The 115343-nt window shown below is 32.5% G+C and carries 111 protein-coding genes, 3 tRNA genes and 1 pseudogene (2 of these 115 cut by a window edge); 65 read left to right on the forward strand and 50 right to left on the reverse strand.

Annotation, left to right across the window (positions count from 1 at the left end):
* The 14 genes from ftsA to mraZ form a co-directional block, all read right to left on the reverse strand.
* A protein-coding gene (gene ftsA, locus Q0050_RS04140) for a cell division protein FtsA (RefSeq protein WP_298392745.1) crosses the window boundary here: on the reverse strand, window positions 1-1246 show its 5' portion. The gene continues 140 nt to the left of window position 1, outside the view; 1246 of the gene's 1386 nt are visible here — the first part of the coding sequence; its start codon is at window positions 1244-1246; its stop codon lies off the left edge, out of view.
* A 65-nt stretch (window positions 1247-1311) separates the two neighbouring features.
* Window positions 1312-2034: a cell division protein FtsQ gene (locus Q0050_RS04145; RefSeq protein WP_298392746.1), complete on the reverse strand. Its 723-nt coding sequence runs from the start codon at window positions 2032-2034 to the stop codon at window positions 1312-1314.
* A 36-nt stretch (window positions 2035-2070) separates the two neighbouring features.
* A complete protein-coding gene (murC, locus tag Q0050_RS04150) occupies window positions 2071-3414 on the reverse strand; it encodes a UDP-N-acetylmuramate--L-alanine ligase (protein ID WP_298392747.1) in 1344 nt (447 codons plus the stop codon).
* A gap of 70 nt (window positions 3415-3484) precedes the next feature.
* Window positions 3485-3658, reverse strand: coding sequence for a hypothetical protein (locus Q0050_RS04155; protein ID WP_298392748.1), 174 nt, complete (start codon window positions 3656-3658; stop codon window positions 3485-3487).
* Window positions 3659-3740: 82 nt separating this feature from the next.
* Entirely contained in the window at window positions 3741-4832 is a 1092-nt protein-coding gene (gene murG / locus Q0050_RS04160) for an undecaprenyldiphospho-muramoylpentapeptide beta-N-acetylglucosaminyltransferase (RefSeq protein ID WP_298392749.1), read from the reverse strand.
* A gap of 99 nt (window positions 4833-4931) precedes the next feature.
* A complete protein-coding gene (locus Q0050_RS04165) occupies window positions 4932-6314 on the reverse strand; it encodes an FtsW/RodA/SpoVE family cell cycle protein (protein WP_298392750.1) in 1383 nt (460 codons plus the stop codon).
* Between the two features lie 58 nt (window positions 6315-6372).
* On the reverse strand, window positions 6373-6735 hold the full coding sequence (locus tag Q0050_RS04170) for a four helix bundle protein (RefSeq protein ID WP_298392751.1): 363 nt from the start codon (window positions 6733-6735) through the stop codon (window positions 6373-6375).
* Between the two features lie 29 nt (window positions 6736-6764).
* The gene (gene murD, locus Q0050_RS04175) at window positions 6765-8099 is read right to left on the reverse strand and encodes a UDP-N-acetylmuramoyl-L-alanine--D-glutamate ligase (protein WP_298392752.1); all 1335 of its coding nucleotides are present in this window, start codon (window positions 8097-8099) and stop codon (window positions 6765-6767) included.
* A complete protein-coding gene (gene mraY, locus Q0050_RS04180) occupies window positions 8099-9325 on the reverse strand; it encodes a phospho-N-acetylmuramoyl-pentapeptide-transferase (protein WP_298392753.1) in 1227 nt (408 codons plus the stop codon). The genes murD and mraY overlap by 1 nt, the downstream gene beginning before the upstream one ends.
* Before the next feature lie 51 nt (window positions 9326-9376).
* Window positions 9377-10840, reverse strand: a complete 1464-nt coding sequence (locus Q0050_RS04185) for a UDP-N-acetylmuramoyl-L-alanyl-D-glutamate--2,6-diaminopimelate ligase (protein WP_298392754.1) — start codon at window positions 10838-10840, stop codon at window positions 9377-9379.
* The gene (locus tag Q0050_RS04190; RefSeq protein WP_298392755.1) at window positions 10837-12843 is read right to left on the reverse strand and encodes a penicillin-binding protein; all 2007 of its coding nucleotides are present in this window, start codon (window positions 12841-12843) and stop codon (window positions 10837-10839) included. Before Q0050_RS04190 ends, Q0050_RS04185 begins: the two co-directional genes overlap by 4 nt.
* Window positions 12834-13181 (reverse strand): FtsL-like putative cell division protein, encoded by a 348-nt coding sequence (locus Q0050_RS04195; protein ID WP_298392756.1) that lies wholly within the window; start codon window positions 13179-13181, stop codon window positions 12834-12836. Before Q0050_RS04195 ends, Q0050_RS04190 begins: the two co-directional genes overlap by 10 nt.
* Window positions 13182-13242: 61 nt before the next feature.
* Entirely contained in the window at window positions 13243-14151 is a 909-nt protein-coding gene (gene rsmH, locus Q0050_RS04200) for a 16S rRNA (cytosine(1402)-N(4))-methyltransferase RsmH (RefSeq protein ID WP_298392757.1), read from the reverse strand.
* Entirely contained in the window at window positions 14126-14599 is a 474-nt protein-coding gene (gene mraZ / locus Q0050_RS04205) for a division/cell wall cluster transcriptional repressor MraZ (RefSeq protein WP_298392758.1), read from the reverse strand. Before mraZ ends, rsmH begins: the two co-directional genes overlap by 26 nt.
* A gap of 461 nt (window positions 14600-15060) precedes the next feature.
* Between mraZ and Q0050_RS04210 the strand changes: the two genes are divergently transcribed.
* Window positions 15061-15825: an alpha/beta hydrolase gene (locus Q0050_RS04210; protein WP_298392759.1), complete on the forward strand. Its 765-nt coding sequence runs from the start codon at window positions 15061-15063 to the stop codon at window positions 15823-15825.
* Window positions 15826-15861: 36 nt separating this feature from the next.
* Window positions 15862-16482: a ribosome biogenesis GTP-binding protein YihA/YsxC gene (gene yihA, locus Q0050_RS04215; protein WP_298392760.1), complete on the forward strand. Its 621-nt coding sequence runs from the start codon at window positions 15862-15864 to the stop codon at window positions 16480-16482.
* A gap of 31 nt (window positions 16483-16513) precedes the next feature.
* On the opposite strand, the gene gldC is transcribed toward yihA, so the two are convergent.
* A complete protein-coding gene (gldC, locus tag Q0050_RS04220; RefSeq protein WP_298392761.1) occupies window positions 16514-16849 on the reverse strand; it encodes a gliding motility protein GldC in 336 nt (111 codons plus the stop codon).
* On the reverse strand, window positions 16842-17810 hold the full coding sequence (gene gldB / locus Q0050_RS04225; RefSeq protein WP_298392762.1) for a gliding motility lipoprotein GldB: 969 nt from the start codon (window positions 17808-17810) through the stop codon (window positions 16842-16844). Before gldB ends, gldC begins: the two co-directional genes overlap by 8 nt.
* Before the next feature lie 216 nt (window positions 17811-18026).
* Here gldB and nadE point away from each other — a divergent pair, with 216 nt between their 5' ends.
* Together nadE and Q0050_RS04235 are read left to right on the forward strand one after the other, a co-directional pair.
* Window positions 18027-18833 carry an NAD(+) synthase gene (nadE, locus tag Q0050_RS04230; RefSeq protein WP_298392763.1) on the forward strand — a complete coding sequence of 269 codons (807 nt, stop codon included), beginning with the start codon at window positions 18027-18029 and terminating at the stop codon, window positions 18831-18833.
* Between the two features lie 85 nt (window positions 18834-18918).
* A complete protein-coding gene (locus Q0050_RS04235) occupies window positions 18919-19548 on the forward strand; it encodes a response regulator transcription factor (protein WP_298392764.1) in 630 nt (209 codons plus the stop codon).
* An 87-nt stretch (window positions 19549-19635) separates the two neighbouring features.
* Here the strand turns inward: Q0050_RS04235 and Q0050_RS04240 are convergent, their stop codons facing one another.
* From Q0050_RS04240 to rlmN, 7 genes are all read right to left on the reverse strand, one after another.
* Complete coding sequence (locus Q0050_RS04240) at window positions 19636-20382, reverse strand: T9SS type A sorting domain-containing protein (protein ID WP_298392765.1); 747 nt, start codon at window positions 20380-20382, stop codon at window positions 19636-19638.
* 201 nt (window positions 20383-20583) lie between these two features.
* A complete protein-coding gene (gene dnaG / locus Q0050_RS04245) occupies window positions 20584-22560 on the reverse strand; it encodes a DNA primase (protein ID WP_298392766.1) in 1977 nt (658 codons plus the stop codon).
* A gap of 131 nt (window positions 22561-22691) precedes the next feature.
* Entirely contained in the window at window positions 22692-23753 is a 1062-nt protein-coding gene (locus tag Q0050_RS04250; RefSeq protein ID WP_298392767.1) for an OmpH family outer membrane protein, read from the reverse strand.
* Window positions 23754-23849: 96 nt separating this feature from the next.
* Window positions 23850-24599, reverse strand: a complete 750-nt coding sequence (locus Q0050_RS04255) for a hypothetical protein (RefSeq protein WP_298392768.1) — start codon at window positions 24597-24599, stop codon at window positions 23850-23852.
* A complete protein-coding gene (locus tag Q0050_RS04260; protein WP_298392769.1) occupies window positions 24586-25146 on the reverse strand; it encodes an RNA polymerase sigma factor in 561 nt (186 codons plus the stop codon). Before Q0050_RS04260 ends, Q0050_RS04255 begins: the two co-directional genes overlap by 14 nt.
* 220 nt (window positions 25147-25366) lie before the next feature.
* Entirely contained in the window at window positions 25367-26344 is a 978-nt protein-coding gene (locus Q0050_RS04265; protein WP_298392770.1) for a polyprenyl synthetase family protein, read from the reverse strand.
* Between the two features lie 63 nt (window positions 26345-26407).
* Window positions 26408-27445, reverse strand: coding sequence for a 23S rRNA (adenine(2503)-C(2))-methyltransferase RlmN (gene rlmN, locus Q0050_RS04270; protein ID WP_298392771.1), 1038 nt, complete (start codon window positions 27443-27445; stop codon window positions 26408-26410).
* 67 nt (window positions 27446-27512) lie between these two features.
* On the opposite strand from rlmN, the gene Q0050_RS04275 reads away from it, so the two are divergent.
* Together Q0050_RS04275 and Q0050_RS04280 are read left to right on the forward strand one after the other, a co-directional pair.
* Entirely contained in the window at window positions 27513-28037 is a 525-nt protein-coding gene (locus Q0050_RS04275) for a hypothetical protein (protein ID WP_298392772.1), read from the forward strand.
* A 7-nt stretch (window positions 28038-28044) separates the two neighbouring features.
* Window positions 28045-28686, forward strand: coding sequence for an O-methyltransferase (locus Q0050_RS04280; RefSeq protein WP_298392773.1), 642 nt, complete (start codon window positions 28045-28047; stop codon window positions 28684-28686).
* On the opposite strand, the gene Q0050_RS04285 is transcribed toward Q0050_RS04280, so the two are convergent.
* The 6 genes from Q0050_RS04285 to Q0050_RS04310 all read right to left on the reverse strand — a co-directional run bounded on the left by Q0050_RS04285 (window position 28683) and on the right by Q0050_RS04310 (window position 34027).
* Window positions 28683-29237 (reverse strand): phosphatase PAP2 family protein, encoded by a 555-nt coding sequence (locus tag Q0050_RS04285; RefSeq protein WP_298392774.1) that lies wholly within the window; start codon window positions 29235-29237, stop codon window positions 28683-28685. The genes Q0050_RS04280 and Q0050_RS04285 overlap by 4 nt on opposite strands.
* On the reverse strand, window positions 29237-29593 hold the full coding sequence (locus Q0050_RS04290) for a twin-arginine translocase TatA/TatE family subunit (RefSeq protein WP_298392775.1): 357 nt from the start codon (window positions 29591-29593) through the stop codon (window positions 29237-29239). Before Q0050_RS04290 ends, Q0050_RS04285 begins: the two co-directional genes overlap by 1 nt.
* Window positions 29594-29632: 39 nt before the next feature.
* Window positions 29633-31882 carry a M1 family metallopeptidase gene (locus tag Q0050_RS04295; protein WP_298392776.1) on the reverse strand — a complete coding sequence of 750 codons (2250 nt, stop codon included), beginning with the start codon at window positions 31880-31882 and terminating at the stop codon, window positions 29633-29635.
* Window positions 31883-31943: 61 nt separating this feature from the next.
* On the reverse strand, window positions 31944-32444 hold the full coding sequence (locus Q0050_RS04300) for a DUF6702 family protein (protein WP_298392777.1): 501 nt from the start codon (window positions 32442-32444) through the stop codon (window positions 31944-31946).
* An 18-nt stretch (window positions 32445-32462) separates the two neighbouring features.
* Window positions 32463-33257 (reverse strand): hypothetical protein, encoded by a 795-nt coding sequence (locus Q0050_RS04305; protein WP_298392778.1) that lies wholly within the window; start codon window positions 33255-33257, stop codon window positions 32463-32465.
* A 14-nt stretch (window positions 33258-33271) separates the two neighbouring features.
* Window positions 33272-34027 (reverse strand): hypothetical protein, encoded by a 756-nt coding sequence (locus Q0050_RS04310; RefSeq protein ID WP_298392779.1) that lies wholly within the window; start codon window positions 34025-34027, stop codon window positions 33272-33274.
* 160 nt (window positions 34028-34187) lie between these two features.
* Between Q0050_RS04310 and pepE the strand changes: the two genes are divergently transcribed.
* A complete protein-coding gene (pepE, locus tag Q0050_RS04315; RefSeq protein WP_298392780.1) occupies window positions 34188-34898 on the forward strand; it encodes a dipeptidase PepE in 711 nt (236 codons plus the stop codon).
* A gap of 44 nt (window positions 34899-34942) precedes the next feature.
* Here the strand turns inward: pepE and Q0050_RS04320 are convergent.
* Window positions 34943-35015, reverse strand: a tRNA-Gly gene (locus Q0050_RS04320).
* Between the two features lie 178 nt (window positions 35016-35193).
* Here Q0050_RS04320 and Q0050_RS04325 point away from each other — a divergent pair.
* Complete coding sequence (locus Q0050_RS04325; protein ID WP_298392781.1) at window positions 35194-35634, forward strand: GNAT family N-acetyltransferase; 441 nt, start codon at window positions 35194-35196, stop codon at window positions 35632-35634.
* 5 nt (window positions 35635-35639) lie between these two features.
* Entirely contained in the window at window positions 35640-37343 is a 1704-nt protein-coding gene (locus Q0050_RS04330; RefSeq protein WP_298392782.1) for a L,D-transpeptidase family protein, read from the forward strand.
* Here Q0050_RS04330 and Q0050_RS04335 read toward each other — a convergent pair.
* On the reverse strand, window positions 37332-38033 hold the full coding sequence (locus Q0050_RS04335; protein WP_298392783.1) for a murein L,D-transpeptidase catalytic domain family protein: 702 nt from the start codon (window positions 38031-38033) through the stop codon (window positions 37332-37334). The two genes, Q0050_RS04330 and Q0050_RS04335, sit on opposite strands and share 12 nt — an antisense overlap.
* Window positions 38034-38275: 242 nt before the next feature.
* Here Q0050_RS04335 and Q0050_RS04340 point away from each other — a divergent pair, with 242 nt between their 5' ends.
* From Q0050_RS04340 to Q0050_RS04425, 18 genes and pseudogenes are all read left to right on the forward strand, one after another.
* On the forward strand, window positions 38276-40729 hold the full coding sequence (locus Q0050_RS04340; protein WP_298392784.1) for a DUF5916 domain-containing protein: 2454 nt from the start codon (window positions 38276-38278) through the stop codon (window positions 40727-40729).
* Window positions 40730-40835: 106 nt separating this feature from the next.
* Window positions 40836-42353: a 2,3-bisphosphoglycerate-independent phosphoglycerate mutase gene (gene gpmI / locus Q0050_RS04345; protein ID WP_298392785.1), complete on the forward strand. Its 1518-nt coding sequence runs from the start codon at window positions 40836-40838 to the stop codon at window positions 42351-42353.
* A 164-nt stretch (window positions 42354-42517) separates the two neighbouring features.
* The gene (locus tag Q0050_RS04350; protein ID WP_298392786.1) at window positions 42518-43276 is read left to right on the forward strand and encodes a carbonic anhydrase; all 759 of its coding nucleotides are present in this window, start codon (window positions 42518-42520) and stop codon (window positions 43274-43276) included.
* A 59-nt stretch (window positions 43277-43335) separates the two neighbouring features.
* On the forward strand, window positions 43336-44118 hold the full coding sequence (locus tag Q0050_RS04355) for a DUF2490 domain-containing protein (protein ID WP_298392787.1): 783 nt from the start codon (window positions 43336-43338) through the stop codon (window positions 44116-44118).
* A gap of 12 nt (window positions 44119-44130) precedes the next feature.
* Window positions 44131-44634, forward strand: coding sequence for a mechanosensitive ion channel domain-containing protein (locus Q0050_RS04360; protein ID WP_298392788.1), 504 nt, complete (start codon window positions 44131-44133; stop codon window positions 44632-44634).
* A 101-nt stretch (window positions 44635-44735) separates the two neighbouring features.
* On the forward strand, window positions 44736-45368 hold the full coding sequence (locus Q0050_RS04365; RefSeq protein WP_298392789.1) for a leucine-rich repeat domain-containing protein: 633 nt from the start codon (window positions 44736-44738) through the stop codon (window positions 45366-45368).
* 5 nt (window positions 45369-45373) lie between these two features.
* The gene (locus tag Q0050_RS04370; RefSeq protein WP_298392790.1) at window positions 45374-46075 is read left to right on the forward strand and encodes a TerC family protein; all 702 of its coding nucleotides are present in this window, start codon (window positions 45374-45376) and stop codon (window positions 46073-46075) included.
* A 2-nt stretch (window positions 46076-46077) separates the two neighbouring features.
* Complete coding sequence (locus tag Q0050_RS04375; RefSeq protein WP_298392791.1) at window positions 46078-46749, forward strand: TetR/AcrR family transcriptional regulator; 672 nt, start codon at window positions 46078-46080, stop codon at window positions 46747-46749.
* Between the two features lie 2 nt (window positions 46750-46751).
* Window positions 46752-48416 carry a peptidase domain-containing ABC transporter gene (locus Q0050_RS04380; protein WP_298392792.1) on the forward strand — a complete coding sequence of 555 codons (1665 nt, stop codon included), beginning with the start codon at window positions 46752-46754 and terminating at the stop codon, window positions 48414-48416.
* A gap of 5 nt (window positions 48417-48421) precedes the next feature.
* Window positions 48422-49768 carry an HlyD family efflux transporter periplasmic adaptor subunit gene (locus Q0050_RS04385; RefSeq protein WP_298392793.1) on the forward strand — a complete coding sequence of 449 codons (1347 nt, stop codon included), beginning with the start codon at window positions 48422-48424 and terminating at the stop codon, window positions 49766-49768.
* Window positions 49768-51159, forward strand: coding sequence for a TolC family protein (locus Q0050_RS04390; RefSeq protein ID WP_298392794.1), 1392 nt, complete (start codon window positions 49768-49770; stop codon window positions 51157-51159). Before Q0050_RS04385 ends, Q0050_RS04390 begins: the two co-directional genes overlap by 1 nt.
* 207 nt (window positions 51160-51366) lie before the next feature.
* Complete coding sequence (gene map, locus Q0050_RS04395; protein WP_298392795.1) at window positions 51367-52182, forward strand: type I methionyl aminopeptidase; 816 nt, start codon at window positions 51367-51369, stop codon at window positions 52180-52182.
* Between the two features lie 185 nt (window positions 52183-52367).
* A pseudogene (locus Q0050_RS04400) lies at window positions 52368-52652 on the forward strand (GxxExxY protein); the annotation flags it as partial.
* A gap of 170 nt (window positions 52653-52822) precedes the next feature.
* The gene (locus tag Q0050_RS04405) at window positions 52823-53656 is read left to right on the forward strand and encodes a class I SAM-dependent methyltransferase (protein ID WP_298392796.1); all 834 of its coding nucleotides are present in this window, start codon (window positions 52823-52825) and stop codon (window positions 53654-53656) included.
* 62 nt (window positions 53657-53718) lie between these two features.
* Window positions 53719-54969 carry a DUF5103 domain-containing protein gene (locus Q0050_RS04410; RefSeq protein ID WP_298392797.1) on the forward strand — a complete coding sequence of 417 codons (1251 nt, stop codon included), beginning with the start codon at window positions 53719-53721 and terminating at the stop codon, window positions 54967-54969.
* Between the two features lie 68 nt (window positions 54970-55037).
* Window positions 55038-55424 (forward strand): Co2+/Mg2+ efflux protein ApaG, encoded by a 387-nt coding sequence (gene apaG / locus Q0050_RS04415; protein ID WP_298392798.1) that lies wholly within the window; start codon window positions 55038-55040, stop codon window positions 55422-55424.
* A gap of 164 nt (window positions 55425-55588) precedes the next feature.
* Window positions 55589-57217, forward strand: a complete 1629-nt coding sequence (gene pruA / locus Q0050_RS04420; protein WP_298392799.1) for an L-glutamate gamma-semialdehyde dehydrogenase — start codon at window positions 55589-55591, stop codon at window positions 57215-57217.
* Window positions 57218-57322: 105 nt separating this feature from the next.
* On the forward strand, window positions 57323-59608 hold the full coding sequence (locus Q0050_RS04425; protein WP_298392800.1) for a T9SS type A sorting domain-containing protein: 2286 nt from the start codon (window positions 57323-57325) through the stop codon (window positions 59606-59608).
* Window positions 59609-59639: 31 nt separating this feature from the next.
* On the opposite strand, the gene rsmG is transcribed toward Q0050_RS04425, so the two are convergent.
* The gene (gene rsmG / locus Q0050_RS04430) at window positions 59640-60260 is read right to left on the reverse strand and encodes a 16S rRNA (guanine(527)-N(7))-methyltransferase RsmG (RefSeq protein WP_298392801.1); all 621 of its coding nucleotides are present in this window, start codon (window positions 60258-60260) and stop codon (window positions 59640-59642) included.
* Between the two features lie 108 nt (window positions 60261-60368).
* Between rsmG and Q0050_RS04435 the strand changes: the two genes are divergently transcribed.
* Both Q0050_RS04435 and Q0050_RS04440 read left to right on the forward strand, forming a co-directional pair.
* On the forward strand, window positions 60369-61466 hold the full coding sequence (locus Q0050_RS04435) for an acyl-CoA desaturase (protein ID WP_298392802.1): 1098 nt from the start codon (window positions 60369-60371) through the stop codon (window positions 61464-61466).
* A gap of 77 nt (window positions 61467-61543) precedes the next feature.
* Window positions 61544-62734, forward strand: a complete 1191-nt coding sequence (locus tag Q0050_RS04440) for a pyridoxal phosphate-dependent aminotransferase (RefSeq protein ID WP_298392803.1) — start codon at window positions 61544-61546, stop codon at window positions 62732-62734.
* A gap of 67 nt (window positions 62735-62801) precedes the next feature.
* Here the strand turns inward: Q0050_RS04440 and Q0050_RS04445 are convergent, their stop codons facing one another.
* Window positions 62802-63359 carry a sugar O-acetyltransferase gene (locus Q0050_RS04445; protein WP_298392804.1) on the reverse strand — a complete coding sequence of 186 codons (558 nt, stop codon included), beginning with the start codon at window positions 63357-63359 and terminating at the stop codon, window positions 62802-62804.
* 144 nt (window positions 63360-63503) lie between these two features.
* On the opposite strand from Q0050_RS04445, the gene Q0050_RS04450 reads away from it, so the two are divergent.
* The 3 genes from Q0050_RS04450 to Q0050_RS04460 all read left to right on the forward strand — a co-directional run bounded on the left by Q0050_RS04450 (window position 63504) and on the right by Q0050_RS04460 (window position 66820).
* Window positions 63504-65495: a sensor histidine kinase gene (locus Q0050_RS04450; RefSeq protein ID WP_298392805.1), complete on the forward strand. Its 1992-nt coding sequence runs from the start codon at window positions 63504-63506 to the stop codon at window positions 65493-65495.
* Window position 65496: 1 nt separating this feature from the next.
* Window positions 65497-66120, forward strand: coding sequence for a response regulator transcription factor (locus Q0050_RS04455; RefSeq protein ID WP_298392806.1), 624 nt, complete (start codon window positions 65497-65499; stop codon window positions 66118-66120).
* 124 nt (window positions 66121-66244) lie between these two features.
* Window positions 66245-66820, forward strand: a complete 576-nt coding sequence (locus Q0050_RS04460; RefSeq protein WP_298392807.1) for a Crp/Fnr family transcriptional regulator — start codon at window positions 66245-66247, stop codon at window positions 66818-66820.
* 733 nt (window positions 66821-67553) lie between these two features.
* Here the strand turns inward: Q0050_RS04460 and Q0050_RS04465 are convergent.
* Both Q0050_RS04465 and Q0050_RS04470 read right to left on the reverse strand, forming a co-directional pair.
* Entirely contained in the window at window positions 67554-68420 is an 867-nt protein-coding gene (locus Q0050_RS04465) for a T9SS type A sorting domain-containing protein (protein WP_298392808.1), read from the reverse strand.
* Window positions 68421-68723: 303 nt separating this feature from the next.
* Window positions 68724-68891: a hypothetical protein gene (locus Q0050_RS04470; protein WP_298392809.1), complete on the reverse strand. Its 168-nt coding sequence runs from the start codon at window positions 68889-68891 to the stop codon at window positions 68724-68726.
* Between the two features lie 197 nt (window positions 68892-69088).
* On the opposite strand from Q0050_RS04470, the gene Q0050_RS04475 reads away from it, so the two are divergent.
* The 6 genes from Q0050_RS04475 (at window position 69089) to Q0050_RS04500 (ending at window position 72808) form a co-directional block, all read left to right on the forward strand.
* Window positions 69089-70303: a helix-turn-helix transcriptional regulator gene (locus Q0050_RS04475; RefSeq protein WP_298392810.1), complete on the forward strand. Its 1215-nt coding sequence runs from the start codon at window positions 69089-69091 to the stop codon at window positions 70301-70303.
* A 414-nt stretch (window positions 70304-70717) separates the two neighbouring features.
* On the forward strand, window positions 70718-71434 hold the full coding sequence (locus tag Q0050_RS04480) for a pirin family protein (protein WP_298392811.1): 717 nt from the start codon (window positions 70718-70720) through the stop codon (window positions 71432-71434).
* 112 nt (window positions 71435-71546) lie between these two features.
* Window positions 71547-71828, forward strand: a complete 282-nt coding sequence (locus tag Q0050_RS04485) for a GNAT family N-acetyltransferase (protein WP_298392812.1) — start codon at window positions 71547-71549, stop codon at window positions 71826-71828.
* A 15-nt stretch (window positions 71829-71843) separates the two neighbouring features.
* Window positions 71844-72080: a (4Fe-4S)-binding protein gene (locus Q0050_RS04490; RefSeq protein WP_298392813.1), complete on the forward strand. Its 237-nt coding sequence runs from the start codon at window positions 71844-71846 to the stop codon at window positions 72078-72080.
* On the forward strand, window positions 72064-72276 hold the full coding sequence (locus Q0050_RS04495) for a hypothetical protein (RefSeq protein WP_298392814.1): 213 nt from the start codon (window positions 72064-72066) through the stop codon (window positions 72274-72276). Before Q0050_RS04490 ends, Q0050_RS04495 begins: the two co-directional genes overlap by 17 nt.
* Window positions 72277-72286: 10 nt before the next feature.
* A complete protein-coding gene (locus Q0050_RS04500; protein ID WP_298392815.1) occupies window positions 72287-72808 on the forward strand; it encodes an NADPH-dependent FMN reductase in 522 nt (173 codons plus the stop codon).
* Between the two features lie 34 nt (window positions 72809-72842).
* Here the strand turns inward: Q0050_RS04500 and Q0050_RS04505 are convergent, their stop codons facing one another.
* The gene (locus tag Q0050_RS04505) at window positions 72843-74480 is read right to left on the reverse strand and encodes a hypothetical protein (protein ID WP_298392816.1); all 1638 of its coding nucleotides are present in this window, start codon (window positions 74478-74480) and stop codon (window positions 72843-72845) included.
* Between the two features lie 138 nt (window positions 74481-74618).
* Here Q0050_RS04505 and fabD point away from each other — a divergent pair, with 138 nt between their 5' ends.
* The 7 genes from fabD to Q0050_RS04540 all read left to right on the forward strand — a co-directional run bounded on the left by fabD (window position 74619) and on the right by Q0050_RS04540 (window position 78902).
* Window positions 74619-75491 (forward strand): ACP S-malonyltransferase, encoded by an 873-nt coding sequence (gene fabD, locus Q0050_RS04510; protein WP_298392817.1) that lies wholly within the window; start codon window positions 74619-74621, stop codon window positions 75489-75491.
* A 211-nt stretch (window positions 75492-75702) separates the two neighbouring features.
* Window positions 75703-76491, forward strand: coding sequence for a HipA family kinase (locus Q0050_RS04515; protein WP_298392818.1), 789 nt, complete (start codon window positions 75703-75705; stop codon window positions 76489-76491).
* On the forward strand, window positions 76469-76852 hold the full coding sequence (locus Q0050_RS04520; RefSeq protein WP_298392819.1) for a DUF3037 domain-containing protein: 384 nt from the start codon (window positions 76469-76471) through the stop codon (window positions 76850-76852). Before Q0050_RS04515 ends, Q0050_RS04520 begins: the two co-directional genes overlap by 23 nt.
* A 10-nt stretch (window positions 76853-76862) precedes the next feature.
* Complete coding sequence (locus tag Q0050_RS04525) at window positions 76863-77540, forward strand: peptidoglycan DD-metalloendopeptidase family protein (RefSeq protein ID WP_298392820.1); 678 nt, start codon at window positions 76863-76865, stop codon at window positions 77538-77540.
* Between the two features lie 149 nt (window positions 77541-77689).
* Entirely contained in the window at window positions 77690-78289 is a 600-nt protein-coding gene (locus Q0050_RS04530) for a hypothetical protein (RefSeq protein ID WP_298392821.1), read from the forward strand.
* A 32-nt stretch (window positions 78290-78321) separates the two neighbouring features.
* Entirely contained in the window at window positions 78322-78576 is a 255-nt protein-coding gene (locus Q0050_RS04535) for a hypothetical protein (protein ID WP_298392822.1), read from the forward strand.
* A gap of 74 nt (window positions 78577-78650) precedes the next feature.
* Window positions 78651-78902 (forward strand): hypothetical protein, encoded by a 252-nt coding sequence (locus tag Q0050_RS04540; RefSeq protein ID WP_298392823.1) that lies wholly within the window; start codon window positions 78651-78653, stop codon window positions 78900-78902.
* A gap of 55 nt (window positions 78903-78957) precedes the next feature.
* Here Q0050_RS04540 and galE read toward each other — a convergent pair whose 3' ends face one another.
* Window positions 78958-79971 (reverse strand): UDP-glucose 4-epimerase GalE, encoded by a 1014-nt coding sequence (gene galE, locus Q0050_RS04545; RefSeq protein ID WP_298392824.1) that lies wholly within the window; start codon window positions 79969-79971, stop codon window positions 78958-78960.
* 78 nt (window positions 79972-80049) lie between these two features.
* Window positions 80050-81180, reverse strand: coding sequence for a DegT/DnrJ/EryC1/StrS aminotransferase family protein (locus tag Q0050_RS04550; RefSeq protein WP_298392825.1), 1131 nt, complete (start codon window positions 81178-81180; stop codon window positions 80050-80052).
* Between the two features lie 284 nt (window positions 81181-81464).
* Here Q0050_RS04550 and Q0050_RS04555 point away from each other — a divergent pair, with 284 nt between their 5' ends.
* The 4 genes from Q0050_RS04555 to Q0050_RS04570 all read left to right on the forward strand — a co-directional run bounded on the left by Q0050_RS04555 (window position 81465) and on the right by Q0050_RS04570 (window position 85709).
* Complete coding sequence (locus Q0050_RS04555; protein WP_298392826.1) at window positions 81465-82715, forward strand: glycosyltransferase N-terminal domain-containing protein; 1251 nt, start codon at window positions 81465-81467, stop codon at window positions 82713-82715.
* Between the two features lie 18 nt (window positions 82716-82733).
* Window positions 82734-83180 (forward strand): N-acetyltransferase, encoded by a 447-nt coding sequence (locus Q0050_RS04560; protein WP_298392827.1) that lies wholly within the window; start codon window positions 82734-82736, stop codon window positions 83178-83180.
* 3 nt (window positions 83181-83183) lie between these two features.
* Window positions 83184-85331 carry a S46 family peptidase gene (locus Q0050_RS04565; RefSeq protein ID WP_298392828.1) on the forward strand — a complete coding sequence of 716 codons (2148 nt, stop codon included), beginning with the start codon at window positions 83184-83186 and terminating at the stop codon, window positions 85329-85331.
* A 156-nt stretch (window positions 85332-85487) separates the two neighbouring features.
* Entirely contained in the window at window positions 85488-85709 is a 222-nt protein-coding gene (locus Q0050_RS04570; protein WP_298392829.1) for a hypothetical protein, read from the forward strand.
* A gap of 97 nt (window positions 85710-85806) precedes the next feature.
* On the opposite strand, the gene Q0050_RS04575 is transcribed toward Q0050_RS04570, so the two are convergent.
* The 4 genes from Q0050_RS04575 to mutS all read right to left on the reverse strand — a co-directional run bounded on the left by Q0050_RS04575 (window position 85807) and on the right by mutS (window position 89176).
* Window positions 85807-86172: a DUF1508 domain-containing protein gene (locus tag Q0050_RS04575; protein ID WP_298392830.1), complete on the reverse strand. Its 366-nt coding sequence runs from the start codon at window positions 86170-86172 to the stop codon at window positions 85807-85809.
* Window positions 86173-86234: 62 nt separating this feature from the next.
* Window positions 86235-86320, reverse strand: a tRNA-Leu gene (locus tag Q0050_RS04580).
* A 14-nt stretch (window positions 86321-86334) separates the two neighbouring features.
* Window positions 86335-86407, reverse strand: a tRNA-Gly gene (locus Q0050_RS04585).
* Between the two features lie 132 nt (window positions 86408-86539).
* Window positions 86540-89176, reverse strand: a complete 2637-nt coding sequence (gene mutS, locus Q0050_RS04590) for a DNA mismatch repair protein MutS (RefSeq protein ID WP_298392831.1) — start codon at window positions 89174-89176, stop codon at window positions 86540-86542.
* A gap of 154 nt (window positions 89177-89330) precedes the next feature.
* On the opposite strand from mutS, the gene Q0050_RS04595 reads away from it, so the two are divergent.
* From Q0050_RS04595 to Q0050_RS04605, 3 genes are all read left to right on the forward strand, one after another.
* Window positions 89331-89858, forward strand: coding sequence for a DUF1573 domain-containing protein (locus tag Q0050_RS04595; protein ID WP_298392832.1), 528 nt, complete (start codon window positions 89331-89333; stop codon window positions 89856-89858).
* 77 nt (window positions 89859-89935) lie between these two features.
* Window positions 89936-90469, forward strand: a complete 534-nt coding sequence (locus Q0050_RS04600; protein ID WP_298392833.1) for an RNA methyltransferase — start codon at window positions 89936-89938, stop codon at window positions 90467-90469.
* 4 nt (window positions 90470-90473) lie between these two features.
* Entirely contained in the window at window positions 90474-92528 is a 2055-nt protein-coding gene (locus tag Q0050_RS04605; protein ID WP_298392834.1) for a T9SS type B sorting domain-containing protein, read from the forward strand.
* Here the strand turns inward: Q0050_RS04605 and folK are convergent.
* Window positions 92525-93658 (reverse strand): 2-amino-4-hydroxy-6-hydroxymethyldihydropteridine diphosphokinase, encoded by a 1134-nt coding sequence (folK, locus tag Q0050_RS04610; protein WP_298392835.1) that lies wholly within the window; start codon window positions 93656-93658, stop codon window positions 92525-92527. The genes Q0050_RS04605 and folK overlap by 4 nt on opposite strands.
* Window positions 93659-93796: 138 nt before the next feature.
* Here folK and sppA point away from each other — a divergent pair, with 138 nt between their 5' ends.
* The 3 genes from sppA (at window position 93797) to Q0050_RS04625 (ending at window position 99275) form a co-directional block, all read left to right on the forward strand.
* Complete coding sequence (gene sppA, locus Q0050_RS04615) at window positions 93797-95563, forward strand: signal peptide peptidase SppA (protein WP_298392836.1); 1767 nt, start codon at window positions 93797-93799, stop codon at window positions 95561-95563.
* Between the two features lie 213 nt (window positions 95564-95776).
* Window positions 95777-98398: an AsmA-like C-terminal region-containing protein gene (locus Q0050_RS04620; protein ID WP_298392837.1), complete on the forward strand. Its 2622-nt coding sequence runs from the start codon at window positions 95777-95779 to the stop codon at window positions 98396-98398.
* A gap of 148 nt (window positions 98399-98546) precedes the next feature.
* Window positions 98547-99275 carry a Fic family protein gene (locus tag Q0050_RS04625; protein ID WP_298392838.1) on the forward strand — a complete coding sequence of 243 codons (729 nt, stop codon included), beginning with the start codon at window positions 98547-98549 and terminating at the stop codon, window positions 99273-99275.
* 5 nt (window positions 99276-99280) lie between these two features.
* Here Q0050_RS04625 and Q0050_RS04630 read toward each other — a convergent pair whose 3' ends face one another.
* Complete coding sequence (locus tag Q0050_RS04630; protein ID WP_298392951.1) at window positions 99281-100075, reverse strand: DUF2797 domain-containing protein; 795 nt, start codon at window positions 100073-100075, stop codon at window positions 99281-99283.
* Window positions 100076-100165: 90 nt separating this feature from the next.
* Here Q0050_RS04630 and Q0050_RS04635 point away from each other — a divergent pair, with 90 nt between their 5' ends.
* The 6 genes from Q0050_RS04635 (at window position 100166) to Q0050_RS04660 (ending at window position 106874) form a co-directional block, all read left to right on the forward strand.
* Window positions 100166-100579, forward strand: a complete 414-nt coding sequence (locus tag Q0050_RS04635; RefSeq protein ID WP_298392839.1) for a hypothetical protein — start codon at window positions 100166-100168, stop codon at window positions 100577-100579.
* A gap of 105 nt (window positions 100580-100684) precedes the next feature.
* Window positions 100685-102223, forward strand: coding sequence for a GH3 auxin-responsive promoter family protein (locus tag Q0050_RS04640; RefSeq protein ID WP_298392840.1), 1539 nt, complete (start codon window positions 100685-100687; stop codon window positions 102221-102223).
* A 36-nt stretch (window positions 102224-102259) separates the two neighbouring features.
* Window positions 102260-102502 carry a hypothetical protein gene (locus tag Q0050_RS04645; protein ID WP_298392841.1) on the forward strand — a complete coding sequence of 81 codons (243 nt, stop codon included), beginning with the start codon at window positions 102260-102262 and terminating at the stop codon, window positions 102500-102502.
* Window positions 102503-102931: 429 nt separating this feature from the next.
* Window positions 102932-103813: an EamA family transporter gene (locus Q0050_RS04650; protein ID WP_298392842.1), complete on the forward strand. Its 882-nt coding sequence runs from the start codon at window positions 102932-102934 to the stop codon at window positions 103811-103813.
* Between the two features lie 108 nt (window positions 103814-103921).
* Window positions 103922-106114, forward strand: coding sequence for an outer membrane beta-barrel family protein (locus Q0050_RS04655; protein WP_298392843.1), 2193 nt, complete (start codon window positions 103922-103924; stop codon window positions 106112-106114).
* A 226-nt stretch (window positions 106115-106340) separates the two neighbouring features.
* A complete protein-coding gene (locus Q0050_RS04660) occupies window positions 106341-106874 on the forward strand; it encodes a DUF6252 family protein (RefSeq protein WP_298392844.1) in 534 nt (177 codons plus the stop codon).
* A gap of 128 nt (window positions 106875-107002) precedes the next feature.
* Here Q0050_RS04660 and clpX read toward each other — a convergent pair whose 3' ends face one another.
* The 6 genes from clpX to Q0050_RS04690 all read right to left on the reverse strand — a co-directional run bounded on the left by clpX (window position 107003) and on the right by Q0050_RS04690 (window position 112613).
* Window positions 107003-108235 carry an ATP-dependent Clp protease ATP-binding subunit ClpX gene (clpX, locus tag Q0050_RS04665; RefSeq protein WP_298392845.1) on the reverse strand — a complete coding sequence of 411 codons (1233 nt, stop codon included), beginning with the start codon at window positions 108233-108235 and terminating at the stop codon, window positions 107003-107005.
* Between the two features lie 70 nt (window positions 108236-108305).
* Window positions 108306-108962, reverse strand: coding sequence for an ATP-dependent Clp endopeptidase proteolytic subunit ClpP (gene clpP / locus Q0050_RS04670; protein ID WP_298392846.1), 657 nt, complete (start codon window positions 108960-108962; stop codon window positions 108306-108308).
* A gap of 384 nt (window positions 108963-109346) precedes the next feature.
* A complete protein-coding gene (tig, locus tag Q0050_RS04675) occupies window positions 109347-110675 on the reverse strand; it encodes a trigger factor (protein ID WP_298392847.1) in 1329 nt (442 codons plus the stop codon).
* Between the two features lie 85 nt (window positions 110676-110760).
* Window positions 110761-111108, reverse strand: a complete 348-nt coding sequence (locus Q0050_RS04680; protein WP_298392848.1) for a phage holin family protein — start codon at window positions 111106-111108, stop codon at window positions 110761-110763.
* 25 nt (window positions 111109-111133) lie between these two features.
* Window positions 111134-111895, reverse strand: coding sequence for an alpha/beta fold hydrolase (locus tag Q0050_RS04685; RefSeq protein WP_298392849.1), 762 nt, complete (start codon window positions 111893-111895; stop codon window positions 111134-111136).
* 1 nt (window position 111896) lies between these two features.
* On the reverse strand, window positions 111897-112613 hold the full coding sequence (locus Q0050_RS04690; protein WP_298392850.1) for a pyridoxine 5'-phosphate synthase: 717 nt from the start codon (window positions 112611-112613) through the stop codon (window positions 111897-111899).
* Between the two features lie 165 nt (window positions 112614-112778).
* Between Q0050_RS04690 and Q0050_RS04695 the strand changes: the two genes are divergently transcribed.
* From Q0050_RS04695 to Q0050_RS04710, 4 genes are all read left to right on the forward strand, one after another.
* A complete protein-coding gene (locus tag Q0050_RS04695; RefSeq protein WP_298392851.1) occupies window positions 112779-113438 on the forward strand; it encodes a CBS domain-containing protein in 660 nt (219 codons plus the stop codon).
* A 61-nt stretch (window positions 113439-113499) separates the two neighbouring features.
* Window positions 113500-114384: an NAD kinase gene (locus Q0050_RS04700; RefSeq protein WP_298392852.1), complete on the forward strand. Its 885-nt coding sequence runs from the start codon at window positions 113500-113502 to the stop codon at window positions 114382-114384.
* Between the two features lie 167 nt (window positions 114385-114551).
* On the forward strand, window positions 114552-115232 hold the full coding sequence (locus tag Q0050_RS04705; RefSeq protein WP_298392853.1) for a DUF6089 family protein: 681 nt from the start codon (window positions 114552-114554) through the stop codon (window positions 115230-115232).
* A gap of 7 nt (window positions 115233-115239) precedes the next feature.
* Window positions 115240-115343: the beginning of an isoprenyl transferase gene (locus Q0050_RS04710; RefSeq protein ID WP_298392854.1), read on the forward strand. It continues 643 nt past the right edge of the window; the window shows 104 of its 747 coding nt (coding positions 1-104); the start codon lies at window positions 115240-115242; its stop codon lies beyond the right edge, outside the window.

The following is a 115343-nucleotide window of genomic DNA, read 5'->3' on the forward strand; positions in this document are numbered from 1 at the left end:
GTACTTCTTCTACAACTGGTTTAACAATTGGTCTTGGTTGTGGAATAGCTTGACTCAATTCTAATTTATAAGCGCTTTGCGTATTATTTGCAACACTATTCATAACTAATCCAACTGCTGTAGCAAACAATGGACTTGAAATATCATCGCTTGAATTTCCTGCCAAATGTTCGTTTGGATATCCAATTCTAGTATCCATTCCTGTGATGTATTCCACTAATTGTTTAATGTGTTGCAATTGTGCGCCACCGCCTGTAAGAACAATTCCTGCAATCAATTTTTTTCTTGGATCTTCGTGTCCGTAAACTTTGATTTCAGTAAAAACTTGCTCAATAATTTCAACCACACGAGCGTGAATGATTTTAGATAAGTTTTTCAAAGAAATTTCTTTTGGTTCTCTACCTCGTAATCCTGGAATTGAAACAATTTCGTTGTCTCTATTTTCACCTGGCCAAGCCGAACCGAATTTTACTTTCAGTAATTCTGCTTGTTTTTCGATGATTGAACAACCTTCTTTAATATCTTCTGTAATCACATTTCCTCCGAAAGGAATTACTGCTGTGTGGCGAATGATTCCGTCTTTAAAAATTGCCAAATCCGTTGTTCCACCACCAATATCTATTAAAGCAACACCTGCTTCTTTTTCTTCTTGACTTAAAACCGCATCTGCTGAAGCTAAAGGTTCTAATGTTAATCCTGACAATTCAATTCCAGAACTTTGGATGCATCTTCCCACATTTCTGATCGAAGCTGCTTGTCCAACAACCACGTGAAAACTTGCTTCCAATCGTCCACCATACATACCAATTGGTTCTTTGATTTCAGATTGTCCGTCGATTTTGAATTCTTGTGGCAACACGTGAATAATTTCTTCACCTGGCAACATTGCTAATTTATTAACTTGATCAATTAGTAATTGAATATCTTTACCGCTAATTACTTCTTCTGGATTGCTTCTACTGATGTAATCCGTGTGTTGAATACTACGAATGTGTTGTCCAGCAATACCAACAACGCAATCATTAATTTTGTATCCTGAGTTTTCTTCCGCTTCTAAAACTGCTTGTTGGATGGATTGAATGGTTTGTGTAATATTATTTACTACACCACGAGCTACACCTAAACTTTTGGCTTTTCCAAGGCCTAAAATTTCAAGTTTGCCGTACTCATTTTTCTTACCAATCATCGCTACGATTTTCGTAGTTCCGATGTCTAAACCAACTGCAATGTTTTCTCTGTTCTCCATATTGTCAACTAATTTACTCGATACAATATTTATTCTATATCTACTTCTTTAATTTCCTAACGTTGTTATTTTGTGCAAACAACTTGATGTGTGAAAATCAAATTTATTTTCTTGTAATTATTAAGCGTTGTATCTAAAACTGCTTTTTGAAAAAACGCTTTATAATTATTAAATTTCTTTTCTTCGTTTACCATTTTGCCAAACTCGATTTTAAAATCATAGTTTCTGTTCGTCATTATTAGGCTCGCATCGGGCAAAACTTGCACACCAATGATATTTTTCTTTAAAAATTCATCGTTGTAAATCATCTTCAAAACTTCGGATAATTTCTTCTTATTTGTGTTGTCAATAACCCCCGAAATTAGCGGTACTCTAGCGGTACTTACGTTTGAAAGTGGCATCTTATTCCCTTCATAATCAATGTAGAAAGAACCATTCTCATTAAATACTCTAGCTATGGGTGTTTTTGGTTTCACCTCCGCTTTTAGAACACCATCAACACTTACAAAAACTTCTGATTTTTCAACCATAGGATGTTTGTTGATAGAATTTTCCAATTTGTTCAAATTTAAGTCCGATTTTTCAATGGTTTTCACGTCGGAACTATTTTCTATTAACAATTTATTAACCGATTCTTGTTTAACAAAATTGACGTTATCTCCAACAAAAATCACTTCTGATTTCTTTAATTTACGATGTGAATTTCTATTTGACGTAAACGAATACAGAAAAACAACCAATGCAAACATTAGTATTAATCGGATATTGTTCCATTTTAGAAATTTCATAATTATTTATTTTTTTAATTCAACTTCAATTGAAAATTATTCAGCTAAAGCTCTTTTTATTGATGGTACTAATTCGCCAATATCGCCTGCTCCAATCGTAACAATGATCTTCGCATCACTTTCTAAAATTGTGCCAATTAATGCTTCTTTTGAAACTAATTTTTTATCATCATTTGTCATCTTCGACATTAACCATGAAGTTGTAATTCCTTCCATTGGTAATTCTCTTGCTGGATAAATATCTAGTAAAAGAACTTCATCAAATTGCGATAAACTTTTAGCAAAATCGTCTGCAAAATCTTTGGTTCTACTAAACAAATGTGGTTGAAAAATAGCCAAAACTTTTTGATTTGGATACAATTCTCTCACGGCTTGATGAACCGCATTAATTTCTGTTGGATGATGTGCATAATCATCTATATAAACGCGATTCTCTGATTTTATTTGATACGAAAATCTTCTTTGTACACCTTTAAATGTGGCTAAAGCTTTGGCTATGGATTCGGTTGGAGTTCCATAAGTTTTAGCCATTGCTAAGGCCATTAGCGCATTCATTAAATTATGATGTCCTGGTAAACCAAAAGCGATATCTTTTATTATTTCTGTTGGTGTTTGAACATCAAAAACGTACGCACTATTTTCTATTCGAATATTGAATGCTTTGAACGTTGCTTCTTCATTAATTGCTATGGTCAAACCTTCTAAATCCAATCCATTTGGGACAAATATTTTGGTTTTATCCTGCACTTTATTGGCAAATTCTCTAAACGAATCTTCGATTGCAGAAGCATCGCCGTAAATATCTAAATGATCTGCATCCATTGAGGTTACACAAGCAATATTGGGATGTAAATGCAAGAACGATCTATCAAATTCATCGGCTTCAACAACGGTTATTGTTTTGCCGCTTCCGATTAAATTAGAGTGATAATTTTCTACAATTCCGCCAAGGAACGCAGTAACATCAGCTCCACTTTCGTACAAAATATGACCAAGAATACTTGATGTGGTTGTTTTACCGTGTGTTCCTGCAACTGCAAAACAGAACGTATCTTTTGTAATCAAACCAAGAACTTCAGCTCTCTTTTTAATTACGTAATCTCTTTCAAGAAAATAATTCCATTCTGAATGAGAAACTGGAACCGCTGGTGTAACAATTACCAAAGTATTTTCCGCATAATAATCAGCAGGAATTGCCGCAATTGAATCTTCAAAATGAATGTTCATTCCGCCAGCGATCAATTCGTCGGTTAACATCGTTGGTGTTTTATCGTAACCCGAAACATTTTTTCCAATGTTCTGGAAATAACGAGCCAAAGCACTCATTCCGATGCCTCCAATTCCGATGAAATAGACGTTATGTATTTGATTTAGATTCATTTTTCTTTTTTTTGACACGAATTTCTCGAATTTTCTCGAATGATTTTGATTGCGAAAATTGCACGAACTATTAATCTATTATTGATTCATAAATTAAATATATTCCAAAAGCTGTTGATCCAATACCTGCAATAATTCCTCTAAAATCATTAATATCTTTATTTTTCCTTCTTTTATAAAACACATACAATAATATTAAAATACCAATGACAAGAAATATTAAACCTTTAAAAGTTGTTTTCATACTTTAATTTAAAATTCAACTTCAAAAATCAATCTCAAAATTCAAAATGTAAATTTGATTTTTGAAATTGCTATTGTCATTGCTATTGTATTAGTTTTACTATCTGTTCAACTATATCTTTTGTTGCGTTTGGCTTGGCTAATTTTTTCATGTTTTCGCTAAGACTTTTTTGTAAATTTTCATCGTGAATTAGTTTATTGAAAACCGATTCGAATTTTTCGTCTAGCTCACTTTCCTTTAATAATAAAGCACCATTTTTATCTACAATTGCTTTAGCATTTTTGGTTTGATGGTCTTCAGCTACATTTGGTGATGGAATAAAAATAGTCGGTTTTCCTACCAAACATAATTCAGAAACTGATGAAGCTCCAGCGCGAGAAATCACGAAATCTGCCGCAGCATAAATCAAATCCATTCTGTCAATAAATGAAACTACTTGAACATTTTCCGTTTCAGAAAAATGCTTGTAATCTGACATATATAAATTACCACATTGCCAAATTATTTGCAAATTGTTATTGCGCAAAAAATCAAGTTCTTTTGCAATTAATTGATTTATTCTTCGAGCACCTAAACTTCCGCCAATGATTAGTAATGTCTTTTTATTTTCATCTAAATTGAAATAAGACAAAGCTTCACTTCTTTTAGAATCGATATCTAAAATATCTTGACGAACCGGATTTCCTGTAAACACAATCTTATCTTTTGGAAAAAATCGATCTAAATTTTCATAAGCGACACAAATGGCATTGGCTTTTTTACTTAGTAATTTATTGGTAATTCCAGGATAGGAATTTTGCTCTTGTATTACTGTTGGAATATTCAAACTATTGGCAATTTGCAATAACGGACCGCTTGCAAAGCCGCCTGTTCCAATAACAACATCTGGTTTGAACTTTTTAATTATTTTTCGAGATTTCCATAAACTACTAACTAATTTTAATGGAAACATTGCATTTTGTAACGTCAACTTTCTTTGCAAACCTGCAATCCAAATTCCTTCAATAGCATAACCCGATTGAGGTACTTTCTGCATTTCCATTTTGTCTTGTGCTCCTACAAATAGGAACTCTGCCTCTGGAAAACGCGATTTTAATTCGTTAGCAATAGCAATTGCAGGATAGATATGTCCACCTGTTCCGCCACCACTTAAAATAAATTTTAATTTTTTCATATTTTAAACACGAATTTGTACGAATTTGCAATAAACGTTATACTCCGCTGGAGTTTTTAATTCATTTTGGTTTTTTTTTCTCTGCTGGAATTTGTAACTCTAATTTCTTTTTCGCATTCCTTTTATGGCTAACATTGGATTTTCTTCTATTGAATAATCTTCTTCCATTATTTTACCCTTTATGGATGCTTTCATTTGGTTAATCTTTTCTTGATTTTCATCAACTTCATTCCTTGCTTCCTCTTCTACACCGTTTAGTTCTCGGTCGATGATTCTTTGTAATACTTCATCTCTTTTCTTCTTCTCTTCGAGTTCTTTTTCGGCTAATTCTAGTTCTTTAGCAATTTCCTCTTCTTTTTTGGTAACGCTTAGAATAATTCCGAGAGCAATACAAGTCATCCAAACAGAACTTCCTCCTGAACTAATTAAAGGTAAGGTTTGTCCAGTAACAGGCAACAACTCGACTGCAACAGCCATATTGATTAATGCTTGAAATATTATTGGAAAACCGAGTCCGACGACGACTAATTTTCCGAAAAGCGAATTCGCTTTGTGCGATGCTACCACAAATCGGAATAATAACATTAAGTAGAAAAACAAAACTGTTAGCGCACCAAAAAGTCCGAATTCTTCCACAATTATGGCGAAAATAAAATCGGAAGAAGATTGCGGTAAAAAGTTCTTTTGAACACTTTTTCCTGGTCCGAGTCCGTAAATTTCACCTGAAGCTATTGCAATTTTTGCTTTCTCAATTTGATAATCATCTTCATCTGGTTTATCGCTTGTAAAATTATCAATACGACTAATCCAAGTATCGACACGATTAGGAAAAGCATCTGGGAATTTTTTTGCAATTAGAATGAAAAACAATCCTAAAAGCAATCCTGTTCCTAGAATAATTCCGATGTATTTTAATGGGTATTTACCAATAAAAGTCAGCATAATAACCATTGAAAAAATCAATGCTGCTGTAGAAAAGTTAGCTGGAAAAATTAATCCAACTGTTATAAACACTGGCGTCCACAGATCAATCAACGATTGTTTAAAATCGGGTGCAACCTCTCTTGATTTCGATAAATATCTCGCCACAAAAATATACAACACAATTGCTGCAAAGGTTGATGTTTGAAAGGATATCCCGATAAACGGAATTTGAATCCAACGACTGGCATTTGCTCCGTCAATAACGGTTCCTTTTACTAAAGTATACACCAATAAAACCCAAACAATTGGCAATGCAATTCGTGAAATTCCTCTAAAATAATGATAAGGAATTTTATGAACTTGATAAATTATAACGAAACCAATAGTAATGTGAATAGCGTGTTTTAGCAGATAGGTCAAAGCATTTCCTGAGCCGTGACGCATATAAGCCAAATTGCTACTCGCACTAAAAACAGGCATAAAAGAGAACAACGCCAAAAGAGCCACAAATGCCCAAATGACTTTATCTCCGTATAGTCTGCTTATTAGTTGTTTCATTTTAATATTAGATATTTGATATTAGATTTTAGATATTTATTACTTAGACATTCATCTTTTATTTGTTATTTAATCTGTTGTTTACAGTTTTGAGAGTTGAAACAAAAATTGCTACTAGCTCATTAGCTTCTTTTTGCAAAACATCCAATTCTGTTTTATTAATCCATTTCATTTCTTCAATTATTTCTAACCAAAATTGAGTTTCATCTGCTTCTTCTAAAACTATATTTAACTTTGCAACAAATTCTTTATCACTTCTTGCTCTACAAACTGCTCTATAATTTGCTCCAACAGAAGTTGCACTTTTAGCAATTTGATTAATAACAACTCTTGTTGACATTGAGTTTGGCATCTTTTCAATTAGATTTAAAATAGATAATGAAAATTGCTTTGTTCTATTTTTAAGCTGATCGTTTGTCATATCTAATATTTAAAATCTAATATCTAATATTATAGATTCCTTACTTCTCTTTTGAATTGATTTCCTCTGTCTTCGTAGTTTTGAAATAAATCGAAACTTGCACACGCTGGTGATAGTAAAACAGTATCACCTTTTTCTGCAATGTGTCTTGCTGTATTTACTGCATCTTTCATGTTATCAACTTCAACCATCATATCTACTACATTTCCGAAAGCATCAATTATTTTCTTGTTATCAACACCAAGACAGATAATTGCTTTTACTTTTTCATGCACTAACGGCATTAATTCGGCATAGTCATTTCCTTTGTCTACTCCACCAAGAATCCAAACTGTTGGCGTTGTCATACTATCTAAAGCAAAAAACGTTGCGTTTACATTAGTAGCTTTACTATCGTTGATGTATTGTACATTGTGAATTTTTAGCACTTTTTCTAAACGATGTTCAACACCTTGAAAATTTGATAAACTCTCGCGAATAGTTTGTTTTCTGATGCGCAAAATATTTGCTACCGAAGTTGCTGCCATAGCATTTTTCATATTGTGCTTTCCTTCAAGTGCGATGTTTGCTGTTTCCATTAAAAACTCTTCTTGGTTGATGTTGATTTCCATAGTATTGTTGTTTAAAAATGCTCCGTTTTCAATTGTTTTTGATATTGAAAATGGAATTAATTGTGCTTTTACTTTGTTACTTTTTAACCAATTTCCGATCGCTTCATCATCTGCATCATAAATGAGATAGTCCTCTTCGGTTTGATTCATTGTTATTCTAAATTTGGATGCGATATAATTTTCATATTTATAATCGTATCGATCTAAATGATCTGGACTTATGTTTGTTATTATGGCAATGTGTGGCTTGTAATTTGTGATTCCGTCTAACTGAAAACTGCTTAATTCTAACACATATGAATCGTAATTTTCTTCGGCTACTTGCCACGCAAAACTTTTTCCAATGTTTCCTCCTAATCCTACATTTAATCCGCCTTCTTTTAGTAAATGATAAGTCAACATTGTTGTGGTTGTTTTACCATTACTTCCTGTAATTCCGATGGTCATTGCTTTTGTAAAATCATTAGCAAATTCGATTTCAGAAATTACTGGAATTCCCTTTTCTATAAGCTTTTTTACAATTGGAGTTTTTTCTGGAATTCCCGGACTTTTCATTACTACATCAGCATTTAGAATTTTATCTTCTGTGTGCTGTTCGTCTTCCCATTGTATTTCATATTGATTAAGAACTTCTCTATAATTGTCTTTTATTTTTCCGAAATCAGATACAAAAACATCATATCCTTCTTTCTTCCCTAAAATTGCTGTTCCAACTCCACTTTCGCCTCCTCCAAGAATTACTAATCGCTTCATTATCTCAGTTTTAAGGTTACAATTGCTACAATCGCCAATAAAATGGTTACAATCCAAAAACGAGTTACAATTTTGCTTTCGTGGTATCCTTTCTTCTGATAATGATGGTGTAATGGTGACATTAAGAAAACTCTTCGGCCTTCGCCAAAACGTTTTTTGGTATATTTAAAATAAGTTACCTGAATAATTACTGAAGCGCTTTCGGCAAAGAAAATGGCACATAAAACCGGAAGTAACATTTCTTTTCTAACTGAAATTGCTAAAACTGCTATAATTCCACCGATAGTCAAACTACCTGTATCACCCATAAATACTGATGCTGGATAAGAATTATACCAAAGAAATCCGATTAAAGCTCCAACGAAAGAAGCAATAAAAATGGTCATCTCTCCTGAATTTGGGATATACATTACATTCAAATAATTAGACAAAATGATATTACCTGAAATAAATGTAAAAATACCGAGCGCAAGAACTGATATTGCCGATGTTCCTGCGGCTAAACCATCAATTCCGTCAGTTAGATTTGCTCCATTTGAAACTGCTGTGATAATGAAGATTACAATTGGGATGAATACCAACCAAGCCCAATTTTGATAATCGTCTGTAAATGGTTTTAGGATTTGTGCATAATCCAATTCGTTGTTTTTTGTAAACGGAATTGTTGTTGTTGTTGCTTTAATTTCTTTTGCAGGTTGCGAAATAGTATTTTCTGTTTGGTTGAACGTAATTGGCGTAGCTGATTTTTCACGAACAGTAACTGCTGGACTAAAATACAATACTGAACCCACTATAATTCCCAAACCTACTTGACCAATAACTTTAAAAATTCCTTTTAAACCTTGTTTGTCTTTTTTGAAGATTTTAATATAATCGTCAATAAAACCAATGGTTCCCATCCAAAGAGTGGTTACAATAAGAAGAATGATATAGATATTATTTAATTTGGTAAACAACAAAACTGGAATCAAGGTTGCAAAAATGATGATTAATCCACCCATTGTTGGCGTACCTGCTTTTTGTGTTTGACCTGCTAAACCTAACTCACGAACGGTTTCACCAACTTGTTGATTTCTCAAAAAAGTGATGATTTTTTTTCCGTAAACTGTTGACAATAGCAATGATAACATCAACGCTAAAGCGGAACGAAATGTGATATATTGAAACACTCCTGTTCCGGGAATGTCAAGTGTTTTGTCTAAATATTCAAATAAGTAGTATAACATAATTTAAAGTTTATGTGTTTGAGAGTTTAAAAGTTTAAATGCTTTAAACAACTATTTGTTCATTTGTTCTAAAAATTCTTTAACTATTTTCATATCATCAAAATCGTGGCGAACACCCTGAATTTCTTGATAGGTTTCGTGTCCTTTGCCCACAATTAGAATGATATCGTTGGCGTTTGCTAATTGACACGCGGTTTTTATGGCTTGTTTTCTATCTTCAATAGAAAGTGATTTCTTGTAATTTTGTGGTTCAACACCTGCTTCCATTTCGGCGATAATGGTTGAAGGATTTTCAGTTCGTGGATTGTCAGAAGTGATGATAACCTTATCACTCATTTGTGTTGCGATGTTGGCCATTATTGGTCTTTTTGCTTTATCTCTATCACCACCGCAACCAACAACTGTTATCAATTGTTCGTTTTTTGTACGAATATCATTGATGGTTTTCAAGACATTTTCTAAAGCATCTGGCGTATGAGCATAATCTACAATGGCAGTAATTTTATCGTTTGAAACAATAAACTGAAAACGACCTGAAACGCTTTCTAATTCGGATAGTAATCTCAAAACTTCAAGACTTTCTAATCCTAATTCAACTGCGGTTCCGTAAATTGCTAGTAAATTATAAGCATTGAATGTTCCGATAAGTTTTACCCAAACTTCATTTTCATTAACTTTAAGCAACAATCCTGAAAGTTGATTTTCTAGAATTTGTGCTTTATAATTAGCATACGATTTTAAGGCATACGTTAATTTTCTTGCATTGGTATTTTGGAGCATTACCGCGCCGTTTTTATCATCAACATTGGTTAATGCAAAAGCTGATTTTGGCAAATGATCAAAAAACGATTTTTTAACATCACGATATTCTGCAAAAGTTGGATGATAATCTAAATGATCGTGCGATAAATTAGTAAAAACGCCTCCTTCAAATTGCAAACCTTCGGTACGCTTTTGATGAACTCCGTGAGAACTCACTTCCATAAAACAAAAGTCACAACCGATTTCAATCATTTCATTTAAAAAATAATTGATGGTTAAAGAATCTGGAGTTGTATGTGTTGCTTTATGTTCCACATCATTTACCATAATTTTTACTGTGGAAAGCAAACCAACTTTGTATCCTGCTTTTTTAAATAATTGATACAAAAGTGAAGCAATAGTTGTTTTACCATTGGTTCCTGTGATTCCAACTAAACGTAGTTTTGACGATGGATTATCATAGTAATTGGAAGCCATAAAAGCCAAAGCCGAATTAGTATCTTTAACTTGAATGTATGTAATTCCAGCAACGATTACTTCAGGTAATGTATCACAAACGATTACAATCGCTCCAAGAGTTATTGCTTTTTCAATAAAGTCGTGACCATCAGAAATTGTTCCGCGAATGGCTACAAAAACATCATTCTCTTGAATTTTTCTCGAATCGAATTCGATTTTATTCACAGCAATTTCTGTTGAACCTTTTACAGATTCAATAGCAACTTTATATAATATGTCTTTTAAAACGATCACGATAATTCTAGTGTTATGATTGTATTTTTGATAACAGGTTGTCCGGCTTGAATCGACTGATTTTTTACCTTTCCAATTCCTTTTACTTTTACTTTAATTCCTAAATTTTCTAAAAGAGCTACTGCATCCATTCCGGGCATTCCTTTTAGATTTGGAATTGTATTTTTAATGTTTTGTGCTTTTGTATAATATTCTTGATATTTAGTTTCTTGTTTGGCTACTTTTTTATCAAGATTTTTTATTTCATTTGTTGATGGCGCATCGGTAAAAATCTTTTGTGCAATTCTCTTGAAAACTGGTCCGGCAACGTCTGCACCGTAATAATTATTCATCGAAGTATTTGGCTTGTGAACCACAACAATGCAAGAATATTTTGGATGTTCTGCCGGAAAATAACCTACAAATGAGGAAATATAATATTTGTCACTTCCTCCATTAGTTCCATAACCTGCAGCAGCTGTTCCTGTTTTTCCTGCCATTGAAAAATCTTTAGAATACAATTTTGCAGCCGTTCCTCTTTTTACCACATTGGCTAAAAGTGCTTTTAATTTTTTGATAGTAGCATCGGTACAAATCTTCGGATTGATGACTTGTTTATCATATTTTTTAATGGTTTTATTCCATTCTTTAATTTCAGAAACAAATTGTGGTTTTACCATTACTCCATTGTTTGCTACAGCGTTGTATAAAGTTAAAGTCTGTAAAGGCGTAACAGCAACATTATATCCAAAAGCCATCCAAGGTAATGTATTAGGATTCCAACTATCCTCTGATGGCTGGTGCACAATTGGTTTTCCTTCGCCTTGAAAGGGCAATCCAAGAGGTTTGTTTAGTCCAAGATTATTGATTCTATTTACGAATTGCTCTGGATTATTTTTATAATTTTCTACCACAGCTTGAACCAAAATGGTATTGGAAGAAACTTCAAAACCTTTTCCAAGAGAAATTTTACCGTAACCACCTTCGTGAGAATCGCGCACTTTTTTTCCTCTATAAGTTACAACACCGCCACGACTATCATAAACTTTTGAAGTGTCAACTTTGTTATCATCCAAAAGCGCAATCATATCAACCAATTTAAAGGTTGAACCTGGTTCGTGTGATTCGGCTACAGCATAATTAATCGTTTCATAATAATTGCCTGATTTTTCGTCTCTTCCTAAATTAGAAATCGCTTTAACTTGACCTGTTTTGGTTTCCATTACCACAACGCAACCGTGTTCAGCGCCATATTCTTCTAGCTGTTTTAACAAAGCGTGGTGTGCAATATCTTGAATATAAACATCAATAGTAGAAATTACATCGTACCCATCTTGTGGATCAACTTCGTTTTGATCACGAATAGGTTTCCATTGTCCTTTAGCAATTTTTTGCTTTAAAACTTTTCCATCTTTTCCATTAAGATATTTTCCGAAAGCACCTTCAATGCCGACTCTTTTTTGAACTCCATTTTCATCAACTCTATCGTAACCGATGGTTCTTTCTGCGATTTTACCTATTGGATGTTCACGAACTGTTTTTTGCTCTACAATAATTCCACCTTTGTAAGCACCTTTATTGAAAAGTGGGAATTTCTTAATTTGCGAATATTCTGTATAACTTAAATCTTCAGCAATTAATGTGTATCTGCTTTTATTGGTTCGAGCTTTTCTTAAAAGTGATTCAAAATGAGAACGAGGTTTTCCTAATAATTTTGACAAACTCATTGCCAGCGAATCGACTTTGCTTTCGAAATCTTCTGATTTTGGCGCTACAGCATCAAAACGAATAGTATAATTAGGAATTGATGTCGCTAACAAACTACCATCTGATGAATAAATATTTCCTTTATTAGCCGGAATTACAAAAGTTTTAACCGTTCTGTCTTTAGCTAATTTTCTATAATAGTCGCCTTCTACCCACTGTATATTAGTAAGTTTTATGGTTATCGCCAACGCCATCAAAAAGATGATGAACGCCATTAGATAAATTCTGTAAGAGATATTTTTATCTTCTACTGCCATATTTTTTTAAAGAAACTTTTTTCTTCTGGTTGTTTAACTTTAATTTTTTGTGGTGGAACCTGAGATGGAAAAATATTTCGAACTTCCATCTTTTTTGAAACCGTAGATTCCATTTTTAATTTCATTAACTCCGAACGTCTGTCAACAAATTCAGAACGTAATTCTTTTACTTCATTTGTCAAATCAGCAATCTTGAATACTTTTTGTTCAAATCGGTGCGTATTTGCAATCATAATAATAGCAAGTACAATCAAAAACACAATGAAACGCCAATTTTTAGTAGCGTCTTCATTAACAAGAAATTTTGCTTTTACTATATTGTAAATTCCAATCTTCATATTATTAGTATTCAGTGCTCAGTATTCAGTGTTCAGTTATTTTCAATTTGAAAACTGCTAACTATTTTTTCTCTGCTATTCTTAACTTTGCGCTTCTAGCTCGGTTATTTATTTTTATTTCTTCTTCGGTTGGAACGATTAATTTTCCTATTAATTTGAAAGGCACTGAAAAATTTCCGAAGAAATCGCGTTCTGGTTCACCTTCAAACATTCCGTTTTTCATAAATCTTTTTACCAATCTATCTTCTAAAGAATGATAGGAAATCACGCTTAATCTTCCGCCAGGCTTCAATACTTCTAAAGATTGCTCTAGAAATTCTTTTAAAACATCCATTTCTTGATTCACCTCAATTCTAATAGCTTGATAGATTTGAGCCAAAATTTTATTTTTAAATTGATCAGGCAAGAATCGCTGCAAAACCAATTTTAATTCATCTGTTGTATCAATAGATTTTATTTCTCTTGCTTCAATAATTGTTCTTGCTAATGCTGGAGCAACTTTTAATTCGCCATAATCAAGAAAAACTCTTTTTAAATTGACATCGTCGTATTCATTGATAATTTTATGAGCATTCAATTCGTTTTTCTTACTCATTCTCATATCTAAATCGGCATCAAAACGCGTTGAAAAACCTCTTTCTGGAACATCAAATTGGTGTGATGAAACCCCTAAATCAGCTAAAATTCCGTCTACTTGTTTGATTCCGTGAAATCTTAAAAAGCGTTTGATGTATCTAAAATTTTCTTTTATCAAAGTGAAGCGTTCATCAGGCAAAGCATTTTCCCAAGCATCTTCATCTTGATCAAACGCAAACAATTTTCCGTTAACACCAAGACGACTCAAAATTTCTTTTGAATGTCCGCCACCGCCAAAAGTGACATCTACATAAACACCATCAGGAATACAATTTAAACCGTCAACTGTTTCTTTTAATAATACTGGATTATGATATTCCATTGTCGTCGTCATTTACATTTCCCATTACGTCCTCTGCCAAATCAGCAAAATCACCAACAGAATCATCGATTGCTTTTTCGTATAAATCTTTATCCCAAATTTCCACGATATTGACGGCCGATGACAGCACAATATCTTTAGTAATTTGAGCAAAATTTGCTAAATCTTTTGGAACAAGAAGACGTCCCAAATTATCAATTTCAACCACTTTAACACCTGCTTGAAAACGACGAATGAAGTCGTTATTTTTCTTTACAAACTTGTTAAGCTTATTGACTTTTTGCATCATTAAATTCCACTCTGCCATAGGATAAAGTTCCAAACAAGGCTGAAAAACAGAACGTTTCAAGACAAATCCGTCTTGAAGCGAAGGCGCAAGTTGCTTCTTCAAAGGTGCAGGCAAAAGTAGCCTTCCTTTGATGTCAACCTTACATTCGTATGTTCCGATTAATGAGTTCAACTAATTAGTATTTAATGATAATGAGCAAAAATATAAAATAATTCCCCACATTTTACCACAAAACCCCACTTTGTTAATAAGTTTTACCACTTTTGAAAAAATATTAATCACTTTCAACCTGAAGGCTATTTGCATAATAATTAACAAAACATTTAGAATCGTTGATATACTGCAATAAATTGACAATCAATTGAATTAAGTTGCGAAAAATTTAATAAATTTTTAATTTTATAAAATTCAAAAACCAGCAAATTTGTTTGTTGAAAAGTCAAATCCTATTGAATATTTTACAGAAATAAATCCGTCAGGAAAATTTTAAAAAAGCAACTAAACTGTTCCGTTTTGTGGTAGTTTTTATAAATTAGAAAAGGAAGTAAAGAGAGAAAAATCGTTGTGTAATACTTTAATATTGCTAAAATTTATGTAGGTTTGTAACAATTGAAAAAAGAAGCCAAAATACTATGGATTTAACTGCAGTAAAAGACAAAAAATACAATTATATTGAAGTTGGAGAAGGAACTCCAATCGTCATTCTACACGGATTAATGGGAGGATTAAGTAACTTTGAAGGCGTTGCCAATTATTTCTCTACCAAAGGTTACAAAATTGTAATTCCGGAGTTACCGCTATATACCCAAAATATTTTGAAAACCAACGTAAAAGCTTTTGCAAAATATGTAAAAGATTTTATTACCTACAAAGGATTTGACCGCGTAATTTTATTAGGAAATTCACTTGGCGGACACATTGCATTGTATCACACAAAAATGTATCCTGAAAAAGTAGCCGGATTAATAATCACAGGTAGTTCAGGACTTTATGAAAGCGCAATGGGTGACAGTTATCCTAAAAGAGGTGATTATGAATACATAAAAAATAAAGCAGAAGCCGTTTTTTATGATCCGAAAGTAGCTACAAAAGAAATTGTTGACGAAGTATTTGCTGTTGTAAATGATCGTATTAAAGTTATAAAAACGCTTACGATTGCAAAAAGCGCTATTCGTCATAATATGGCTAAAGATTTGCCAAAAATGCACGTGAAAACTTGTTTAATTTGGGGTAAAAATGATGCCGTTACGCCGCCTGAAGTTGCAGAAGAATTTAATAAACTGATGCCAAATTCAGATTTATACTGGATTGATAAATGTGGACACGCTGCAATGATGGAACATCCAGATGAGTTCAATCGCATAGTTGAAAACTGGTTGACAAAAGAGCATTTGTAAGATTAATTGATACTCCAATGTATCTAAAAAGACACTATGAAAATTACTACCGCCGAATTTATAATTAGTAATTCAGATGTAAGCAAATGCCCATTAGAGCGTTTACCTGAATATGCATTTATTGGTCGTTCCAATGTTGGAAAATCATCTTTGATTAATATGTTGACCAATCATAAAAATTTGGCAAAAACATCAGGAAAACCCGGAAAAACACAGTTAATCAATCACTTTAAAATCAATTCTAATTGGTTCTTGGTAGATTTACCTGGTTATGGTTATGCACGAGTTTCAAAAAAAACTAAAGAAGTTTTTCAAGAATTCATTACCGATTATTTTGAACAAAGAGAACAATTGGTTTGTGCTTTTGTATTAATCGATATCCGATTGGAAGCACAAAAAATTGACTTAGAATTTATAGAATATTTGGGTGAAACTGAAGTTCCGTTTTGTATTATTTTCACCAAAGCTGATAAAATCAGTAAAGGAAAAGTCGCCGCTCATATTGCGGCTTATCGTAAAGAATTATTAGCCAACAACTGGGAAGAAATGCCACAACATTTTGTAACCTCATCAACTGAAGGAACCGGAAAAGAGGAACTTTTAGAATTTATTGATGGTGTTAATCAAGATGTTTTTAAAGATATGAATGAGTTTTAAAAAAAATGGTTCGCAATTGCGAACCATTTTTTTATCCTTTTAATTCTAACTTCTCTGCGAAGTAATCAGTGAAATCTCGCATTGTCGAAGCCATTTTTTCATCTTGCGTAGCTCTCTCAAAAGTATCAGCCATAGCAACTAATGTTTGATGAAAAAAGATTTTCATTTCATCTACAGGCATGTCTTTTGTCCACAAATCAATACGCAACGTTTCTTTGGTATTACTATCCCAAATTGATAAAAGCATTGCTTTAGCTTCTTCTAAATCAACACCACCATCTTGTGCTGTCCAAGTTAACTTTTCGGGAACACGATTTTCATCTAGCTCAACAACAAATTTTATTTCGGAAGTTATATTTTTACTCATTTTTTTTAGGTTTATATTTAGATAATTCGAATATATCTTTTTCGTTCATTTTAATTAAATCTTGAACGGAAACTTTAGGATTGTTTTCCATAAAAGAACGCACAATTTGCCATCCAACCCATTGCCCAATTCTTCCTGGCGATTCGTTATCGATTTCAAGATAAAACTTTGAAAAAGGTGCCAAGTTTATAAAACGATTAGGCAATTTAGAATCCGAACTGTATAAAAGTTTATCGTTTATAAAGTACTCCCAAATGTAACTTTCGTTTTCCTTACTCCATTTAATTTGATCTTCGGTATAGCCAATTTTTTCAGCATCGGTATATTCTGGCAGCAGTATGTCTTTTAAATAAAGTTCCTTTCCAGAATTAATCATTAAAGAAAGTAAATCTTTGTCTTTAGGAGCAGGTAAAACACCAAAAGCAAAACTAGAAACAATATCAGGAACCATTTGTCGTTCTTCAAAGTTTTGTCTTAAATAAGCTGGAAACTCGCTATAAAACTTATGCTCTTTCCCTAAGTACAATTCTAAAGCGATCACTAGTTTGTCATTGGCATAAATCGCTTTGTTATTATTATCCATTTCTGAAATTACCGTATAAATAGTTGGCGTTTTTATAGTTGGAAAATAATATTTAATGTGTTTGAACAAATCCTCAATTTCCGATTGTTGTTTTCCGAAATTCTTATACTTTTTTTCAACCTCTTGATACAATTCCCTCCATTGCGGATGCTTCATTTTATCAATCCAAACCGCATCTGGTGTACCTTCTGGAAAAAAGTCGGGATATTCATTTTTTACATTGGCTAACTCTTCAGGTTTTGCATCAAAAAAAGCTTGCTCGAAACGAACGACTTTCATTTCGACAGGAATTTCTTCTACTGCCTTTTCTACCTTACTTTTGTTATCACAAGAAAAAAGTAAAAGACTAATTGTTACTACATAAAAATATTTTTTCATACTTTATTTTAATATTTTTGCAAATATACATTGAAGTCGTTTAAACTTTTTTCAATTGGCTGTAAAATTGTATTTTTATTCCATATTTAAACTTTTTTTAATTCCGTAGCACAACTATGCAATGAAAAAAAGTTTAAATCTGAAACAAAAACCCTAATTTTTCGCTTCAATCAAAAAAGTATAAATGACTTAAAATTCTTAATTCATCTCTAAACTATGGCTAAAAAAAGCACAATTCAAGTAGAAAAAGTAAACGAACACATAGTTAGTTGGTTAAAAACTTATGCTGATAACGCAAAAGTTAATGGTTTTGTTGTGGGAATTTCTGGCGGCGTTGATTCTGCTGTAACTTCAACGCTATGCGCACAAACAGGATTAACAACCTTTTGTATTGAAATGCCAATACATCAAGCTCCAAATCAAGTTAGTAGAGGACGCGAACATATAGAACAACTTATGGATCGTTTTCCAAATGTAAAAAGAGCTGAAGCAGATTTAACGCCAGTTTATGACACCTTTAAAACACAAATGCCATTAAGTGATAATGAAGCAAAATACCATTTAGCTTTAGCAAATACAAGAGCGCGTTTGAGAATGACTACTTTATATTATTTTGCAGGCATTCACGGCTTATTAGTTGCAGGAACAGGAAATAAAGTAGAAGATTTTGGTGTTGGATTTTATACTAAATATGGCGATGGCGGCGTTGATTTGAGTCCGATAGCTGATTTAATGAAAAGTGATGTTTATGAACTTGGTTCTTACTTAAAAATTCCAGAATCTATTCAAAACGCGGCTCCAACAGATGGTTTGTTTGGTGACAATAGAACTGACGAACAACAACTTGGTGCAAGTTATGATGAATTAGAATGGGCAATGCTCGAAAAAGCGGGTGAAAATGCACCCTCAGAATATACTGATAGAAAAAAAGAAGTTTTAGAAATCTATACTAGGTTAAATTTCGTAAATAGTCACAAGATGAATCCGATACCGGTATGCGAAATCCCAAAAATGTATAAATAATTAATTAACATTGATAATCAATTATTTGCATTTTTTTATTAATTTTACAAATAAGTTTAATATTTAGACCCTAAAATTTTGAATTATGATAAATGTATGTCTTGCCGATAATTACCCTGTAGTACATTATGGAGTTAAATCATATTTTAAAGACCATCCTGAGATCAGTGTGGTTTCTAATGTAGGCAGTTTTTTTATGGTTCCAGATGCTTTGAGAAATAAAGAGATAAATGTTTTAGTTATCGATCTTGAGCTTGACGGACTAAAAAGTATTTATGAATTAAAAGCCATTATAAAAAATTTTCCAAATACTAAAGTTCTTGTATTTACTAGTTTGAATGAGCAAATTTATGCGCCTAATGCTATCAAAGCCGGAGTTGCAGGATTCGTTCACAAATCATCGAAACTTGAAACTCTTGGAACAACAATTATAAGAGTACATCAAGGAATCATTATGCTAAGTGATAGTATTAAACGAAATCTTGCCTTAATTGCTAAACAAAATAAAAGCGAACGCCTATACAGAAAATTATCTAATAGAGAAATTGAAGTACTACGTTATTTATGTGACGGAAAGAAAAACAATGAAATCTCAAAAGTTTTAGGACTAAACGAAAAAACAATTTCAACTTACAAATTAAGACTTTTACAGAAATTAAATGTTACTAATTTAGTGGACTTGGTTAATAAAGCTAAAACCCTCGATATTGTGTAATATAATACATCAGATTTTAGAAATAGTAAAAAAGCTCAAATTTCGCTATGAAGTTTGAGCTTTTTAACTGGATAATAAGTAATTAACTCACTCTAAAACAACCCTTTTCCAAGCTTTATCTTCTCCATCTTGCAATTCAAAAAGATAGATTCCAGATTGTAGATCAGCTAAATTAATTTCATTTTCTTCTTTTTTACCATCAAGAGTAATTGTTTTAACTAAACTACCTGAGTGAGTATAAATACTAATTTTCTCTAAAGTAGTTTTAGTCTTTACAATAAAAGTGCCAGTTGAAGGATTTGGATAAATACTTGAGGATTTCAACGAAAAGTCTTCATTAGACAAAACAAATCTATTTAATGCAGCCGTACCATGTGGATTGGCGCCGTGATACCCAAATGTTGTATTTTCACCAACTGCAAATATGATTTGAATTCCAGATGAATTATTGGTAAATGTGTAATCACCGGCAGAAACCAATGTTCTGGTAGCCACAACAGTTCTTGTTCCCGACGAAACATTATCTGAAAGAATTGTCCAACTTTGGCTCGTATCAGGTGTAGGTGGATTATGTCCGCCATTTGTTTTAAAGTCTCTCTCAGAAGAATCACTCCATATAAACATGTCAATTACTGAATTCATATTATTACCGCCAAAACCAACACCTAGCCATCTATCACTAGGTCCTTTTAAAGTTAAGGTAACCGTGGTTGGATCCGTGTCAATTTGTATTGTCCTGTTAACAGCACCTAAACTTCTTTCGCCAGTTGAAAATTGTCCAAATAATGTGGTTACAAACAAAAAGGCTAAAATGTTAAAAATTTTATTTTTCATTTTAATATTATTTTAATTATTCAAATATAAGGATTTTTTAAACTTACATTTTATTTAAATTATTTTTAAAAATTTATGGAATTAAATTATAGCCAAAAACATGGCTTAAAAAACATTGAGTAAAGGATGAAAATTCCAAAAAAAATTCCAAATTCCAATAGCTAGTTCACTGGAATTTGGAATTTTTATTTTTGGTATTTTCTAGTTATGCCTAGAAATTACTCTTCCTAATTTTTTGGAGAACATATTGGTCAATCCTAAATAATCAACTACCATCGATAGCGTTTCGGAATTATCAACTTCTGTTTCTTGTGTGATTGACGTTTTTAATTCGTCTATAATCTTATTTACTAAAAACCATCTTAAAGTTAGTATAGTTTCTGAAACGTATTGGCTTATGGTTTTGTCTTTGGCTTTTACGAAGATATTTTTAGCTTCCCAATTGTGTAAGGCTTCACGCTCATCATTCATAAGAATCGACGTTACTTCTTGAGACAATTCTGGTGGTAATTGTGATAAATACTTTTCTAATTCAAAAGTTTCATTTTGATTGAAATAAGTAATCAAATCATCATAAATACTTTTAAACAACGGATTGGCTAATTCCGTTTCGTCTTCTTGCAAGCTTAAAAAAATGCGTTGGTAAACTTTGTATTTATTCATTTCTTTCACCTCAACCATTTCGCCATTCTCATTTGCTTTAAGCAAAATATCTTCAAAATCATCCTCTACATTTCCGTAGATTAAGAGAATTTCTATGATTTTGTGTTCTAATTCGTATTGGATATCAATATTGGCTGCAAGAACTGGATTCTCATTTTTTACAACTTCAAAAGCGGTTTGTTCTTCTTTGTGTTTTTTACTGAGTTCTGAAATATCTTTCTTGACTAGTTGAGCCAAAGTATTGAAAAGTACATCTTCAGAAATATCCATAATTCTAGAAACCTCTTGAATATAAATTTCTCTTTTTATTCGGTCGGGAATTTTAGAAATACTTGCTACCATATCACGAATCAGTTCAGCCTTCTTGATGGGATCATTCTTGGCGTCTTTCATCAACAACGATGCTTTGAATTGGATAAAATCCATTGCATTATCCTCAAAATATTGAATCAATTCTGGCAAAGGCGTTTTCTTAGCAAAACTATCAGGATCATCACCATCGGGAAATGTGCAAACTTTTACATTCATTCCTTCTTCAAGAATCAAATCGATTCCGCGAATAGACGCACGTAAACCTGCCGCATCGCCATCAAAAAGAACAGTAACATTCTTAGTCAAACGATTAATCAAACGAATTTGATCAGGTGTTAAAGCTGTTCCTGACGAAGCTACTACATTTTCAATTCCGGCTTGATGCATTTGAATTACATCAGTATAACCTTCAACTAAGTAGCAATTATCATTTTTGGCAATGGCTTGTTTGGCGTGAAAAATTCCGTACAGAACTTTACTCTTGTGGTACAAATCACTTTCTGGTGAATTAAGATACTTTGCAGCCTTTTTATCATTGGTTAAAATTCGGCCACCGAATCCTAAAACTCTTCCGCTCATCGACTGAATTGGAAACATCACACGACCTTTAAATCGATCAAACTGTTTGTCTTCACCTACAATTGTCAATCCGGTTTTTTCTAGAAATTCTAATTTATACCCTTTTCCGAGCGCTTCTTTTGTTAAAGCGTCCCATTGATTAGGTGAATATCCTAAATTAAATTTCTTGATGGTTTCATTAGTAAAACCTCGTTCTTTAAAATAAGAAAGTGCAATGGCTTTTCCCTCTTCGGAATTGAGCAACATTTCTTGAAAATATTTAGATGCGAATTCTGAAACAAGAAACAAACTTTCTTTTTCATTGGCTATAACTTTCTCTTCGTCTGACAGTTCGGTTTCTTCGACTTCAATATTGTATTTTTTAGCTAAAAACCGAATAGCTTCAGGATAGGTAAATTGAGAATGCTCCATCAAAAAAGCAATGGCATTTCCGCCTTTACCAGACGAAAAATCTTTCCAAATTCCTTTTACAGGCGAAACCATAAAGGAAGGCGAGCGTTCATCCGAGAAAGGCGACAAACCTTTGAAGTTACTTCCGGCGCGTTTCAGTTGTACGAAATCGCCAATAACTTCCTCAACACGAGCAGCTTCGTAAACTTTATCTATGGTTTCTTTGGTTATCAATTTTGGATTTTTAGATTTTTAGATTTTTTATAAAATCATAAAATTTGTATTGTGTAAAAATACATATTTTTTTATACAAAAGAGACGCGATAAATCGCGCCTCTACAATTAATAACTAACCCAACAACTATTTAATTAAAATCGAATCGTATTCCTAATGAAACATTGTTTTGCTTTACAACATTGTCTTGAAATATTGGATTCAAATCATATTTGATGTACAAACTTGTTTCTTTATAACCAATGTAGGCACTTAAACCATAAATAAAATTGCTTGCATTGAAATCACCTTTAGCTTTCTCGTCATATTCTATATCATCAATTTCATATTCGATTTTTTGTTTAGACTTGATTCTGATTCCGGCATAACCTCCAACTCCTAAACGAAAACTATTGTGCGTTTTAAAATAAGTCTTACCATCTTTTTCTTTTTTCTTTGTAAAATCAAATTCTAAATGAATAGGTGCTACTAAATAGACATTTCTAAATCTAGAGTTTTTCAAATTAATTGCGCTAGTTTGCAGCTGCGTTTGATTTCCATTCACGGCAAAAACTCTGTTTTCAGTTGGTCTTAAATCGTTGTACATTAAGGATGCGCCATATTTTAAATGTAATAAATTATCATTTTTAAATAATCTTGAATTGTAAGACAAACCCCATTCGTAAAAACGTGAACCTGCAAATCTAAAATCAGAATTCTCAACTGAACCATCTGTAACTACATTGTTTAAACCAAGCGCAAAAACAAATTGTGAAGTTGTTCTTTTCTCAGAACGATTGGCAATTGAATCGCGGTATTTTTGATATTTTTCGCCATTCTTACCATTCGATTTACTAAAAACAAAACCAAATTTATTTGGCTGGTATTCTTCTTCTATTTTTCCGTCTACTTTTTGCTGAACTAAATCCTTTAATTCTTCTTGAGCAACAGCAACTCTATTTTCAATAATTGTCGCTCTAGCTTGCGCTAGCTCTTGTTTTTTGGCATCGGCTTGTTCTTTAGTAATCGAACCGTTTTCTAATTGAACGTTCACAGCTTCCACCTCTGCTTTTAGGGTTTCTTTCTCCTCTTTTGTAATCTTTTCAATCTTGTCTGCAATAGCTTTGGCTTTGCTTTCAAAAGTTGTTTGTGCTACCATTTTGCTCGCAAAAAGGCATAGTAATAGTGCTAAGTAAATTGTAAAATTTCTCATGATGATTTAATTTAAATGATGATTGAACTTAATTTTTTGCAATACCGATTTAAGAAATTTAAAAAATCTTAAAAATTGCTTTTGTAATTGTGATGTTTAATATTCTTGATTCCTGTTGGCAAGTGCCACTTTTACTTCTTGGTAATTTTTACTGATTTTGGATATAACTTTCTGTCTGAATGTTTGTTCTAATTCTCCGTCGACTTGAGATAACAAACTGTTGGCGTTTACTTTAACTTTTGAAATCGCTTCTTTTTTAGGGTTTTTCTCCATTGAAGCTACTACTTCATCAACATTGACCACTTTTTTAGGTTGTTCTACCTTTTCTTGAAAACTAATTTTTGGCATCTCTTTCTGAGCGATGACTTCAGTAAGTTGATACTCGATTTCTTTTTCTTTGTTGATGATTGATTTTTGATTTGTTTTTTGTTTGATTGAATTGAAACTCTTAGATGATTGTTGATTGTTAATTGTTGATTGTTGATTGTTGATTGTTACTGCAACTTGCTCTTCTTGCTGACTTACTGTTTCGTTTATGAAATTTTGTTTTGTGATTACTGAATCTTTTTGTTCGTTGTTGTTTTTAATTTCTTTTGTAACTACAGTATTAGTACCGTTTGAGATTTCCTCTTTTTGATTTATAAAAAACAAACCTAGCGACATAAAAACCAAGATACTTGCGGCAATCCCAATATTTTTAACTGTGAAAAAAGGAAAACGCTTTGTTTTTTTCTCTTCCGCTACGGAAAGCATCGCGTCTAATCGATCCCAAGCCATTTCTGTAGGTTGGATTTCTCGAGCATTTAACTTTTCTCTTATTTGATTTTCTATATTATTCTGTGCCATTGGTGTAATTTTTTAAATTGCTGATGTTGTTTTGCAACATTTTTCTAGCGTGTGATAATTGCGATTTTGATGTTCCTTCATTAATTCCGAGCATTGCTGCAATTTCTTGATGTTTATAACCTTCAATCGCATAAAGGTTGAACACCATTTTATAACCGTCAGGTAAATTGTCTATCAAAAACTGAATGTCTTCAACAGAAAACTGACTTTCGATATTATTGAAACTTTCTTCAAAATAATTCTCGTCTTCAATGAACTTAACTTTTTTTTGAACTCTTATAAAGGAAATACATTCATTTATCATTATTCTTCTTATCCAACCTTCAAAACTTCCTTCGTGTTTAAAATTTTTTAAATTGGTGAAGACTTTCATAAAAGCTGTAATCATTATGTCTTCAGCTTGATGAACATCTTTAATATATTGTCTGCAAACACTTAACATTTTTGGAGAAAATTTAGAATAAATCTGATGTTGTGCATGACGATTGTTCTCGACAGCCAATTCGATTACTTCTCTTTCTTCTTGATGTAAGTTGATTACTTTCATTACTCAGTGTTCAAAATTCAGTTTTTAGTTTTCAGTCAATCGCATTAAAAACAGTCTTCTATTAGCATAGACGATTGTAGTTGTAAAATGGTTGCATACTAATGTGAAAATAATTAAAAATATTTTTATTTAATTGAATTACAACAGTTTAAATTGAAATTATTTTTTGAGATTCCTACGGAATGACAAATTGTGTACAACTGAGAACTGAACACTGAAACTACTTCTTTCTTTCAATAACGTAGTTTACCATCAAGATCAAGCTATCTTTATAAATAGAATTAGGAAAATCTTGAATCAAAGCCAGAGCTTCTTGTTGGAATTGGGCCATTTTTTGTTCGGCGTAAGAAAGTCCGTTTTTGTTTTTAACAAACTGGATTACTTCTTTAACGCGCTTTTTATCTTTATTGTGGTTTTTTATAGAATTGATGCACCAGCTTTTTTCCTTATCAGAACAATTGTTTAAAGCATAAATTAATGGTAAAGTCATTTTTTGTTCTTTGATGTCAATTCCAGTAGGTTTTCCGATGGCTTCATCAGTATAATCGAATAAGTCGTCTTTTATTTGAAAAGCCATTCCGATAAGTTCACCAAACTTTCGCATTTTTTCGACAATAATTTCATCGTCTGAAACTGATTTTGCTCCAAGTGCACAACAAGCAGCAATAAGTGTAGCTGTTTTTTGACGGATGATTTCGTAGTAGATATCTTCTGTAATATCTAATCGTCTTGCTTTTTCAATTTGAAGTAATTCGCCTTCACTCATTTCTCTTACCGCAACCGAAATTATTCGCAATAAATCGAAATCTCCATAATCTATAGAAAGTAATAAACCTTTAGATAGTAAATAATCACCAACAAGAACGGCGATTTTATTTTTCCAAAGAGCATTTATCGAGAAAAAACCTCTTCTTCTATTACTATCATCAACGACATCATCGTGAACTAAAGTTGCGGTGTGAATCAATTCAATTACACACGCACCGCGATAAGTGCGTTCATCAACACTTCCGCCTGAAATCATTTTGGCAGTTAAGAAAACAAACATTGGTCGCATTTGTTTTCCTTTTCTGTTAACAATATAGTACGTGATTCTGTTTAACAACGCTACTTTAGACGACATTGATTCATAGAACTTTTTTTCGAAAAGCTCCATTTCTTCAAGAATAGGTTGTTTTATTTGTGAAGTAATATTCATTGGTTTCAAAGGTAGTTAAATTGAAAATACCTCACAAAAGATGTCGCTAAGCTTATAAAAAAATTATGATTTGTTAGCCAATTGCCCGCAAGCTGCATCAATGTCTTTACCACGACTTCTTCTTACTTTTGCAACAATATTATATTTCGACAATTCTGATATATATAAATTAATGGCTTCGTCTGAGGCTTGTTGGAACTCGCCATCATCAATTGGATTGTATTCGATAAGATTTACTTTACACGGAACATATTTGCAAAATTTAACTAAGGCATCAACAGCTTCTTTAGTATCGTTTATTCCTTTCCAAACTACATATTCGTAGGTGATTTTACTTTTTGTTTTTCGGTACCAATATTCTAAAGATTCTCTCAAGTCAGCCAAAGGAAAGTTCTTACTAAATGGCATAATTCGAGCACGAACTTCATCAATTGCTGAATGTAAAGAAACTGCCAACTTAAATTTCACTTCGTCATCAGCCATTTTTTTAATCATTTTTGGAATTCCTGAGGTTGAAACCGTAATTCTTTTTGGTGACATTCCTAAACCTTCGTCTGAGGTAATCATATCAATAGCCTTGATAACATTATTATAGTTCATCAAAGGTTCACCCATTCCCATAAAAACAATATTAGAAAGCGGATGATTATGATATAATTTACTTTCTCTATCAATGGCAATCACTTGATCATATATTTCACCTGGCTCGAGATTTCGCATTCTTTTTAAACGAGCTGTGGCGCAAAAATTGCAATCTAAACTACAACCCACTTGCGATGAAACACAAGCCGTAGTTCTAGTATTTGTCGGAATTAATACCGATTCTACAATTAAACCATCGTGAAGTCTCACGGCATTTTTAACCGTTCCGTCTTCACTGCGTTGCATAGTATCGACTTCGATGTGATTGATAACAAAATTAGTTTCTAGAATAGACCTCGTTTCTTTTGAAATATTAGTCATATCTTCAAACGAATGCGCGCCTTTACTCCACAACCACTCGTGTACTTGATTGCCGCGAAAAGCTTTATCGCCGTTGGCTACAAAAAAATCACGGATTTGTTCTTTGGTTAAACTTCTTATGTCTTTTTTCTCAATCATAGTGCAAAGGTAAAACAATTTGTTGATTTGGTTATTTGTCTGTAGTAATTTGTAATTTTGTAAAAAAATGAAAATGAAAAATTTGCATTTATTGTTAATATTACTTTCCTTCACAAATAGTTTCAGTCAAAATGATTCCATTAAAAAATATACCAACCTCGAAGATTTTGGTGGAAACAAATATAAATTAGAAGGAAATTGGAAAGAAGTATATGACGGTAAATATGAAAATTTCATTACTCATTGCCCAATATTAAGAGACAATAAGAATAACATACTTGAGTTTGCAAAATGGGATTCTAGCAAATTATCTTTGCAAAATGGTAATAATTTGACAGAAATTAATTTATCCTTAATTAATTATTTGAATGAAAAAAAAATTGAAATTTTAGGATTAGAGAGTGGTCCGAAAAAAAATTATTTTATCTACAAATTAAATTTGAATTCAAAAATAAAACAAAATGAAAAAGTGATTTTATATAATTTGATAGGTGTAAAAGGAAAGTATGTTTATTCCATAGTCTATTATAGTTATGAAAATAAACTTGAAAATTCATCAATTTTTTTAGCTGACACTTTTAACAATAATTAAACAAAAAATGCATTTCATATCTGAAGAATTAGAAAATTACGTAGAGCAACATTCACAAAATGAGCCTGAATTGTTGGTCCAACTTTTTAAAGAAACCCACCAAAAAATATTACAACCAAGAATGTTGAGTGGTCATTTTCAAGGTCGAGTTTTAAGTATGTTGTCTAAAATTATAAATCCAGAAAACATTTTAGAAATCGGAACTTACACAGGTTATGCAGCATTATGCTTAGCAGAAGGAATGCAGAAAAATGGCTCTTTAGATACTATAGACGTAAAAGAAGAATTAGTGCCAATTCAACAAAAATACTTTGATCTATCGCCGTGGAAAGACCAAATTACTGCACATCTAGGAGATGCTTTAGAAATAATTCCTACTCTGAGCAAGAAATATGATTTGGTTTTTATTGATGCTGACAAAGAAAACTACATCAATTATTTTAATATGGTTGTTCCGATGATGAATAAAGGCGGCATCATTCTATCGGATAATGTACTTTGGAGTGGAAAAGTTCTCGAAGAATTGAATCCGAAAGATTTGAGTACAAAAATACTTTTAGAGTACAATCAAATGGTTAATACTGATTCAAGAGTAGAAACGGTTTTGTTGCCTATTCGTGATGGATTAACAGTATCGCGAGTACTTTAATCTTTAAGAATATATTTCTGATAAAGTTTATAAAAAATAAATCCGAAAGTAGCTCCAAAAGCATATCCTGTTAAAATATCTGATGGAAAATGTAGTCCGAGATAAATTCTACTGAATGCAAATACTAATGGAAACAAAAATAATAGAAAGGTATACTTGTAATATCTTCTAATTATTAAAAATACAAAAACGGTGGTAGCCATTGAATTTGTCGCGTGACCCGAAAAGAAACTATAAGAATCACTTGGTTTGACTCTTCTAATAATATCTTTTATATCTAAGTCGTTACACGGACGCAAACGCTGAAAATGATTCTTAAAAAAATTGGATGTTTGATCACTTATTAAAATCAATACTGCGATAAAAACCAGTGCGATAAAAAAGTTCTTCCAGCCTATTTTCTTTGCTAACAAATAAAAAACTAGCAAAAAATAAGGCGTCCAGTAGACTTGTTTTGTTATTATTAACCAAAATCCATCAAACGATTCGGAACCCAATCCGTTTAAGAAAACCAGTAAATCTTTGTCTATCGCAATGATTTTTTCGAGCATTACCTTTGTCTTTTTATTGGTCCAGTAAGACTTTCAAAATCTTCTTTAATTTCATTGATGCCTGAAGTAGCATCTGTTAAAGCATTAGATGTAAAGTCTGGTGGAGCAACCGAAACACTGTTTTTTACCTTATCAACTTCCTCTGTGAAAGAAGAAGTAACTTGTTGTATTGAAGAATTTATTTCTTGTACATCGGCACTTTTTTGAATCTCAGTTTTAATTTCATTAGTAGCATGCTTTAAATTAGCCATAACTTTACCAAAAGTCCTTGCTGCTTCGGGAATTTTATCGGTTCCGAAAAGCATAAGAGCAATGAAAATAATGAAAATTAATTCGCCTCCACCTATTCCAAACATATTCTTTATTGTTAATTGATTTGCAAAGTTACAAAGTTCTTAATCAAATTTAGATTTAACCTCAACTTTAGGCCAATTATTATTAGTAGTGTCGATATCGGCAGTTTCTAATTTTGGATCTAGAACAATTTTAGTAATAGCTTTTTGCGTAGCAAATGTTCTGCTAACTTCTTTATCATTCATTCTCCAAATTTGAGCTGGGAATTTTTGAATTTCAGTTGTTCCGTCTTCAAAAGTTAACTCAACGATTATTGGCATTACTAATCCACCTGGTTTATCAAAAGTAACTTGATAAAAGTATTTTGGATCTTTAAGTTTAGCTTTTTCTTCTGCTGAAAAAGTTTTATTTACATATTCATCAAGCGCTTGATAATCCTTAATTTGAAAAGGCTTATTCATTTCAGGTTTAAAATCTTCGCTTCCATCAGCAACCATATAAACCATTGGTCCAGCATTAGAATTTCTACGACGTCTTTTTTTCATGAACTCTTCTACTTCTTTCGTTGGTTCATTACTTACAAAGAACTTCTTAACCTCTTTTACTCCAATATCATTATAATCAGTTGTGTAAAACCATCCTCTCCAAAACCAATCTAAATCAAATGCTGAAGCATCTTCCATTGTTCTAAAGAAATCTTCAGGAGTTGGATGTTTAAACTTCCATCTATTTGCATAGGTTTTGAAAGCATAATCAAACAATTCTCTTCCCATAATAGTTTCACGAAGAATATTTAATCCTGCAGCTGGTTTTCCGTAGGCATTATTTCCAAACTGACGAATACTTTCTGAATTTGACATAATAGGTTCAAGCCCTTTTTGATCGCCACTCATGTAAGGAACGATGTTTTTAGCTGGACCTCTATCAGCAGGGAAATTTGGATCCCATTCCATCAAAGCCATATATTCCATAAATGAATTCAAACCTTCATCCATCCAAGTCCATTGACGCTCATCAGAATTTACAATCATTGGAAAATAATTATGTCCAACTTCGTGCACGATTACACTAATCATTCCGTTTTTAACTCTATCAGTATATTTTCCATCTGCATCAGGTCGACCCCAATTCCAACAAATCATTGGATATTCCATTCCTTGATCTTGTGCGTGTACAGAAACCGCTTTTGGATAAGGATAATCAAACGTGTGACTTGAATAACTTTTAAGTGTATGTGCCACTGCTCTAGTAGAATATTCACCCCAAAGCGGATTTCCCTCTTTAGGATAAACAGAAACTGCCATCGCTGTTTTATCATTTAATTTTACAGCCATTGCATCATAGATGAACTTTCTAGATGTTGCAATTCCGAAATCACGAACATTTTCTGCTTTAAATTTCCATGTTTTTTTCTTGTCAGAAAAACCTTTTTCTGCAGCTTCAGCCTCTTGTTGTGTTACTACAACAACTGGTTTATCAAACGTTTTTTCAGCCAAAGCTAATCTTGAAAGCTGTGCTGGAGTAAACACTTCTTGTCTGTTCAATAAAGTACCAGTTGCTTCCATAATATGATCTGCTGGAACCGTAATGTTTACTTCAAAGTTTCCGAACGGCAAAGTGAATTCACCTGAACCCCAAAATTGTTGATTTTGCCAACCTTCAACATCATTATAAACCGCCATCCTAGGATAAAACTGCGCTAAAATGTATAAATTATTGCCATCTTTATCAAAGTGCTCATATCCTGAACGACCACCATCTAATAAATAATTATTGATGTTGTACCACCATTTAATAGAAAAAGTTATCTTTTCTTTATACTTTAAAACTTTTGGCAATTCAATACGCATCATCGTTTGGTTAATAGAATATTGCATTGGCTTACCAGCAGCATCTTTAACGTGTTCAATATTGAAACCTCCGTCAAATTTTTCTTCTAAATATTTTCTTGAAAAACCTTGTACACCCATTGCTGGCTCGGTTTTTTCACCATTTACAAGTGGTGACAGTGATTTTCTTGCTTGTTGGTTTTGATCTAATTGCAACCAAAGGTAATCTAAAGATTCTTTAGCATTATTAGTATAAGTAATAGTTTCTTCACCATATAATTTGGTGTTTTTGTCATCTAGCTCCACATTGATTTTGTAATCGGCTTGTTGCTGATAATACTCTGGACCTGGAGCGCCAGAAGCTGTTCTGTACATATTTGGTGTTGCCAACAAATCATACATTTGCTTGAATTTATCAGGATTTCTCTCTGTAGATGGTGCTGGTTTTGGTGCTTCTTGTGCAAAGTTAGCGATAGAAAACAAAAGTAAACCGAACTTTAATATAGCTGAACTATTTTTCATACATAAAATAATTTTAAGCCATAAAAGTAGTTTTTTTTGATTGAATTAACAGCTATAGAAATTATTTTAACATTCCTTTAAAATTCTCTGAGGTTAATAACAAACTTTGCTTTTGCCCATTGAAGTTGGCTTGAATGATATTTTGCTGTTCATCATTAAGTTCCATTAATGCATTATTTTCAATTGCTATTGACGATATTTTAGCAACATCTTTAATGCTAAAATAACAAATCACAACATTAGCATCAACCTCTTTACTCACGAGATTAATTGGTTTTGAAACACCATTTACTTTAACTATAAATTTTTCTGCAAAGTATTTTTTCAATAAATTTTCATCTTCAACCGTTTCATCTTTAGATGCTATAAATGTTCTTTTTTTAAATTTTCGCTCCAAAGCATCATTCAAATCATCTATGAATAATCGGCTTGTGATTTGAATCATCTTCTTTTTTGGAGCATAATTTACTTGATAAATCGACACATAAAATTTATGAACTGCCATCGATGACAACCCAATAAACATCACCAAAAATAACGTTGTTCTGAATGCTTTTACCATACGTCAAAAGTACAATTATTATCGTTTTATTTGTTTAAATTCGTTACTTTTAGCAATAACATATTCCATTAAAGCTAAGGCGTTACTAGTTTCCAGTAGTTTTTTATCATTAATTTCTTCAGAAAAACAAAAATCTACAAACAAAGCTTTATCGCTTTTTGAAATTTTCAACGTTTCTTCAAAAAATTGTTCAGAAAATCTTTTGGTTAATTCCGTTTGAAATTCCGCCAAATCGGCTTTATGTGTTACATATTTCTTTTTCGGATTTCCTCCAAATAATTTAGCCAATGCAGTACCTATTTTTACAAAATCTACTTTTGCTGCATTACTGGAACTTGGCATAAACATATTTTCAACTCTAGCTTTTACTCCAGTTATTTCAATGGTAGACCAATCTATTGGTGGTAATTCAACCTTAAAAGCTGGTTTTACCTTTATCCTTTTAGCATCATAAGTCAAGTCGCCTGAAAGCTTATATGGACCAATTTTAACCTCATCTAATTGATTTATTTTTTGTGATATTTCAATTTTAAAAATCATCTCTTCAAAATCAGATGCTTTTAACTTTACCAATTTAGTTTCAAAAGCTACGCCTGAAATCATAATTACATCGTCTTCTTTTGCAAAAATGGTAAATTGCCCAATATCATTTGTAATTGTGACTGTTTCTGCTGTGATATTAGTAACTGTAGCTCGTTCTACTTGAACCGAGTCGGAAACTACAATGGCTCTTAAAATTTTGACTCTTTCGTTTTGTGAAAAAGAATTAAATGAAAATAAAAACAATAATACTAGAAGTAATTTATTTCTCATAAGCATAAAAAAAATCAAGGTTTTGGAGCAATCAGTTCTTTGTAAGTCACGGCTAACTCATTCATTAAAAAAGTCGCCATTGTTTTATTTTTGGCTTTTAATGCTTCAGCAAATTTAGCATCTTCAACAATATAATATTGAAAACCTTTGACAAAATTTTCAGGAATCTTGAGTGTTTCTATAAAATATTTTTCATCATAAAGATTTTCTATTTTAGTCAACATCAGTTCTTTTTTCTCCACTTCAACTTCCTTTTTTAACATTGTTGTTCTTCCAGAAATCCAGTTTAAAACCGGATCAAGACCAACTGAGGTATTGGTTCCTATTTGAGCATCATAATTAGATGCCGCTTTCAATTTCCGTTCGGCTGGAGTATAATGTTTTGTTTTTGATGAAATGATACCCAATGAAACAGCGTTTATGTTTTTGTACTCGTTGATTTTAACCTCATCTAACATTCTAATTAAGGTTTCCATCTTAACAAATAGGAGTTCGTTGTTAAAATCCGATTCTTTCAATGCAATTTTCACACTCTTAAATTGAACAGCCGTGAAAACCAACGTATCGCCGATAGTAGCATCAATTGAAAAATAACCTCCTCTTTCACTCAAAACCGATTTATCAGATTTTAGATTTATGATATAGATGTTTTCTAAATCATTACTATCGGCGGTGACTTTACCATTAATTTTTTTTGATACAGCTAATTGTTGTGCCAAAGCAAATTGTGTAATTATTAAAAAGAAGAAAAGTATTTTTATTTTTTGCAAAATTGAAATTATCAGTAAAACATTGGGTAAAAGTATCTTAAAGTCCTCCAAAAAATTAGCCAATGCAATTGTAAATTTTTGTTAATTATTAATTTGTAAATTTGATAAAATTTTAGTGCAACTACCCAATAAAACAAATCTTAGTTTAAAAAATATAAAAATGAAAAACCTCATAATTGCAAGTACATCAACACTTCACGGTGGAGCATATTTAGAATATTTACTACCAACTCTTAAAAATCATTTTGGAAATTGCGAAACCATCTTGTTCATTCCTTTTGCGCGACCTGGCGGAATGTCACATGATGAATATACAGAAAGAGTTGCAGTCGCTTTCTCGAAAATAAATAAAAAAATCATTGGATTACACACGTTTGAAAACCCAATTGAAGCCATAAAAAATGCTGACGGAATTTTCACTGGCGGAGGAAATACGTTCTTACTAGTATCGCAATTATACGAACATAAGGTAATGGATGTTTTATCAGAAGTTATTACGACTGGAACTCCTTATTTAGGCACAAGCGCAGGAAGTAATATTACTGGAATTTCAATGCAAACCACCAATGATATGCCGATTATTTATCCGCCAAGTTTTAAAACCTTAAGTGCTATTCCATTCAATTTAAACCCACATTATCTCGACCCCGATTTGCAGAGCAAGCATATGGGAGAAACTCGTGAAACAAGAATTAAAGAATTTCACGCATTTAATACTACTCCAGTTTTAGGATTGCGAGAAGGAAGTTGGCTTGAAGTAAAAGGTGAAAAAATAATTTTGAAAGGCGAACTTACTGCAAGGTTATTTAGACAAAACCAATTACCAGAAGAAATTAGTCCTGAAACCGATTTGCAGTTTTTAGGAAAATAAAATTCATAAAAAAAACCTCTAAAATACTTAGAGGTTTTTTTAAGAGCGGAAGACGAGGCTCGAACTCGCGACAACCAGCTTGGAAGGCTGGAGCTCTACCAACTGAGCTACTTCCGCATTATCTCACATACTAGATTAATTATCTCGTTTTGTGAGGTGCAAATATATAGCATTTGTTTGTTTTGATGCAAATTTTTTTTCAAAAATTTTTACGTAGAAAAAATTTTACAAATCAAATGCGTTCTAAAAGTTTTATTATTAATTTGTTATCTTTTAATTTGCATTGAAATATTTTATGATAGAAATAAAAAAAATTAGCACAATTGACACTTTTAGCGTGCGTCATCCTGTTTTGAGAAGTGGCAAACCAGTAGAAAGTTGTCAATTTGAAGGAGACAATCTTGAAACCACTATTCATTTTGGATTATTTGTTGACAAAAACTTAATAGGCGTTGTGTCGGTTTTTAGAAAAAATAATAGTATATTTAATGTTGAAAATCAGTTTCAAATTAGAGGAATGGCTATTTTGCAAAATCATCAAAAAAAAGGATTTGGTGAAATGCTTTTGAAACATTCCGAAGAATACATAAAAAAAGAACTCGGCGAATTGATATGGTTTAATGCACGTGAGAACGCCGTTGCATTCTATGAAAAATTAAAATACATCAAAGTTGGAAATCCATTTATTATAGCCGATATTGGTTTCCATTATATAATGAAAAAAGAAATTGGCTAATGCCTATGAATAAATTTTACGTTTTTATTATACTTGTTTCACTATCTGGTTGCAAAAGATCTAATCCCAACGATTCTTTTTCGAATGCCTCGTTTATTGACATCTCATTTTTTAATAGAGATAAAATCAAAATAGATTCAATGTTGATTAATGCCTCAAAAGACGAAGATTTCAAGTCATTTTACAAAAAGTATAATTATGAAGTAGCTTGGACAAACAAAGAGCACAGAGATTTTTTAATCAATGAAATAGGTGTTGCTACAAATGAAGGACTAGAATCTAAAGACTACAATCATCAAATTCTAAAATCATTTGAATTAAAATATGAAGAACTTCCAGATTCTACCATTGTAAAATATGACTTGCTTCTTACCTCAAGTGCGCAATTGTATGTAAATCATATTAGCAAAGGAAAACTCAATCCCAAAAAACTCTATAAAGATTGGGATTTGAAAGAGAAAAAAGTAAACGTCAATGAAATACTTTTTGATTGCATAGACAACAATAATTTTGATCAAGCCATTGAAAATTGCAAACCAAGTCATATTATCTATAAAAAACTTAAAAATTGTCTAGCGTTGTTAAAACAATTTCCTGAAGAAACTACTTATAATTTGATTGATTTAAAAGAACGAATAATTCCAAATAAAAAAAACAAATACATTCCTATCATTAAAAAAAGGCTGATGTATTGGGGCGATATGATAGAAAAAGACACTATTTTATCAACATTATACGACAAAAAAACCCAAGATGCAGTTAAGATTTTTCAAACGAGACATGGTTTGAGACCAGATGCTGTAATTGGAAGAAGTACTATTGACGCATTAAATTATTCAAGAAACCAAAGAATTGAACAAGTTGTTGTAAATATGGAACGATGGAGATGGTTTGCTAACGATTTTGGAAATCACTACCTTCTTATTAACATACCTGATTATAGTATTGTTGCCGTAAAAGAAAAAGATACTACACAAATTCAAAAAATAGTTGTAGGCAAAGAAACAAGACCAACACCAATATTAGAATCCAAAATATCAAATATAAATTTAAATCCTAATTGGACTGTTCCTCCAACAATTCTAAAAGAGGATATTTATCCCGAAGCCGAAAAAGATAGAGGTGTTTTTAGAAAAAAAGGATTGAAAATATTTGATAGAAAAAATAATGAAATTAATCCGCATACCTGGAAAAAAGAGGATGCTAACAAATATAAATATGTTCAAGATCCGGGAAGAAACAATTCGTTGGGTTCAATGAAAATTAATTTTCCAAATAAATATTCAGTATATCTTCACGATACCAACCATCGCGATTATTTTGCATTTTCTTATCGCTCGTTGAGTTCTGGATGCGTGCGTTTAGAAAAACCATTAGAAATGGCAAGCTACATTATTAACGACACCACAAAATGGTCTTACAAAAGAATAAAAGATACTACAGATATTAAGTATTATTACAAATTGCAGAAAGCTAAACAAAAGCAGCTTGACAAATTAAATGCCAAACTACTAGCAAAAAATCCGAATTATATAATTGAAAAGAAACCGCAACCTAAACCCGAGTTAAAAACAATCGTAGTAAAAATTAATGAAGACATCTACATTCATCAATTATATTGGACTGCTTGGGAAAACAATGGTGTTTTAAATTTTAGAGAAGATATTTATTGTTTAGATGCTAACTTATATAGCAAACTACGATATTAATTTAGCTTTATTCACAATACCTCTTGATGGATGATAAATAAATAAGCAAGACTTTCCTTTTATTGTATTAATGATTTTTTTACTTAATTCCACTGGAACTGCAGGACAACCTTGACTTCTTCCTAATCTATGATGTGCTTTTATGAATTTTTTTGAGACATAATCGGCACCGTGAAGAACAACTGCTCTTTTTCTTGCATTATCATTTACTCCTTTTTCTAAACCATCTAGTTTTAAAGATATTCCGTGTTTGCCCTGATATACTTCACCGGTACTAAAAAAACCTAAACTACTCTTGTAGGATTCATTTTTGTTAGAAAAATTTACGGCATAATCAGTACCCGAATTTTTTCCGTGAGCTACAAAAGTATTTAAAAGTATTTCATTAGTTTTCATATCAATGATCCAAAGTCTTTTTTCTCTTGAACTTAAACTAAAATCTATTATGGTAATAATGTCTTTTTTTAATACACCTTTTTCTTTTAAAAGTTGATATCCTTTAAAAGCATTTGAAAAACTTTCTAATTTAGGCATTTTAAAACGATTTGGTTCTAAAGAATTATAAACCACATTCATCATTTTCGCAGTGTTGACCTTTGCTACACTACGAGTTATTTTAGCTTCTTTTTTGGGAGAAAAAAAAGACATAACCACGAGAAGTGACGCCGATAGAATTGCAATTAATTTCATTTTAGTAGATTATAAGGGTTGGCAAACATACTAAACCAAAAATTATCTATCAAATTATTTTTATAAAAATTATCGATAAATTACAATATTTACCGATAAATTACATTTTTATAATTAATACATCTTATTTTTCTTATAATTATTTTATGCTCAAAATATAAAAACAGCACCGACATACTAACAAAATTAAAATTGTGTTATGTTTATTAAAGATTTATATTTGCCTACATAACATGAAGATAATGTTCAAAGAAAAAAATATTTTTCACTTTGCTTGCCTTGTAGCAACGACTTTTTGCTTTTCACAAGTTCCTAAAAAAAGCTTAACAACAAAATTCAGTGAAGAAAAAATCACAATCGACGGAAAATTTAATGAATCCGTTTGGGAAAATACCGCAATTGCTACTGACTTCTTTATGATAGCTCCAGATAATGGCAAACCTGAATTAAAAGAAAGAAAAACAGAGGTGAAAGTTGTTTATAACAACGACGCCATTTATATCGCAGCTAAATTATACGACAACGAACCGACAAAAATTCGTAGAGAATTAACTACCAGAGATAACTTTGTTTCAGCAGATCACTTTGGGGTTTTTATTAATGGATACAACGATGGACAACAAGAATTCCGTTTTTTTGTAAGTGCAGCTGGAGTTCAGCAAGATATCTTGTATACCGATGCTAATGGCGAAGACTCTTCTTGGGATGCTATTTGGAACAGCCAAGTTGCAATTACAGATTATGGCTGGGCAGTTGAGATGAAAATTCCATATGCGGCAATTCGTTTTTCATCAGAAAGCAAACAAACTTGGGGTTTAAACTTTTACAGAGAAATCTTTAGAGACCGTTTTCAATATACTTGGAATTTAATTGATAACAAAATTTCCTCTGAAAGCAATCAAGCCGGAATTCTCGAAGGAATCGAAAACATTAAAACGCCAACTAGATTATTTTTGATTCCTTACATTTCGCAATATATAAACGCGAATGATTATACTAAAGCTAAAGGTGAATTTAAAGGTGGATTGGATATTAAATATGGTATAAACGATGCTTTCACATTAGATGCCATATTAGTACCTGATTTTGGACAAGCAGCATTTGACAAAGTAGTTTTAAATCTTGGACCGTTCGAACAACAATTCAATGAAAACCGACCTTTCTTTACCGAAGGAACCGACTTATTTAACAAAGGAAACATCTTTTATTCAAGAAGAATTGGCGGTAGACCATCGTTAAGAGGAAGCGAATTGAATGCTAAATTACAGGCCGATGAAGAAGCTGTTGAAATTCCAGGAAAAGTTAATTTATTAAATGCTTTGAAAATTTCAGGCAGAACCAAAGGTGGTTTAGGAATTGGAGTTCTAAACGCAGTTACCGAAAAAACCTATGCTGATATTACAAATACAACAACAGGAAACACAAGGAGAGAAGTCATCGAACCACTTGCTAATTTTAATATATTAGTTTTGGATCAACGTTTTAGAAAAAACTCTTCTGTAAGTTTTATCAATACAAATGTTACAAGGAATCAAGAGTTTCGTGATGCCAACGTTTCTGCTTTGGTATTTGATTTAAATACCAAAAAAAATACTTACAATTTGAATGGTGGTTTCAAATACAGTTACATTAACGAATACGGAGATAAAAAAGACAAAAAAGGATACAATACCGATCTATATTTTGGAGACACCAGCGGAAAAATCCGATATGGTATTGGAGGACAATATGTATCTGATAATTACGATCCAAATGATCTAGGCATCAATTTTCAAAATCATTATCAAGCTTATTATGGAAATGCAAGTTATAGAATCTTAAAACCTTCTAAAAAATTCAACTCTTTTAGTACAAACATAAATTACTATACAGAATTTGATAATAGAACCGGTAGAATTCAAGAACATAGTGTTAATTTAAACTACAATTCGGTAAATAAGAAAAATAATTATTTTGGATTTGGCTTCAACGGAAGACCAACTGATGTTTATGACTTTTACACGCCTCGTTCTGCAGACCAAAGAAAATATGTGACGCAACCTAAAAGATTTGGTGGAAATATTTTTATTTCAACAAACTATGCTAAAAAGTTTGCTATCGATTTTAATCCTTTTATGAATTACCTTAACGAAAAAGGCAGAAAGAATTATGGCGTATTTTTTGCACCACGCTACCGATTCTCTGATAGGTTTGCTTTGGTTTATGAATTTAGTTTTGACAGACAAAATAATGATAAAGGATTCTTAACCACAGATGGAACAAATACCATTTTTGCAAGAAGAGATGTCATATCTTATAGTAATTCAATTTCGGGCAAATATTCTTTAAATAATGTAATGAATTTTAATTTAGTGGTGAGAAAATACTGGTCTTATGTAAACAATCATCAATATTATTTATTACTTAACAACGGAGATTTACTTGATGGCGTTTCAATAACCGACAATAACAACGAAAATTTCGCTACTTGGAATTTAGACCTTTCTTATACTTGGTGGTTTGCACCAGGAAGTCAACTATCAGTTTTATACCGAAACAATTCATTTTTGAGCGATTATGGTACTGATTTTAGTCGCAGTTTAACCAAAACGGCAAACAACTTAATTAATCACGAAAAATTAGATCATATATTATCAATTAGTATCCGTTATTTTATTGATTATAACTCTACTAAAAACTGGTTTTCAAAAAAATAATTGCCAAAATAGCTAAAACGTTTTCGTTATTTTTCAATAAAAATTAGCCTTAACTTCACTTTTGAATTTTCGCAAATGCGTATATTTGTGTAAAACAAATTCAAAAATGAATAAAAAAGTAATCCTTATGATTCTTGACGGTTGGGGAAAATCTCCAGACCCAAAAGTTTCAGCAATTGATAATGCCAACGTTCCCTTCATAGATAGTTTATATACTAAATATCCAAATGCACAACTTAGAACCGACGGTTTAAACGTTGGTTTGCCCGAAGGTCAGATGGGAAACTCTGAAGTTGGTCATATGAATCTTGGCGCGGGTCGCATTGTATATCAAGATTTAGCAAGAATAAACTTAGCCGTAGAACATAAAACAGTTAATCAGGAACAACCGCTTCTAGATGCTTTCAAATATGCTCTTGAAAACGATAAGAAAGTACATTTTTTAGGATTAGTTTCTAATGGTGGAGTGCATTCGCATACTTCACATCTTTACGGATTATTGGAAGCCGCACAAGAATATGGTTTAGAAAAAGTATTTGTTCACGCCTTTACTGATGGTCGTGATGTTGATCCAAAATCGGCTTTACTTGATATTGCAAATCTTCAAGATTATGTAAAAGATTCCAAAGCAAAAATCGCAACAATCATCGGGCGATATTATGCAATGGATAGAGATAAACGCTGGGAACGAGTAAAACTAGCTTACGATTTATTGGTGCATTCTGAAGGAAAACGTTCTACAAATGCTGTGGAAAGTATCCAACAAAGTTACAACGAAAATATCACCGATGAATTTATTCAACCACTAGTTATGGTCGATGAAAACAATCAACCGCTAGCCAAAATTGAGAATGATGATGTGGTTATCTTTTTTAATTTCAGAACCGATCGTGGTCGCGAACTAACCGAAGTTTTATCACAAACTGATTTTCCTGAATTCAATATGCATAAATTGAATTTGTATTATGTGACGATGACCAATTATGATGATACTTATAAGAATGTTCACGTAATTTATGATAAGGACAATATCACAGAAACGCTTGGTGAAGTTTTAGAAAAAGCTGGTAAAAAACAAATTAGAATTGCCGAAACCGAGAAATATCCGCACGTTACCTTCTTTTTTTCTGGCGGAAGAGAAATTCCGTTTGAAGGAGAAACTAGAATTTTAAGAAATTCACCAAAGGTTGCTACCTACGATTTACAACCAGAAATGAGCGCATTTGAATTGAAAGACGCTTTAATTCCAGAACTTAAAAAAGGTGAAGTTGACTTCGTTTGTCTCAATTTTGCCAATGGTGATATGGTTGGACACACTGGCGTAATGGCGGCGGCAATAAAAGCTTGTGAAGCCGTTGATGCTTGCGTAAAAGAAGTCGTTGAAACTGCTTTAGAAAATAACTACACCACAATAATAATAGCTGATCACGGAAATTGTGAAACTATGATCAATCCTGATGGTTCACCAAACACCGCACACACCACCAATCCGGTGCCAATTATATTGGTTGACAAAGAATTAAAAACCATTCACGATGGTGTTTTGGGTGACATTGCTCCTACTATTTTAGATTTAATGGGAATTGAAAAACCCAAAGTTATGACGCAACATTCGTTACTATAACAGAAAACTATTAAAAGGTCTTTAAAGAGATTCATTAATTTGAGTCTCTTTTTTTTTTTTGAAATTTATAAATAAAAGTTAAAATTACAAAATTGATAGTATTACTATTATATTTGTATATATTTGTATCAAATAAAAATGTAAAACTTTTAAAAATTGTTAATATGAAAAATTTAATTTTGCTAGGAGCAGCATTACTAATTTCGACAGCTTCATTCGCACAAAAAAAAGAAACTAAAAGAGCTAAAAAAGTAATTGATTCTGTTGCTTGGAAAAAAGAACACTATGTTGTAGACAGAGATTCAGCTTATGTCGATCCAAGAATTGGCTTGAAGAAACTTATGGGCGGTAATAAACGATTTATTGAGGGTAAATCAATTAAGCCAAGGCAAGACATGAATACGGTCAAAAAACTCGAAACTGGTCAAGAACCTTTTGCAACAATTGTGGGCTGTAGTGATTCACGTGTGCCAAACGAAATGATTTTCGACCAAGGACTTGGTGATTTATTTATCATTAGAACAGCAGGTCAAGTTTCGGCTGCAGCATCTTATGGAAGTATGGAATTTGCAACCCTAAAATTAAAAACCAAACTAATTGTAGTACTTGGCCACACCGAATGTGGTGCTGTAGCAGCAGCTGTAGCTCGACCTGAAAATGTACCCGGACATATAGTAACCTTGATTAACGAAATCAAACCTGCAGTAGCTAAATGCGCTCATCTACCTGGCGATAAAGTAAACAATGCTGTAAGACAAAACGTAATTGATCAAGTTAATAATCTTAGAGATTTAGAACCTATATTACACAAAAAATATGTTGATGGAGAAATATTAATTGTTGGAGCTGTTTACGATATTCACACTGGTAAAGTTGAATTTCTAGAAGAAACTCTAAAGAATTTACCTCAACCAAAAAAATAATAAAAACTTAAAAGCTATGGTTATCATTTAACCATAGCTTTTATAACCTTTATACAATTATGAAGCTAAACTATTTATTATTACTTACTATAATCTTTTCAATTAACCAATCTTACTCACAAAATACTCGTAAAAACGAACGAAACGATATTGGTTGGTATAACTATTTTGGAACTTTCAAATTGAATGACAAATACAGTATTCACAGCGAATACCAATTGCGAAGAGATAATTTTATAACAGATAAACAACAAGGATTACTTCGCGTTGGTTTAAACTATCAATTGAATCAAAAAGTGCAATTACGACTTGGATATGCTTGGATTGAAACCTATCCTTATGGAGAAACACCACTAAATGGAATGGGAAAAGATTTCACAGAACATCGTGCATTTCAAATGGTAACCATCAACGACAAAATATCCAAACTAGATATTTCACATCGATTTATGTTGGAACAACGATGGGTTGGAAGATATTCTAATGCTTCGTTATCAAGTGAAGATCAATTTCCATTGCTGAATAGATTTCGATATATGGTGCGATTACAAATGCCATTAAAAGGAGATAAAATCGACAACAAAACACCCTATATTGCTGCTTATGACGAACTATTTATAGGTTTTGGCAAAAATGTAAATGAAAATATTTTTGATCAAAATAGATTTGGATTGGTTTTAGGATACCGATTCAATTCGAGTTTACGTATTGAAGCAGGCTATCTAAACCAGACATTGCAGCTTGGAAGAGAAGTTAATAACAGAAATGTATTTCAATACAATAATGGCTTAATCATCAATACCAATTTCAACTTTGATTTGACTTCAAAAAAAGAAAAGTAAAATCCCATCCAAATGAAAACAATTGATATTCAAATTATAGAAACTGCTATCGTAATTGTTACCTATATTATTTGCTATTTTACAACAAAAGTTGCTATCAATAACCTTTTGAAAAATACGCAATTAGAAAGAGGTCGTAGAAAAATTATGATAAAAGCACTGAACCTAATTTTCTTGATCACATCATTTATATTAATTGGCGCCATTTGGGGTTTAAAGCAAAACGAAATTGCACTATTTGCAAGTACCATATTAACTGCCTTCGGAATAGCATTTTTTGCTCAATGGTCTTTATTATCAAATATTACATCAAGCATTATTTTATTTTTCAATCATCCTTTAAAAATTGGCGATAAAATTGAAATATTAGATAAAGACTATTCGTTTGAAGGAGAAATTACTGACTTAACCTATTTCTTCCTCCATTTAAAATTAGAAAACGGCAAGATTATTACCATTCCTAACTCGTTACTTCTACAAAAATCAGTTGCCATTTCAGAATCAAAAAGTCAATAGGTTAAAAAAAAACTAAAATAATAGTGAAATTGAATTTATTAATAGTAATACTATTATCTTTGCAATTGAAATTATTGTCTCATCATTAAATTAATAGTAGTATGAAAAAAATTTATTATATATCCGCGCTATTTATAGCAGTATTTAATCTATCATTTGCACAAAATAATGAGACCGAAAAAGATTTTACTTCACTTACTGAAGCTTTAAAAAATCCTGAAAAAGTCTTTAGAATGAAAGTTACTACTCAAGAAATTAACTTATCTGATGAACAATGGTCACGATTCGTAAATCTTGAATATCTGAACTTGAATGGTGACCATTTGAAAGAAATTCCGGTTGCTATTACAAAAATCAAATCATTAAAAACGCTTGACTTAAGCGGCAACGACTTTAAAAATTTGCCCGAAGAGTTTTCTAATTTAACCAATTTAGAAGAGATCTATTTGAACAATGAAAAAAACATGAATCTCCCAAAAACACTTTCTGTTTTATCAAAACTTCCCAAATTAAAATCGTTACATCTTGAAAACGATAATTTATCTGCTTTGCCAAATGAGTTATTACTATTTAAAAATTTAGAATCACTGTATTTGAACAACAACAGATTTAAAGATGTTCCAAAATTGGAAGCCTTAGATCATTTAAAATACCTTGATTTAAAAGACAACAAAATCAAACCCGAATTACAAGATATGAAAAATCTAAATTTCGGATTCAAAATTAATTTTTAAGAACTATGATGGATGCCTTAATACCTTTAATTTCATTAATTGCTCTAGAAGTAATTCTAGGAATAGACAACATTATTTTTATTTCAATTTTAGCTGACAAACTTCCTGAAAGTCAACGAAACAAACTTCGTTATTGGGGAATTGGTTTGGCAATGATAATGCGATTAGCCTTGCTTGCCTTTATTTCTTGGATATTAAAATTAGATAAAACATTGTTTTCATTGTTTGAAATTGACTTCACCGGAAAAGGTTTAATTCTAATTGTCGGAGGATTATTTTTAATCTACAAAAGCACCAAAGAAATTTATCACAAAACAGAAATCGCCAATTCTCACGAAGGTGAACTTCCCAAAAAAGGAACTTTTTCTAAACTTTTAGGCGAAGTAATTTTGTTGGATTTAGTATTTTCTATTGATTCAATTATCACTGCTGTTGGTATGGTTGATGAACTTTGGGTGATGTATACAGCAGTAATTGTCACAGTGGTAATAATGTTATTCGCCTCAAGACCTATCAGCACATTTATTTCTAAACATCCATCGTTTAAAATTTTAGCACTTTGCTTTTTAATGATGATTGGTGTGTCCTTAATTGCTGAAGGATTTCATTATGAAATACCAAAAGGATATATCTATTTCTCGATGGCATTTGCCTTTTTAGTCGATGTAATTCAAATGAAAACTGTTCCCTCAAATAATACTAAATAAAAATGCACAATATACTTTCTAATATCATCATTGCTGTTAATGATAAATTATACGTTAAAAATCCTGAAACGTCGGAATTAGGTAAAAAAATCATAGAACAAAGTATTCTTTTAATAGATGAAATTGGCTTTGAAAATTTTACTTTCAAAAAATTAGGCGAAAAAATCAGCTCTAACGAAAGCTCGATTTATCGTTATTTCGAAAGCAAACATAAATTGTTGTTGTATTTATCTTCTTGGTATTGGGGTTGGATAGAATACAAATTAGCCTTCGCAACAACCAATGTTTCCAATCCGATGGAACGATTGATAAAAGGAATTACCATTGTTACAGAAAAAGTAGAAGATGATTCAACAACATTACACATTAATGAATCAGTTTTAAACCGAATTATTATTCAAGAGTTTACTAAAACGTTACTTACAAAAGAAGTAGATGAAGAAAATAAAATTGGTTTTTTTCTAGTTTACAAAAGAGTAATCAACAGAATTATCGAAATGATTACTGAAGTAAATCCAGAATATCCTTATGCCAAAAGTTTAGCATCGTCTATTGTGGAAGGAGCATTGCACCAACACTTTTTAAAAGACCATTTAAAAACAATTACTAATTGTAATGAAACCGTTTCACCAACCGATTTTTACATTAATTTAATAAAAAATACATTAAGATAGTTATGAATCAAACACCTTTAAAACGATTTTTCAACTTACTTAAGCTAGACAAAAGAGATATTTCTCAAATTGTGTTTTATGCTATTTTTGCAGGATTAGTAAGTTTATCATTGCCCTTAGGAATACAAGCCATTATCAACTTAATTCAAGCTGGACAAGTAAGTGTTTCTTGGATTGTACTTGTTGTTATCGTAGTGATTGGCGTAGCTCTTGTTGGAATTTTATCCTTAATGCAATTAAGAATTACCGAGAATTTACAACAAAAAATATTTGTGCGTTCTTCTTTTGAATTCAGTTATCGTTTGCCAAAAATTAAATTTGAAGAACTCTACAATCAATATCCACCTGAACTGGCTAATCGCTTTTTTGACACAATTTCCATCCAAAAAGGAACCTCTAAATTGCTGATAGATTTCTCAACGGCACTTTTACAAATTTTGTTTGGTATCCTTTTATTATCATTATACCATCCGTTTTTTATATTTTTTGGAATTTTATTGATTGCGCTGCTCTACTCTATTTTTAAATTTTCATACAGATCAGGTTTAGAATCTAGTTTAAAAGAATCTAAATACAAATATAAAGTTGCCAGTTGGTTGCAAGAAATTGCCCGAAATAATTTCAGTTTTAGAAAACAAGATAACTTTGATTTTGCGCTAAACAAAAACAACCATCTGGTTGAAGAATATATTGGCTACAGAGAAAAACACTTTAAAATTATCAAAAGACAATTCACTCAACTAATCGTTTTCAAGGTAATTATTACTGCGGGATTACTATTAATTGGTGGTTATTTAGTCTTGAATCAAAAAATGAATATCGGACAATTCGTTGCTGCCGAAATCATCATTTTATTAGTTATCAATTCCGTTGAAAAGATAATTATTGGGTTAGAAAGTTTGTACGACGTTTTAACATCTGTTGAAAAAATCGGACAAATTGTAGACTTGAACATCGAAGAACCACAATCTAAAAATCAAGATTATTGTTTTACCAACATCTCTTTAGAAACGGAAAACCTTAGATTTAAATTTCCTGATTCTACTGATGATGTTTTAGATAAAATAAATCTGAAAATTGAACCATCAGAAAAAATTTATCTTGAAGGTGAAAACGGTTCAGGAAAAACAACACTTACTAGAGTTTTATCAGGTGCAATGCAGCCCACATCAGGTTCATTTTTTATCAACGATGATACTTATCGCAAAATTGACTTAGCCCAATATCGCTCTCAAATCGGAACCATCACTCAAGGTGAAACACCATTTGAAGGAACAATATTAGAAAATATTACTTTCAACAATCCGCTGGTTTCTCACGAGAATGTAAAATGGGCCATCGAAAGCGTAAAATTAGGCTCGTTCATAAAAACATTACCTGACGGATTAGACACCAAAATTTTCCCTGAAGGACGACAACTATCATCTTCAAATGCGCAAAAAATTCTTTTGGCTAGAAGTATTGTTGGCAAACCTAAAATTTTGTTTTATGAAGAACCTTTAGACAAAATGGATAGAGAAGCAACCTTAGAGATTATCGATTTCATTACCGATCCTAAACACAAATGGACCGTAATTGTTTCTTCAAAAAATGATTATTGGAAACAAAAATGCAACCGAAACATCAAAATGGAAAATGGAAAAATAATTGCAGATTCTAAACTTTAATTGTTATGCTAAATATATCTAAAAAAAATCCGATTACCGAAAATATTGAGCACTACAGCACCGTTAAAAATTTGGCGAACCGACCGCATTATAAAATATTAAACAAAATAATACTGTATGTTTCTCTAATTGGTTTAATCATATTATTTCTGCCTTGGACACAAAACATATCTGGTTCAGGTGCGGTTACTACACTAAAACCTAATCAAAGACCACAAACTATTCAAACAGCCATTGCCGGAAGAATAGAAAAATGGTATGTTCAAGAAGGTGATTACGTAAAAAAAGGCGACACAATTCTTTTCATTTCTGAAATTAAAGAAGATTATTTTGACCCTAATTTAGTTCAAAACACTAAAAGTCAGGTTGATGCTAAAAAAATGTCGGGACAATCTTATGGCGGAAAAGTCACCTCACTTTCTGCACAAATCAAAGCTATCGAAAACGAGCGCGTCTTAAAATTACAACAAGCGCAAAATAAAATTCGTCAAGGAGTATTAAAGGTGAAAAGTGATAGTATGGATTTGGAAGCGGTGAAAACGCAAATAAAAATTGCTACTACACAATTCAATCGTTCGGTAACTTTAAACAAAGAAGGATTAAAACCATTAACCGATGTCGAAGAAAAAAGATTGAAATTGCAAGAAGTTGAAGCCAAAATCATCACACAAGAAAACAAACTTCTAGCTAGCAAAAACGAATTAATAAATGCCAAAGTTGAAATAAATAGAATCAGTGCAGAATATGCCGAAAAATCATCTAAAGCACAAAGTGATCAGTTTACAGCGTTAAGCAGCCAATATGATACCGAAGCTCAAGTTAATAAATTACAAAATCAATATGTAAATTATCAAATTCGTAACGGACTATATTACATAAAAGCGCCACAAGATGGTTATGTCAATCGCGCTATTCAGTCAGGAATTGGTGAAACCGTAAAAGAAGGAACTCAAATTGTGAGCATAATGCCATCAAAATATGATATTGCAGTGGAAACCTATGTTTCTCCAACCGATTTACCATTAATTCACAAAGGTGAAAAAGTCAGAATTTGGTTTGATGGTTGGCCAACAGTAGTATTCTCAGGATGGCCAAATATGAGTTACGGAACCTTTGGCGGAAAAATTGTTGCAGTAGAAAACTTCATTTCACCAAACGGCAAATTTAGAGTTTTAATTGCTCCCGACGAAACCGATGATGCTTGGCCAAAACAAATTAGTATTGGTTCGGGTGCACAAACACTGGCTTTGCTAGACAATGTGCCAATTTGGTTTGAACTATGGCGAACTTTAAATGGTTTTCCTCCAAATTATTACCAACCTAAAGGTGAAACATCAAAAGAGAAAAAGTAATGAAAAAAATTCAAGTTTTTATAGTATTATTTTTCAGTAGCTTTTTGTTTGGACAAAATCAAAACCTGCAAGAACTTAGTTACAACGAGTTTCTGGGTTACGTAAAAAAATACCATCCAATGGTGAAAAGCGCCAATCTTGAGGTCAATAGTGCGCAAGCCAATTTAATGATGGCACGCGGCGGATTTGATCCAAAAATTGAAGTAGATTTTGATAAGAAGCAATTTAAAGAAAAAGAATATTATTCTATTTTAAACAGTAGTTTCAAAATTCCGACTTGGTATGGTATTGAAGTTAAAGCAGGTTTTGACAATAGCGAAGGTGTATTTTTAAATCCGCAAAACTCTTTACCAAATCAAGGATTGACTTCACTTGGAATTAATATTCCGCTTGGTCAAGGATTGTTTATCAACCAGCGAATGGCCGATGTTAGAAAAGCAAAAATTCAAATTCAATTGAGTCAAGCTGAGCGAAAATTACAAGCTATTGAAGTTTTATACAACGCATCGGTTGCGTACTTTAATTGGAAACGAAACTACAGCGAAGTACAATTGTATTCTGAATATTTAAAAAATGCAGCCATCCGTTTTGAAGGCGTTGCTAGTTTAATAAAAAACGGAGACAAACCTGCAATAGATAGTGTTGAAGCTGGAATAATTGTTAGAAATAGAAAATTAAGTCTAGAAGATTCTCAACTAAAATTAGCCAAAGCTAAATTAGAATTATCCAATTTTTTATGGTTAGAAAACAATGTACCACTGGAATTACAAGATACTATCATTCCGGAAAGCAAAGTTGAAAACACCATTAGAGAAACGTTAAAAACTAATGAGTTATTAACCGAAACAATTTCGATAGAAGACCATCCAAAAATTAATTCTTTAGAAAGTAAAATTGCCATTTTAGAAGTCGAACGCAAGTTAAAAGCCAACGCACTTCTTCCAAAAATCGATCTAGGTTATCATTATCTATCGGAACCTAATTATTGGAATGATACTAATTTTAATAATTACAAAGTGGGTGTGAATTTTAGTTTTCCACTATTTCTTCGAAAAGAGCGCGGCGGATTGCAACTGGCTAAATTCAAAATTCAAGACACAAGGTATTCGTTAGATTTGGAACGTGTGCAACTTAAAAACAAAATCAACGCACAACAAACCGAAATCAACTCGTTAGAAAAGCAACGCAAATTGATAAACGAATTAGTTAGAGATTATAATACGATGCTAGGTTCAGAAGAACGATTGTTTTCGTTTGGAGAAAGTTCAATTTTCTTAATCAACTCGAGAGAAAACAACTTGGTTAGTTCACAATTATCTGAATTGAGTTTGGAGAATCGCTATTTAATTTCGAATGCTGAATTGTTTAAAATTATGGCCAATCCGGATTGATAATTTTACAAAAGACAAGTACTAAGTAGCCCTGATAGCAATGAAAATAAAGAATGTCTCGAGTTTTTCGGGACATTCTTTATTGTAATGGATAGCAGGAAAATGGAATCCAAGAATTCCCGAGCCATTCGCTCCTAATTTATATTGTGAATACCATTATTTTTTATTGTAAGAATAATGTATTTTTGCAGTCACAAAATTTGAAAAATGATTATTCCAAAAACGAGAGAAGAAATTGAGTTGATGCGCCAAAGTGCGTTATTAGTTTCTAAAACACTAGGTGAAATTGCAAAAGTGATCAAACCAGGTGTAACTACTTTAGAATTAGATAAATTAGCTGAAGAATTTATTAGAGACAATGGCGGAGTTCCTGGCTTTTTGGGAATGTATGGTTTTCCAAATTCGTTGTGTATGAGTCCAAATGCGCAAGTGGTTCACGGAATTCCAAATTCTACTCCTTTGCAAGAAGGCGATGTTATATCGGTGGATTGTGGGGTTTTAATGAATGAATTTTATGGCGATCACGCTTATAGTTTTGAAATTGGTGAAGTAGCTCCAGAGGTGAAAAAATTACTTCAAGTTACTAAAGAAAGTTTGTACATCGGTATTCGTGAGTTTAAAGCAGGAAATCGTGTGGAAGACGTTGGAAATGCCATTCAAAAATATACTGAAAGTCACGGCTATGGTGTAGTTCGTGAATTGGTTGGTCACGGTTTAGGAAGAAAAATGCACGAAGAACCAGAAATGCCAAATTATGGTAAAAAAGGTCGCGGTAAATTATTTGTTGAAGGTATGGTTGTTGCTATTGAACCTATGATTAATATGGGAACAAAAAACATCAAACAACTAAAAGATGGTTGGACGATTTTAACCGCCGACGGAAAACCAAGTGCTCACTTTGAACACGACGTTGCTTTAATAAACGGAAAACCAGAAATTTTATCGACTTTCAAATACATTTATGATGCTTTAGGAATTGTGAGTGATGAAGAAGTTGAGTTTAGAAATCATTATACGTTGTAATTTTTACACGAATTGCACGAATTTTCACGAATTCATATTTTGTTAGATTTCACAAATTATACAGTACGCCAAAATTGAATTAATTATTATATGCCATGAATGAAATTTATTTAAAAGAAGAGGTTTTTAAAATTGTTGGTTTATGTATGGAAGTACATAAAATATTATGAAAAGGCCATAGCGAAGTTGTTTACAAAGATGCATTAGAATATGGATTTAGACTAAACAACATTCCGTTTGAAAGAGAAAAAGAATACAGAATTCAATATAAAGATATTATTCTACCGAGAAAATATAATGCAGATTTTGTAGTTTATGAAGAGATAATATTTGAAGTAAAAGCAATTTCACAATTAACAATAAGCGATACAAAGCAAACACTAAATTATCTAGCTTCTTCCAAAAATAAATTGGGATTACTAGTCAATTTTGGAGAAGACAGTTTGAAATATAAACGAATTATTTTATAATTAAGATTTTACACGAATTTCACGAATTTTCACGAATTAGCAAGTTATAAACATTGCTAATTTAGAAATAAAACGAAGTTTTAAAATTCGTGAAATTTTATGTCAAATTCAATTCGTGCAAATTCGTGTAATTCGTGTAAAAAATAAAATTCAGTTTGAAAAAATAATAAATGAAAAAACTATTCAAGTTCATCTTAAATACAATCCCAAGACCAATTCTAATAAGATTGAGTATTGTGGTGCGACCAATTTTGGCTTTTCTTTTAAAAGGAAATCGATTTACTGACCCTATTGATGGAAAAAGCTTTAGAATGTTTTTGCCTTATGGATATGGAAACCAAAGAAATAACGTTCTTTCTCCAAGTACATTATCGTTAGAAAGACATCGTTTGCTTTGGCTTTATTTACAAAATGAAACTGATTTTTTTCAATCTGAAATTGATTCAGATTCTTCTAGTAAACAAACTAAAAGTTTTAGATTACGAGATACTGAAATAAATTCAGTATTAAAGGTTTTACATTTTGCTCCTGAACAAGAATTTTACAAACGTTTCAAAAAGCAAACCAATATTGACTACACAACGACCGATTTACTTTCACCATTGGCTGATGTTAAAGCGGATATTTGCAATTTACCGTTTGAAGACAACCACTACGACCTTATTTTTTGCAACCACGTTTTAGAACACATTCCTGATGACACTAAAGCGATGCAAGAACTGTACAGAGTTTTAAAACCTGGCGGACTGGGTATCTTTCAAATTCCACAAGATTTATCAAGAGCAACAACTTTTTCAGACGATACTATTGTTGACCAAAAAGAAAGAGCGAAAATCTTCGGGCAATACGACCACGTTCGTGTTTACGGAAGAGATTATTTTGACAAATTAAGAAGCATTGGTTTTAAAGTTGTTGAAGAAGATTATACTTCTAAACTATCACCAGCATTAGTCGAAAAATATTGTTTGGCTAAAGGCGAAATAATCCCGATTTGCTTTAAATAATTTTATTAGCACAATTGTAGATAATAATATTTAGTATCTTTACGTTTGATAATAAAATCATTATGTTGAAAAAATATTTATCTCTAGCAATTCTTTTCTTTAGTCTTTCGATAAGCTTTTCGCAAGAAAAAGAAGTAAATCCACCCTATCATATTAAAACAATAACCTTTGTTCAAAACGGACAAAATACCATTCCGTTGTTTCAATTGGGTGACAGCTTTCAATTTCAATTTGATGATTTGCACGGCACAGAAGACAATTATTACTACAAAATAACACATTGTGATTATGATTGGAAACAATCGCAATTATCAATAAACGAATACCTTAACGGATTTGACAACCAACGCATTCAAGACTATACCAATTCGGTAAACGCACTACAAATTTATTCCCACTACCGAATTTCGTTTCCAAGTAAATTGACACAATTAAAAGTAAGTGGCAACTATATTATTAGTATTGTTAACGAAGACCAAGAAGTCGTTTTTTCTAGAAAGTTTATTGTGTACGAACAATTGGTTTCTGTACCAATGCAAGTAAAAAGAGCTCGCACGGTTAAAAATGTCGAATATAAACACAATTTAGATTTCGCCATAAAATCAAACTCCATTACCTTTCAAAGTCCATTACAGAATGTAAAAGTGCTCTTGATGCAAAATGGAAAATTTAATAATGCAATCACTGGTGTAAAACCAATGTACACTGTTGGAAATGATTTGATTTATAAATACGATACCGAAACCCAATTTTGGGCGGGAAATGAATATTTATTTTTTGAAAATAAAAACATTCGAGCGGCTAACAATAGCATTGCAAAAATTGATACTGAAGGCGGATTATACAACTGCTATTTATACACCAACAATTCAAGAGCCAATACTCCTTATACTTATTGGCCAGATATAAATGGTAATTTTGCCATAAAAAATATTAGCGCTGAAAATGACGAAATCGAAGCCGATTATGCTTGGATTTACTTTTCTTTGTCTGCGCCATCATTTTATCAAAACAAGGATATTTATATCACAGGAATGTTCAACAACAATGTCCTTTCAGATGAAAATAAAATGGATTATAACGCCAAAAAAGGAATCTACGAAAAAGCATTAATGATTAAACAAGGTTTTACTAACTTCAATTACACCGTAGCTGATAAAAGTAAAAAAATTGATGATGAAAGTGCAATTGATGGTAATTTTTATCAAACCGAAAATAATTATTTTGCTATAGTTTACTATCGCGAAAACAATCAAAGGTACGATCGAGTTATCGGAAAAGGAATTGCAACTTCAACAGATATAATCAATTAAAAAATCTTTAACATAAACATCACATTAATTTTTTTATTAATTTTGTAACTTTACAAAAAATAATTACTATGGTTTCTCAAATCACAAGAGGCATAAAAATATCTGTAATCACTAGTTTTGAAGGTACTTACTACAAGAACTACAAGATTCATTTTGCTTTTTCTTATGAGATAACTATAGAAAATCACAGCAAAGATTCTGTTCAATTAACGTCACGCCACTGGGAAATATTTGATTCATTAAACGATGTAGAAATTGTTGATGGCGAAGGAGTTATAGGCAAGAAACCTGTTTTAAAACCTGGAGAATCTCACACTTACAGTTCTGGATGTTTATTATCATCACCACACGGCGCAATGCGTGGGTTTTTTAACATGATTAACTTTACCTCAACCAAGACCTTTAAAGTAATCGTACCTACATTTCGTTTGAGCGCACCTTACGCCTTGAATTAATATCATTTTATTTCCTAAAATCTATCCGAAATTTCTTTGTTGAAGTTTCGTAACATTTGTTGACAAAAATTTAAATTTTCCTTTGTACTTTTGTTACAAATTAAATAATTCGCATCATTTGAATTATCTAAGTATCAAATTGTCTAATTTTCAAATTATAAGATATGCCTAAAGGATTCTTTCACGTACCAAAAGCGGTTAATGAACCTGTAAAATCATACGCTCCAAATTCTCCAGAAAAAGCTGCTGTTTTAGCCGCTTACAAGAAAATGTGGAACGAAACAATCGATGTTCCAATGTACATCGGTTCAGAGCAAGTAAAAACTGGAAACACCCGCACAATGTCGGCGCCACACGATCATAAACACGTTGTTGGTACTTATCATTTAGCTGAAAAATCACATGTTGAAAATGCGATTGCATCAGCTTTAGAAGCTAGAAAAAAATGGTCACAAATGCCTTGGGAACATCGTGCTGCCATCTTTTTAAAAGCAGCTGAATTAATTGCTGGTCCATACCGCGCAAGAATAAATGCTGCTACAATGATTGCTCAGTCTAAAACTATTTTTCAGGCTGAAATCGATGCTTCGTGCGAATTAATTGACTTTTTACGTTACAACGTAGAATTCATGACCCAAATTTATAACGATCAACCTAAATCAGTTTCTGATATTTGGAATAAAGTTGAATACAGACCATTAGAAGGTTTTGTATACGCTATTACACCTTTCAACTTTACTGCCATTGCTGCAAATCTTCCTGCAAGTGCCGCTTTAATGGGAAATACGGTAGTTTGGAAACCAAGTGATAGTCAAGTTTTTTCTGCTAAAATTATTATTGATGTTTTTAGAGAAGCAGGTGTTCCTGATGGCGTTATCAATGTGGTTTTTGGTGATCCAGTTATGATTACTGATACGGTTCTTGCTTCGCCAGATTTTGCTGGAGTGCACTACACAGGTTCTACTTTTATTTTCAAAGAAATTTGGAAAAAAATCGGAAATCAAATTCACACTTACAAAACTTATCCAAGAATAGTTGGAGAAACAGGAGGAAAAGATTTTATTGTTGCACATCCGTCAGCTAATGTAAAACAAGTTGTCACCGGAATTACTCGTGGCGCTTTTGAATTTCAAGGTCAAAAATGTTCGGCAGCATCAAGAGCTTACATTCCTCAAAGTCTTTGGGCAGCTGTAAAAGAACAATTGATTATTGATGTAAATTCGATGAAAATGGGAAGTCCAGAAGATTTTTCAAATTTCATTACTGCTGTTATTCACGAAGGTTCATTTGATAAATTAGCAAGTTATATCGACCAAGCTAAAAAAGATGCTGATGCAGAAATTATCCTTGGCGGAAATTATGATAAATCTAAAGGATATTTCATTGAACCAACGGTTATCGTTACCACAAATCCAAAATATGCTACTATGGAAACCGAACTTTTCGGACCAGTGATTACGATTTATGTATATGAAGATGCTAAGTGGCACGAAACTTTAAAATTAGTAGACGAAACTTCAGAATATGCTTTAACAGGAGCTATTTTCAGTCAAGATAGATATGCAATTGTAGAAGCGACCAAAGCTTTGGAAAACGCTGCCGGAAATTTCTACATCAACGACAAACCAACTGGAGCAGTTGTTGGAATGCAGCCTTTTGGTGGTGCAAGAGCATCTGGAACGAATGATAAAGCAGGTTCGATGCAAAACTTATTGCGTTGGGTTTCGCCAAGAACTATAAAAGAAACTTTTGTAACTCCAGAAGATTACAGATATCCGTTTTTGGGAGAATAATTATCAATACATCTAGTAAAAAAGCTCAATCAGAAATGTTTGAGCTTTTTTTATTTGCCTGATTATTAAAAATTTGTATCTTCGAAATTCAAAAACCAACAAACTATGACTTCAAAAATTACTATTTTATTTATTTTTCTGTGTTCACTCTTTGGCTTTAGTCAAGACAAAGCTTATGACCTTTTAAAAACTAGTAGTGCCACAAAAATTTTACACGATAGAGTTTATGATTTATCAAAAGCTAGCACTATTACTGCAAAACCCATCACAGCCGATCGTTTTAAACAATTTTATCACGAAATTCAAAGAGCCGATTTTTTGCAGCGCTTTCCAAAATATGAAACCATAAAAAATCAGGCTGATTTAGGCAAAGCTACCAAGCAAATTCCGTTATCAATTATCATAACTGAATTCGAAACTATAAAAAAAGCAGCAGTAGAAAACGGCGACGTTTACTTAAAAAACGAACAATATACCAGCACTAAAAACGCCAGTACAATTTTTGATAATCACACTACAACCTTGCTTTCGCCTTTATTGCAAAAAGCCAATTTCAATACTTTTATCCTTGATGAAAACTTTATTTTTAATTCTACCAATAAAGAAATTGTTGCTGTAAAATTTAAAGATGCTGATTCAAATTATGCCAAAATTAATTTTGGAATTCCTTTCAAAATAAACTTCAAATCAACTGGTAAACAATTGGTTGATTATGTTATTGAATTTAAAGACGGTAGCCAAATTAGCAACTCATTTGAAATCAATATGGATGCAATTGAAAATTTCCAAGAAAAAAGCAGTACTTCATTAGCGCCAAATGTAGTTTCTACCATAACTTCGACAATTGCTTATCAAGGCTACAGCGAAACTGCACCTTATTTTGGTCAAGGTGAATATGAACTATTTTTAGACACAACCAACGGCATTCTAGACAAACCTATTTTTTTAATTGACGGTTTCGATCCAGGTGACTCAAGAAATAGTTCCATAATTTATCAATCATTAAACTACGGAACAGGTCAAAATTTGGCAGCCGATTTAAGAGCTCAAGGATTTGATGTTATCATCCTAAATTTTCCTATTTACACTCGACCTGGAACTACAACTGTTGTTGATGGTGGCGTAGATTACATTCAAAGAAATGCAATGATTTTGGTAGAATTGATAAATCAAATTAATGCACAAAAAGTGGGTAATGAACAAAATGTTGTGATTGGTCCAAGTATGGGCGGATTGATTTCTAGATATGCTTTACGTTATATGGAATTGAACAATTTGAATCATCAAACAAGGCTATACATATCATTTGACTCACCTCATCTTGGAGCGAATGTTCCTATTGGATTTCAACATTTGTTCAATTATATGGCTTATGGACCACTCGGAAGTACTGCTGTACAACCCGTTGTTGATGGTTTAATCAAAAGTCCGGCGGCGAAACAAATGCTAATCGATCATTTTGAAGGACATCTGCAATCAGGAAGTGCATTTGAATTTAACACAGCTTCCAATTCGCTACTTCCAACTGGCGCACCAAATTTTAGAACTGCCTTTCAAACGGAGTTAAACACGATGGGATTTCCTACCACAACACGCAATGTTTCCATCTCGAATGGCGCAAGTAATGGCACGATGAATTATTCTCCCAATTTTGAAGCGATGAATTATACGTTTAACGTAAGTTCTTCACAAAGAGCAATTATCAATTTAAGATTTACGCCAGCGGCAAATCAAACCAATGAAGTAAGCCGTTTTAGAGGACAACAATATTTTCTGTTTTTTTGGATTACAGGTTATGAAAGTGCTGCCAATTCAAAATCACCTGCATTTACTGATGGTTTAGATTCAGCACCTGGAGGAAGATTTGATATGGCTGGTTTTCAAGCTGGCGCAGGAACATCTGATCCCTTACTTACAGAATTCTTTGATAATTTATTGGTTGATTATTTTTGCTTTATACCAGCTTGGAGTTCTATGGCAATATCCAATACGAATAACTTATATGCTCCAATTACTAGTAATTCTGTAACACCATTTGCAGCAGCTTCTATTCCTACTGTTAACGAAAATCACGTTACCTTGAATGCACAAAACATCACCTTTGCATTAAATGAAATTCTAAATCCGACATTAACTACAAATACTAATTTAGCACTGACTAGTCTTTGGATTCAAAATCCGATGCAAAATAGCTTACAAATTAACGCTAACTACACTATAGAAAATGCTTCTATTATTGTAAAAGATGTACTTGGAAAAAATGTTTTTGAAATTAGAAACCAAAATATAAACGGCACACTTGACCTTCCGTTATCACTTTCGAATGGCGTTTATATGGTTACCATTGAAAACGAACAAGGCAAAATCACTAAAAAAATAATTAAAGGATAAAATAGAAAAGTCTCCAAATTGGAGACTTTTTTTATTTCAATGGCAAATGCACCACTTTTTTAGTTTCAAAAAACTCATCGGAAAAAAATTCAGATAAATTATATTCTGTCGCTTTCGGAAAATCTTTTAGCTCTTCAGATAAATCGCCACCTTTTAAATATAATATTCCGTTTTCTAATTCGTGCTTCGATTTGGTTTTCATTTTTCCTTTTACCCAACTCACAAAATCAGGCATATTGGTTACGGCACGACTTACGATGAAATCAAAATCGTGTTCTACAAGTTCGGCACGTTTTTGTTCGGCTTTAATGTTTTTTAAACCTAATGCTTTGATAACTTCATTAACTACTTTTATTTTTTTGGCGATAATATCAATAGCATAAAAATTAGCTTCTGGAAATAAAATTGCTAAAGGAATAGCTGGAAAACCACCACCAGTGCCAACATCCATAATTTTGGAACCCGATTTGAATTCTAAAATTTTAGCGATTCCTAAAGAATGTAATACGTGGCGTGTATACAATTCATCAATATCTTTTCTTGAAATGACATTGATTTTAGCATTCCAATCTTCATATAAATTTTGCAACAGTTCAAATTGTTGTTTCTGATTATCGGTAAGATTTGGAAATTGCTTTAGAATCTCTTCCATAAATTTATTTTTTTTACAAAAGTAAACAATTTGAAAATGTTTTTTTTTAATTAATTAACACTTGTGCAATCTTAATAATATTTATATTTGTAAAAATTAATTATTTCTATGAATACAACAATGCCAACATTCTCAAAACAAGATAGTTTGAAGTTTTTTAGAACTTTGAACTCTAGAGTTAACGCTTACTTTAAAGAGAATAAAATTGAAAAAACAGGAAACTGGAAACTGCATTTAAAAACAATTATACTTTTTACCGTTTTTCTAACACCTTATTTTTTAATAATCACACTTACCGATATGCCTTTTTGGGTATTCCTTTTATTATCCGTAGTAATTGGAATTGGAATGGCAGGAATTGGAATGAATGTAATGCACGACGGTAATCACGGTTCGTATTCTAACAAATCTTGGATCAACAAATTTATGGGTGGAAGCATCTATATTCTTGCCGGAAATGTTTACAACTGGCAAGTACAACATAACGTTCTGCACCACACTTACACCAACATTCACGGACACGATGAAGACTTAGATGCCGGACGTGTTATCCGTTTTACAAAACACGCTGAATGGCATAGTTTTCATAAATTCCAGCACTACTACTCTATTTTCCTTTATGGTTTATTGACTTTTAACTGGTCACTTACTACCGATTTTAAGCAAATGAGAGCTTATCTTGGCAGAAAATTATCTTATGGTGAAGCTAAAAGTCCGAAGATTTTATGGACAACCTTAATTATAACCAAAATCATTTATTTTTCTATATGGTTAGCTTTACCAATGATTTTAGGAATTGTATGGTGGCAAGTATTAGTTGGATTCTTTGTAATGCACTACACTGCTGGTTTAATTTTGAGCGTTGTATTTCAATTGGCTCATGTTGTTGATGAAACTACCAATCCAGCACCAAATGAGGCCGGAGAAATTGAAAACACTTGGGCGATACACCAACTGTATACCACTGCGAACTTTGCTCCTAAAAACAAAATAGTAAATTGGTTTACTGGCGGATTAAACCACCAAATTGAGCATCATATTTTCCCACATATCAGTCACATTCATTATGGTAAAATTGCAGAAATTGTAAAAGAAACTGCTCAAGAATGCAACCTACCATACCACGAATTTAAGACTATGAGAAGTGCTGTTATTGCGCATTTCAAACATTTGAAGGATTTAGGACAAAAACCTGTTCTGTCTTAATAAAAATTTAATTCTAAAGGCGTATTTTTGTACGTCTTTTTTTATTTACAATAATTTACAGCACACACAACACCATTATGAAAAACCCATTATCAGACAGAATTAATCAATTATCTACTTCACAAACGCTTGCTATGGCAGCCTTAGCGAGAGAATTAAAAGCACAAGGAAAAGACATCATTAGTTTAAGTTTGGGAGAACCCGATTTTAATACACCTGATTTCATTAAAGAAGCTGCCAAGAAAGCAATTGATGAAAATTACTCTACCTATTCGCCTGTTGATGGTTATATGGAGTTGAAAGAAGCCATTTGCCGAAAATTCAAACGTGATAATAATCTAGATTATAAACCTTCCAATATTGTAGTTTCGACTGGAGCTAAACAATCTTTATACAACATTGCTCAATGTATGATTAATCCTGGTGACGAAGTAATTCTTCCGGCACCTTATTGGGTTTCTTACTTTGAAATTATAAAAATAGCTGGTGGAATTCCAGTTGAAGTTCCGACTTCGGTTGAAAGTGATTTCAAAATTACACCTGAACAATTAGAAAAAGCAATTACTCCAAAAACCAAAATGATTTGGTACAGTTCTCCTTGTAATCCAAGTGGTTCTGTTTATAGTCGTGAAGAGTTGGCGGCTTTATCAAAAGTCATTTTAAATCAAGAAAACGAGATTTATGTAGTTGCTGATGAAATCTACGAACACATTAATTTCTCGGGTACTTTTTGTAGTATAGCTACTATTGATGGAATGTTTGACAGAACCATTACCGTAAATGGTGTTGCCAAAGCTTTCGCAATGACAGGATGGAGAATTGGGTATATTGGTGCTTCTGAAACCATTGCTAAAGCTTGTACTAAAATGCAAGGACAAGTTACCTCTGGAGCAAATTCTATTGCACAAAGAGCTACGATTACCGCAGTTGATGCTGATCCAAGTGTGTTGAACGAGATGGTTACTGCCTTTAAAAATCGTAGAGATTTGGTAGTTGGTTTAGTAAAAGACATTCCTGGTTTCAAGCTCAATGTTCCGGAAGGCGCTTTTTATGTTTTTCCTGATGTTTCTTATTATTTTGGCAAAACTTTACGAGGAAAATTAATCAACAATGCAGATGATTTCTCTATGTATTTGTTAGCAGAAGCTAATGTAGCAACTGTTACTGGAGATGCTTTTGGAAATGCTAATTGCATCCGTTTTTCTTATGCTACGAGTGAAGCCTTGTTAACGGAAGCTATGAAACGAATTAAAGAAGCAGTGGTTTAAACTTCCAATACATAAATTCTAAATTCCCATTTATATCAAACCTCAAAATTCAAACTTTGAGGTTTTTTTATTGGTTTAATTTTCTAATCACTTTTGCAGGATTTCCAACGGCTAGTGAATTCTCAGGAATATCTTTTGTGACTACCGATCCTGCGCCAATTGTACATCCATCTCCAATTTTTACACCTGGACAAATTACTGAGTTTCCTCCTATCCAACAATCATTACCAATTGAAACTGGTTTTGAAAACTCAACGGTTCTTCTTTCGATAGCGTCAAGCGGATGCGTAGCTGTATAAATATGAACATTGGGTCCAAAGAAAACATTGTTTCCAATTTCGATTTTCATTGTATCTAGAACTACACAATTGACATTGAAATATACATTTTCTCCCGAATGAATATTGTAGCCATAGTCACAATGAAATGGCGGTTCGATGTATAATCGCTTATGAGCGTTAGGCATTAATTCTCTTAGAATATTCCTTGCATTACCATTCATTACATACTCAGTAACATTCAATCTGTGCAAAAATTTCTTTGCGCGAAGTCGTTCAGCAACTAGAACTTTATCGTTAGCATAATAGCTTTCACCTGCGAGCATTTTCTCTTTTTCGGTTTTCATTTCAATGGGTAATTATTGGCCATTCAAATATAGTATTTCTTATCAATTTAGAATCACTTCTCTCTAAGGGTTTCTACGTGAATTTTACTGAAAATTTTGTTATTAGTTTGAAATAGATACTTTTGTTCAAAATACCAACTAATTATGTTTATTAAGAAAATAACGATAATTTTTATTTTAGGATTAAGTTTGACTTTTTTTGGATCTTGTAAGAACGAGAAAACCAAAACTATCCTTTTTGAAAAAAAGATAGAAAAAGAAGATGCAACAATGGCGTGGCTTCACAAGGTCGAAAATTATAGAAAAACCAATAAATATTTTCCGGTATTCTATAAGTATTACAACCAAAAAATAAAAGATAAAAACTACTTAGAAGCTACTAAAGTATTAGATATTGCTTGCGTTTTCTTGGCTGATTCTTATGATTTTAACGACCAATTTATGGCCACTGTCAATGAATTCAATATAAAATACAGAAAAGAAGTTCCTGCCTTAAAAACCACATTTATCGATGCTTATTTGGCTAACTACTATTTTGATAAATACGATTTAATAAAAGTTGAAGAATATTTTAAAAAAGTCACTGCGTTAGAACCTAATGACTATGCCAGCTGTTATAATGTTGCCAGAGCTTATTATGACTTGTCCTATCTGTATTATATAAAAGGAAAGCAAAATCTCAGTTTAGAAGCTAACCAAAAGTCGTTTGACTATTTCAGTAAAATTGATAATCCTAAAGGGTTAGCATTTGTATATTCTAATTATGCCAACATTTATACTGCGATTGGCGATAAAAAAAGAGCTATTCACAATGCAGATAAAGCGATACAAGCGTATAAAAGTATTGGCAATACCTATAATGTTTATATTGGACTAATTAATAAAATTTCTATTTATGATTTTTTAGGTGATTCTAGAAAAGCAGCATTAGTTGACTCCACTTACCAAGCTTATTTTAAGACCAATGACAATAATGATGTTTTAAAAATCAAATTTTATGGTTTTAAAGTCGAAAATTTACTTAACGAAAACAAATTAGACGAGGCAAAGAAAACCTTAGATGCCTTCAAAGCTTTAGTTGAGAAAGTTGATTCCGATGATTTTACTCAAGAGTATAAAGTAACCGATGCCTTATATCAAATTAAGAAAAATCCAAACTATTCTAATTTTGAGGATATAAAGAAGGCTTTACCGACTTTAATTACTAATCAGCAGTATGAAAAAGTGAACATGTTTTATGGCGTTTTACAAAAAAGTGCTCTTGAAAATAATGACTATAAAAATGCTTTTACTATTGAAAAAGACAAAAAAGTTATAGCAGATAGTATCGGAAACATTGCCACTAGAGGAAAAATAGCCGAATTAGAAGCTATTTATCAAACCCAGAAAAAAGAACAACAAATTGCTTTACAAGAGAAAACAATTGTAAACAAAAACACCACAATCGCATTATTAGCTTCTTTGTTTATAGGGTTGTTGTTGACTTTGGCAGTATATAGCGCCAAACAAAAACAAAAGAAACTTAAACTAGAAAAACAAAACGCACAAGAATATACCAAACAATTACTTGACAAAACGGAAGAAGAGCGCAAGCGCATCGCTAGTGATTTGCACGACAGCGTAAGCCACGAATTATTGAGTTTGAAAAACTTGTTTCAAGAGAAAAATGAAATCACTAATACGAAAATTGATGCCATAATAAACGATATTCGAATTATTAGTCGAAATTTACATCCCATTATGTTTGACAAAATTGGTTTACAATCTAGCATTGAACAACTGGTGGAACGTACCCAATCTGTAAACGATTTTATGGTTTCAGCAGAAATAGATTATCATAATTCTTTAACAACTCCTAACGAATTACAAGTCTATAGAATTATACAAGAATCATTGTCTAATATTATAAAATATGCTAATGCTATCGCAGCCAAAATCACTATTCTTGATAAAACCGATAGTGTTTTTATTGAAATAAAAGACAACGGAAAAGGATTTGATGTTACCGAAACGCTAAATGGTAAAAATGCTTTTGGATTGCACAATATTATCGAACGAAGCCGAGCTATTGGTGGTGAAGCCAAAATAATTTCAGATAAAAACGGAACCGTTGTAACGGTTGAAATAAAAAAATAATATGAAAATTCTAATTGCTGACGATCATCCTTTTACTTTACAAGGTACTAAAAGTTTTGTAGAATCTTATGGTTATAAAGTTATTGATACGTGTTCTAACGGAATTTCGGCTTTTAATTCTATAACAATGCATCATCCAGATATTGCCATATTAGACGTCAATATGCCAGGATTAGATGGATTAGATGTTGCCAAAAAAGTACAAGAAAGTAGGTTAAAGACCAAAGTAATTTTATTAACGATGCACAAAGAAATGACCATTTATAAAAAAGCTACTGAGTATGCTATTTATGGTTATATCTTAAAGGAATATGCTCACACTGAATTGGAAAAGTGCTTGGCCGAAGTAATAAAAGGAAAATGCTACACCAGCGCACATTTGAATGAAGATTTAATTCTAGATGCATCAAAAGAAAACAATTCTTTAAGTTCTTTATCGCTTACTGAAAGAAAAGTAATTGAACTCATTGCGCAACAAAAAACTAGTAAGCAAATAGCTGAATTGTTATTTCTGTCGGACCGCACAGTTGAAGGTCATCGAACCAACATCATAGCAAAACTCGGACTTCCTAAAGAAAAAAACATCTTGCTTATTTGGGCTTTGCAAAACTTGAACATAAAATAGAGTTTATAATCTATAGATAAAAGTTGTATTTTTGGATAAAAGAAATTGCCCGTTAATTATGCATCACTGCAAATAAAAAAATCGGCACTATTTAAAACTGTCAATTATAGTAAATGGTACGATTATGAAACCAATCATCCAAAACATCTCCAAACACGTTGCTTTAACACCTGAAGAAATAACTTTATTTCTATCAAAAATTGAAACGAAGAGCTTTAAATCTAAAACTGTTTTGTTGAGTTCGGGTGAAATTGCTACTTGCACTTACTTTGTAAATTCGGGCATCTTGAGAAGTTTTAATATCAATGATAACATTATTGAACACGTATTGCATTTTGCATGCGATGGATGGTGGATTGGCGATATGTATAGTTATATTTCAGGAAAACCAGGTAACCTGTTTATAGAAGTTTTAGAAGATGCTGAAGTAGTTTTTATAACAAAAAAGCACCATCAAGAATTGTATAAGGAGATTCCCAAATTAGAACGCTTTTTTAGAATTCTTGCCGAAAATTCTTTAGTATCACATCAAGAGCGCTTAATGGACAATTTGAGCTTGTCGGCAGAAGAGCGCTTTGAAAAATTCTGCGCTAAATATCCGACTTTAATTCAAAAAGTGCCTCAAAAGCAAATTGCCTCTTATATTGGCGTCACTCCTGAGTTTTTTAGTAAGATGAAAAGCAAGATGTTGAGAAAATAAGAATATTTTCTTTCATTATGTACTATGTATTAAAATAAAAAAATGACTTTGAGGTTTTCTTGTGATTCCCAAGCAGAATGAATCATCTATAACACTCACAAAAAACGCACTACTTGTCAATCCGACAAAGGAGGAATCGCACTCGTTAATCATACAAAGTAAAGCAAATGTGAGTTTCTGGTGAGATTCTTCGTGCCTCAGAATGACAAAAAAACGCACTATTTGTCATTCCGACAAAGGAGGAATCGCACTAGAATACTTTGTGAAGAAGCATCAGACTTGAGTTTCTGGAAGGATTCTTCGTGCCTCAGAATAACAAAAAAACGCACTATTTGTCATTCCGACAAAGGAGGAATCGCACTCGCTAATCACACAAAGAAAAGGAAACATGAGTTTCTAGTGGGATTCTTCGTGCCTCAGAATGACAAAAAAACGCACTGATTATTTTCCTGTTGAGAAAAGAAGTGCAGTTGGTAATTACATTAAAACATCAAAAGTAGATTGATAGTGAAAGACATAACTCTTGAATTATTACAAAAAATTAAGTGCTCAACTTAAAAAAAATGCGCAAAAATCAAAAGACAATTGCGCAACTTTTTATTGTTTCTAAGGCTTAAAAGTAGTACTCCTATCTTTCAAATTTAAAAAATAAAAAATATAATGCTAAATAATAGAATAGCGTAAGTTATAAACAGCACCAACTCTAAACGGTATTTAGTTACAATTTTCATTATTATTCTTTTACTAATTTTATAGTTTTAGTTTGATTATTTTCATTGGTCACTTTAGCTAAATAAATACCAGAATTAAAATCGCTTAAGTTTAAAGTAAAAGAACCAACAGTACAAACTTGCGTTTGAATTTGTTTTCCAATTAAGTCGTAAACCTCTATTCTTGTATTTGTATCTGATTCAATTGTATAAATTCCATTTGATGGATTTGGATAAATTTTAATTTTCGTATTGTCCTCAAAAGTTGTTGATGATAATACTGCATTGCCGAATATTTGAAAAGCAGAAGAATTTGAAGGACTATTGTAATTACTTGGTGTGCCATCTGGTGTTGTATAATTAGTGCCGCTAACAAAAAAATAATCGGCTGATGAACTAGACGCACCATAAAAATAGATTCTAAAAGAGATATTGCCAGGACCAAACGAGCTTAAATTATTTAAATCAACTGAGGTAAGTGCATAACCACTTGTATTTCTAGTAAAATTACCTAAATTAGAACTATAATTATCTACACTCCAACGTAAACTGACAATAGTATTTGGTACAGGAAACGGCACTGCAAAACCTGCTAAAACAAACCTATCAAAATCAACAACCCCATTTAATGTTAGATTAAATTCAATATACGGAGAAGAAAGTACGTTAAAATTCGCCTCAACATTTGGTGTAATTACTGTTCTTGAATCGTCTTGTAAAACACAATTAGAAAAATTAAGATTTGCTGCTGTTACATTTCCGTTGATACTATTGGCTGCTTTAGGATACGTTTCTGTCGATGGATTAAATGATGACCAAGCGGCAATACGATTTTGTGCATTAGTAATTAAAGAAAAAGTTAATAAAGTAATAAGTAGTACTTTTTTCATTTTGTTTGTTTTTAAAGATTTATTATTATTTGTTATGTAATTCGTAATGTTAGTTATTGCTTCAGCTCTGTACACTGTTTTCTGCAAAGCAGAAACGCATTAACAGCAGTTAAATGTCATTTTTATTAATAATGATTTTTATATTCTGTTATTATCTTTCATTATCTTAATGATATTATTAGATGTTGGAGCAACCCCATTTTTAAGACATATTAAAAAACATGCCTCATAATCAAGTGTCATTGCTTGGAGCGTATTTATCGATATGGTAAAAATCCAATTCTTCATAGTTGATACTCTAAATTATTTTAAGGATGAGGCAACTTTTTTTTCTAACTCGATTAACCCTCTTACTTCTTTAATATTTTTATCAGTAAGGGTGATATTTCTTTTTATACAAGCACGAATTGCTTCATCTTTTTTTAAGAAAAAGAATTTCAAAATATTTCTTATTATTTCTAGCAGTTCCACAGTGAAGTATTTTATTTTGCAAAGTTGCTTTAAGAAAACCTAAACACCTAACAAATGACGGGTAGTTGACGGGTAGTTTTGTGACTACCCAACGGGTAGTGAAAATCATAATTAATTGATTTTAATATAATTAACGTTTTTTATTTTAATTTTTTAAAAATTGTACAATTCCTATATTTGCGGAAAGTTAAATGTCTATGAAAATAAAGTTGTTTTGTTTTTTTGTTTTGTTTTGTGTGATTTCTCGTGCTCAAGTTGTTTCACTAAAACAACTTAAACAGCAAGTCACAAAAAATAATGACGCTTTGCAATATGATCAGTCCATCCAACTTTTGTGCGATTTTATATCGAATGATCGCACTACGGCATTTGAAAAATATACTGCCTACTTATATAAAGCTCATACCTACAAGCGACTTTTTAATTATGAATCCACTATAGAAAATCTTGATTTAGCATTTTCTGAAGGAATAAAAAGTGACCAAAAACAACTCGTAACAAATACAATTAAAGCGCAAAAAGCCTTTTGTTATTTTGACCAACATTTCTACGATAAGGCAAGTCTATTGATGAAAGACTTAGAGAAATCAAATTATGCAAAATTGGATGATGAAGACAAGTCATTTATTATAATGCAAGAAGGATATCTTGCATTTTTAAACAAAGACTTCAAGACCGCAGAAAATAAATTAAATCTGTCCATTGCTGTTGCTCAAAACAATTCTAATGTTAGAAGAAACTTACCCAACATGTATGGTAAAAAAATAGAATTGTATAATGCAATGAATCGCTTTGATAAAAGAGATGAAGCCTTTAGAATTGGAATTAAAATAGCTAAAGAGTACAAAATAATTAAATATGAAATGTATTTGTATGAAGTACTCCGAAATGTACTTCAAAAAAACAACGATTACAAAAATGCTTTTGAAATTCAGAAAAAATATGATTCAATAGCTTTTTTATATAACGCAAGTAATCACAACGGAAAAATAGCTGTTCTAGAAAAGAAAATTGAAAATAACAAACAAAAACTTGAGGAAAAAAACCGCTTATATCTTGACATTTTTCTAATAATTTTGATATCAATTCTAGTTTTACTTTTAATAATTTCAGTAAGATTGTACTTCATTGGAAAAGAGCGTCGAGCATTATTACAAGCTGAAAACAAACGAATTCACGATGAAATCGAAAGATTAACAAAACAAATCGATGAACAAGGAAATTCAACATTTGATTTTTCTAAATTTGATTTAACCGAAAGGCAGCTAGAAATTATCCAATTTATTAAAGAAGGAAAATCTAACAAGGAAATTGCTGCTCTTTTATTCATCTCTGAAAATACCGTAAAATATCATCTAAAGATTATCTATGAAATTTTAAACATAGATCACCGCTCGGAATTGACTAAATAATACCTTTTAGATAAAGGATAATTGCGAACGATAATTACAAAAAGAAAAGCAAAAGTGAGATTCTAGTGGGATTCTTCGTGCCTCAGAATGACAAAAAACGTGTTATTTGTAATTACGTGCATTTTGTTATTCCGACAAAGGAGGAATCGCACTCGCTAATTACACAAAATGAAACGTGAGATTCTATTGGGATTCTTCGTGCCTCAGAATGACAAATTGGGCATTCCGATGAATTCGAGTACCTAATTCCGATGCCTTCGAGAGCCTCAGGCAACGGAATTGGTGCTACTTCCTTTTTTTGCTAGTTTAGTGCTTCCTTATTTATTCGATGCATTATTTCTTAACCTACATTAAGTGTGTTTCAAATTGTATCACTGTAACTTTGTATTATAAAAATTAATACATTTATACATTATGAAAAATACAGTTTTACATACAGCAGATTCGAGAGGTCACGCTAATCACGGTTGGTTGAATGCTTATCATAGTTTTAGTTTTGCAAGTTGGTATAATCCTGATCGCGTTCAGTTTGGAATGTTGCGCGTTTTAAACGACGATACTGTTGCTGCCGGAATGGGTTTTGGAGAACACGGCCACGATAATATGGAAATCATTACTATTCCACTTGAAGGTGATTTGGCTCATAAAGACAGTATGGGTAATGCTGAAACTATAAAGACAGGCGATGTTCAAGTGATGAGCGCAGGCACAGGAATTCGTCATAGCGAATTTAATCCGAATGCGGACCAACAAACTAAATTGTTTCAAATTTGGTTGTTTCCGAAATACAGGAATGTGGAACCGCGTTACCAACAAATTACGTTGGACCAATCGCTACAAAAAAATGATTTTGCACAAATTTTATCTCCTAATGCAGACGATGCAGGTGTTTGGATTCATCAAGATGCGTGGTTTTATTTGAGTGATTTTGACCAAGATTTTGCCAAAAAACTTTCTCTTAAAAAAGAAGGCAATGGCTTTTACATTATGACTATTGATGGTGAAATTGAAGTAAATGGTGAAAAATTAGCAAAAAGAGATGCACTTGGTGTTTGGGACACTAATGAAATTGAAATTAAAGCCAATACTAACGCCAAGTTTTTAGTGATGGAAATTCCGATGGAACAGTAGTTAGTGGTCAGTGATTAGTGGTCAGTGATTAGTGGTCAGTGATTAGTGGTCAGTATTCAGTAATTCGTTGTAATAGCTCTTGGGAGTGTTCAGTTTTAAAAATAGAAAAGTTATGAAGGAAGTACAATTAAAAATCAATGATAAAAACGGTGTTTTTTATATTGATGTAGCTGGGAAACAAGAAGCGATGATGAACTTTGTTTTTGCAGGTGATGATAAAATCATCATCGATCATACCGAGGTTAATCCGGGTAATGAAGGCAAGGGTTTTGGTAAGAAAATGGTGGTAGAAGCCATTGAATTTGCCAGAAAAAAAGGTATCAAAATTATTCCGCTTTGTCCTTTTGCTAAAAGTGTTTTTGACAAAAATCCTGAATTTAGAGACGTTTTGTAATTTAAAACTGTAATTATGAATAGCAACGATTTAACTAAAGAATACACCAATGGAGAAGTGACCATTGTTTGGAAAAACGGCCTGTGCCAGCACGCTGCGGCTTGTGTAAAAAACAATCCTGAGGTTTTTAAACCGAAAGAGCAACCTTGGATTGTTGCTGAAAATTCGACTACTGAAAAAATTATAGAAACTATAAAAAAATGCCCTTCTGGAGCTTTAACCTATTATTTAAACAATGAAACAACCGCCTAAATGGAAATTTGCTGTGATGGTTTGGATAGCTATTTATCCTTCAATCACATTAGTTTCTCTTTTAATTGGAGACTGCATTAAATCTTTTCCGTTGCCTGTTAGAACCTTAATAATGACTGGAATTCTTGTTCCGTTAATGGTATTTGTATTACTGCCCTTATTGAGAAAATTATTAGGCAATTGGTTAACTAAATAAATTATAAACTATGAAAAAAATTATCGCTTTTGGCGCTTCGTCAAGTAAGACTTCTATCAACAAACAATTAGCAACTTATGTAGCTAATCAATTTCAAGATGCTACTGTAGAAATTTTGGATTTAAACGACTTCGAAATGCCTATTTTCTCTACTGATAGAGAGGCTGCATCAGGCATTCCGCAATTGGCTCATGATTTTTATGCTAAATTAGGAACGGCAGATGTTATCGTAATTTCGTTTGCGGAACATAATGGTGTTTATTCGACTGCTTTCAAAAATATTTTCGATTGGACTTCAAGAATTAACGCCAAAACTTTTCAGGAAAAGGATGTACTTTTACTTGCGACTTCTCCTGGACCTCGTGGTGCAAGTACGGTTTTGGAAACTGCAAACAATCGTTTTCCTTTTCAAGGTGCGGTAGTAAAAGGTAGTTTTTCACTACCAAGTTTTTATGACCATTTCGATAGCGAAAAAGGAATCACAAATGAAGATTTAAAAAATCAATTATTAGAAATCATCCAATCGATTTAACAAAAAAACGCCTGAAAATTTTCAGGCGTTTTTTTTATTTTGCTTTTTTCTTCATTGTTGTGTTTTCAAATGTTGTCACATCAATGACTTCTTCGTTGTCAATATCAAAAGAAATTTTAATACTATCACCCACAATTGTTATGGGCAACTGATTGGATATTTGCGATGAACCTACAAAAATATTCGGATAATCTTTGGTTGTAAAATAATAAAAGCTGTTTCCATTTTTTACATCATTGGTTATTCTTGTAATTATAGAACTCAGTTGTTTTTTGTTGGTCAAACTGGAAGCACTCAATTTATTTCCGGTCATATTATAAGCGCCTTTGAAAGAAGTCAAGGCTTCTCTCATTGAATTTCCGACACCTACAATAGTGTAATCGCTAATGGCTACCATCGCATACATTTTCACCAATCCGCCATCATCTTTTAAAGTCATCACATAAGTCGGAATTGAATTGATGTTATAAGGAATTGGTAACGATGATTTGTATCCTTTCTCTTGTACTTTTCCTTCTGCTGACCCTTGTGCTGCAAATTCTGTTGCGCCACTTTGCTTGTAAAAAGTAGTTTCTTTGGTTCGGGTATCGACTAAAACAAAACCCACAGCCGATTCATCCTTCCCTACAGAAGTTAAACCGGTGTACCAATAGGATTTATTGTCTTTTCCGTAAACCAAAGTTAACCCTTCTGTAATTTGCAATTTATTAGCATTAGAAAAATTCCAATAGCCATTTACATATTTGCCCCAATCGTTGAGTTGTTCTTCAATAAAATTTATAGGTTGCACTCTATCTACCCATTTTGGAGCATCTGCAATTTTGAATTCAGTCATTGTTCCGGTTTGCGCATCAACCACTACAATTCCGGTTGCATCGTTTCCTGCAAAACCAACTTTTTTATCATAAACTGTTGCTACCCAAAATGGTTTTCCGGCATCATCGATTTCAAAAGTATAATCGGTTACACCCACTGTTGCATATCCGTTTAAATATAAATATCTTTCAATTTGACTTCCAAAAAAAGCTTCCGTTTGGTACTTAATTTTGATGTCTTTTCCTCCAATATTCTGAACTAATTTCACATCACGTTCGTTAGTTGCAGAAACCATAACATAACCCGCAGTTCCTTCTTGATTGTTCCACCATTTAAAAAAACCAGAATGTAATAAAGGCGCTACCCAGTATAAATCATTACCCACTTTTTGAATACAAAAGTGCCCTAATTCGACTTGACTTCCTAAAGCCGGTTGTGACCCAAGAATTTTTTCACCTAATAAATAAGCCAAATCTTCATCTACTACACGTATTTCATCAATTGAAATTGGTTCGATATGATTAGCAATCGATTTGCCATCGGCTACACTACCAATTAAATTTTTATACGATTGACTTCTAAACATAGGAAGGCTTGTGCATAGCGGAAAAACTACAATATAAAACAACAGCAGACCAACAATGATATAATAAATCTTGCTAGGCTTTTTAAGGATTTTAACTTGTTTCCCATCATTAGAAACAGAAATTCCGGTTGCCAAAAGTAACGCTGTAAAAGTTATGATCAATAGTATGATAGGCAAACTGATAAAACCATAATTAATAACAGGCATACCAAAATAAAAGCATAAAAAAGCAATGATACTAAGTAGGATACTAACTTTAATTTTTTTCATAATTGGGTAGGTTTTTGTTCTTTGATTAGACGCAAATGTTAAAATAAAGTTACACCATTTAAATAAAATAGTATTTTTGCTAAAGTTTTGGGTACTTTTTTTAAACCCATAAACTTTTTAAACTTTTAAACTACATTTATGAAAGCATACGTATTTCCGGGTCAAGGCGCACAATTTACAGGAATGGGTAAAGAATTATATGACAACTCACCGTTAGCAAAAGATTTATTTGAAAAAGCCAACGAAATTTTAGGCTTTAGAATTACAGACATTATGTTTGAAGGAACCGCTGAAGCATTAAAAGAAACCAAAGTAACGCAACCTGCAGTTTTTTTACATTCGGTTATTTTAGCGAAAACATTGGAAGATTTTAAGCCTGAAATGGTCGCTGGACATTCATTAGGAGAATTTTCTGCTTTAGTTGCTAATGGCACTTTATCTTTTGAAGACGGCTTAAAATTGGTTGCACAACGTGCTTTAGCGATGCAAAAAGCTTGTGAAATTACTCCATCAACGATGGCAGCTGTTTTAAATTTGGATGATGCAATCGTAGAGGCTATTTGCGCTTCGATTGATGGTGTTGTTGTGGCTGCTAATTATAATTGTCCGGGACAATTAGTGATTTCAGGAGAATACAAAGCGGTAGAATTGGCTTGCGAAAAAATGAAAGAAGCTGGAGCAAAACGAGCTTTAATTTTGCCTGTTGGCGGTGCCTTTCACTCGCCGATGATGGAACCTGCTAGAGAAGAATTAGCAGCAGCAATTGAAGCAACAACCTTCTCAACTCCGATTTGTCCGGTTTATCAAAATGTGACTGCAAGTGCCGTTTCAGATGCTGATGAGATTAAGAAAAACCTAATCATTCAATTAACCGCTCCAGTAAGATGGACACAATCGGTACAACAAATGATTAAAGATGGCGCCACAAGTTTCACTGAAGTTGGCCCAGGAAAAGTATTGGTTGGATTAGTTGGTAAAATTGACAAAGAAGTAGCAACGCATTCGGCGTAATTCAGTTTTCAATATGTAGATTTCAAATGAGAATTCCATAGTTGTTGTCATTCCGCAGGAATCTCACAAGAAAATCCTAAAATAAACATTGTATAATAAAACTCCGAAAACCCATCGGAGTTTTTTTATTTCATCATCTTACGAATCTAAGAATCCAACATTCTAAAAATCCAAAAATCTGAACTATCTTTGTTACAAGAATGTTTATTATATGATTTCTACTTTAAGAACAGTAAACGTAACCCGATACATCACGCCATTGCGTGAAGGCGGATCGCTTCCTGCTTTGGCCGAAGCCGATGATGATTTTAAATATGTTTTAAAATTTCGCGGTGCTGGTCACGGTGTGAAGGCCTTGATTGCTGAGTTTCTTGGCGGTCAAATTGCGAAATTTCTTGGTTTGCCCATTCCGGAATTGGTTTTTGCGCATCTAGATGAAGCCTTTGGACGTACCGAAGCCGATGAAGAAATTCAGGATTTATTGCAGTTTAGTCAAGGTTTGAATTTGGGTTTGCATTACTTATCGGGTTCCATCACTTATGACGCTGCTGCGAATGATTGTGAAGCGTTGCTTGCTTCTAAAATTGTTTGGTTTGACGCATTTATTACTAATGTTGACCGCACTTTTAGAAATACCAACTTATTGCTTTGGAACAAGGAACTTTGGCTGATTGATCACGGCGCTGCCTTCTATTTTCATCATAGTTGGGACAATTGGAACGCTAATTCGCTTACTCCTTTTTCCTTAATAAAAGATCACGTATTGTTGTCGAAAGCCAACAAATTGGAAGAAGCACATTTAAAATTTACTTCACAATTAAACGATTCGATCTTAAAAGAAATTGTAAATCAAATTCCCGACGACTGGTTGCAATGGGAAAATGGTGCTATTGCTCCAGAAGAAATAAAAGAAGTTTATTTTCAATTTTTATCGATTAGGTTGGCCAACGCTAACATATTTTTAAAACAAGCTCAAGATGCACGAAAAACACTTATATGAGTACGCCGTACTTCGTGTTGTGCCAAAAGTAGAGCGCGAAGAATTTCTTAACATTGGATTATTGCTTTTTTGTAAACGTCAAAAATATTTACGAATTGAATATCACGCCGTTCCTGAAAAAATAAAATCTCTATGTACAGATTTTGATTACGACCAATTGCTTCAAAACTTAGAATCTTTTGTAAGTATTGGAAACGGCGATAAGAATGCTGGACCTATTGCAACCTTTGACATTGCAGAGCGCTTTCGATGGTTAACAGCCGTAAAAAGTTCTAGCATTCAAACTTCACGACCACATACTGGATTGAGTTTAGATTTGAATGCAACCTTTGCGAAACTTTATGCTGAATTAGTTTTATAAAACCCATTATATGAATAAAATACTTGCTTTATTTGAAAAAATAAATGATGTAAAAGTAATTGATGCTTCAATTGATTATACGGATTATGTAGCGATAGATTTGTCTACTACCAATGAAGGTTTGTCACTTTTGAATTTAACCGATGCCAATGCCTTTGAACATTATATTGAAGAATATCTTGCAAAAAAGAATGCGAAGGTGGCTTATGGTGGCTATTTAGAAAATAGAAATCTTTACAAAAGAAGTACGGTTTTCAATTCTGATAAATCGGAGGAGCGAAATATCCATATCGGTTTGGATTTGTGGATTAAAGCGGGCACATCTGTTCTCGCCGCTTTGGATGGAACGATTCATAGTTTTCAAAACAATACCTCACTTGGCGATTATGGACCAACTATTATTTTAGAACATCAAGTAGAAGAAATTACTTTTTATACTTTATACGGACATTTAAGTTTGGATAGTTTATCTGGCAAACAAGTTGGTGCAAAAGTAACCAAAGGAGATGTTATTGCAACTTTAGGTTCGGCGCCAATCAATGGTGATTATGCGCCACATTTGCATTTTCAAATTATAATAGATCTTGAAGGAAAAACAGGTGATTATGCAGGAGTAAGTTCGACAAATACTTTAGAATTCTATAAAAGCAATTGTCCTGATCCAAATGAATTATTAAAAATTTATTAGTTTTGAGAATATAACATTATGTTTTACTGTATTACTGATTTAGTATAGTACGGAAAATCCTACTGCGTCAACCTATTAGCTGTAAGTTTTAGTTCGATTGACAACAAAAAGAAAGCACAGCAAAACCATTTGCGTATAAAAATTTTTAAATGAAACTTCATCAATATCTTTTGCTCTTAATTTCTTTCTTCTCTTTTTCGCAGGGAAGTTATAACCTTGAAGTAAAATTTAAAACTGAAATCACAGCATTTGATTTTAATTCTGAATTAGAAAATCAAAAAAACAGATATGGTAATGGTTTAAAAATAAATTATCTAGGTAATGGGAATTTCGTTAGAAGTTATTTGAATAGTGGAAAAAAAGGCAACAAGTCACAATCTTACAATAACTTAACTGGACAATTAATTATAAGCTATAATGATTCTCTTGCAGTTGATACGTTGGATGTAAAACATAACACCATCCAATTAATTTATAAAAGAGAGATTGCAAGTGAATCTATTTTAAAATTAAAATGCAAGTGCCTTGTATATAGTGGCATATTTAAACAACAAATACCAGTAAAAATTACTTATTGTTATAGTGAAGATGCTCCTTTTATAGACGGAACACTATTCAATAATCATAATGATTTTTTCTTAGCTGATTTTTATAAAAGCACCAATAGGCCTTATTTAAAATTTTTAATGGAGACCTCCGACTTTAATTTGACTTTTACCGCAGTAGAAATTAAGAAAATACCATTTTAAAACTATAACATACTATTATTAATAATTAAATTATGAAAAAAATAATTTTATCTGTAGCAGTTGCCGCATTGCTACTTTCTTGCAAAGAAGAAACCAAAGCCAAAGTAAAAGAAGCATCGAAAGCTGTTGGCGCTGATTTAAAACAAGCGGCTGATTCAGCAAAAGTAAAGGCCAAAAAAGTTTTGGATTCTTCTAAAGTTGGAGAAAAAGCAAAAGCTTTGATTGCTAAAGGAGCAGAAAAAGTTGAAAAAGGTGCTAAGCAAGTTCAAGAAGCCACAAAAAAATAATTATTCGTATTTTTTTAATCTTTGGCATTTAATTTGTATACTTGTTATTGTTATTAATTTTAATCTTTAAAAAAATGAAAAAAACAATTTTAGCTTTAGCATTTATGGCTGTAGCATTAGTGTCTTGCGCAGACAAAACAAAAGAAAAAATCGACGAAGCTGGTGACGCTGTTGGAACAGAAATGGAACAAAGAGTTGACACTTTAGCCGATAAAGCAGGTGAAGCTGTTGACACTACTCAAGCTAAAGCAGGTGAAGCTCTTGAAGAAGGTGCTGAAAAACTTGACGAAGCTGGGAAAGAGCTGAAAGAAGCTGCTAAGAAGTAAAAAAAGAAAATCCTCATAAAATTATGAGGATTTTTTATTTCAATAAAGATGGTAGTTAGCTTCTAATTTTTTGTTCCCATTTCCATGCGCTTTCCAAACTTTCTTCTAAAGTAGATTGTGCCTTCCAACCTAAAACATTATTGGCCTTATCTGTATTGGCATAAGCCGCCGTAATATCACCTTCTCTTCTACCTACAATTTGATAGTTTAATTTTTGACCCGATACTTTTTCGAAGGCTGTAATTACTTCTAATACCGAACTTCCTGTACCTGTTCCTAGATTAAATGTTTCTACTTTTTCTAGGTTTTGTTTCTTTAACAAACGTTGCATTGCAATTACGTGTGCTTTAGCCAAATCAACTACGTGAATATAATCACGAACAGCTGTCCCGTCAGTAGTTGGATAATCATTTCCATAAACCGATAATTTTTCTCGCATTCCAATAGCGGTTTGTGTTATAAATGGCACTAAATTTTGCGGGATTCCTAATGGTAATTCTCCAATTTCAGCTGAAGGATGTGACCCAATTGGATTGAAATATCTTAGTAAAATAGCATTAATAGTAGTTACTTTGGCCACATCAGCAATGATTTCTTCACCAATTTGTTTTGTGTTTCCATAAGGTGACGCTGCCGGTTGAACAGAGGCATTTTCGGTAATAGGCATCATTTCGGCTTGACCGTAAACCGTGCAAGACGAACTAAAAATAAAGTTTGCATTAGGCAAGTTTTTCAATTCTTGCAGTACATAAACCAAAGCATTGATGTTGTTTTCATAATATAAAAGCGGATTTTCAACACTTTCGCCTACAGCTTTTGAGGCTGCAAAATGAATCACACCAGCAACATCATTGTGTTTTTTGAAGAAATTTTGAACTGATGCTTTATCGCGTAAATCCATTTTTTCAAAAATTGGTTTTTTGCCTGTGATATTGAAAATTCCGTCCAGAACACTTTCTGATGAATTGGATAAATTATCAATAGCCACCACTTCAAAACCCTCGTTTTGTAATTCAACAACGGTATGCGAACCTATAAAACCTAAACCTCCTGTTACTACTATTTTCATTTTTTTGAGATAATAGAAAAAAGAAGCAAGAGAAAAGACAACAATAAATCTTGCTTCTTTACTCTTGTGTCTATTTTCTTATTTTAAATATTCTAAAACTGTATCTGTTATAAATTTGATTTGCTCGTCGTCTAATTCGGTGTGCATTGGTAACGCAATTACTTCCTTACATAACTGATTCGTTACTGGGAAATCTTCTTCTTTGTATCTTGCATCGGCATAGGCCTTTTGACTGTGTAACGGAATTGGGTAATAAATTGCGCATGGAATTCCTTTTTCTTGCAAATGCGCTAACAATCCGTCGCGTTTTCCGTTGGTAATTCTAATGACATATTGATGAAAAACGTGGCAATCGCAAGTTTCGCAAATAAATGGCGCCCAAATATTTGGATTTACACTTAATGCCACACTGTATTTTCTAGCAGCATCTTGACGTGCTTTATTGTAAGTATCTAAATGTGGTAATTTCGCTTTTAAAACTCCAGCTTGAATACTATCTAAACGTGAGTTCACTCCTACTACATCGTGGTGGTATCTTTCATACATTCCGTGATTTACAATACCGCGTAATTTATGAGCCAACTCATCGTTGTTAGTAAAAATCGCTCCACCATCGCCATAACATCCTAAATTTTTAGAAGGAAAAAAAGAAGTTGCTCCAACGTGACCAATAGTTCCCACTTTCTTTTTAGAACCATCGTTCGATTTAAAATCGGCTCCAATGGCTTGTGCATTATCTTCAATTACATAAAGGTTATGCTCGTTTGCAATTTCCATAATCGCGTCCATATTAGCCGCACGACCAAACAAATGAACTGGAACAATCGCCTTAGTTCGTGGTGTAATTGCTTTACGAATTCTGTCAAGCGAAATATTCATATTATTCCTATCAACATCTACTAAAACCGGAGTTAATTGCAACAAAGCAATCACTTCAACCGTTGCAGCAAACGTAAAATCGGCTGTGATTACTTCATCACCAGGTTTCAAATCCAATCCCATCATAGCAATTTGCAACGCATCGGTTCCGTTTGCACAAGGAATTACGTGTTTCACACCCAAATACTCTTCTAAATCTTTCTGAAATTGATGAACCAAAGGTCCGTTTATATAGGTGTTATTTTCTAAAACATCTTGAATTGAAGCATTCACTTCCTCTTTTATTTTTTCGTATTGACCTTTCAAGTCAACCATTTGTAATTTCTTCATCTTAAAAAATTTGAAATACAAAAGTATAACATTTCTTATTATTTGGAGCGAATGGTTCGGGCTTTTTTTGGTTGCCATTTTCCTGCTTTCCGTTCCAATCTTTTTCTTTTGTTGCCTTCGAGTGCCTCAGGCAACAAAAGAAAAAAATTTCCTCTCCAATCAGGGCTAGTTAGTATTTGTCTTTTGCAAAATCAGATTTTCAAAAGAAATTTAGTTGTGAAAATCCGTTTAATCTGTAAAATCTGAGGCAAAAAATCTTATTTTTACCCAACTAAAAATCAACAATGCTTTTTCTATACAATTTAATTATAATTCTGGCTTCGCAAGTAGTAAAACTATTGGCACTTTTTAATCCGAAAATGAAACTTTTTGTTGAAGGTCGAAAAGAAGTTTTTTCAATTTTACAAAGTAAAATCAGTTCAACCGACAAAACTATTTGGTTTCACGCTGCATCTTTAGGCGAATACGAGCAAGGTTTACCAGTAATTGAAAAAATAAAAATACAGTATCCAAACCATAAAATTTTAGTAACTTTCTTTTCTCCATCAGGTTATGAAGTTCGAAAAAACAATACGGTTGCTGATGCTACAGTTTATTTGCCATTAGACACAAAATCCAACGCACAAAAATTCATCAAAGCGATAAATCCAGAATTAGTTTTCTTTATTAAATATGAATATTGGCCTAACTATCTGAATGAATTAAAGAAACAAAACATCAAAACCTATTTAATATCAGGCATTTTCAGAGAAAAACAAGCTTTTTTTAAATGGTATGGCGGTTTTTACAGAAACGCATTAAAAACATTCGACTACTTTTTTGTACAAAACGAAAGTTCAAAAAAATTGATTCAATCTATTGGTTTCAACAACGTAAAAATTTCGGGTGATACGCGTTTTGACCGTGTAGTTTCCATTTTAGAACGAGATAATTCGTTAGATTTTATAGAACAATTCAAAGACAATAAAACTACAATCGTAATCGGTAGTTCGTGGCCAAAAGACGAAAATTTATTGGTGCATTACATTAATAATACATCCGATGATATAAAATTCATCATCGCGCCACACAATATCAAATCGGAACAAATTGCAAATCTGAAATCACAGATAACGAAATCAACGATTTTATTTTCCGAAAAAAATTATATTGATTTATCAAATTTCAATATTTTTATTATCGATACGATAGGAATCCTTACCAAAATTTATTCCTACGCTGACATTGCCTATGTTGGTGGCGGATTTGGAAATCCTGGTGTTCATAACATTTTGGAACCTGCAACTTTTGGTGTTCCGATTATTATTGGTCCGAATTATTCTCATTTTGCTGAAGCCATTGCTTTAGTTCATCAAGAAGGTTGTATTTCCATATCAAACCAAAACGAACTGAACGAAACCTTTGATAATTTAATTTCCAATGAAGATGTTCGTCACGAAAAAGGACATATTTGTGCCACTTTTGTGCAAATGAATAAAGGTGCAACGGAAGTTATTTTGAAACATATTGAAAATTCAAAAATCAAAAATCGTTAATCTTCAATCGTTAATCATTTGACCACTTTCCAACCTTTAGAACCTTCACAAATCGAAACCATCACCCAAATGATGCAAGATTTCTATGCAATAGACAATTATCCAATTGATATTGAAGTTTCAAAAAAACTATTTCAAGAGTTTATTTCAGATGAAAAGCTTGGAAAAGCCTGGTTGATTTATTCGGAGGATGAATTGGTTGGCTATATAATTCTGACTTTTGTTTTTAGTTTTGAATACCAAGGAAGAATTGCTTTTGTAGACGAACTTTACCTTAAAGAATCTGCTAGAGGAAAAGGAATTGGAGCCAAAACATTGCAATTCATAAAAGAACAAATCCCTAAATTATCGTTAAAATTGCTCTATCTTGAAGTAGAACATCACAATGAAAACGCACAAAAATTGTATCTTGCCAACGAATTTGAAATTCATAATCGCAAATTATTAAAATACAAACTACACTAACATATGAAATATTTTAAACTATTACTCTTATTATTTGTCCTTCAAACGCAAGCGCAACAAGGCGGAATGTGGATTCCATCGATGCTAAAAGGAATGAACGAAGGCGAAATGAAAACCTTGGGAATGAAAATTTCTGCGGAACAAATTTACTCTATTAACCAATCGAGTTTGAAAGATGCCGTTCCTCATTTTGATGGCGGTTGTACTGCTGAAGTCATTTCAGACAAAGGATTGATTTTGACTAATCACCATTGCGGTTTTGATAATATTCAAAGTCATTCTACAGTCGAGCACGACTATTTAACCAATGGTTTTTGGGCTTACAAAATGGACGAAGAATTACCAAACAAAGATTTGGAAGTAACTTTTGTAGTTAAAATTGAAGATGTAACTTCTAAAATAGTCGAAGGTACGGCTAGTTTAACTTCGGAAGCTGAGAAACAGAAGAAAATTCAACAAAACATTTCGGAATTAGTTAAAAACGCTCCGAAAGAAGCATGGCAAGAAAATCGCGTAAAAACATTTTACGACGGAAATCAATACCTATTATTTGTAGTAGAAAGCTATAAAGATGTGCGATTGGTTGGTGCGCCACCGAGTTCGATTGGAAAATTTGGTTCAGATACAGACAATTGGGTTTGGCCAAGACACACCGGAGATTTTTCTCTATTCAGAATTTATGCTGATAAAAACAATCGTCCGGCAGCTTATTCGAAAGACAATGTTCCTTACAAACCAAAACATTTCTTTCCAATATCTATCACAGGTTTAAAAGAAAACGATTTTACAATGGTTATGGGTTATCCTGGAAGAACTACTGAATATTTACCATCGGTAGCCGTTAATCAAATTGTTGAAACTTTAAATCCGGCAAAAGTTGAAGTTCGTGATGCGGCTTTAAAAGTGCAAGATCGTTTTATGAGAAAAGATCAAGCCATCAAAATTCAATATGCTGCTAAATATGCATCAGTTGCGAACTATTGGAAAAAATGGATGGGCGAAACCAAAGGTCTGAAAAAAGCCAATGCGGTTGCTGCCAAACAAAAATTTGAGAAAGACTTTCAGCAAAAAGTTGTAAAGGCAGGAAAACAAGCTGAATACGGAAATTTACTTGCCGATTTTGAAAAAAATTATATAGAAATTAAAGATTATGCTTTAGCACGTGATTATTTCACAGAAGTTGCTTTGAGAAACACCGAACTATTATCTGTCGGCTATAAATTATACCAATTAGAACAGATTTTAGCCACCAAAGGCGAGCAATCTTTTACCGATAGAAAAAACACTCTTGCAACCGGAATTAGTGATTTCTACAAAGATTACAATGCCGAAGTTGATAAAAATGTATTTGAGCAGCTAATCTATTTGTATGCAACCAAATCACCAAAACAATTTTTACCTGAAAGTTTGAATAACATCAATGCAGCGCAACTAACAAATGATGTGTTTACTTCTTCAAATCTAACCTCACTTGAAAAATTTAGATCCTTATTAGAAGGTGATTCTAAAACCGTTATAGAAAAGCTAAATGCAGATAAAGGTTACCAACTAATAAAATCAATGTCAGAGGCTTACTCTAAAAATGTTGCACCAAAATATGACGAGTTAAATTTGAAAAACATTGCTTTGCAACGAACTTATATGAAAGCCATTTTAGAGTTGAGTCCGAAATCGGCTCGCATTTTTCCTGATGCTAACAGTACGCTACGTGTAACTTATGGAAAAATAAAAGGATACAAACCGAATGATGCAGTATATTACGAGCCATTTACAACACTTGATGGAGTTATGGAAAAATATGTTCCAGGCGATTATGAATTTGATGTACCTCAAAAGTTAATTGATTTGTACAACACTAAAGATTACGGTATTTATGGCGAAAATGGCAAAATGCCTGTATGTTTTATTGCTACTAATCACACTACTGGAGGAAATTCTGGAAGTCCGGCCTTAGATAAAAATGGTAATTTAATTGGCTTGAATTTTGATAGAGTTTGGGAAGGAACTATGAGTGATGTTTATTATTCACCAGACATTTGTAGAAACATAATGGTTGATGCAAGATATCTATTATTTATCATAGATAAATTTGCTGGTGCAAAAAACATCATTAATGAGTTGAAAATCATACAACCAGCGAAGAAAAAATAATTTTTATATTTATTTGACTTTGGCACGAAATTTGTAAAGTAATAAATCGGATTTCAAAGTGAGAATTTTTAAAAAAAGTTAAATAAAAGTTTTTTCGATTAAAAAAATTTATATCTTTGCTCCGAATTAATAATTAACCTTTTATATTAAATTAAGATGAAAAAAGTATTTTTAAGTTTAGCTGTAATCGCTGCATTAACTGTAGTATCTTGTAAACAATCAGAAAACGCTGAAGCTCCTGCTGCTGATACAACTGCTGTTGAAGCTCCTGCTGATACAACTGCTGCTCCAGCTGATACAACTGCTGCTCCAGCTGATACAACTGCTGCTCCAGCTGAGGCTGCTGCTCCAGCTACTGAAGCTCCAGCTAAAAAATAATTAGAATTTAAATTCTAATTTTAAAAAATAAGCTCTGCATTGCAGAGCTTTTTTTTATGCCTTTATTTACAATCAATTTTTGGTGGTGTTACTTTTATTACCCAAACACCTCTTCTGCAGGAGGAAATATATCATCTTGATTGGAAAAATCTAATATTTCAGATTTATGGAGCGATCTTTGAATTTCGGCGATTCCTTTCTCCATTAATAATTGAGTTGTATACCTTCTACTAACTGCAATTTCTTTTTCTTCTAGAATTAGCTTAAAATAAAGCTTGCCATTTTTTGATTTGAACTTCATGAAGAACAAGCTTTCGACTGATTTTTTTAGCGCTTCAATTGCATCTTCACATTCAAAACGCAATTCAAAATCATTACTTACTAAAATCGTCTTACCTTTTCTTGAGGTAAATTCATATTTATAATAACCGTTAACTCTTTTGGTAATAACAAAGGTACCCATATCACTTCTAGCGGAATCTAATTAAAACAAAAAAAGCTCCAAACATTAGTTTGAAGCTTTTGTACTCAGAGCGGGACTTGAACCCGCACGAACATTGCTGTTCACTGGATTTTAAGTCCAGCGTGTCTACCAATTTCACCATCCGAGCATTATAGGTGGTAGAGCGAAAAACGGGGCTCGAACCCGCGACCTCGACCTTGGCAAGGTCGCGCTCTACCAACTGAGCTATTTTCGCATTATCAAATTTTGTTAGAGCAGCAATACTTGTTCCGTATTGCGGTTGCAAATGTAACACTTAAATTGAATTATACAAACGTTTTTTTGAAAAAAATTGCAACAAAAACATAACCTGCTGATAACCTAAAGATTAGTTTTTAAGCAACATTCGTTTTATTTCATTTAATTTCATTAATGCTTCTACTGGAGTAAGTGTATTGATGTCTAAACCTAAAATTTCTTCTTTTATTTCTTCCAACAATGGGTCGTCCATATTGAAAATGCTTAATTGCATTTGCTTCGCCAGTTCGCCTTTATGGCTCGAGTCATCTTTTGCTGATTTGATTCCGTTTAAAGCATCACCCGAATGGTCTTTTTCTAATTTCTTTAGTAATTTTTGTGCTTTTTGAATCACTGTTTGCGGCATTCCAGCCATTTTCGCCACGTGAATTCCAAAACTATGTGCGCTACCTCCTTTTACTAATTTTCTAATAAAAAGTACGTTATCTTTTAATTCTTTTACTGCAACATTAAAATTTTGAATTCTTGGCAACATTTCACTCATTTCATTTAATTCGTGATAATGGGTAGCAAAAAGTGTTTTTGGGCGTGCTGGATTCTCGTGCAAGAACTCCGCGATAGCCCAAGCAATCGAGATTCCGTCATAAGTACTTGTTCCACGTCCGATTTCGTCTAGCAATACTAAACTTCTGTCAGAAATATTATTTAAGATGGATGCCGTTTCATTCATTTCGACCATAAAAGTAGATTCGCCCATTGAGATATTATCGCTTGCTCCAACTCTAGTAAATATTTTATCCACAACTCCCATTCTAACCGACTCTGCTGGAACAAAACAACCCATTTGTGCTAGTAGTACAATTAAAGCCGTTTGACGCAAAATAGCCGATTTACCCGACATGTTTGGACCCGTTATCATTATTAGTTGTTGTTGTTCTCTATCTAAGTACACATCATTAGCAATATAAGGAACGCCAACTGGAAGTTGCTTTTCAATAACTGGATGACGACCATTGGTTATTTCTAACTCAAACGTATCATCTATAATCGGACAAACATAATTATTTTCTATGGCTAACTGCGTAAAGGAAGTCAAACAATCCAGCTGTGCTATTAAGTTAGCATTAAGCTGCACCGGTTTAATGTAAGTAGCAATCCAATTGATTAATTGTTCGAACAATTGCCCTTCTATTTGATGTATTTTATCTTCAGCTCCAAGAATTTTAGTTTCATATTCTTTAAGCTCCTCAGTAATATATCGTTCTGCATTAACAAGCGTTTGTTTTCTAATCCATTCTGTTGGAACTTTATCTTTGTGTGTATTTCTAACCTCAATATAATATCCGAAAACATTATTGAAAGCTATTTTGAGCGAAGAAATACCGGTAGCTTCTGATTCTCGTTTTTCGATTCCTTCTAAAAATTCTTTACCTGAAAAAGCTATGTTTCTTAATTCATCTAATTCAGCGTGCACACCCACTGCGATAGCATTTCCTTTAGAAATTGAAACTGGTGCTTCTTGATTTAATGTTGTAGCTATTTTTTCTCTAAGTAAATCGCAAGCGTGCAAACTATCGCCTATAACCCTAACCGCTTCTTGTTTGCTTTCTAAAGCTAGTTTTTTTATCGGAATTATGGCATCTAATGATTCTTTCAAATAAATTACTTCCCTTGGTGACACCTTTCCTGTTGCAATTTTAGAAATCAAACGTTCTAAATCGGAAATTTGCTTTATTTGGTATTGAATTTTTTGAAGAATTTCTTGATTCTCTTTTAAATAAGTAACCACTTCGTGGCGGCTTTTTATCTTGTTAACCTCTTTTAACGGTAATGCTAACCATCGTTTTAATAATCTTCCACCCATAGGCGAAAGCGTTTTATCGATTACATCTAAAAGTGTAACCGCATTGGGATTGTAACTGTGATAAAGCTCTAAGTTTCGTATTGTAAATCTATCCATCCAAACATAAGCATCTTCAGCAATTCTTTGGATATTGGTAATGTGTTGCACTCTGTTGTGCTGTGTTTCAGATAAGTAATATAAAATGGCACCTGATGCTATTATTCCATCTTGTAATTCTTCTATTCCATATCCTTTTAGCGAATTGGTTTGAAAGTGGTTGGTAAGAATTTCAAAAGCATAATCTTCCTTGTAAACCCAATCCTCTAGGTAAAACGTGTTAAAATCTTCACCAAAGCTGTTTTTGAATTGATTTTTGTTGCTTTTTTGAATTAAAATTTCGCTTGGACTAAAATTTTGAAGCAATTTATCGATGTATTCTTCATTGCCTTGTGAAGTAAGAAATTCGCCCGTTGAAACATCTAGAAACGCAACTCCTAATTGTTTCTTTCCAAAATAAATGGAGGCTAAAAAGTTATTCGACTTTGATTGCAAAACCTCATCATTCATTGACACACCTGGAGTTACTAACTCTGTAACACCGCGTTTAACAATAGTTTTGGTCATTTTTGGATCTTCCAGTTGATCACAAATTGCTACACGAAGACCAGCTTTAACTAATTTTGGTAAATAGGTATTAATCGAATGATGCGGAAATCCTGCCAAAGCCGTTTCGGTATCTGATCCTGCGCCACGTTTTGTAAGTGTGATGCCCAGAATTTTAGAAGCTCTAACAGCATCTTCACCGAAAGTTTCATAAAAATCACCAACTCTAAACAACAAACAAGCATCAGGATACTTCCTTTTGATTTCGTTGTACTGCTTCATTAATGGGGTTTCTTTCGGGCTTTTATCTTTAGCTGACAAGGGATAATTGTTTAAAATTTTAGCTTACGAATTTAATTATTTAATATTAAAATTCACCATTAACATTTCATTTAATAAAAATTTGAACTTCATTGTGATTGAAGAACAATTTTTTATATAAATTTGTCTTGTTAAATTATTAATTACAAAAAAAATGAAAAAAATATTACTAGTAGCCGCAGTAGCTGTTTTCAGTTTAACAACTGTAAGCGCTCAAACTAAGTCTAAAGCAAAAAAAGCAGTAGCTGCCAAAGTGGATTCACAAAAAGTAGATGGTGCTGGAATGGTTTTTGAAACCGAAACTATCGATTATGGTAACATTCCTCATAATGCCGATGGACAAAGAGAATTTGTTTTCACTAACAATGGTAACAAGCCATTAATCATTGAAAACACCCAAGGTTCTTGTGGTTGTACTGTTCCTTCAAAACCTGAGAAACCTATTCAACCAGGAGAAAAAGGTGTAATTGGTGTAAAATATGCTACAGACAGAGTTGGTCCGTTTACTAAAACAGTAACCGTAACTTCTAATGCCGTTGGACCAAATGTAACTCCAATGACTACACCTTCTACAACTGGTGGCGCTCCAGTTCCAACAGGAAAATCAACTAAAATTATTACTATTAAAGGTAATGTTCTTCCGGATGCTCCTGCAACTCCAGTGGTAGAAACTAAAAGTTAATATTTTTTCTATACAAAAAAAGAGCTTCCGTAAATTCGGGAGCTTTTTTTTTTGAATATCTTTGTAAAAAAAGAATAATGCGTAAACTTGAAAACAGTGAGTTGGACAGAAAATCAGTAGATGATTTTAAACAAGCTACCAAAACTCCCATCATCATCATTTTAGACGACATTAGAAGTTTACATAATATAGGTTCTGTTTTTAGAACTTCTGATGCTTTTTTGATTGAAAAGATTTATTTGTGTGGTATCACTGCAACGCCACCCAATAAAGAAATTCATAAAACCGCACTTGGAGCAACAGAAACTGTAGCTTGGGAATATAACCAAAGTGTTCTTGAGGTAATTGAAAACCTTAAAAAAGAAAACACCAAAGTATTTGCGATTGAACAGGTAGAAAACGCTGTTTTTTTGGATGATTTTAAACCCGAAAAGAACAAAAAATATGCCTTAGTTTTTGGGAATGAAGTTTTTGGTGTATCGCAAGAAGCTATACATCTGTGTGATGGTGTGATTGAAATTCCGCAGCTGGGAAGTAAACATTCACTAAACATTTCGGTTAGTGCTGGAATTGTAATTTGGGATTTATTTCAAAAAATAAAAACGCTATAAAATTGTGAAAATCACAAACACCACTACAATACTTGTTTTCCTTTTTTCACTGCTTGGACTTTTTACTAAGGCTCAAACGTCAAATGTTGCACCTATTTTAACGGCAACCGGAAATCAGATATATTGTCCGGGAACACCAATGAAAATTGTCACCAATATGACCATTGTTGATCCTGATGATCCTGGTGTTACCGCTATTTATATTCAAATTTCATCCGGATATGTTTCTGGTGAAGATCTATTGACGCTTACGGGTTTGCATCCTACAATTACTAGTAGTTGGGACAGTAACACAGGAAAATTAACTTTGAGCGGTCTATTTAGCCAACCAACCTACGCCGAATTAGAGGCCGCCATTGAAGATGTTGAATATTCCAACAGCTCTTTTAATCCAAGTGGTGTTAGAACTTTTTCTATTTCAATTGGACAAGCAAATTATCTACCGTCTAACGGACATTATTATCAATACATACCAAATATTGGCATTACTTGGTCTGATGCGCGACTTGCTGCTACTACTAACTTTTATTACGGAATTCAAGGTTATTTAGCCACCATAACTGCAGCAGATGAAGCACAACTCGCTGGAGAACAATCACCTGGAGCAGGTTGGATTGGCGGAAGCGACGAGCAACAAGAAGGTGTTTGGCGTTGGATGACTGGACCAGAAGCAGGAACTGCTTTTGCTTTTACTTTTTGGAATACAGGTGAACCAAACAGTAGTGGTAATGAAGATTATACTCATATCACTGCTCCAGGCGTTGGAATTCCTGGTTCGTGGAATGACATTTCCAATACTGGAGAAGCTAGCGGTGATTACCAACCCAAAGGATACATTGTAGAATATGGTGGTATGCCTGGTGATCCAATAATTCAAATTTCTACAAGTACTACAATAACAATTCCGAGTATTACCTCATCAACAACTGTAGACACTTGTAATCCTGGTGTGGTTACACTTGAAGCAATGGCTAATGTACCTGTGATTTATTGGTATACCACGGCTACAGGTGGAATACCCATTGCTACAGGAACTAGTTTTACTACTCCTTTTTTAAATACTACCACAACTTTTTTTGCAGATCCTTTTCCGGTAGGATGTACGACAGGTATTCGAACTGCGGTAACTGCTTTTGTAAATACCACTCCAGTATTGACTACCAATACAACGGTAGCCACTTGTGAGAACACACCCACTACACTAACTGCTACCACTACTTCGGGAGTAATAAACTGGTATTCGAGTTTAACTAGCACGACACCATTAGCCACTGGAACATCATTTACCACTCCAGCGTTAACACAAAACACCACTTACTATATAGAAGGAAACAATAATCGTTGTTTATCTATTACAAGAATTGCTATCAATGTTCAAGTGAATCCGAAGCCCCAAGTTATTGATGAAAATCTTACTTTTTGTGAAAACGAAACCCTCACCTTAAACGCTGGCATTAACAATGTCACTTACTTATGGTCAACCTCTGAAACTACTAGTACCATTACCATTAGTGCACCAGGAACATATTCGGTTTTGGTAACCGATTTGACTCCACAGGGTTGTTCTAGCACAAAGACATTTACAATAACTCAAAATGATCTTCCAGTTATTGATGAAGTTGTAATCAATGGCACAACAGCAACTATCATCGTAAGTACCATTGGAGATTATGAATACTCGATTGATGGTGAAAGTTTTCAAACATCGAATGTGTTTACTGTTTCTGAAGGTGGTTCCTATACTGCTGTGGTAAGAGGAAAAAATAACTGTGGCTATGATTTCAGAGATTTTGCAGTCTTAACTATTCCGAGTTATTTTACTCCGAACGGAGATGGATTTAATGATGTATGGAGTATTAAAGGTATGATGAATTATCCCAATGCGAAAGTTTCGATTTTTAATCGTTACGGAAAGTTAATTAAACAATTGAATGCTGTAGATACTACTTGGGATGGCACTTTAAACAACCAACTTTTGTCGTCTGACGATTATTGGTTTACCTTTAAAAGAGACGATAGCTCATCGGAAGTAAAAGGTCATTTTTCATTAAAACGCTAACTTAATTTCTTTTGAATTTCATCAAGAATGAAAATATAATCTTCTTGATTTTTTACGAAATCTCTTTCAGATACATCGATAATAAGTACGTTTAAATCTTTTTGAGTTTTGATATAATCTAAATAACCATTGTTTATTTTTTCTAAATATTCTGCTGGAATTTCTTGTTCGTAACTTCTTCCTCTTCGCTTGATATTGGCCAATAAACGATCGGTATTTTGGTATAAATAAACATACAAATCAGGCTTTGGCATTTCTTTGTAAATAATATCAAAAAGCGTTTTGTATAATCGAAATTCGTCTTCTGCCAAGGTTACTTTTGCAAAAATCAACGATTTAAAAATATGATAATCGGCAATTATAAAATCTTTAAACAAATCAAATTGTGCTAAATCGTCTGCTATTTGTTGGTATCTATCGGCTAAAAAAGACATCTCTAGCGGAAACGCATATCGGTTTTGATCCTTATAAAATTTAGGCAAAAAAGGATTGTCTGCAAATCGTTCTAAAACCGTTTTAGCATTAAAATCTTCTGCCAATTTCGAAACCAAAGTTGTTTTTCCGGCGCCAATATTTCCTTCAATTGCAATGTAATTAAAATCGTCAAAACTGATTTTTTGCAACGGTGCTTTTAATTTTGAAATCTTTACACAATTACCTTCATCCTTACATTCTTTTAAAATATCTGAAATAGATTTTTGAGAAATCGGATGTGTCCAATCAGGAACAATTTCTTTCAAAGGCAACAGAACAAAAAGTCGGTCTTGAAGCAATTTATGTGGTACAATTAAATTGTCTGAAGCAATACTTTCATTATCGAACGAAATGATATCAATATCAATAACTCTTGGCTGATAATCGGAAGCTTCTGTTCGAACTCTACCCAACTTTTTTTCAACTTTCAAAATGTTTTTCAAAAGCTTTTGTGGGTTTTTGTAAGTATGAATTAAAACCGCACAATTATAAAAAGAATCACTAGAAAAACCCCAAGAATCTGATTCATATAGTGATGAAACCTTTATTACTGTACCCACTTCGTGATGCAAACTTTCAATGCAAAGTTCAATGTTTTCAAGACGATTGCCTTGATTGCTACCTAGAGAAAGTATGACTTGGTGTTGTAAATTCATATTTGGCAAAATAACTAAAAGAATTTTAGAATTGAAGTATATTTGTGGCTTCTGTTGATAACTATTTTTTAAAGAATTAAACAAATGGTTTGTAACAAATTAAAATTTTAAACTACTAATTAGAAAAACTATTTAAGTATGAGATTTTTAGGAAATGTATTAGCCACTATAGTTGGACTATTTATTTTTTGTATGATTTTTTTCTTCGGAATTATCTTAATTGGCGCAATTGCTGGCAGTGGAGATTCTGAAACAGTGACTGTTCAAAGCAATTCGGTTATCGAATTGGATTTATCTAAAATCAATTATGATTATGCTGGTAAAACCAATTATGACGATATGCCTTTCTTTAATGATAAAGATAAAAATAACGGTTTGTTTGACGTAATTAACGCTATTGCTTATGCCAAAACTGATTCCGATATTAAAGGGATTTCAATTTTAAACAACTTTTCAAATTTAGGTATGGCACAAACCAAAGCGTTGCGCGATGCTTTAGAAGATTTTAAAAAATCGGGCAAGTTTATTTACTCCTATGCTGATGTTTATTCGCAAAAAGATTACTACTTGAACTCCGTTGCCAATACCATTTATATGAATCCGATTGGAGAATTAGAATTCAAAGGTATGTCTGCGGAGTTGATGTTCTTTAAAGATTTACAGGAAAAATCGGGTATTAAAATGGAAGTTATTCGCCATGGAAAATACAAAAGTGCAGTAGAACCCTTTTTAGAAAATAAAATGAGCGATGCCAATAGAGAGCAAACTACTCAATTATTGACTTCGGTATGGAATTCTGTTGTAACCGAAGTTGCTACAAGCAGAAAAGTATCTGTAGAACGATTGAATCAAGTTGCAGACGGACTTTTAGCAAGAACACCTCAAATGGCTAAAGTTGAAAAATTAATCGACGTTATTGCCTATGAAGATGTTTATCATAACGACATCAAAAAAGCTTTGAAAGTTGCTGCTGACGAGGATTACGAAAGTGTTTCTATTGAAGATTATGCTGAAAAAGTTGCTGCTACCTCAAAAGATTATTCAGCAAAAGATAAAATTGCGATTATATATGCTCAAGGCGAAATTGGTAGCGGTGAAGGTGACGTAAACCTTATTGGTGAAGGTGCGATGCGTCGTTCTTTGCAAGAAGCTCGAGCTGATAAAAATGTAAAATCAATAGTTTTAAGAATCGATTCACCTGGAGGAAGCGCTTTAACATCGGAACTGATTTGGAGAGAAATTGAATTGACTAAAAAAGTAAAACCTGTAGTGGTTTCTATGGGAAATTATGCTGCGTCTGGCGGTTATTATATTGCTTGTAATGCCAACAAGATTTTTGCAGAAGCCAATACTATTACTGGTTCGATTGGAGTTTTTGGTGTTTTACCCAACTTTACGGTTGCAGCTGATAGAATTGGTCTAGATGTTGAACAAGTTAAAACCCATACTAATGCTGCAGGATATAGTCCGTTTATGCCTTTAGATGCTAATTATCGTGGTTTTGCTCAAGAAGGTGTTGAAAAAATCTACGCCACTTTTGTAAACAGAGTTTCTGCAGGAAGAAAATTGACATTTGAACAAGTAGATGCCATCGGTCAAGGTAGAGTTTGGAGTGGTCAAGATGCTCTAAAAATTGGTTTGGTTGACAAGATCGGCGGAATGGATGAAGCTATAAAAGAAGCTGCAAGACTCGGAAAAACGAGTAAATATAGAATTCAAAATTTCCCTGAATTTGAGAAAAGTTTTGAAGATGTTTTAGCACAATTTGGATTTGCACAATCGCGTCAAGCCATTATAAAAGAAGAAATTGGAGCTCAAAATTATAAAGTTCTTCAACAAATAAAACACATGACAAATCAAAAAGGCGTTCAGGCAAGAATGGCTTATGAGTTGAAAATTAATTAATCAAAAAACGATTGCGTTAGTTGTTTTTATCCGTCTTTTTTTTTAAAATGAGACGGATTTTTTTATTTGTAAAACGATTTCTACATTGAGCAAATTATGAAACATTTTGTGAAAATATTACAAACAATAACCATCCTAAAACACTAATTTTGTTACTTTCACAGAGAAAGGCAAGATATTTGCTCACAAATCGTTGCATAAATTTTAAATCTTATGGTAAAGAAAATTTTAAAAATCGTTGGAATTGTAGTGTTGTTATTAGTTGTTTCTGCTTTTGCAATTCCGTATTTATTTGAAGACCAAATCAAAGCTAAAATTTTAAAATCTATTAATGAAAGCGTCGATGCCAAAGTGGCTTTTACCGATGCTGATTTGAGTTTGATTAAAAGTTTTCCGAATGCTACTATTGCTATACAAAATCTTTCTATAATCAACAAAGCACCGTTTGAAGGAGACACTCTAGTTTCTGCTGGCGAACTTGATTTAAAAATGTCGGTGATGGAATTGTTTAAAGGAGATAACGAACCTATAAATATCGAGAAATTCAGTTCTAAAAATGCTTTCATTAATATTCTATTTGATAAATACGGTTTAGGTAATTTTGATATTGCTCTAAAAGGTGAAGATGAAAAAAAAGAAGCTGGAGCATCCAAGCCGCTATCTTTAAATATTCAAGAGTACTCTTTTGAAAACTTAAAATTCAAATATTTTGATGAGAAGTCAAAAATTTCGATGGTTGTTGATAGCATTAATCATACCGGAACTGGTGATTTTTCAAATGATGTTTTAGATTTAGATACCAAAACAACAGCCAAAGTTTCGTTGACAATGGACAAAGTGAATTATATGAACAACATCAATGTTTCTTTGGATGCTCTTCTCGGCATTGACTTAAAAAACAGCAAATATACTTTCAAAGAAAATAAAGCGAAAATCAACGAATTACCACTTGAATTCGATGGTTTCATCCAAATGGTTGACGCCGGACAGAACTATGATTTGACTTTTAAAACCCCAACTTCTTCGTTCAAAAACTTCTTGGGATTAATACCTTCGGCTTACGCGAGCAGTTTGGATAATGTAAAAACTTCTGGAGATTTTACCGTTGCTGGTTTTGCCAAAGGAATGTTGACTGATACAACCGTTCCAAAATTTAATATCGCCATAGCTTCTAACAATGCTTCTTTTCAATATCCTGATTTACCAAAATCGGTTAAAAATATTGTAATCGATACTAAAATAATCAATGAAACTGGTGTAATGAATGACACTTATGTCAATTTAGACCAACTCTCCTTTTCTATTGATCAAGATGTTTTTAATGCGAAAGCTACTATCAAAAACGTTGCAACAAATGCTTTGGTTGACGCCGCATTAAAAGGAACAATTAATTTGGCTAATTTATCAAAAGCTTATCCTATTAAATTGGAGAAACCACTTTCAGGAATTTTGAAGGCTGATGTTACCACCAAATTTGATATGGCATCGGTTGAAAAAAGTCAGTACCAAAACATCAATAATGCCGGAAATCTGAATTTAACTGGCTTCAAATATGTTGATGAAAACGGCAAATCGATGAACATCAACAGTGCGATTGTGCAATTCAATCCGAGTCGTGTTAATCTCCAAGAATTTAAAGCTACTACCGGAAAAAGCGATATGAATATCACTGGAGTTTTAGAAAATTTCTACGGATTTATTTTCAGAAATCAGAATTTGCAAGGAAACTTCAACTTAAATTCTAACCAACTTGCAGTTTCCGATTTTATGACAACTGCTGAGCCAACTGCAAAAACGGCAACTAAAGCTAAAACAGAAGCAATGAAAATTCCTGCTTTCTTGGATTGTTCGCTCACAGCAAAAGCCAATACGGTTTTGTATGATAACTTAACCTTGAAAGATGTTTCAGGAAAACTGATTGTAAAAGACCAAGCGGTAACTTTACAAAATGTAAAAACCAACATTTTTGGCGGTTCGATAGGTGTAAACGGAATGGTTTCAACCAAATCAAAAACTCCAACATTCACTATGAATTTAGGTTTGAATCAAGTTAATATTGCTGATAGTTTCACACAATTAGATATGTTGAAAAAAATTGCACCAATTGCAGGAATCATTAACGGAAAATTGAATTCAACTATCAAATTATCCGGAAATTTAGATGCTAATGAAATGACGCCCGATTTGAAAACACTTTCAGGTGATTTATTGGGTCAATTGTTATCAACTACGGTTAACGCTAAAAATTCAACTCTTTTGAATGCTTTAGATTCGAACTTGAATTTTATCGATTTGAAAAAATTAAATTTAAATGATTTGAAAGCTGCCGTTTCTTTCAAAGACGGAAAAGTTACGATTAAACCCTTTGATTTAAAATACCAAGATATTAAGGTAACTGTTGGTGGAACACACGGTTTTGATCAGCAGATGAATTATAATTTAAAATTTGATTTACCGGCCAAATATCTAGGAACTGATATTAATAATTTGATTGCCAAATTAACGCCTGCCAACGCCGCTAAAGTTGAAAACATTCCTGTTAATGCAATTCTTGGGGGTTCGTTTACTACACCAAAAATCACTACAGATGTTAAAGCTGCTACCACTAAATTAGCAAGCAATTTGGTCAAACAGCAAAAAGAACAATTGATTGGAAAAGGCAAAAATGAATTAGCCAATTTGATAAATAAAAACAAAAAACCTGGTGATACTACCAAAACTAAAGTTCCGGCTACTAAAGAAGAAGTGAAACAAGAAGTAAAAACCAAAGCTAAGGATTTGTTGAACGGTTGGTTAAAGAAAAAAGATAAACCAGCTCCAACAACAACTCCGTAATTATTGGTTTGTCATTTCGACTAAGGAGAAATTGCATTAGATTATTTGATGCGATTTCTCCTTTTTTTCTTAATGGAAAAGTTATTATCAAAAATTGTGTACTTTTGATTTTTACACCAAAAGATTTTCAAATAAATCTAAAAACCTGATGAACCAAAGTCTTAAACTTTATTTACAAGAAGAAAGAAAATCAAAAAGAAAAGGTGGTTTGTATCACAAAACCCAAGTGAATCTTGCTTATAATTCAAATAAGATTGAAGGCAGCAAGTTAACTGAAGAACAAACTAGATATATTTTTGAGACACGAACAATTGGATTTAAAGATCAAGATGCTGTTTCAGTTGACGATATTATTGAAACATCGAATCACTTTATTGCGTTTAATTTTTTAATAGACACTATTGAACAACCGCTATCAAACGACATCATTAAAGAATTCCATAAAATTTTAAAAACCGGAACTTCCGATGCTATGAAAGATTGGTTTAGCGTTGGTGATTGGAAAAAATTACCTAATGAAGTTGGTGGTTTGAAAACAACATCACCTAAAAATGTTGATTTAGAAATGACTTCACTGAATGAAACGTACAACTCCAAAACAATCGTTTTTGAAGATATTATTGCCTATCATTACCATTTTGAAAAAATCCATCCTTTTCAAGACGGCAATGGAAGAGTTGGTAGATTGATAATGTATCGCGAATGTTTAAAAAATGACATTATTCCTTTTATAATTGATGATGAACATAAACAATATTATTATCGTGGCTTAAGAGAATTTGAAACTATCAAAGAATATTTAATAGACACTTGTCTTTCGGCTCAAGATACTTATAAAGAATGGGTTAAGTATTTTTATGAAGATTTATTTAAGTAATAAATCTACAAACTAATCTTCACCACATAACCTTCAAAAGTTCGAACATTAAAAACGGTTCCGTCCTCGAAGATTAAATATTGTCCTTTTATTCCGGTGAGTTTTCCTGAGAAGTTTGGTGCTTTATCTAAATTCAAACTGCTTACTTTTTTAGGATATTCTAAAACTGGAAAATGTAAATCATACAAATCTTCTTTTTCTGGATGATAGAATTCTTGCACTTCTTTAGGAATTAGGTATTTCAAATTGGCACGTTCTTTTATTAAATCGGCAGCCGGAACTTCATTTTTTAGCATTTTTTGCCAATTGGTTTTATCGGCAAAATGATTTTTCAAAGCCACCTCGGTAATTCCTGCCAAATATCGATTTGGAACCTCAACAATTGGAATGGCTTGCACTGCACCTTGATCAATCCATCGTGTCGGCACTTGTGTTTTTCTGGTTACACCCACTTTCACTTCGCTTGATAAGGCCAAATACACAATATGCGGTTGCAATTGTACTCTTTTTTCGTATTCCAAATCTCTATCTTCAATGTCTAAATGCGCTGTCGATAATTCGGGTTTCATAATCCAATCGCCTGCTGATGCGCTACTCATAAAGCAATCGTAACAAAATCCTTGACGGAAGATTTTCTTCTTTTTCCCACAATTCAAACATTGATAACCCAAAAAATTAATTTCTAACGATTTGTTTAATAACTGATTCAAATTGAGAAAACTGTTTTCAAAAACTAAATAGTACTGAATTGGATTAGAAAACTCGGTTTGCATTTTGGTGAGAACGCCTTCGTATTGCATATTAAATATTGGATTTATGATATTAGATTTTAAATATTTTACTATTTTAGCGTAAATATAGATGTTGTCTAACATTAAACCAATCTGATTATGAAAAATTTCTTTATTGTAATTTGTTTTATACTATTGACTTCTTTTACGATTAAATCAAAAATTAATCTTCTTCCCGATGGTACTTATGTTGCTGTTTTAGATGAAAAATACAAAAAAATGGAATTGAATGATTTTGAATTTACTGTTCAAAACAACCAATTCGTAATCAAGAAAGCTGACAAATTAGAAACATTCGAAATGGAATGGTTGGATGAGAATTCTTTTGTAGTAAAAGGATATACGGAATCAGTATCGCCAAATACATTTGAACAAAACCTATTAAAAGATTACAGACCAACATTTAATATCTTTAAAAACAACAAAAACGAATATAAATTCACGATTGGTACAGAAAACGAAAAAGAACCAATTTTAGCTGGAAAACTAGTTCAAACTGTGAATCAAAAATAGTTTTTTTAATTGCTTAAATGGTTACAGAAGCAATCTTAATAAACCTTACTGCCTTAATGGTTAAATCAAATAGTATTTATTTTTAAAATATCACAACCAAAAAAAATGCCTTTTCCAATAATTAATTCTATCGCGTCTTGGGTTTTGAAGCAACGCATTCATCAGATTGAGTTGTTTCTAAAATATCCTAATGAAGTTCAAGATGAATTGCTAATGAATTTAATTCGCAATTGTGAAGAAACCGTTATTGGAAAAAAATATGAGTTTGATTCAATAAGAAGTTACAAAACGTTTACCGAAAGAGTTCCGGTTTCTACCTACGAAGAATTGGAACCTATGATTGAACTCACTCGAAAAGGCGCACAAAATGTCTTTTGGAATACGTCAATAAAATGGTTTGCCAAATCAAGTGGAACGACCAATGCTAAAAGTAAATTTATTCCGGTAAGTAATGAAGCTTTGGAAGATTGCCACTACAAAGGCAGCAAAGATTTGTTGTGTATGTATCTGAATAATAACGAAAACTCAGATATGTTCCTTGGAAAAAGTTTACGTCTTGGCGGCAGTTCGCAGATTTATGAAAACAACAATACTTCGTTTGGTGATTTATCGGCAATATTGATAGAAAATATGCCAATGTGGGCTGAATTCAGTAGCACACCAAGCAATAAAGTTTCGTTAATGAGTGAATGGGAAACCAAATTAACCGCTATTATTAACGAAACCAAAACTGAGAATGTAACCAGTTTTGCTGGCGTTCCGTCATGGATGCTGGTATTATTGAATCGAATTTTAACCGAAACCAACAATTCTAATTTGATGGAATTGTGGCCTAATTTGGAAGTGTATTTTCACGGCGGCGTAAATTTTGAACCTTATCGTGAGCAATACCAAAAGATCATTCCGAATAGTGATTTTAAATTTTATGAGATTTACAATGCTTCTGAAGGATTTTTTGCGATTCAGGATTTGAATTACTCTAACGATTTATTGTTAATGTTGGATTATGGAATTTTCTATGAATTCATTCCGATGGATACTTTTGGAACGCCAAACCAACGCCTTGTTCGTTTAGCCGATGTTGAATTGTTTAAAAATTATGCTATTGTAATCACAACTAATTCAGGATTATGGCGTTATATGATTGGAGACACGGTTCGATTTACTTCCTTAAAACCATACCGAATTAGAGTTTCAGGAAGAACGAAACATCATATTAATGTTTTTGGCGAAGAATTAATGGTTGAAAATACGGATACTGCGATTGCTAAAACAAGTTCGATATTGAATTGTGAAGTCAAAGATTATACCGTTGCTCCTGTTTTTATGAAAGGAAAAGAAAAAGGCGCACATGAATGGATGATTGAATTTAAAAAGCATCCGGAAGATATGGCGCAATTTCAAAAAGTATTGGACGAAACGTTACAAACCGTCAACTCCGATTATGAAGCCAAACGCTATAACAATATGACTTTAAACCCATTGAAAGTCAATGTTGCTCGTGAAAATCTATTTTATGATTGGTTAAAAGAGCAAGACAAATTGGGTGGACAACACAAAATTCCGAGATTGTCTAACGAACGTGATTACCTGGAGCAATTGATTGGGATGCAGACGAGTGTGAAAAATTCTATACATTTGTAATATATATGTTTGCTCTGATAAATAAAATTTATACCTATGAAACAAGTTACCATAAATATCAAAGACAATAAATACTCCTTTTTTTTAGAGCTGTTGAACAGTATGGATTTTGTTTCCATTGTAGATCAAGAAGATTGGTATGAAAACCTTTCTCAAAATGAAAAAAATTTAATACAAAAAGGAATTCAAGATATTGAAAATGGTCAAATTGATTCCCACGAAGAAGTGATGAGTTTAGCAAGCAAAAGAATATCTGATTTAAGAAACTCTCCTAAATGAACGTTATTTGGTCCGCTTTAGCGAAAGATTATTACCTCTACATTATTGAACAACTTTTTACGAAATGGAACATTAAAGTTGTTGAGAAATTTGAAAAAGAAATCAATACTTTAGTAGATAACATTTCAAAAACAATCAAATCTGTCCGCAGTCCAAAATTATGAATTACCATAAATGTATGGTAAACAAACACATCTCTTTAATTTATAGAATTGAAAATCAAAGAGTAGAAATTATAACCTTGTTATTCAACAAATCTGATCATTTGTATTAATGAAAAAAACTGCCCTACTTTTCCTTCTAGCGATATCCATACTTTCTTGTGGACCGAAAAGAATGAAATGTTATGGAAAACGTTGTGTGCAAACTTCGATAAAAAAAGAAAGTTCAGTACCTTTGCACCGCAATTCGTAATTCCCAAATCTTTTTTTGAAAACAAAACTTTACTTAGCTTTATTTTGTGTTGCCTTTTTTTGGGGTACTACTTTTTTAGGAATTCGAATTGGTATTGAAACCATTCCTCCTTTTCTTCTTGCCGGTATTCGCAATCTAATTTCGGGTTTTTTGATTTTCTTTTATTTGTTATTTCAACGAAAATTGGAACCCGTAAATCCGAGGCAATTCTTAAGAGTATTTATTTTGTCTATCATGATGATTGTGCTAGCCAACGGATTGACCACTTATTCTGAAAAATACATTACTAGCGGTTTGGCTTCCTTAATATCTACATTGTCGCCTTTTTTTGTCCTGATTTTGAATTTGATTTTGGGCAACGAAAAACTTTCGATTAAAACTTCCCTTGGCATTTTGCTTGGAATGTTTGGTATTTTCTTAATCTATAAAAACAGTCTAGCCGATTTATTGAATCCAGAATACCGACAAGGCGTTTTTGCCATTTTAATAGCCGTTTTAATGTGGGCTATCGGAACCATTATCACCAAAAAAGGAAGTTCCAATTCTTTAACGATGCTGATGAATGTTAGTGTACAAATGATCATCGCTGGAATCATTTTAACAGCCATTCAATTTATTATTACTCCAACAATCTCTTCTGAAAATTGGAGTTTGCGCAGTGTACTTGCAATGATATACTTAGCGATTTTTGGTTCGGTTGTTGGCTATGTTGCTTATAGTTATTTGATTACTCAAATGTCTTCTACCAAAGTGTCTGTTTTGTCATATGTAAATGTGGTTGTTGCATTGTTTTTGGGTTGGCTAATCTTAGACGAAACCATTACGCCACGAATTATTCTTGCAGCGTCACTAATTATTGGTGGTGTCATTATTGTAAATTATAAAAAGGCCAAATAATTTAGTTTTTCTGTAACATTTGTTGATGATAAAAGTCTTATTAAGAAATCATCATCCGTGGTTGTTCCAAATTTTTTGAATGGCTTCGGATAAAAAATCAATCAACGAATGAAATCATTAGTACTTACCTTAGCCGTTTTAATGGCTAATGCTGTTGTGGCGCAAGAAACTGCAACACCAAAAGACACGCTCAAGAAAAAAGTAGAAGTTCTTGACGAAGTAAAAGTTGCCACTAAAAAACAACTTATCAAAGTAGAATCCGATAAAACCACCGTTTCTATTAAAGACAACGCTATGTTGAGTACCGGAACAGCCTATGAAGCCGTAAAAAAACTTCCAGGCGTTATTGCTTCACCAACTGGTGGATTATCGTTAAATGGCAAAGGTGTAGCTATCTACATAGACGGTTCACCAAGCACACTCAGCGGAACAGATTTAGAAAATTATCTGTCGTCACTTCCGGCCAATGCCATTGAAAAAGTCGAATTGATTTATAACCCTGGAGCAGCATTTGATGCCAATGCCAGTGGTTCGGTTATTAATTTAGTAACTAGTTCTAAACGATTGAAAGGTGTTAACGCGAGTTTTAACATTAATTATAATTTCAATAAATATCAAAAACCTAGTCCGCAAATCTTATTGAATGGTAAGGAAAAAAACTTGAGTTGGCAAACGATGATTGGTTATAATTATATTGATAGAGAACAGCTTTCTAAAAACGGACAAACTTTTACCTCTTTTAATCCAGATAAATATCTCGACCAACGACGATTGACGCTTACTACCAATAGAAATTTCTATATGCGCATTGGAACCAACTATAAATTAAGTAAAAAATCGAATTTACTTTTTAATTATAATTCTACTTATAGCAATGATAGAGATGTTTTTGATGCCAAAACAACAGGAAGTGACATTACAGAATACTTAAATGATGGTGTAACTAAAACAAAATCTAACAACCACGAATTAAGTTTGCAATACAAAACCAAATTAGACACTATCGGAAGAACGCTTGACATTACTGCTTTTTCTAATTCATTTAATAGAAATCCTGATTCTAAATCTAATGCTTTTGACGGCGTGACATCTAGTTATAATAATTTTTCGAGTGACTTTGGTTTGTTAAATTATTATTTGAAATATGATTTTGCCATTCCGTTTGAGAAACTAAAACTTTCTATTAATACTGGAGGAAAATTCAACACCATCAAAGTCAACAACACCGGAAGCTATAATTTGAATACGCCAATCACTGATATCATTGACTTTGATTATAAAGAAACCAATTTGGCTTTTTATGCCGAAGCTCGAAAAAAGATTAAAAAGTTCAATTTTACTTTAGGACTTCGTTATGAAGATTTTAATGTAGATCGTTCTGGACTTGTTGACAATACGAGAACCGACTTAGACTTCAGTAACCGCAACATTTTCCCGAATGTTAGTGCTTTGTATGAAGTTGCTCCAAGTGTCAATGTAAGCGCTTCTTATTCCCGAAAAATATCACAGCCTAATTACAGCGCTTTAGATCCAAATGGTTCTAGTTTTGATCAATACAATGCGTCATCAGGAAACTTATTGTTGAATCCTACCTTTTATGACAATTATGAATTCAAGATTTCAGCAATGGATTTTATTCAATTGGGTGCTAATTATTCGGTGGCTAAAGATGAGAATTTGTTTATTTTGAATACCGAACCTGGACAATTGGTAAGTACACAAACGTTTCAACAGTTTGACAAATTTAAAACGATGAGTGTTTTTGCCAACTTCCCAATTCCGTTGGATTACTTCTTTAAAGGAAAAGAGGAATTCAAAAATAGAATGAACAATATTGACAAAATGAATTATATCTTTTTGAACATCAATTACATCAAAAACTTAACGGAAGGATACAATTTCTCTTTTGAATCGAAACCTGTTTGGAATTATGCTGCGCAAGCCCAGATTTTGTTGCCTTGGGATATAAAAAGCAGTATGACCTATTTTATTTTGCCTGAAGGCGGTACTTGGCAGATTTATAAAATCACAAAACCAATTCAACAATTTGACATTTCGTTGAACAAAGATTTCTTGAATAAGAAATTAAAATTAGGAATTCACGCTTTCGATTTATTCAATCAAAATGAGGTTAATGCCTTGGTTTCTTCCACCAACTTAGAAACTAATTTTAAGGAGAAAAATGACTCTAGGGTTTTTAGAATTTCGTTAACTTATAAATTTGGAAACTTAAAATTAGAAAAAGAAAACACCGATATTCAAGTTGAAAAAGTACAAAGTGGTGGTGGTTTAGTGAAGTAATTCATAGATTAGTTATAAATAAAAATCGATTATAAAAATGCTCCAAAAGGTAAATCACTTTTTGGGGCATTTTTTGTTTAAATGAAAAAACAGGTATTTATACCTAGTTGTTGAGAAATTTTTTTGCTTAAATTTGTTGAACATTGCATAACTTAATAATATGATAATAAATAACTTATAATTAGGTTCTCTTTTTAATATAACTTTATATTTAAAAACATATACTATGAAAAAATTGATATTATTACTTCTAACAACTTTCATCTTTAGCTGCTGCAACAAAGATGATGACCAACCCAAGGCAGAAATTGATAAACTACCACCAGCTACACAAGTTGGAGCCAACACTTTTGGTTGTCTTTTAGATGGTGTTGCATTTAAACCAGGTGGCGGACCAAACCCATTAGACTGCGTATACCAATATGTTAATGGAGGTTATTATTTTGCTCTTCAAGGAAATAAAAGAGATAGTAATAATAATTTATTAAGTGTTTCATTAGGAACAATTAATTTACAAATTTTTGAAAATAACACCTATCAATTAAAAGAGCAGCAAGATGGTAATGCTAGAGGCCGTTTTTATTTAAATACTTTATACAACGATACCTCACAAATTTATACCGGTGAATTAACAATTACAAAATTAGACCAAGTTAATAAAATCGTGTCAGGAACGTTTTGGTTTGATGTTCTTCATCCTTTAACTAATGAAGTTGTGAAAATAAGGGAAGGTCGATTTGATATGCAATACACAAACTAATAGCAAAAATGGCATGAAATAGAAATTAAACTGATAGTCTTTTGATGATTTAACAGAAAAAAAACATAAATAAAAACCCGATTCTGAAATTTCAAAATCGGGTTTTTTGGTTGTATTAGAATTAAAAATTACGATGCAATTTCCAATCGTTTCAATAAATTTTTATTCAAAGTATGTTCGGCATACTCTTTATCAATTTCTAAAGATTTGTCATCAGAACTTGGCAATTCGTACATCGCATCGGTTAAGATTGCTTCGCATAACGAACGCAATCCACGCGCACCTAATTTGTATTCTAATGCTTTTTCTACAATATAATCTAAAGCTTCGTTGGTAATGGTGAATTTCACATCGTCCATTTCAAACAGCTTTTCGTATTGCTTGATTAACGCATTTTTTGGTTCGGTTAGAATAGAACGCAACGTTTCTTTATCTAAAGGATCCATATGAGTTAACACCGGCAAACGTCCAATAATTTCTGGGATCAATCCAAAATCTTTGATGTCTTTTGGGATGATGTATTGCAATAAATTATCCTTATCGATATTGTCAACATTTCTTGAAGTTGAATATCCAACTGCGGTTCTGTTTAAACGTTTTGAAATGATTCTTTCAATTCCGTCAAAAGCTCCACCTGCGATGAACAATATATTTTGAGTATTTACCTCAACAAATTTTTGATCTGGATGTTTTCTTCCGCCTTTTGGTGGAACATTAACCACAGTTCCTTCTAATAATTTCAATAAGGCTTGTTGCACACCTTCACCAGAAACATCACGAGTTATCGATGGATTATCGCTTTTACGTGCAATTTTATCAATTTCGTCGATGAAAACTATGCCTCTTTCTGCTTTAGTTACATCATAATCGGCTGCTTGAAGTAAACGTGTTAAAATACTTTCTACATCTTCTCCAACATAACCAGCTTCAGTTAAAACCGTTGCATCAACAATAGCCAATGGAACGTCAAGCATACGAGCAATAGTTTTTGCTACTAATGTTTTTCCAGTTCCAGTTTGTCCAACCATAATGATGTTTGACTTTTCAATTTCAACATCATCATTTGCGCTTTGTTGCATTAATCTTTTGTAGTGATTGTAAACCGCTACTGACATTACTTTTTTGGTTTGCTCTTGACCAATTACATATTCGTCAAGAAATGCTCTGATTTCTTTTGGCTTGCGCAAAACTAAATCGGTAGCCATTTTTGCATTGGAATTGGTTTTTAGTTCTTCTAAAATAATTCCGTGTGCTTGTTCAATACAGCGGTCGCAGATGTGTGCGTCAATGCCGGCAATTAGTAAATTGGTTTCCGGTTTTTTTCTTCCGCAGAAGGAACATTCTAATTTTTCTTTTGCCATTATTTAGTGATTAGTGAAAAGTGATTAGTAAGTAGCTCTTCACTATTTACTAATCACTAATTACTTATATTTATCTTCTTAAAACTTCATCAATCATTCCGTATTCTTTTGCTTCGTCGGCAATCATCCAATAATCGCGTTCAGAATCTTTGTGTACTTTATCAAATGTTTGTCCTGAATGGTGTGAGATTATTTCATACAATTCATTTTTTAATTTCAACATTTCTTTCAAGTTGATTTCCATATCGGTTGCAACACCTTGTGCTCCACCTGATGGTTGGTGAATCATTACTCTTGAGTGTGGTAAAGCCGAACGTTTTCCTGCTGCACCAGCACAAAGCAAAACAGCACCCATTGAAGCTGCCATTCCTGTACAGATTGTAGCTACATCTGGTTTGATGTATTGCATAGTGTCATAAATTCCCAAACCAGCGTAAACGCTTCCGCCTGGAGAATTGATGTAGATTTGAATGTCTTTAGAAGCATCTACTGATTCTAAAAACAATAATTGTGCTTGAATGATGTTCGCCATATAATCATCAACTCCTGTGCCCATAAAGATGATTCTATCCATCATTAAACGGGAGAAAACATCTAATTGTGAGATATTTAACTGACGCTCTTCAATGATATATGGAGTTAAACTAGCTGTTAGTTTATCATAATACAAACTATTTACTCCGTGATGTTTGGTAGCAAACTTTTTAAATTCTTTTCCGTAGTTCATTTTAAAATATAGTTTAAAAGTTTATATGTTTAAAAGTTTAAAGTTGTTGAACTTAACTTATAATTTATTATGTACTGCAAAGGTCATACCTTTTATTTTATGTGACAAACTGTCTGTTGCATTTTATCTTTTAACTCCAAATTAATGACTGTTGCCCTAGCCCAGATAGTAGTGGAAATCCTTTTTTGTGAAAAATCTATTTTTTCTTGGCAAAAAAGAGCGACCATAGAAGCTTCTTTTTTGGCTTAGAAAAAAGATTTTTGCAAAAAAGATTGGAACGAATAGCTGGATTAGCTTCAAAAGATTCTGAAACGAGTTCAGAATAAAAAGCGCCAAAATCAATTGACTTTGACGCTCAAATATAATAAAAATATCTTAACCTAATTACATTTCACCATACATTGCTTTGATGAACTCATCGAAGTTAACTTCTTTAGTTTTTGCTTTTACTTTATCTTTATACAAGTTAAGCATTTTTTCGCTCATTACTTGTTCTGAAAGGCGTTTTACTTCGTCTTGGTTGCCCATAACTCTTGCAACAATTCCTTGAACATCTTCATCTGTTGGATTCATTTGTCCGAACTGTGCCATTTGTTTTTTGATTAAACCAGAAGTAAAATCTTTTAATTCTTCAAACGTAATTTGAAGATTATTTTCTGCCATTACTTTACCTTCGATTAATTGGTAACGCAATCCGTTTTCAGATTTTGCATATTCTTCTTCCGCTTGTTCAGCAGTTAAAGGATTTTCACCTGCTGATTGAATCCATCTTTTTAAGAACGCTGCTGGCAAATCAAATTTTGTGTTGGCAATCAATGATTCCGTTACATCGTTCAAGAACTTTTGATTAGATTGTTGCTCAAATTGTTGTTCAGCATCTTCTTTGATTTTAGCTTTCAATTCTTCTAGAGAATTTACAACACCAGGTCCGAATAATTTATCAAATAATTCTTGGTTTAATTCTGCTGGCTCGCTTGCTACCACTTCATCAATAGTAAAAGTTACCTCGATATCTAAACCGTGAACATCATCGTGACCGATGGCCAAAACATCCATTAATTTATGGTCGTCGTTGAACAATCCTTTAGTTTTAAGAGTAACTACATCACCGACTTTTTTGCCTAAGAACAATTTAGCTGTTTTTGCATCAGCAAACAATTCCATATCAAGAGTTGTTCTGTTATTGATGCCTTTTTCTTCATTGGTAAAAACACCTGAAACATCATTTCCTTCTTCAACCACAGTTGCAGAAATAATTTTTCCGTATTGTTTTTGAATTCTTGCTACTTGAGCATTCAACATGGTTTCGTCTGCAATAATTTTATATTGAACTACATCGTTTTTAGCTGCTAAATCAACAGTAAAAGTTGGTGCTAAACCTAGTTCGAAATCAAATTTAAAATCTTCAGCATCCCAATTAAAATTATCGGTAACTATTGGAAGTGGATTTCCAAGAATGTCTAATTTTTCTTGTTGGATGTATTTGTTTAAGTTTTCTTGTAAAACTTTATTAACTTCTTCTAATAAAATGGCTTTACCGTATTGTTTTTGGATTAAGCTCATTGGAACTGCTCCTTTTCTGAAACCTGGAATGGCTGCATTTTTGCGGTAATCAGCTAAAACTTTTTCTACTTTTGGAGCATAATCAGCTTTTGAAACTTCAACGGTTACAACAGCATTTAGTGCATCTACATTATTTCTTGTAATATTCATTTCTTCGTGTTTTATACATACTAAAATTGGGTTGCAAAATTATAACATTTCTACAACCCAACCAATTTTATTTTATTGATTTTAACTATTTTTTTCCTTCACCCGAAAGTTGATAAACCAATGATTGTGAAAGCGATAAAATGATACTAAAAATTAGCGCTGGCCAAAATCCATCAACATCAAATCCGTCTACAAAATGATCACACAACAATATAATAATTGCGTTTATAACTAGTAAAAACAAGCCTAGTGTAAAAACAGTAACTGGCAAGGTAAAAAGCACCAAAATAGGTTTCACAAAGAAGTTTAAAAGTCCGAGTACAACAGCTACAATCAAGGCTGTTGTAAATTGATCGACCACTACTCCTTTCATGAAATAGGAGATCACCATAACGAGTAAAGCCGTTACTACTATTCTTAAAAGTAATTTCATTTTTTATTGATTTTTAATTAGCTCTTTATTTCAAAAAACGTGCCGTTTCTTCAAAAAACAATTTTGGATTCTCTGCATGCAACCAATGGCCAACATTAGGCATCGTTACAATTTCAAAATTAGGAAAGTGTGTTTTTATTTTGGGCAAATCTGTATCTAAAATATATTTTGAATTGCCGCCACGAATGAACAATGTGGGATTGTCAAAATGGGCATTTTCCGACAATGCCGTTCCGATGACCTCCGTTTTTTCGTTAAATACTTTTAAATTGAATCTGAAATCGAGTTGTCCTGGCTCTTTCCAGTACAAGTTTTTCATTAAAAATTGGCGTGTTCCAAAATCAGGAATAAACGGATAAAGTGTTTCCTCTACATCGGTTCGGCTTGGTTTTGTTGAAAAATCTACCGCATTCAATCCGGCTAAAATATCTTGATGATGTGGCGCATAGTATTTTGGACCAATATCGGCCACAACTAGTTTTTCGACCTTTTCTGGATAAGTCGTTGCAAAAAGCATTGCCACTTTTCCGCCCATTGAATGACCGATGATAGCAACTTTTTCAAGCGCGTGTTCTTTGCAATACTCTAAAACGTCATTTGCCATACTGTCATAAGAAAACTCATCAGAATGAAAACTTTTGCCGTGATTTCTTAAATCTAAAGTATGTAATTGAAAACCTTCTGCTGCATACAAAGCTCCAAAAGATTTCCAATTGTCTGACATTCCTAAAAATCCGTGAATGATTAAGAGTGGTTTCCCTGTTCCTTCTATTCTTGAGTATAACATTTTACTTCAATTTTTGCAAATACATATTTACCACATTATCCAATCCTAAATAAAGTGCTTCAGAAATTAGAGCGTGTCCGATAGAAACTTCCAACAAACCTGGAATATTATCTTTGAAAAATTTAATGTTATCCAAACTCAAATCGTGACCCGCATTTATTCCTAAGCCTATAGCATTGGCTAAGATGGCTGCATCGGTATAAGCGTCAATTCCGTTTTCATTTCCTAAACTGTATTGATGAGCAAATTCTTCGGTATATAATTCAATTCTGTCGGTTCCAGTTGCTTTTGCACCTTCTACCATTCTTAAAATTGGATCTACAAAAATAGAAGTACGAATACCATTTCTTTTAAATTCAGTAATCACTTCAGTCAAATATGCCTTATTTTTAATCGTATCCCAACCTGCTGAAGAGGTAATGGCACCAATAGCATCGGGCACTAAGGTTACTTGCTCAGGTTTACATTCTAAAACCAAATCAATAAAATTGTGTTGCGGATTTCCTTCAATATTAAATTCAGTATATACAACTGGTCTCAAATCTCTCGAATCTTGATAGCGAATGTGACGTTCGTCCGGACGTGGATGAATAGTGATACCTTGCGCTCCAAATTTTTGAATGTCTTTTGCAACTTGCAATAGGTTTGGAACGTTTCCGCCACGCGCATTCCTCAAGGTTGCGATTTTATTGATATTTACACTTAATTTAGTACTCATCTTTTTTGTTTTTTAGCAAGCGATTAACAAATTATCAGCTTAAAAAGAAAATGAAAAAATCTTTCCAACTTTGGCTACTAATAATTTTGTACAAAAATACAAAGTTAAAATAAGGTTTTATGTTCTAAAATTTGATTATTTTGCAACAAATATTGAATCCTTGCTATGACTGAAATTAACGATTACATCACCAACGATTATAAAGCTCTTGATAGCCAAGACACTATTGCTGATGTACAAGATTTTTTTATTGATGTTCCTTTTTCACATTTTTCAGTTTTAAACGAAGGTGTTTATATAGGGTGCATTGCTTCTGACGATATTGAAACGTTTGATTCTGACAAAAAAGTAACAGATTACCGCTATACACTTGAAGGCTTTTTTGCTAGAAAAAATATGATATGGTTGGATGTTTTAGAAGTTTTTGCTAAAAACCATACTAATGTTGTTCCGGTTTTAGACGATGATAATTCGTATTTAGGATATTATGAATTGGAAGATATTGTTAAATTTTTTCACGAAACCCCTTTTTTAAAAGAACAAGGTGGTATCATCGTAATCAAAAAAAGCATACTTGACTATTCGATGAGTCAGGTTACGCAAATTGTAGAAAGTAATAATGGCAAATTATTAGGATTATTTATTTCCGAAGCTGATGTTGAAAGTGTGCAGATCACCATTAAAATTGCCCTTGGAAGTATGAATGATATTATTCAAACTTTTAGAAGATACAATTATGAGATTATTTCAGAGCATCACGAAGATAATTATTTAAATAGTTTAAGAGAACGTTCTGATTATTTGGATAAGTATTTAAATATATAAAATCAGATTTTAAGACATTAAAAATAGCACACCGATATAGAAATCTAAAATCTAAAATTTTATGAAAGTTGCCATCTTCGGACAATATTATCAAAATGACACTCGACCAATAATAAGAGATATATTTGTATTTCTTAACAATAATAAGGTGGAGTTGTTTATTGAAGAAAAATTTCTGAAAATTTTATATGAACAAGAAATTTTAAAGAAAGAATATAAAACTTTTACTTCGTATCAATGTTTAGATTCTAGTTTTGACATATTAATCAGTATTGGTGGTGACGGAACGATTTTGCGTGCTGCAACTTTTGTGCGAGATACAGGCATTCCAATTTTAGGCATAAATGCAGGACGACTTGGATTTTTAGCCAAAGTTCAAAAAGAAAATATTGAAACCTTTTTACAAATAGTTTTAGAAAAAAAATACACCTTATCAGAAAGAACCTTATTGAGTTTAGAATGTTCACCAGAAAATGAGCAAGTAAACGAACTCAATTTTGCGATGAATGAAGTGACCGTTAGTAGAAAAGACACTACTTCGATGATTACTATTGAAACCTCATTGAACGATGAATATTTAAATTCTTATTGGGCAGACGGTTTGATTATTTCCACACCAACAGGTTCAACCGGATATTCTTTAAGTTGTGGCGGACCAGTTTTAACGCCCGATGTAAAAGGATTGGTAATTACACCAATTGCTCCACATAATTTGAATGCTCGACCTTTGGTAATTCCAGATGAAACCGAAATTAAATTGCGAGTATCCGGACGTGAAGAACAATATTTAGTTTCACTAGATTCGCGCATAGCTACCTTAAATAACAATTCAGTTTTAACAATTCGAAAAACACCTTTCAAAATCAATATGGTAGAAATACCTGATGAAACCTTCTTGAAAACCTTAAGAAACAAACTACTTTGGGGCGAAGACAAACGAAATTAATACCTTTTTTAAAATACTACAGCCCACTTTTTTTCGTTAATTAACAGTTCGTTTTAAACGAATTTTATTTTAAACATTAACTGTGTCAATTTTAATTTATTATAAATACTAATATGATGTTTTATTAGTGGCTAGAATTATTATATTTGCACGCTATTTTTCGATTAATGAAAAGATTTTTTTTAATAATTTTATTGTTTGGTTTCACAAAATTAAATGCTCAAATTCACGAAGTTGGAGTTTTTCTTGGTGGTAGCAACTATATAGGTGATATTGGAAATACCGCTTATGTAAACCCTAATGAATTGGCCTATGGCCTTTTATATAAATGGAATAAAAGTCCGAGACATTCTTGGAGAATATCTTATACTCAGGCTAAAATTACTGGCAATGATTTAGATTATGAAGTGTCTGGAAGATTTAAAAGAGGATATGATTTTGAAAACAACATCAAAGAATTATCTTTGGGCTTGGAGTTTAATTTTTTTGATTTTAATCTTCACGATTTTGAGAGAAAAGTGACACCTTATGTATATTCAGGTTTAAGTTACACCAACTATAATGAATTATATACCATTAATGGTGTTTCAAAAGAAGATAAAAACAGTAGCGTACTTGCCATTCCTATTGTATTAGGAGTAAAATCTAATGTGTTACCTAATTTAATTTTAGGACTAGAAGTTGGAGCAAGATATACAATGACTGACAATTTGGACGGTAGTTTTCCTAAAAATGAAAAACTAGAATCGTTAAAATTTGGAAATATAAATAGTAAAGATTGGTATGTTTTTTCAGGGTTTACTTTAACGTATACCTTTGGTGAAAAACCATGCTATTGTGCAGATTAATAATATTATGAGTTTGATTGAATCAATAAATAACGAGAATTTACCACAACATCTGGCTATCATTATGGATGGCAACGGTCGTTGGGCTAAACAAAAAGGTTTATTGAGAGC

Source organism: Flavobacterium sp. (assembly GCF_027483985.1).
Classification (GTDB): Bacteria; Bacteroidota; Bacteroidia; order Flavobacteriales; family Flavobacteriaceae; genus Flavobacterium.

Excerpts from the sequence above, each read along its gene's own strand:
- Q0050_RS04145 (WP_298392746.1), bottom strand. The coding sequence starts at position 2,034 with ATGAAATTTCTAAAATGGAACAATATCCGATTAATACTAATGTTTGCA.
- murC (WP_298392747.1), bottom strand. The coding sequence starts at position 3,414 with ATGAATCTAAATCAAATACATAACGTCTATTTCATCGGAATTGGAGGC.
- Q0050_RS04155 (WP_298392748.1), bottom strand. The coding sequence starts at position 3,658 with ATGAAAACAACTTTTAAAGGTTTAATATTTCTTGTCATTGGTATTTTA.
- murG (WP_298392749.1), bottom strand. The coding sequence starts at position 4,832 with ATGAAAAAATTAAAATTTATTTTAAGTGGTGGCGGAACAGGTGGACAT.
- Q0050_RS04165 (WP_298392750.1), bottom strand. The coding sequence starts at position 6,314 with ATGAAACAACTAATAAGCAGACTATACGGAGATAAAGTCATTTGGGCA.
- Q0050_RS04170 (WP_298392751.1), bottom strand. The coding sequence starts at position 6,735 with ATGACAAACGATCAGCTTAAAAATAGAACAAAGCAATTTTCATTATCT.
- murD (WP_298392752.1), bottom strand. The coding sequence starts at position 8,099 with ATGAAGCGATTAGTAATTCTTGGAGGAGGCGAAAGTGGAGTTGGAACA.
- mraY (WP_298392753.1), bottom strand. The coding sequence starts at position 9,325 with ATGTTATACTACTTATTTGAATATTTAGACAAAACACTTGACATTCCC.
- Q0050_RS04190 (WP_298392755.1), bottom strand. The coding sequence starts at position 12,843 with ATGGCAGTAGAAGATAAAAATATCTCTTACAGAATTTATCTAATGGCG.
- Q0050_RS04195 (WP_298392756.1), bottom strand. The coding sequence starts at position 13,181 with ATGAAGATTGGAATTTACAATATAGTAAAAGCAAAATTTCTTGTTAAT.
- rsmH (WP_298392757.1), bottom strand. The coding sequence starts at position 14,151 with ATGACGACGACAATGGAATATCATAATCCAGTATTATTAAAAGAAACA.
- Q0050_RS04210 (WP_298392759.1), top strand. The coding sequence starts at position 15,061 with ATGGATTTAACTGCAGTAAAAGACAAAAAATACAATTATATTGAAGTT.
- yihA (WP_298392760.1), top strand. The coding sequence starts at position 15,862 with ATGAAAATTACTACCGCCGAATTTATAATTAGTAATTCAGATGTAAGC.
- gldC (WP_298392761.1), bottom strand. The coding sequence starts at position 16,849 with ATGAGTAAAAATATAACTTCCGAAATAAAATTTGTTGTTGAGCTAGAT.
- gldB (WP_298392762.1), bottom strand. The coding sequence starts at position 17,810 with ATGAAAAAATATTTTTATGTAGTAACAATTAGTCTTTTACTTTTTTCT.
- nadE (WP_298392763.1), top strand. The coding sequence starts at position 18,027 with ATGGCTAAAAAAAGCACAATTCAAGTAGAAAAAGTAAACGAACACATA.
- Q0050_RS04235 (WP_298392764.1), top strand. The coding sequence starts at position 18,919 with ATGATAAATGTATGTCTTGCCGATAATTACCCTGTAGTACATTATGGA.
- Q0050_RS04240 (WP_298392765.1), bottom strand. The coding sequence starts at position 20,382 with ATGAAAAATAAAATTTTTAACATTTTAGCCTTTTTGTTTGTAACCACA.
- Q0050_RS04250 (WP_298392767.1), bottom strand. The coding sequence starts at position 23,753 with ATGAGAAATTTTACAATTTACTTAGCACTATTACTATGCCTTTTTGCG.
- Q0050_RS04255 (WP_298392768.1), bottom strand. The coding sequence starts at position 24,599 with ATGGCACAGAATAATATAGAAAATCAAATAAGAGAAAAGTTAAATGCT.
- Q0050_RS04260 (WP_298392769.1), bottom strand. The coding sequence starts at position 25,146 with ATGAAAGTAATCAACTTACATCAAGAAGAAAGAGAAGTAATCGAATTG.
- Q0050_RS04265 (WP_298392770.1), bottom strand. The coding sequence starts at position 26,344 with ATGAATATTACTTCACAAATAAAACAACCTATTCTTGAAGAAATGGAG.
- rlmN (WP_298392771.1), bottom strand. The coding sequence starts at position 27,445 with ATGATTGAGAAAAAAGACATAAGAAGTTTAACCAAAGAACAAATCCGT.
- Q0050_RS04275 (WP_298392772.1), top strand. The coding sequence starts at position 27,513 with ATGAAAATGAAAAATTTGCATTTATTGTTAATATTACTTTCCTTCACA.
- Q0050_RS04280 (WP_298392773.1), top strand. The coding sequence starts at position 28,045 with ATGCATTTCATATCTGAAGAATTAGAAAATTACGTAGAGCAACATTCA.
- Q0050_RS04285 (WP_298392774.1), bottom strand. The coding sequence starts at position 29,237 with ATGCTCGAAAAAATCATTGCGATAGACAAAGATTTACTGGTTTTCTTA.
- Q0050_RS04290 (WP_298392775.1), bottom strand. The coding sequence starts at position 29,593 with ATGTTTGGAATAGGTGGAGGCGAATTAATTTTCATTATTTTCATTGCT.
- Q0050_RS04295 (WP_298392776.1), bottom strand. The coding sequence starts at position 31,882 with ATGAAAAATAGTTCAGCTATATTAAAGTTCGGTTTACTTTTGTTTTCT.
- Q0050_RS04300 (WP_298392777.1), bottom strand. The coding sequence starts at position 32,444 with ATGGTAAAAGCATTCAGAACAACGTTATTTTTGGTGATGTTTATTGGG.
- Q0050_RS04305 (WP_298392778.1), bottom strand. The coding sequence starts at position 33,257 with ATGAGAAATAAATTACTTCTAGTATTATTGTTTTTATTTTCATTTAAT.
- pepE (WP_298392780.1), top strand. The coding sequence starts at position 34,188 with ATGAAAAACCTCATAATTGCAAGTACATCAACACTTCACGGTGGAGCA.
- Q0050_RS04325 (WP_298392781.1), top strand. The coding sequence starts at position 35,194 with ATGATAGAAATAAAAAAAATTAGCACAATTGACACTTTTAGCGTGCGT.
- Q0050_RS04330 (WP_298392782.1), top strand. The coding sequence starts at position 35,640 with ATGAATAAATTTTACGTTTTTATTATACTTGTTTCACTATCTGGTTGC.
- Q0050_RS04335 (WP_298392783.1), bottom strand. The coding sequence starts at position 38,033 with ATGAAATTAATTGCAATTCTATCGGCGTCACTTCTCGTGGTTATGTCT.
- Q0050_RS04340 (WP_298392784.1), top strand. The coding sequence starts at position 38,276 with ATGTTCAAAGAAAAAAATATTTTTCACTTTGCTTGCCTTGTAGCAACG.
- gpmI (WP_298392785.1), top strand. The coding sequence starts at position 40,836 with ATGAATAAAAAAGTAATCCTTATGATTCTTGACGGTTGGGGAAAATCT.
- Q0050_RS04350 (WP_298392786.1), top strand. The coding sequence starts at position 42,518 with ATGAAAAATTTAATTTTGCTAGGAGCAGCATTACTAATTTCGACAGCT.
- Q0050_RS04355 (WP_298392787.1), top strand. The coding sequence starts at position 43,336 with ATGAAGCTAAACTATTTATTATTACTTACTATAATCTTTTCAATTAAC.
- Q0050_RS04360 (WP_298392788.1), top strand. The coding sequence starts at position 44,131 with ATGAAAACAATTGATATTCAAATTATAGAAACTGCTATCGTAATTGTT.
- Q0050_RS04365 (WP_298392789.1), top strand. The coding sequence starts at position 44,736 with ATGAAAAAAATTTATTATATATCCGCGCTATTTATAGCAGTATTTAAT.
- Q0050_RS04370 (WP_298392790.1), top strand. The coding sequence starts at position 45,374 with ATGATGGATGCCTTAATACCTTTAATTTCATTAATTGCTCTAGAAGTA.
- Q0050_RS04375 (WP_298392791.1), top strand. The coding sequence starts at position 46,078 with ATGCACAATATACTTTCTAATATCATCATTGCTGTTAATGATAAATTA.
- Q0050_RS04380 (WP_298392792.1), top strand. The coding sequence starts at position 46,752 with ATGAATCAAACACCTTTAAAACGATTTTTCAACTTACTTAAGCTAGAC.
- Q0050_RS04385 (WP_298392793.1), top strand. The coding sequence starts at position 48,422 with ATGCTAAATATATCTAAAAAAAATCCGATTACCGAAAATATTGAGCAC.
- Q0050_RS04390 (WP_298392794.1), top strand. The coding sequence starts at position 49,768 with ATGAAAAAAATTCAAGTTTTTATAGTATTATTTTTCAGTAGCTTTTTG.
- map (WP_298392795.1), top strand. The coding sequence starts at position 51,367 with ATGATTATTCCAAAAACGAGAGAAGAAATTGAGTTGATGCGCCAAAGT.
- Q0050_RS04405 (WP_298392796.1), top strand. The coding sequence starts at position 52,823 with ATGAAAAAACTATTCAAGTTCATCTTAAATACAATCCCAAGACCAATT.
- Q0050_RS04410 (WP_298392797.1), top strand. The coding sequence starts at position 53,719 with ATGTTGAAAAAATATTTATCTCTAGCAATTCTTTTCTTTAGTCTTTCG.
- apaG (WP_298392798.1), top strand. The coding sequence starts at position 55,038 with ATGGTTTCTCAAATCACAAGAGGCATAAAAATATCTGTAATCACTAGT.
- pruA (WP_298392799.1), top strand. The coding sequence starts at position 55,589 with ATGCCTAAAGGATTCTTTCACGTACCAAAAGCGGTTAATGAACCTGTA.
- Q0050_RS04425 (WP_298392800.1), top strand. The coding sequence starts at position 57,323 with ATGACTTCAAAAATTACTATTTTATTTATTTTTCTGTGTTCACTCTTT.
- rsmG (WP_298392801.1), bottom strand. The coding sequence starts at position 60,260 with ATGGAAGAGATTCTAAAGCAATTTCCAAATCTTACCGATAATCAGAAA.
- Q0050_RS04435 (WP_298392802.1), top strand. The coding sequence starts at position 60,369 with ATGAATACAACAATGCCAACATTCTCAAAACAAGATAGTTTGAAGTTT.
- Q0050_RS04440 (WP_298392803.1), top strand. The coding sequence starts at position 61,544 with ATGAAAAACCCATTATCAGACAGAATTAATCAATTATCTACTTCACAA.
- Q0050_RS04445 (WP_298392804.1), bottom strand. The coding sequence starts at position 63,359 with ATGAAAACCGAAAAAGAGAAAATGCTCGCAGGTGAAAGCTATTATGCT.
- Q0050_RS04450 (WP_298392805.1), top strand. The coding sequence starts at position 63,504 with ATGTTTATTAAGAAAATAACGATAATTTTTATTTTAGGATTAAGTTTG.
- Q0050_RS04455 (WP_298392806.1), top strand. The coding sequence starts at position 65,497 with ATGAAAATTCTAATTGCTGACGATCATCCTTTTACTTTACAAGGTACT.
- Q0050_RS04460 (WP_298392807.1), top strand. The coding sequence starts at position 66,245 with ATGAAACCAATCATCCAAAACATCTCCAAACACGTTGCTTTAACACCT.
- Q0050_RS04465 (WP_298392808.1), bottom strand. The coding sequence starts at position 68,420 with ATGAAAAAAGTACTACTTATTACTTTATTAACTTTTTCTTTAATTACT.
- Q0050_RS04475 (WP_298392810.1), top strand. The coding sequence starts at position 69,089 with ATGAAAATAAAGTTGTTTTGTTTTTTTGTTTTGTTTTGTGTGATTTCT.
- Q0050_RS04480 (WP_298392811.1), top strand. The coding sequence starts at position 70,718 with ATGAAAAATACAGTTTTACATACAGCAGATTCGAGAGGTCACGCTAAT.
- Q0050_RS04485 (WP_298392812.1), top strand. The coding sequence starts at position 71,547 with ATGAAGGAAGTACAATTAAAAATCAATGATAAAAACGGTGTTTTTTAT.
- Q0050_RS04490 (WP_298392813.1), top strand. The coding sequence starts at position 71,844 with ATGAATAGCAACGATTTAACTAAAGAATACACCAATGGAGAAGTGACC.
- Q0050_RS04495 (WP_298392814.1), top strand. The coding sequence starts at position 72,064 with ATGAAACAACCGCCTAAATGGAAATTTGCTGTGATGGTTTGGATAGCT.
- Q0050_RS04500 (WP_298392815.1), top strand. The coding sequence starts at position 72,287 with ATGAAAAAAATTATCGCTTTTGGCGCTTCGTCAAGTAAGACTTCTATC.
- Q0050_RS04505 (WP_298392816.1), bottom strand. The coding sequence starts at position 74,480 with ATGAAAAAAATTAAAGTTAGTATCCTACTTAGTATCATTGCTTTTTTA.
- fabD (WP_298392817.1), top strand. The coding sequence starts at position 74,619 with ATGAAAGCATACGTATTTCCGGGTCAAGGCGCACAATTTACAGGAATG.
- Q0050_RS04515 (WP_298392818.1), top strand. The coding sequence starts at position 75,703 with ATGATTTCTACTTTAAGAACAGTAAACGTAACCCGATACATCACGCCA.
- Q0050_RS04520 (WP_298392819.1), top strand. The coding sequence starts at position 76,469 with ATGCACGAAAAACACTTATATGAGTACGCCGTACTTCGTGTTGTGCCA.
- Q0050_RS04525 (WP_298392820.1), top strand. The coding sequence starts at position 76,863 with ATGAATAAAATACTTGCTTTATTTGAAAAAATAAATGATGTAAAAGTA.
- Q0050_RS04530 (WP_298392821.1), top strand. The coding sequence starts at position 77,690 with ATGAAACTTCATCAATATCTTTTGCTCTTAATTTCTTTCTTCTCTTTT.
- Q0050_RS04535 (WP_298392822.1), top strand. The coding sequence starts at position 78,322 with ATGAAAAAAATAATTTTATCTGTAGCAGTTGCCGCATTGCTACTTTCT.
- Q0050_RS04540 (WP_298392823.1), top strand. The coding sequence starts at position 78,651 with ATGAAAAAAACAATTTTAGCTTTAGCATTTATGGCTGTAGCATTAGTG.
- galE (WP_298392824.1), bottom strand. The coding sequence starts at position 79,971 with ATGAAAATAGTAGTAACAGGAGGTTTAGGTTTTATAGGTTCGCATACC.
- Q0050_RS04550 (WP_298392825.1), bottom strand. The coding sequence starts at position 81,180 with ATGAAGAAATTACAAATGGTTGACTTGAAAGGTCAATACGAAAAAATA.
- Q0050_RS04555 (WP_298392826.1), top strand. The coding sequence starts at position 81,465 with ATGCTTTTTCTATACAATTTAATTATAATTCTGGCTTCGCAAGTAGTA.
- Q0050_RS04565 (WP_298392828.1), top strand. The coding sequence starts at position 83,184 with ATGAAATATTTTAAACTATTACTCTTATTATTTGTCCTTCAAACGCAA.
- Q0050_RS04570 (WP_298392829.1), top strand. The coding sequence starts at position 85,488 with ATGAAAAAAGTATTTTTAAGTTTAGCTGTAATCGCTGCATTAACTGTA.
- Q0050_RS04575 (WP_298392830.1), bottom strand. The coding sequence starts at position 86,172 with ATGGGTACCTTTGTTATTACCAAAAGAGTTAACGGTTATTATAAATAT.
- Q0050_RS04595 (WP_298392832.1), top strand. The coding sequence starts at position 89,331 with ATGAAAAAAATATTACTAGTAGCCGCAGTAGCTGTTTTCAGTTTAACA.
- Q0050_RS04600 (WP_298392833.1), top strand. The coding sequence starts at position 89,936 with ATGCGTAAACTTGAAAACAGTGAGTTGGACAGAAAATCAGTAGATGAT.
- folK (WP_298392835.1), bottom strand. The coding sequence starts at position 93,658 with ATGAATTTACAACACCAAGTCATACTTTCTCTAGGTAGCAATCAAGGC.
- sppA (WP_298392836.1), top strand. The coding sequence starts at position 93,797 with ATGAGATTTTTAGGAAATGTATTAGCCACTATAGTTGGACTATTTATT.
- Q0050_RS04620 (WP_298392837.1), top strand. The coding sequence starts at position 95,777 with ATGGTAAAGAAAATTTTAAAAATCGTTGGAATTGTAGTGTTGTTATTA.
- Q0050_RS04625 (WP_298392838.1), top strand. The coding sequence starts at position 98,547 with ATGAACCAAAGTCTTAAACTTTATTTACAAGAAGAAAGAAAATCAAAA.
- Q0050_RS04630 (WP_298392951.1), bottom strand. The coding sequence starts at position 100,075 with ATGCAATACGAAGGCGTTCTCACCAAAATGCAAACCGAGTTTTCTAAT.
- Q0050_RS04635 (WP_298392839.1), top strand. The coding sequence starts at position 100,166 with ATGAAAAATTTCTTTATTGTAATTTGTTTTATACTATTGACTTCTTTT.
- Q0050_RS04640 (WP_298392840.1), top strand. The coding sequence starts at position 100,685 with ATGCCTTTTCCAATAATTAATTCTATCGCGTCTTGGGTTTTGAAGCAA.
- Q0050_RS04645 (WP_298392841.1), top strand. The coding sequence starts at position 102,260 with ATGAAACAAGTTACCATAAATATCAAAGACAATAAATACTCCTTTTTT.
- Q0050_RS04655 (WP_298392843.1), top strand. The coding sequence starts at position 103,922 with ATGAAATCATTAGTACTTACCTTAGCCGTTTTAATGGCTAATGCTGTT.
- Q0050_RS04660 (WP_298392844.1), top strand. The coding sequence starts at position 106,341 with ATGAAAAAATTGATATTATTACTTCTAACAACTTTCATCTTTAGCTGC.
- clpX (WP_298392845.1), bottom strand. The coding sequence starts at position 108,235 with ATGGCAAAAGAAAAATTAGAATGTTCCTTCTGCGGAAGAAAAAAACCG.
- clpP (WP_298392846.1), bottom strand. The coding sequence starts at position 108,962 with ATGAACTACGGAAAAGAATTTAAAAAGTTTGCTACCAAACATCACGGA.
- tig (WP_298392847.1), bottom strand. The coding sequence starts at position 110,675 with ATGAATATTACAAGAAATAATGTAGATGCACTAAATGCTGTTGTAACC.
- Q0050_RS04680 (WP_298392848.1), bottom strand. The coding sequence starts at position 111,108 with ATGAAATTACTTTTAAGAATAGTAGTAACGGCTTTACTCGTTATGGTG.
- Q0050_RS04685 (WP_298392849.1), bottom strand. The coding sequence starts at position 111,895 with ATGTTATACTCAAGAATAGAAGGAACAGGGAAACCACTCTTAATCATT.
- Q0050_RS04690 (WP_298392850.1), bottom strand. The coding sequence starts at position 112,613 with ATGAGTACTAAATTAAGTGTAAATATCAATAAAATCGCAACCTTGAGG.
- Q0050_RS04695 (WP_298392851.1), top strand. The coding sequence starts at position 112,779 with ATGACTGAAATTAACGATTACATCACCAACGATTATAAAGCTCTTGAT.
- Q0050_RS04700 (WP_298392852.1), top strand. The coding sequence starts at position 113,500 with ATGAAAGTTGCCATCTTCGGACAATATTATCAAAATGACACTCGACCA.
- Q0050_RS04705 (WP_298392853.1), top strand. The coding sequence starts at position 114,552 with ATGAAAAGATTTTTTTTAATAATTTTATTGTTTGGTTTCACAAAATTA.